General features: G+C 60.3%; 85 protein-coding genes, 6 tRNA genes, 1 other RNA gene, 21 pseudogenes and 1 riboswitch (2 of these 114 cut by a window edge). Of the genes and pseudogenes, 9 read left to right on the top strand and 104 right to left on the bottom strand.

What is annotated here, in order from left to right; all coding sequences use genetic code 11:
- From OMP40_RS09085 to OMP40_RS08985, 25 genes and pseudogenes are all read right to left on the bottom strand, one after another.
- Positions 1-3,386, bottom strand: the 5' portion of a protein-coding gene (locus OMP40_RS09085) for a TIGR02680 family protein (RefSeq protein WP_277530808.1). It extends 748 nt beyond the left edge of the window; only the first 3,386 of its 4,134 coding nucleotides appear in the window; the start codon lies at positions 3,384-3,386; its stop codon lies off the left edge, out of view.
- Between the two features lie 23 nt (positions 3,387-3,409).
- On the bottom strand, positions 3,410-3,652 hold the full coding sequence (locus tag OMP40_RS09080; RefSeq protein ID WP_277533067.1) for a DUF2398 family protein: 243 nt from the start codon (positions 3,650-3,652) through the stop codon (positions 3,410-3,412).
- Between the two features lies 1 nt (position 3,653).
- Positions 3,654-4,154: a DUF2398 family protein gene (locus OMP40_RS09075; RefSeq protein WP_277530806.1), complete on the bottom strand. Its 501-nt coding sequence runs from the start codon at positions 4,152-4,154 to the stop codon at positions 3,654-3,656.
- Positions 4,102-4,491 carry a DUF2398 family protein gene (locus OMP40_RS09070; protein ID WP_277530804.1) on the bottom strand — a complete coding sequence of 130 codons (390 nt, stop codon included), beginning with the start codon at positions 4,489-4,491 and terminating at the stop codon, positions 4,102-4,104. Before OMP40_RS09070 ends, OMP40_RS09075 begins: the two co-directional genes overlap by 53 nt.
- Positions 4,492-4,643: 152 nt before the next feature.
- Entirely contained in the window at positions 4,644-5,165 is a 522-nt protein-coding gene (locus tag OMP40_RS09065; protein ID WP_277533065.1) for a DUF2397 family protein, read from the bottom strand.
- Positions 5,166-5,196: 31 nt separating this feature from the next.
- Positions 5,197-6,060: pseudogene (locus OMP40_RS09060) on the bottom strand (TIGR02677 family protein); the annotation flags it as partial.
- A gap of 211 nt (positions 6,061-6,271) precedes the next feature.
- Complete coding sequence (locus OMP40_RS09055; protein WP_277530802.1) at positions 6,272-7,258, bottom strand: FapA family protein; 987 nt, start codon at positions 7,256-7,258, stop codon at positions 6,272-6,274.
- Between the two features lie 70 nt (positions 7,259-7,328).
- Positions 7,329-7,733 (bottom strand): annotated as a pseudogene (locus tag OMP40_RS41380) (flagellar assembly protein A); the annotation flags it as partial.
- On the bottom strand, positions 7,684-8,352 hold the full coding sequence (locus tag OMP40_RS09050) for a Jag N-terminal domain-containing protein (protein WP_277530801.1): 669 nt from the start codon (positions 8,350-8,352) through the stop codon (positions 7,684-7,686). The gene OMP40_RS09050 and the pseudogene OMP40_RS41380, both read right to left, overlap by 50 nt.
- A gap of 203 nt (positions 8,353-8,555) precedes the next feature.
- Positions 8,556-8,641, bottom strand: a riboswitch (cyclic di-GMP riboswitch).
- A gap of 198 nt (positions 8,642-8,839) precedes the next feature.
- On the bottom strand, positions 8,840-9,763 hold the full coding sequence (locus OMP40_RS09045; RefSeq protein WP_277530800.1) for a CapA family protein: 924 nt from the start codon (positions 9,761-9,763) through the stop codon (positions 8,840-8,842).
- Positions 9,764-9,893: 130 nt separating this feature from the next.
- A complete protein-coding gene (locus OMP40_RS09040) occupies positions 9,894-12,482 on the bottom strand; it encodes a metallophosphoesterase (protein ID WP_277530798.1) in 2,589 nt (862 codons plus the stop codon).
- Positions 12,370-13,047: a class I SAM-dependent methyltransferase gene (locus tag OMP40_RS41375; protein ID WP_420871953.1), complete on the bottom strand. Its 678-nt coding sequence runs from the start codon at positions 13,045-13,047 to the stop codon at positions 12,370-12,372. The genes OMP40_RS09040 and OMP40_RS41375 overlap by 113 nt, the downstream gene beginning before the upstream one ends.
- A gap of 45 nt (positions 13,048-13,092) precedes the next feature.
- Positions 13,093-13,470: pseudogene (locus OMP40_RS41370) on the bottom strand (SAM-dependent methyltransferase); the annotation flags it as partial.
- A complete protein-coding gene (locus OMP40_RS41365; protein ID WP_420871914.1) occupies positions 13,419-13,550 on the bottom strand; it encodes a hypothetical protein in 132 nt (43 codons plus the stop codon). The gene OMP40_RS41365 and the pseudogene OMP40_RS41370, both read right to left, overlap by 52 nt.
- On the bottom strand, positions 13,501-13,755 hold the full coding sequence (locus tag OMP40_RS41360) for a hypothetical protein (protein ID WP_420871913.1): 255 nt from the start codon (positions 13,753-13,755) through the stop codon (positions 13,501-13,503). Before OMP40_RS41360 ends, OMP40_RS41365 begins: the two co-directional genes overlap by 50 nt.
- 44 nt (positions 13,756-13,799) lie before the next feature.
- Positions 13,800-15,027, bottom strand: a pseudogene (locus OMP40_RS09030) (RtcB family protein).
- A 43-nt stretch (positions 15,028-15,070) separates the two neighbouring features.
- Entirely contained in the window at positions 15,071-15,856 is a 786-nt protein-coding gene (locus OMP40_RS09025; RefSeq protein WP_277530795.1) for a nucleotidyltransferase domain-containing protein, read from the bottom strand.
- A 268-nt stretch (positions 15,857-16,124) separates the two neighbouring features.
- Complete coding sequence (locus OMP40_RS09020; RefSeq protein WP_277530794.1) at positions 16,125-16,586, bottom strand: DIP1984 family protein; 462 nt, start codon at positions 16,584-16,586, stop codon at positions 16,125-16,127.
- 18 nt (positions 16,587-16,604) lie between these two features.
- Positions 16,605-18,059, bottom strand: a complete 1,455-nt coding sequence (locus OMP40_RS09015; RefSeq protein ID WP_277530793.1) for a TROVE domain-containing protein — start codon at positions 18,057-18,059, stop codon at positions 16,605-16,607.
- Between the two features lie 236 nt (positions 18,060-18,295).
- Positions 18,296-18,364, bottom strand: a tRNA-Ser gene (locus OMP40_RS09010).
- Positions 18,365-18,508: 144 nt separating this feature from the next.
- Positions 18,509-19,084, bottom strand: a complete 576-nt coding sequence (locus tag OMP40_RS09005) for a ribonuclease H-like YkuK family protein (RefSeq protein ID WP_277530792.1) — start codon at positions 19,082-19,084, stop codon at positions 18,509-18,511.
- Between the two features lie 71 nt (positions 19,085-19,155).
- A tRNA-Asn gene (locus OMP40_RS09000) sits at positions 19,156-19,231 on the bottom strand.
- Positions 19,232-19,238: 7 nt separating this feature from the next.
- Positions 19,239-19,316, bottom strand: a tRNA-Glu gene (locus tag OMP40_RS08995).
- Positions 19,317-19,339: 23 nt separating this feature from the next.
- Positions 19,340-19,413, bottom strand: a tRNA-Gln gene (locus OMP40_RS08990).
- Between the two features lie 5 nt (positions 19,414-19,418).
- A tRNA-His gene (locus OMP40_RS08985) sits at positions 19,419-19,493 on the bottom strand.
- Positions 19,494-20,290: 797 nt separating this feature from the next.
- On the opposite strand from OMP40_RS08985, the pseudogene OMP40_RS08980 reads away from it, so the two are divergent.
- The 3 genes and pseudogenes from OMP40_RS08980 (at position 20,291) to OMP40_RS39860 (ending at position 22,426) form a co-directional block, all read left to right on the top strand.
- Positions 20,291-21,605 (top strand): annotated as a pseudogene (locus tag OMP40_RS08980) (helix-turn-helix transcriptional regulator).
- Positions 21,580-22,185 carry a hypothetical protein gene (locus tag OMP40_RS08975; RefSeq protein ID WP_338131068.1) on the top strand — a complete coding sequence of 202 codons (606 nt, stop codon included), beginning with the start codon at positions 21,580-21,582 and terminating at the stop codon, positions 22,183-22,185. The pseudogene OMP40_RS08980 and the gene OMP40_RS08975 overlap by 26 nt, the downstream one beginning before the upstream one ends.
- Positions 22,186-22,213: 28 nt before the next feature.
- Positions 22,214-22,426, top strand: coding sequence for a hypothetical protein (locus tag OMP40_RS39860; protein ID WP_420871912.1), 213 nt, complete (start codon positions 22,214-22,216; stop codon positions 22,424-22,426).
- A 19-nt stretch (positions 22,427-22,445) separates the two neighbouring features.
- Here OMP40_RS39860 and OMP40_RS08970 read toward each other — a convergent pair whose 3' ends face one another.
- The 5 genes and pseudogenes from OMP40_RS08970 to msrA form a co-directional block, all read right to left on the bottom strand.
- Positions 22,446-23,291 carry a hypothetical protein gene (locus OMP40_RS08970; protein WP_277530790.1) on the bottom strand — a complete coding sequence of 282 codons (846 nt, stop codon included), beginning with the start codon at positions 23,289-23,291 and terminating at the stop codon, positions 22,446-22,448.
- Positions 23,292-23,392: 101 nt separating this feature from the next.
- Positions 23,393-23,707 (bottom strand): retropepsin-like aspartic protease, encoded by a 315-nt coding sequence (locus OMP40_RS08965; protein WP_277530788.1) that lies wholly within the window; start codon positions 23,705-23,707, stop codon positions 23,393-23,395.
- A 69-nt stretch (positions 23,708-23,776) separates the two neighbouring features.
- Positions 23,777-24,043, bottom strand: a complete 267-nt coding sequence (locus OMP40_RS08960) for a hypothetical protein (protein WP_277530787.1) — start codon at positions 24,041-24,043, stop codon at positions 23,777-23,779.
- 213 nt (positions 24,044-24,256) lie between these two features.
- Positions 24,257-25,707: pseudogene (locus OMP40_RS08955) on the bottom strand (DEAD/DEAH box helicase).
- A 69-nt stretch (positions 25,708-25,776) separates the two neighbouring features.
- Complete coding sequence (gene msrA / locus OMP40_RS08950) at positions 25,777-26,406, bottom strand: peptide-methionine (S)-S-oxide reductase MsrA (RefSeq protein ID WP_277530785.1); 630 nt, start codon at positions 26,404-26,406, stop codon at positions 25,777-25,779.
- Between the two features lie 89 nt (positions 26,407-26,495).
- On the opposite strand from msrA, the gene OMP40_RS08945 reads away from it, so the two are divergent.
- Positions 26,496-26,663: a hypothetical protein gene (locus tag OMP40_RS08945; protein WP_277530784.1), complete on the top strand. Its 168-nt coding sequence runs from the start codon at positions 26,496-26,498 to the stop codon at positions 26,661-26,663.
- An 82-nt stretch (positions 26,664-26,745) separates the two neighbouring features.
- On the opposite strand, the gene OMP40_RS08940 is transcribed toward OMP40_RS08945, so the two are convergent.
- The 19 genes and pseudogenes from OMP40_RS08940 to OMP40_RS08850 form a co-directional block, all read right to left on the bottom strand.
- Positions 26,746-27,162, bottom strand: a complete 417-nt coding sequence (locus tag OMP40_RS08940; protein WP_277530782.1) for an organic hydroperoxide resistance protein — start codon at positions 27,160-27,162, stop codon at positions 26,746-26,748.
- A 113-nt stretch (positions 27,163-27,275) separates the two neighbouring features.
- Entirely contained in the window at positions 27,276-27,455 is a 180-nt protein-coding gene (locus tag OMP40_RS08935) for a hypothetical protein (protein WP_277530780.1), read from the bottom strand.
- 467 nt (positions 27,456-27,922) lie between these two features.
- Complete coding sequence (locus OMP40_RS08930) at positions 27,923-30,451, bottom strand: family 16 glycoside hydrolase (protein ID WP_277530778.1); 2,529 nt, start codon at positions 30,449-30,451, stop codon at positions 27,923-27,925.
- A 137-nt stretch (positions 30,452-30,588) separates the two neighbouring features.
- A complete protein-coding gene (locus OMP40_RS08925; protein WP_277530777.1) occupies positions 30,589-30,924 on the bottom strand; it encodes a peptidylprolyl isomerase in 336 nt (111 codons plus the stop codon).
- Positions 30,925-30,998: 74 nt separating this feature from the next.
- The gene (locus OMP40_RS08920; protein WP_277530774.1) at positions 30,999-31,730 is read right to left on the bottom strand and encodes a hypothetical protein; all 732 of its coding nucleotides are present in this window, start codon (positions 31,728-31,730) and stop codon (positions 30,999-31,001) included.
- Positions 31,731-31,938: 208 nt separating this feature from the next.
- Positions 31,939-33,639: a heparinase II/III domain-containing protein gene (locus tag OMP40_RS08915; protein WP_277530771.1), complete on the bottom strand. Its 1,701-nt coding sequence runs from the start codon at positions 33,637-33,639 to the stop codon at positions 31,939-31,941.
- A gap of 123 nt (positions 33,640-33,762) precedes the next feature.
- Complete coding sequence (locus OMP40_RS08910; protein ID WP_277530770.1) at positions 33,763-35,142, bottom strand: ABC transporter substrate-binding protein; 1,380 nt, start codon at positions 35,140-35,142, stop codon at positions 33,763-33,765.
- Positions 35,143-35,246: 104 nt separating this feature from the next.
- Positions 35,247-36,083: a carbohydrate ABC transporter permease gene (locus OMP40_RS08905; protein ID WP_277530769.1), complete on the bottom strand. Its 837-nt coding sequence runs from the start codon at positions 36,081-36,083 to the stop codon at positions 35,247-35,249.
- A gap of 13 nt (positions 36,084-36,096) precedes the next feature.
- Positions 36,097-37,028, bottom strand: a pseudogene (locus tag OMP40_RS08900) (carbohydrate ABC transporter permease).
- Positions 37,029-37,145: 117 nt separating this feature from the next.
- Positions 37,146-38,246, bottom strand: coding sequence for a helix-turn-helix domain-containing protein (locus OMP40_RS08895; RefSeq protein WP_277530767.1), 1,101 nt, complete (start codon positions 38,244-38,246; stop codon positions 37,146-37,148).
- The gene (locus tag OMP40_RS08890; RefSeq protein WP_277530766.1) at positions 38,168-38,710 is read right to left on the bottom strand and encodes a response regulator; all 543 of its coding nucleotides are present in this window, start codon (positions 38,708-38,710) and stop codon (positions 38,168-38,170) included. Before OMP40_RS08890 ends, OMP40_RS08895 begins: the two co-directional genes overlap by 79 nt.
- Positions 38,688-39,020, bottom strand: coding sequence for a sensor histidine kinase (locus OMP40_RS08885; RefSeq protein WP_277530764.1), 333 nt, complete (start codon positions 39,018-39,020; stop codon positions 38,688-38,690). The genes OMP40_RS08890 and OMP40_RS08885 overlap by 23 nt, the downstream gene beginning before the upstream one ends.
- Positions 39,001-39,981 carry a sensor histidine kinase gene (locus tag OMP40_RS08880; protein WP_277530762.1) on the bottom strand — a complete coding sequence of 327 codons (981 nt, stop codon included), beginning with the start codon at positions 39,979-39,981 and terminating at the stop codon, positions 39,001-39,003. The genes OMP40_RS08885 and OMP40_RS08880 overlap by 20 nt, the downstream gene beginning before the upstream one ends.
- A 140-nt stretch (positions 39,982-40,121) precedes the next feature.
- Positions 40,122-40,436 carry a hypothetical protein gene (locus OMP40_RS08875; protein ID WP_277530761.1) on the bottom strand — a complete coding sequence of 105 codons (315 nt, stop codon included), beginning with the start codon at positions 40,434-40,436 and terminating at the stop codon, positions 40,122-40,124.
- A gap of 241 nt (positions 40,437-40,677) precedes the next feature.
- On the bottom strand, positions 40,678-41,127 hold the full coding sequence (locus OMP40_RS08870) for a hypothetical protein (RefSeq protein WP_277530759.1): 450 nt from the start codon (positions 41,125-41,127) through the stop codon (positions 40,678-40,680).
- A gap of 22 nt (positions 41,128-41,149) precedes the next feature.
- The gene (locus OMP40_RS08865; protein ID WP_277530758.1) at positions 41,150-41,929 is read right to left on the bottom strand and encodes a hypothetical protein; all 780 of its coding nucleotides are present in this window, start codon (positions 41,927-41,929) and stop codon (positions 41,150-41,152) included.
- A gap of 481 nt (positions 41,930-42,410) precedes the next feature.
- Positions 42,411-43,160: a glycoside hydrolase family 88 protein gene (locus OMP40_RS08860; protein WP_277530756.1), complete on the bottom strand. Its 750-nt coding sequence runs from the start codon at positions 43,158-43,160 to the stop codon at positions 42,411-42,413.
- An 88-nt stretch (positions 43,161-43,248) separates the two neighbouring features.
- A pseudogene (locus tag OMP40_RS08855) lies at positions 43,249-43,386 on the bottom strand (glycoside hydrolase family 88 protein); the annotation flags it as partial.
- 158 nt (positions 43,387-43,544) lie between these two features.
- Positions 43,545-44,000: a GNAT family N-acetyltransferase gene (locus tag OMP40_RS08850; protein ID WP_277530754.1), complete on the bottom strand. Its 456-nt coding sequence runs from the start codon at positions 43,998-44,000 to the stop codon at positions 43,545-43,547.
- Between the two features lie 494 nt (positions 44,001-44,494).
- Between OMP40_RS08850 and OMP40_RS08845 the strand changes: the two genes are divergently transcribed.
- Positions 44,495-46,519: an ATP-dependent DNA helicase gene (locus OMP40_RS08845; RefSeq protein ID WP_277530752.1), complete on the top strand. Its 2,025-nt coding sequence runs from the start codon at positions 44,495-44,497 to the stop codon at positions 46,517-46,519.
- A gap of 812 nt (positions 46,520-47,331) precedes the next feature.
- Here the strand turns inward: OMP40_RS08845 and ssrA are convergent.
- From ssrA to OMP40_RS08785, 12 genes and pseudogenes are all read right to left on the bottom strand, one after another.
- Positions 47,332-47,696: a transfer-messenger RNA gene (gene ssrA / locus OMP40_RS08840) on the bottom strand.
- A 284-nt stretch (positions 47,697-47,980) separates the two neighbouring features.
- On the bottom strand, positions 47,981-48,466 hold the full coding sequence (gene smpB / locus OMP40_RS08835) for an SsrA-binding protein SmpB (RefSeq protein WP_277530751.1): 486 nt from the start codon (positions 48,464-48,466) through the stop codon (positions 47,981-47,983).
- A gap of 566 nt (positions 48,467-49,032) precedes the next feature.
- Positions 49,033-49,968, bottom strand: coding sequence for an aspartate carbamoyltransferase (pyrB, locus tag OMP40_RS08830; protein ID WP_277533063.1), 936 nt, complete (start codon positions 49,966-49,968; stop codon positions 49,033-49,035).
- A gap of 501 nt (positions 49,969-50,469) precedes the next feature.
- A complete protein-coding gene (gene rnr, locus OMP40_RS08825; RefSeq protein ID WP_277530750.1) occupies positions 50,470-53,598 on the bottom strand; it encodes a ribonuclease R in 3,129 nt (1,042 codons plus the stop codon).
- A 193-nt stretch (positions 53,599-53,791) separates the two neighbouring features.
- Positions 53,792-54,028 (bottom strand): preprotein translocase subunit SecG, encoded by a 237-nt coding sequence (secG, locus tag OMP40_RS08820; RefSeq protein WP_277530748.1) that lies wholly within the window; start codon positions 54,026-54,028, stop codon positions 53,792-53,794.
- Positions 54,029-54,137: 109 nt separating this feature from the next.
- The gene (locus OMP40_RS08815) at positions 54,138-54,506 is read right to left on the bottom strand and encodes a BclA C-terminal domain-containing protein (RefSeq protein WP_277533061.1); all 369 of its coding nucleotides are present in this window, start codon (positions 54,504-54,506) and stop codon (positions 54,138-54,140) included.
- A 64-nt stretch (positions 54,507-54,570) separates the two neighbouring features.
- Positions 54,571-55,452: a stalk domain-containing protein gene (locus OMP40_RS08810; RefSeq protein WP_277530746.1), complete on the bottom strand. Its 882-nt coding sequence runs from the start codon at positions 55,450-55,452 to the stop codon at positions 54,571-54,573.
- Between the two features lie 220 nt (positions 55,453-55,672).
- Entirely contained in the window at positions 55,673-57,277 is a 1,605-nt protein-coding gene (locus OMP40_RS08805; protein WP_277530745.1) for a catalase, read from the bottom strand.
- Positions 57,278-57,452: 175 nt separating this feature from the next.
- Positions 57,453-58,223, bottom strand: a complete 771-nt coding sequence (locus OMP40_RS08800; protein WP_277530744.1) for a sugar phosphate isomerase/epimerase family protein — start codon at positions 58,221-58,223, stop codon at positions 57,453-57,455.
- 458 nt (positions 58,224-58,681) lie between these two features.
- Positions 58,682-61,526 (bottom strand): annotated as a pseudogene (locus OMP40_RS08795) (alpha-mannosidase).
- A 25-nt stretch (positions 61,527-61,551) separates the two neighbouring features.
- A pseudogene (locus OMP40_RS08790) lies at positions 61,552-64,690 on the bottom strand (beta-galactosidase).
- Positions 64,683-66,008: a glycoside hydrolase family 125 protein gene (locus tag OMP40_RS08785; RefSeq protein ID WP_277530743.1), complete on the bottom strand. Its 1,326-nt coding sequence runs from the start codon at positions 66,006-66,008 to the stop codon at positions 64,683-64,685. The pseudogene OMP40_RS08790 and the gene OMP40_RS08785 overlap by 8 nt, the downstream one beginning before the upstream one ends.
- Positions 66,009-66,194: 186 nt before the next feature.
- Here OMP40_RS08785 and OMP40_RS08780 point away from each other — a divergent pair, with 186 nt between their 5' ends.
- A complete protein-coding gene (locus OMP40_RS08780) occupies positions 66,195-66,752 on the top strand; it encodes a hypothetical protein (protein WP_277530742.1) in 558 nt (185 codons plus the stop codon).
- On the opposite strand, the gene OMP40_RS08775 is transcribed toward OMP40_RS08780, so the two are convergent.
- From OMP40_RS08775 to OMP40_RS08705, 15 genes and pseudogenes are all read right to left on the bottom strand, one after another.
- Positions 66,749-68,665: an alpha-mannosidase gene (locus OMP40_RS08775; protein ID WP_277533060.1), complete on the bottom strand. Its 1,917-nt coding sequence runs from the start codon at positions 68,663-68,665 to the stop codon at positions 66,749-66,751. The genes OMP40_RS08780 and OMP40_RS08775 overlap by 4 nt on opposite strands.
- Before the next feature lie 22 nt (positions 68,666-68,687).
- A complete protein-coding gene (locus OMP40_RS08770; RefSeq protein ID WP_277533059.1) occupies positions 68,688-69,056 on the bottom strand; it encodes a glycoside hydrolase family 38 N-terminal domain-containing protein in 369 nt (122 codons plus the stop codon).
- Positions 69,057-69,177: 121 nt separating this feature from the next.
- Positions 69,178-69,342 (bottom strand): annotated as a pseudogene (locus OMP40_RS08765) (glycoside hydrolase family 38 N-terminal domain-containing protein); the annotation flags it as partial.
- A gap of 719 nt (positions 69,343-70,061) precedes the next feature.
- Positions 70,062-72,365 carry a glycoside hydrolase family 3 N-terminal domain-containing protein gene (locus OMP40_RS08760; protein WP_277530741.1) on the bottom strand — a complete coding sequence of 768 codons (2,304 nt, stop codon included), beginning with the start codon at positions 72,363-72,365 and terminating at the stop codon, positions 70,062-70,064.
- A 452-nt stretch (positions 72,366-72,817) separates the two neighbouring features.
- Positions 72,818-73,723, bottom strand: coding sequence for a carbohydrate ABC transporter permease (locus OMP40_RS08755; protein ID WP_277533058.1), 906 nt, complete (start codon positions 73,721-73,723; stop codon positions 72,818-72,820).
- A gap of 41 nt (positions 73,724-73,764) precedes the next feature.
- On the bottom strand, positions 73,765-74,697 hold the full coding sequence (locus tag OMP40_RS08750) for an ABC transporter permease (RefSeq protein ID WP_277530739.1): 933 nt from the start codon (positions 74,695-74,697) through the stop codon (positions 73,765-73,767).
- A gap of 100 nt (positions 74,698-74,797) precedes the next feature.
- Positions 74,798-76,273 carry an ABC transporter substrate-binding protein gene (locus OMP40_RS08745; protein WP_277530737.1) on the bottom strand — a complete coding sequence of 492 codons (1,476 nt, stop codon included), beginning with the start codon at positions 76,271-76,273 and terminating at the stop codon, positions 74,798-74,800.
- 160 nt (positions 76,274-76,433) lie between these two features.
- Positions 76,434-77,981, bottom strand: coding sequence for a response regulator transcription factor (locus OMP40_RS08740; protein WP_277530735.1), 1,548 nt, complete (start codon positions 77,979-77,981; stop codon positions 76,434-76,436).
- Positions 77,982-78,011: 30 nt separating this feature from the next.
- Positions 78,012-78,776: a sensor histidine kinase gene (locus OMP40_RS08735; RefSeq protein WP_277530734.1), complete on the bottom strand. Its 765-nt coding sequence runs from the start codon at positions 78,774-78,776 to the stop codon at positions 78,012-78,014.
- 1,186 nt (positions 78,777-79,962) lie between these two features.
- A complete protein-coding gene (gene eno, locus OMP40_RS08730) occupies positions 79,963-81,255 on the bottom strand; it encodes a phosphopyruvate hydratase (RefSeq protein ID WP_277530732.1) in 1,293 nt (430 codons plus the stop codon).
- 359 nt (positions 81,256-81,614) lie between these two features.
- Positions 81,615-83,163 (bottom strand): annotated as a pseudogene (gene gpmI, locus OMP40_RS08725) (2,3-bisphosphoglycerate-independent phosphoglycerate mutase).
- A 5-nt stretch (positions 83,164-83,168) separates the two neighbouring features.
- Positions 83,169-83,921, bottom strand: a pseudogene (gene tpiA / locus OMP40_RS08720) (triose-phosphate isomerase); the annotation flags it as partial.
- Between the two features lie 10 nt (positions 83,922-83,931).
- Positions 83,932-85,113, bottom strand: a complete 1,182-nt coding sequence (locus tag OMP40_RS08715) for a phosphoglycerate kinase (RefSeq protein WP_277530730.1) — start codon at positions 85,111-85,113, stop codon at positions 83,932-83,934.
- A gap of 100 nt (positions 85,114-85,213) precedes the next feature.
- A complete protein-coding gene (gene gap / locus OMP40_RS08710) occupies positions 85,214-86,221 on the bottom strand; it encodes a type I glyceraldehyde-3-phosphate dehydrogenase (RefSeq protein WP_277530728.1) in 1,008 nt (335 codons plus the stop codon).
- 121 nt (positions 86,222-86,342) lie between these two features.
- On the bottom strand, positions 86,343-87,371 hold the full coding sequence (locus tag OMP40_RS08705) for a sugar-binding transcriptional regulator (RefSeq protein WP_277530726.1): 1,029 nt from the start codon (positions 87,369-87,371) through the stop codon (positions 86,343-86,345).
- 312 nt (positions 87,372-87,683) lie between these two features.
- Here OMP40_RS08705 and OMP40_RS08700 point away from each other — a divergent pair.
- The 3 genes from OMP40_RS08700 (at position 87,684) to sda (ending at position 89,242) form a co-directional block, all read left to right on the top strand.
- Positions 87,684-87,758 (top strand) — tRNA-Arg (locus tag OMP40_RS08700).
- Positions 87,759-87,971: 213 nt separating this feature from the next.
- Entirely contained in the window at positions 87,972-88,553 is a 582-nt protein-coding gene (clpP, locus tag OMP40_RS08695; protein ID WP_277530724.1) for an ATP-dependent Clp endopeptidase proteolytic subunit ClpP, read from the top strand.
- A gap of 518 nt (positions 88,554-89,071) precedes the next feature.
- Positions 89,072-89,242 carry a sporulation histidine kinase inhibitor Sda gene (sda, locus tag OMP40_RS08690; RefSeq protein WP_110468998.1) on the top strand — a complete coding sequence of 57 codons (171 nt, stop codon included), beginning with the start codon at positions 89,072-89,074 and terminating at the stop codon, positions 89,240-89,242.
- A gap of 230 nt (positions 89,243-89,472) precedes the next feature.
- Here the strand turns inward: sda and OMP40_RS08685 are convergent, their stop codons facing one another.
- The 28 genes and pseudogenes from OMP40_RS08685 to OMP40_RS08535 form a co-directional block, all read right to left on the bottom strand.
- Positions 89,473-90,243, bottom strand: a complete 771-nt coding sequence (locus tag OMP40_RS08685) for an SIMPL domain-containing protein (protein ID WP_277530721.1) — start codon at positions 90,241-90,243, stop codon at positions 89,473-89,475.
- A 135-nt stretch (positions 90,244-90,378) separates the two neighbouring features.
- Positions 90,379-90,648, bottom strand: a complete 270-nt coding sequence (locus OMP40_RS08680; RefSeq protein WP_090117078.1) for an HPr family phosphocarrier protein — start codon at positions 90,646-90,648, stop codon at positions 90,379-90,381.
- Positions 90,649-90,750: 102 nt separating this feature from the next.
- Positions 90,751-91,688: pseudogene (whiA, locus tag OMP40_RS08675) on the bottom strand (DNA-binding protein WhiA).
- Positions 91,689-91,695: 7 nt separating this feature from the next.
- Positions 91,696-92,685, bottom strand: a pseudogene (locus OMP40_RS08670) (gluconeogenesis factor YvcK family protein).
- On the bottom strand, positions 92,678-93,577 hold the full coding sequence (gene rapZ / locus OMP40_RS08665) for an RNase adapter RapZ (RefSeq protein WP_277530717.1): 900 nt from the start codon (positions 93,575-93,577) through the stop codon (positions 92,678-92,680). Before rapZ ends, OMP40_RS08670 begins: the two are co-directional and overlap by 8 nt.
- Before the next feature lie 71 nt (positions 93,578-93,648).
- Positions 93,649-94,600: pseudogene (locus OMP40_RS08660) on the bottom strand (ROK family glucokinase).
- Between the two features lie 83 nt (positions 94,601-94,683).
- Positions 94,684-95,634, bottom strand: a complete 951-nt coding sequence (trxB, locus tag OMP40_RS08655) for a thioredoxin-disulfide reductase (protein ID WP_277533056.1) — start codon at positions 95,632-95,634, stop codon at positions 94,684-94,686.
- A 57-nt stretch (positions 95,635-95,691) separates the two neighbouring features.
- Positions 95,692-97,431, bottom strand: a complete 1,740-nt coding sequence (locus tag OMP40_RS08650) for a tetratricopeptide repeat protein (RefSeq protein WP_277533054.1) — start codon at positions 97,429-97,431, stop codon at positions 95,692-95,694.
- A gap of 305 nt (positions 97,432-97,736) precedes the next feature.
- On the bottom strand, positions 97,737-98,687 hold the full coding sequence (locus tag OMP40_RS08645) for a ribose-phosphate diphosphokinase (protein ID WP_277530715.1): 951 nt from the start codon (positions 98,685-98,687) through the stop codon (positions 97,737-97,739).
- 168 nt (positions 98,688-98,855) lie between these two features.
- Positions 98,856-99,587, bottom strand: a complete 732-nt coding sequence (gene hisIE / locus OMP40_RS08640) for a bifunctional phosphoribosyl-AMP cyclohydrolase/phosphoribosyl-ATP diphosphatase HisIE (protein WP_277530713.1) — start codon at positions 99,585-99,587, stop codon at positions 98,856-98,858.
- On the bottom strand, positions 99,584-100,342 hold the full coding sequence (gene hisF, locus OMP40_RS08635; protein ID WP_090117086.1) for an imidazole glycerol phosphate synthase subunit HisF: 759 nt from the start codon (positions 100,340-100,342) through the stop codon (positions 99,584-99,586). The genes hisIE and hisF overlap by 4 nt, the downstream gene beginning before the upstream one ends.
- A gap of 632 nt (positions 100,343-100,974) precedes the next feature.
- Positions 100,975-101,706 (bottom strand): 1-(5-phosphoribosyl)-5-[(5-phosphoribosylamino)methylideneamino]imidazole-4-carboxamide isomerase, encoded by a 732-nt coding sequence (hisA, locus tag OMP40_RS08630; protein WP_277530708.1) that lies wholly within the window; start codon positions 101,704-101,706, stop codon positions 100,975-100,977.
- A gap of 289 nt (positions 101,707-101,995) precedes the next feature.
- Positions 101,996-102,613: an imidazole glycerol phosphate synthase subunit HisH gene (hisH, locus tag OMP40_RS08625; protein WP_277530706.1), complete on the bottom strand. Its 618-nt coding sequence runs from the start codon at positions 102,611-102,613 to the stop codon at positions 101,996-101,998.
- Position 102,614: 1 nt separating this feature from the next.
- A complete protein-coding gene (gene hisB, locus OMP40_RS08620; RefSeq protein ID WP_277530704.1) occupies positions 102,615-103,229 on the bottom strand; it encodes an imidazoleglycerol-phosphate dehydratase HisB in 615 nt (204 codons plus the stop codon).
- Positions 103,230-104,519, bottom strand: coding sequence for a histidinol dehydrogenase (hisD, locus tag OMP40_RS08615; RefSeq protein ID WP_277530702.1), 1,290 nt, complete (start codon positions 104,517-104,519; stop codon positions 103,230-103,232). It abuts the gene before it with no gap.
- A 90-nt stretch (positions 104,520-104,609) separates the two neighbouring features.
- A complete protein-coding gene (gene hisG, locus OMP40_RS08610; protein WP_277533053.1) occupies positions 104,610-105,251 on the bottom strand; it encodes an ATP phosphoribosyltransferase in 642 nt (213 codons plus the stop codon).
- Between the two features lie 150 nt (positions 105,252-105,401).
- Positions 105,402-106,499: pseudogene (locus OMP40_RS08605) on the bottom strand (ATP phosphoribosyltransferase regulatory subunit); the annotation flags it as partial.
- 338 nt (positions 106,500-106,837) lie between these two features.
- Positions 106,838-107,344, bottom strand: a complete 507-nt coding sequence (locus OMP40_RS08600; protein WP_277530701.1) for an acyltransferase — start codon at positions 107,342-107,344, stop codon at positions 106,838-106,840.
- Positions 107,345-107,363: 19 nt separating this feature from the next.
- Positions 107,364-108,029, bottom strand: coding sequence for a pyrophosphatase PpaX (gene ppaX / locus OMP40_RS08595; RefSeq protein WP_338131066.1), 666 nt, complete (start codon positions 108,027-108,029; stop codon positions 107,364-107,366).
- A pseudogene (gene lgt, locus OMP40_RS08590) lies at positions 107,986-109,091 on the bottom strand (prolipoprotein diacylglyceryl transferase). The gene ppaX and the pseudogene lgt overlap by 44 nt, the downstream one beginning before the upstream one ends.
- A 49-nt stretch (positions 109,092-109,140) precedes the next feature.
- A pseudogene (gene hprK, locus OMP40_RS08585) lies at positions 109,141-110,104 on the bottom strand (HPr(Ser) kinase/phosphatase).
- 189 nt (positions 110,105-110,293) lie between these two features.
- Positions 110,294-110,644 (bottom strand): 4Fe-4S dicluster domain-containing protein, encoded by a 351-nt coding sequence (locus tag OMP40_RS08580; RefSeq protein ID WP_277530699.1) that lies wholly within the window; start codon positions 110,642-110,644, stop codon positions 110,294-110,296.
- Positions 110,641-112,266 (bottom strand): annotated as a pseudogene (locus OMP40_RS41355) (FAD-dependent oxidoreductase). The gene OMP40_RS08580 and the pseudogene OMP40_RS41355 overlap by 4 nt, the downstream one beginning before the upstream one ends.
- Positions 112,263-113,108: an alpha/beta hydrolase family protein gene (locus OMP40_RS08555; RefSeq protein WP_277530693.1), complete on the bottom strand. Its 846-nt coding sequence runs from the start codon at positions 113,106-113,108 to the stop codon at positions 112,263-112,265. The pseudogene OMP40_RS41355 and the gene OMP40_RS08555 overlap by 4 nt, the downstream one beginning before the upstream one ends.
- Before the next feature lie 21 nt (positions 113,109-113,129).
- Complete coding sequence (locus OMP40_RS08550; protein WP_277530690.1) at positions 113,130-113,693, bottom strand: ABC transporter substrate-binding protein; 564 nt, start codon at positions 113,691-113,693, stop codon at positions 113,130-113,132.
- Positions 113,593-114,252 carry a type 2 periplasmic-binding domain-containing protein gene (locus OMP40_RS08545; RefSeq protein WP_277530688.1) on the bottom strand — a complete coding sequence of 220 codons (660 nt, stop codon included), beginning with the start codon at positions 114,250-114,252 and terminating at the stop codon, positions 113,593-113,595. Before OMP40_RS08545 ends, OMP40_RS08550 begins: the two co-directional genes overlap by 101 nt.
- A gap of 16 nt (positions 114,253-114,268) precedes the next feature.
- Positions 114,269-114,601 (bottom strand): 4Fe-4S dicluster domain-containing protein, encoded by a 333-nt coding sequence (locus tag OMP40_RS08540; RefSeq protein ID WP_277530686.1) that lies wholly within the window; start codon positions 114,599-114,601, stop codon positions 114,269-114,271.
- Positions 114,598-115,343 (bottom strand): annotated as a pseudogene (locus OMP40_RS08535) (FAD-dependent oxidoreductase) (it continues 862 nt past the right edge of the window). Before OMP40_RS08535 ends, OMP40_RS08540 begins: the two are co-directional and overlap by 4 nt.

The raw sequence follows: 115,343 nt of genomic DNA, 5'->3' as shown, positions 1-115,343 counted from the left end.
ACGCTGCGCAGGATGATCTCCTCGAACAGCTCCCGGTCCTTGTCGCTCAGCAGGCTCTCCTGCTCGGCGAGAATCGCGGCCATCTCCGCGAGCAGCGCCGATGGCTTCTGCGGTCGCGTCCGGTCCCGCATCGACAACAATGTGATCCGCCCCGTGTCGGCGATCTCCGCCTCCAGCGCATACTCGCCGAGCAGATGCTTCGACGCGTTGTACTGATCCTGGAGCACGCCGCTCAGCCGCTCCTTGTTGGCGCGGCCGACCCGGCTCTCCAGCAGCTCGACGATTCGCCTGCATGAGGGCAGCCATTGTCGTTCGTCGCCGGCAGCCGGCGCCTCCAGCCCCTCCGTCTCGGGCACGAGCCCGAGCCGCCATTCGGCCGCGAAGTCGGCGAGCCGTCGCTCAAGCCGTTCCGACACCTCCTGCTCCCGACCCGCCAGAACCGACTGACGCTCGAGGAGCACCGCAAAGCGCGTCGCCGCCTGCTTCGCCTCCTCGATCAGCCGCTTCCGGTCCGCCAGCAGCGTCTGCCGCCTCGCCCTCAGTCCGCTGATCCGGGCATGCAGGTCGGCGATGCCCAGCTCCTCCATCAGCTTGCGGAGCTGATCGACCTTGACCCGCAGCGCGAACTTTTTATCGAGCAGCTCGTCGCGCCGCTCCTCCTCGAGCTCTGCCGCCACGCCGTACGCCGCGGCCTGCTCCTCGCTGCGCTCCGCCTCCGCGCTGCGCTGCCGGTACGCCCGCCAGTCGGCATGCAGCTGCGAGATTTTCTCGCCGTAGACGGCGAGCGAATCCAGCGCCTCCCGCAGATCGCGGAGCGTGCGCAGGCGCGACCAGACCGACACCGCCGCCAGAAACGCCTGCTTCAGCTCGCCCCACTGCTGCTGTTTGGCGCGCAGCTGGTCGGCGAGCTTGTGCTCCCGCTCGAGCAGCAGCTTGAATCGCATGGCCGCTTCGTACTGGACCGCCCAGGCTGACAGCAGCGCGCCGCGAGCTTCGTCGTTCGCCGGGAAAGACGCGAGCTCCCGCCCGATCGCCGCGATCGCCTCGTCCTTTTCGCCGATCGCCAGGCCGAGCGCGGCCAGCGTTGCCTCGACCTGCGTCATCTCCTGCGACAGCCGGGCGATCTCCGCCAGCTTGAACTGCCTGCGCGCCTCCTTGCCGATGTACTGCGCCCGGTGCGCCGATCCGTCCGACTTGCCCACGATCGGCCCGAGCTGATAATAATCGCGGCCGACGACCGCGCTCTGGGTCCGATCCAGCGTCTCGGGCGCGAACGCTTCGCCCCAGGCGAACGACCGAAGCGCCGCCTCGACCTGCGCCTCGGACAGACCCGATTCGGCGGAGGGCGTCGGCTTCAGCACGTCCGCCAGCGTATAGCCCCACTCCAGCGGCTGGGCGACGATCCACGCTTCCTCTGCCGCCCCGTCCGCTAGCGCGTAGCTGCCGTCGGCGCGCAGCCAGGCGTCCAGCACGCCGCCGTCCAGCAGCGCCCGCTCGATGCCCGCGCGCTGCTCTTCGCCGATGTGCGCCTGGAACTCGCACAGCTCGTACAACGGCGCGCCTTCGCCCGGCGCATACCCGCTCCGCGTCCGACGCCGCGATTCGCTGCGCGCCGGCTCCGGCTCGCGCTGCCGCTCCCAGGCCAGCTTGTCCGCGGCCAGCCTGTCCAGCTCCTCCTGCGCCAGCTTCGCCTCCTGCGCAAGCGCCAGCTTCGCTTCCACCAGCGCCTGCCGCTGGCGATCCGCTTCACTGCGCACCGGCGCAAGCACCGGCTCGAGCGACTGCCGCTCGTACGACAGCTCGGCGCTCGCGCGCAGCATCGCCTGCACGGCTTCGTCGCCGATCCGCAGCGCGGCAAGCCCCTGCTTCCACATGAGCAGCGATTCCTTCCAGCTTCGCAGCGCGTCGTCGGCGGCTTCCTCCGCCTCACGGCTTGCGCGCTCCGCCAGATCGCGCTCGGCGCGCAGCTCGCCAAGCTGCCTGTCATAGTCCGCGACGAGACGGCCGGCCTCCTGCTCGCGCTCCGCCAAGACGATCGCTTCGCCCAGCGTGCGGCGATGGTCCTCGACGTCCCGGCGCCACGCGCCGAGGAACGCCGTATCAGCCGGCGGCTCCGGCTGCCAGTACCTCGCGTAGACGCCATGATGCGCGAACTCCGTCTCGGCCGTCAGCTCGTCCATCTCCGCCAGCGTATCGCGCTGATTGCCAAGCTGCTCCGCCTGGTCCCTGCGCGCCTTCTCGGCGTCCGATTCCGCCCGCTCCCTGCTGCGGAGCGCGTCCGTCAGCCGCCGCTGCGCTTCGTCGGCGTACCGCTCCGTCTCCTGCAACCCCTGCTCCGCCGCCTCCAGCTCCTGCTGCTTCTCCATCGCTTCGCTGCGGCCGAGCAAATCCAGCTCCGTCTCGACGACGACCGTCTCCGCCTGGTTCGCTTCGCCCGCGGCATCCGCCTCCGTCTGGGAACGCTGCGCCTCCTGCAGCTCCTTCGTCAAGGCCGATAGCTGCCGGCGGGACGCCTCGCGGTCCCGGTGCACGTCCAGCAGTTGCTCGCCGCTTCGGTAGAGCAAATAGCGATTGTACTGCTCGTAGCTGCGGCTCAGCTTGTCCAGCTCCGCCTGATGCAGCTTGAGCTCGTCCAGCCGGTCGGCCAGTTGGTCCATGTCCTCCATCACCTCGGACAGCGGACGCAGCTCCTCCTCGTGCAGCGGCGGCAGCGCCTGCACCAGAATCTCGTAGATCGCGGTCGGCTTGACGTCCTTGGACAGCTTGGGGCTCCGCAGTTGAACGAGCAGCTGCAGCAGGTCCGTATAAGCATCCTTGTCGTGATAGCCGAACAGCGCCCGGTTGACGAGCTCGCGGTACGCCCGCTGCTCCTGCACGACCTGGCCGCCCGCGCCGATCTCCGCCTCCAGCGCCCGCCGGTCGAGCGGATATTTCCCCCTGCCCTCCCGCTCCAACACGCGGTCGTACAGCCAGAAGTTCTCGCCCATGCGGCGGCCGTCCTCCAGCAGGAATCCCCAGAAGCCGACCTGCGCCACGCCGCGTCGCGCACGAAGGCCGATGCCGATCGTCTTATACAGTCCCTTGGCCGGATGCACGAACTCCAGCCACAGGTAGCCGGTCCGGTCCGTATGCTCGTCCTGATCGCCAAGCAAATAATATTCGATCTTGCGGTCCTTCGAGCCGAACGGATCCAGCCGGTGCGGACGCTTGTCGCCGTCCAGCACGAGCGGCACGAAGCTCTGCATCGTGACGGACTTGCCCGCGCCGTTCGTGCCGCGCAGCACGAGGCGTCCGTCTCCAAGCTCGAACTCTTCCTCCTCGTAAAACCAGAAATTCAGTATGCCCGCCCGGTTCATCTGCCAGCGGTCGCGCAATTGTTTTTCCATCGTAGCCTCCTGCCGATCCTTGTTCACGCCTCGGTCCCTTCGTCAAGCGCATAGTCCGCGTTCCACCGCGATACGACCGCCGACACGACGAAGCGCTCCCGATCCTCGCCCTCGGACCGGCGCTTGCCGAGCTTCCATTCGGCCATATGCGCCATCAGCGCTTCGGCCAGCTCGCCCAGGCTTTTCTCCCGGTGCTCCTTGCTCCAATACTCGCCGTATCGCAGCTTCAGCCCGTGGAGCAGCGCCTCGACGTCCGTCCGCGTCAGCTCAAGCGTGCCGTCCTCCTCGATATGCCAGTCCTGCTCGCCGAGCTTCCTCCGCAGCTCCCCCCGCGAACAACAGCGCCAGATCGGAGATGCCGGCCGCCGTCGGGAACAGGTCGCACTCCGCCGTCGGCTCGGGATAGAAGAAGTACAAGCCTTCCCGATAGCGGCTGCCCGCCAGCCCGAACATGAACTGAAGCTGGTCCATAATGGCTCGCCGCTGCGTCACGACGTAGTGCAGCTCCTCCTTGCTCCATTCCCGATCCGCCACGGCGGGCTCCAGCAGAAGCCTGCGGTAGACGCCGTGACGCTTGCGCCGCATGTCTCCGTCCGCCGTCTCCGGGTACACGACCTGCTCGGCGAAGTCGTCCAGCCGCTCATAGACACCCATATCCCGCGGAAAATGGCGAAGCACATAGCGAGAAGAAGGCGCGCATTCGTACAGCACGTTTTTATGCGTGTCGTGGGCCCAATCCGACTCCTCGCCGTCGATATGGCGAAGCACGCCCAGCTCCCTGAGCTTTTTTGAGCGCGCGGACCATCGACAGCCGGTGCTGATAATTTTCCCAGTCCAGACCGATGCCGGACGCGGCGAGCTGCTCCGTCACCTGCTCCACGATATCGGTCAGCACGAACTGGTCCAGCTCGGTCTTCGACTCCAGATACCATAGCGCATACGTAAAAAAAGCATAGTCCCGCGGCTCGCGGAACTCGGAGAAGCCCATCCACGGCTCGGCGACGAGCGGCGCCTTGTCCAGCTTGGCCATCGTCCGCGTCAGAATCAGCAGGAAGCCGGTATGCTCCGCAAACCAGTCCCGCAGCTCCGTATATTGATCCTTCACCCAGTAAAAAAAGCTCCGGATCCTCCTCCTTGGCGATCCAGGGCCGGTTCAGCAGCGCATGCGCGCAGACGCGGCGGCGCTCGTTCCACTGCTCGGCGTCCGCCCGCTTGTTGGCCCGCATGCGCCGAAGCGCATAGGATGTCGTCCCGCCCCTAGCCATGCTGCATGCCTCCTATTTGGACCTCGATTAAATAGTCGGGCATGACCAGCTCGCCGTCCTCGCTGCGCAGCAGCGCGGTCTCTTCCTCATCCGGCATGAGCACCGCGATCGAATGTCCGTCCGCCGTCACGAACGAACGCGAGCTCGCAGCCGTGCAGCGTCCGATCCAGTTAAGCAGGCGCATGCGCTCCTTCGCGCCGAGCAGCGGCAGCTCGCCGATCCGCACGGCGCCGTAGCCCTGCATCCGCTCGACGAACGCCCGCTCCTCCGCCAACTGCGCCTCGACCTGCTCGCGGTACGCCTCCCGCTTGGCCGTATGCGTACGCATCGGTTCCGTCGCCGAGCGGGCCGCCCGCTTGCGGCTGCGCGTTCGAATGAGCCGTATGTTGGGCGGCTCGCTCCAGGTCGAGACGTCGGCCCGCTCCGTCTCGCGCGCATCCTCGCCCTGAAGATGGCGGCTCGGGAAAAGACCGAATACATAGGCCCCCCAGCTTGTGCGCCTCCTCCAGGCTATCCAGCTGCGCGAATCGGCGTCCGAGCCGCTCGAGATCGGCCCGCCGGCTCATTCCGCCGCGCCTTCGCTCCTGCAGCCGCACCGCGCTGCGGACGACCTTGGCGATCGCCTCCTTGGTCGCTTTCTCCAGCAGCGTCAGCTCGCTCGGCTCGGCCTCGCTGCCGACGAACCAGCGCTTCAGGTTGGTCCAACCTTGACGAAGCTCCTCGCGGATCTCTTCTTCGGACTTGCCTTCTTCCAGACGCGGACGCGCCAGCTCGTCCGATACGGCAAGCGCCAGATACGCATCCCGCAGCCCGTCGCCCACGCGCAGCAGCTGCCCCTCGATCCGGTAGGCGCTGCGCTGCAGCCCCTTCACGAAGTGCTGAAGGTAATTCACGAGATTGTCCTTCAGCATCAAGAAGCCGTCGGTCGCCATCATCTCCTCGGCTTGAATCGAATGGATGCTCGCGATAAAGTCGGCCGCATTTTCATGCATCGTCTTGAAGGCCGCGTACAGCTTCTCCCAATTGCCCAGCGCCTCGCCCGGCGCGAACGTATCGGCTTTCTCCCGAATCTCGTGGACGCAGGCGGCGATCTGGTCGAAGTACGTCGTCTCGAGCGAGCCGCCGTACCCTTTGACCTTTTCCAGCGCCTCCAGCATCCGTTCGATTTCTATCGAATAAGGCGTCAGCAAATACTGACTCTTTTTGCGCATATATTCTTCAAGCGAGAGCGCTCGCCCGCCGTCGTGGCGGGAGGCCAGATTGCCCCAGCCTTTGAGACTCTCCAGATCGGACATACACATCTCCAGCGTATAGTTATCGAGCACGCCCGAGGACTTCGCGCCTTCGTAGATCTCTTCCGGCCGCAGCCAATACCGGAGCCGCTGATATTCCACATACACGAACCGCATAATGACGCGATAACGCGCGACGTTCGTCGCCGTCAGATAGCTAAGCTCCGGAACTGCCCGCAAACCCGCAGGCGTAATAAAAGGGCCCAAGTTCAGTACCTCCTTTGACCCTGTTATTTTAACAAAATATAATTCCCCTGTCCCGAATCTTCGGCTTCAGACGGACGATGCGGACGACGGCCCCCCGCAGTCTTCGCTCCCGTTCGACCTTTCATTCGAAAATCAGCATGCCCGTTCGATCCAGTCTGGCGTGCACGTCGGTCGAGGTTTTAGAGAATCGGTGAACGGCGGCACCGACCTGGATGATCGTATCCTCCATCGCTTTAACGATGCGGATGCTCTCTTCCGCAGGCACGGCTATTTTCGTATGTACGGCGCCTCGGGATCCCGCTTCTCCGACGGTGACGCTCTTTGCGGCGACGATCTCCCCTCCGCGAACGGACCCCGTCACCCGGACGCCTCCTCTGGCTCGCAGCTTGGATTGGTAGATACCGAGTCCGGAGACGACGATGTCTCCGCTCGAGTAAACTTCGCTGTTCTGAATAAAGCCCGACTGGATAAAATGAAGCTCGTTGTAATCGCCGGCCTCGGTGTGCCGATAAAGCTGTTCGGCTTCATCGACCGCCGTGCCGAAGGCGTCGACGTCATCGAAGCCTGCCGCCTGAGGGTGCAGGAACACATTGGATATGCGTCTTCCAAAGTTCAGCAGATCAGGCTCCAGCAGCCCCTCTTTTGCCGCCTCTCCTTCTTCCAGCTTCTGCATGAACGCCTTCCATAAGGCCGGAAAGGATTTGAACCGGCTCTCGCAAATTATATTGATCAACGGGCCCAAGCCCGTTCGGCTCAACGTTGACGTCTTAAAGGCGGAAGAGGATTGCAACTGACGGATCGCAGCGTCCATTTGCCTCATTTGCGGCACGATGCCGCCAAGCATATCGTGAATCTCGGATTGCAGAAGATTGCCGACGCCCGCGGTCACGACGCTTCCGATTATATTGCTGCGGACGATGATCGAAGCGCCGGCGCCGACTTTGGCCGAATTCACGTTGCCCCGGACGAGAATGTTGCCTTGCGCCTCTACGCACATCTGATCCTGCACCGAACCGCCGATCTCCACATCGCCGGCGTAGCGGATATTGCCGGTCTCGAGATTGACGTCGTCGCCGATCGATAATTTGGGAAGGATAGAGATTTGCAAGCTGTTTCCCATTTTTTTTGACGACGGGTTGACCGGTCTCGATGGCGACTGCCTTCGTCCCCTCTTCGAGCCAGAGAATCCCCTTTCCTTGCCGGATGCTGATCGGCGGGATCTCGGCGGGAAGGATCACCTCCTCGGTAACCGTCGTCCCATAGATGCCGGGAGTCGGAGGCTGAACGGTGCCCAGCACTTGCCCGCGCTGCGCCGACGGGAACGACGTGCGCTCTCGGTAATCGACGCTGCCGTTGTCGCGCTCCTTAAATTGCTTGCGGACATCGATCTCCGTCAAAGGGAGGAAGTACCCCGGCTTGCCCACGGAAGGCGGCGTTCCCTTCGCGATCGTAAAGACGCCTTTTTCGCGCGTCGTGCAGGCGCGGGCGATCTCCGAATAATCGATGCCGTAATGGATGCCGGCTGCCCTCAGTTCATTCAGGACAACCTCGTAATCGACGACGATCGGTTTTTTTGACTTCATCCATCTCGACCAGCAAAAAGTCGGAAGGCGGCTTGTCCTTAAGAAAGCGCTCGATCCGAAAGCCCGGCACGACCGACAGGGTCGCTGCCATTTTGTCCGGACTCACCCGCAGCTCCCAAGACGGCTCCTCAGCCTCCTGCTCCAGCTCCGCCTCAAGCACGTCTTTCTCGCTAACCATGACCGCTTGCTGAACGCGCTCGCCGTTAACGAACAGCCGGACGTCTTGACCCGGGCCGACGAGCGGAAAACGATCGGGAGCATCCTTGCACCTGATCGTGCCGTTCTCGATCCACACTTTACCTGCTTGTTCCGGCTCGTCCGCCTGTACCGCAACGTCGCGAAGCTCCGCCTTCAAGGGCAGTCGCAAGTCATCGGCCAAATCGGATATGTTCCATTCCGCTTCCGCCGCGGCTTCATCCGCCACGATGCCCGGGTTCGCCTTCAGCGACACGCGAATGACAGAAGGCTTGGCCAGCATTCCCCAAAATCCTTCATTGCCGCGGTCCACGACCTCAAGCTCCATTTGATCCTTATCGACGTTCATCGCTTCCATGGCGCACTTAATCGCTTCTTCCAGATTTCGCCCCGTGAAGGTCATGTTTTCCCTCGAGTAGGTCACTTTCAGATCACCCCTAAGTTATGAGCGCGGAGCCCCGCCCCTCGGCCGTTTCGCCGATTAACCGCGATATGCGCCGCCGCCTCGGATAAGACAGGCAGAAGATGCATCGCTGAAGTCCGGGACATCCCCGCCGGATAACGCAATATGATGCAAATAAAAAAAAATCCAGTCCGAATAGAGGGCTGGATTGGAAATCCTCTCAACTCGGCAATCCGGCTGTCATGGCAACTTGTGCTTTAGACCCGTGATTTTGCGTCCCACTCTTTCGAATGGTTTGCCTTTGCAATTAGAGACAGATGTTATGGGAACCTTTACTTAAAATCCATTTTACATTTTTCGACGAATTCTGTGACAAAAAAAATGCCGCTTTGAAGAAATAAAATGAACATTCCAATGCCATTTTGAATCTTTTGATGTTTGCTTCGATACATTTCGGTTCTTTATGCTCACGAGACGCCGCTCAACGCAGTCCGGCCGTAGAACGTTTTTAACCTCCCTTTCCCGACGGCACGACCCGATACACTCGTTTAGGACCGACATTTTGCAAAATACGGGTCGGCACGCGAGATATTTTCCGTACATCCGCGATCCCTTTTGCGTTTTTCGTAACGGTCAGCCTCAGAATCGCGCCTCTTAATCTGGCCGTATGCCGCGGCAGCTCGGTCGAGACGAAGTTCCCCAAGGAGGATGCCGCTACCCGATTCAGGACCCGTCCGTCCCGGTCCTTCATCTTGTACATTTTGATCGGATGCAGCACGTGGGGATGCGCGCCGAGCACGACGTTTACGCCATTTCGGAACAATTGATGCATCAGGCGGACCTGGCCCCGATCGGGCCGCGAACGGAATTCTTTGCCGAAATGCAGGCATACGACGATAAAATCGGCCGCGCGCTTTAGGCTGCGCACGTCCGCCGTTATTTTACTGCGCGCGATCCGGTTGACCATCCAGGGCGCCGGCACGCGTATACCATTGGTTCCGTACGTATATGCCAAAAAGCCGATCCGGATTCCCTTCACGTTGACGATAAGCCTCCGGCGGGATTCCTGCGTGGAACGGGACGTGCCCGTATGCCGCAAGCCGTGCCGATCGAGGACATTCAGCGTCCGCTTCAATCCGGCCGACGTCCCGTCCATGCAATGATTGTTGGCCGTGCTCAGCACATCGAAGCCGAGGCCGCGGAGCGTAGCCGCGAATGCGTCCGGCGAGCTGAACAGCAGCTTGCCGGGCTTTCCTCTGAACCCGCTGCCGGAGAAGGTCGTCTCCAGATTGCCGATCGTGAGGTCCGCTTTACGCAGGTAGGGCTTTACCCGTGAAAATATAGGCGAAAATCCGCCTTCTCGCGCGGCCGAAGCGATCATGTTCTTTTTCATCAACAAGTCCCCGACCGCAGCCAACGTGATGGTTGTCATCGCCCGCTTCTCTCCTTCTTAAATTACGGATGCATCATGTTATGTGGGGAGTTGGGGACTGCGTGCGCCGGGCAAACGCACAAAAAAATCCGGCGCCAGATGGGCCGGATTTTGAAAATCGTGCGCGCGGTTAAAGCCTCGGATCCATTTCCTTCTCCCTGGCGACCTCGAACAGCAGGTTGGCCGCAATCTGATTAAACGACTCGTTTTCCGGCTCGATATCCGACAGCTTGATCGCCAGCATCTGCTTGCCCAGCCGGTGCTCGCTCAGCGAGGTTCGCAGCTTGGGCGCGATGTTCTTCTGCTTGATCAGCTTGCCGTATTTATGCGGAAACTTGTAGTCGTACCCGTAGATGATCGACAGATAGCCGGGATTGCGCACCTTCATATACGGGACCGTGCCGGGATGCTCAAGCTCGGGCTTGATGACGATGCCTTCCATGCCGTTCTCGACGGTGAGTCTGGAGAAAAAAGCTTCGGCGTCCGCATAGGCGGCGGGATTCTCGAGGTCCAGCACCATGTATTCGTCGTCCGACACGAAGCGGTAGTTGACCGAAGTCTTGTCATCGGGTAGCCGCTCGTCGCCGTTCTCGCCGACCTCCTTGAGCAGCGCAAAAGGCTTGTAGACGATCTCGGCATCTCCCGCATACAGCTCAAGCTGGCGCCTGTACACTTCGAAGGCCGCTTCATGCTGCGCCAAAGGTACACGCGTATCCCGAATGCCGCGAACGAACTTGTACGTCTGATACTGATGCGTGCCGTATTTTTCGTTCAGCGCTTCCTTGGTCGCGTGATGCTGATCCTGCTCGAACCCGCTGTTCTCCCAGGTCTCCACCAGCTCGCCCAGCGCCTTTTCGAACCCGTGCGTTTTCAGGAAATCCAGCTCCGTCTCCAGCGCCTTCCCGATCGGCCGGAACTGCCGTTCGATCAGCCCTTCGCCCAGCGCCTTCCACGGCAGCAGCTCTCCGTCGAGCACCAGCATGGCGATTCCCCGCTCCGACATATACGGTCCGAACTTCCGCTGCAAGCGCTCGTAAATCGGCAGCATGTCCACGGCCTTGACCTGATAGCCGTTGCGGCTGACCGCGCGGCACTGCTCGATATCGCGATGCAAATACACGTTGCATCTGGAGCCCATGTACTTCGGCTGCAACACGACCTCGCTCACGCCGCGCTCCGCGAAGTAGGCGAGCCCCTTGCGCAGCGATTCGAGTTCGCCCGCATCCAGGTCCTTGTCCGCCGGCGACATCGTGCCCGAGATATAGTTGATGCGGTGGCGGGCGCAATAGCGCAGCCTGCGGACGGACTCGGCGTCCAGCTCCAGCAGCTTGACCTTCCGCTCCTCCCGGAACAGCGTCGGCAGCTCCTCGTGGAAAGCGGCGGTTTGCGATTTGCGGCTCTTGAAAAACGGCTTATACGACATCCGCACGCCCGTCAGCAGGTTGCCGTGCGCGCAGCCGGTGTCGAGATGAATTTTGTTTTTGATCCGAAAGGCTTGCTTCGCCGCGACGTGTCCGAACAGGTGGTACGGGTGGTTGCCCGTCGCTTCCTCGCGCAGGAAATGCAGCTGATCTTCCGCAGCAAGCGCGCGGTCGAGCCTGAAATTCCGCTGACGGCGCAGCGATTCGGCCTCTAGCTTGCCGATATGCACGCTGCGGCAGGGCGCATGCGTGACATAGTACGAAGATCTGCCGTCGCCGCCGATGTGCCGATAAAAGGGGCGGGACGCTTCCGCAAGCTCGGCGAATTTTCCGTACAACACCTTGTCGGCTTGCAGCGCAGGAATGGAGTCGAAATACGCATCCGTCAGCTGCGCGTCGGCGCCTTTGATTTCCCCGTTCATATACTTCAGCACGAAGTTCTCATGGTTGCCGAGCACAAACAGGAAATGCTCCCGGTTGCGATGCAGGAACTCGACGATCTCCCGCGTATGCTTGCCCTTGTCGATCCAGTCGCCAACCAAAATTACCTTCGCGTCCCGCACCTTGTCCGTCGGCACCATGCGCCCGCCCTCGATGCGGTAGCCGAAGTCCGTCAGCAGTCCCTGCAGGTCCGCAACGCATTCGTGGACGTCTCCGATTACGATATACTCCGCATCCCTCGGCAGCACCGACGCCGCGTACTCGTTCCAATTTTCCACCGCGATCCGGTATTCCGGGTTGGCCCGCCGCTCCTCCGGGAAATAGAAATCCTTGGCCCGCACCTTGTGGATCTTGTCGTAGCCCTCGCGCGACAGCACGGGCAGCACGTCCTTGCGAAGCCGGTTCAAATGCGCGGTGATCAGCTTCTTGGACCGCTCGGAAGCATAGTAGTCGTTGCGTCTGCGATAATCAAACAGCACGACTTCGATATGGTAGTGGTTGTCGCGGGCGATGTCCCGCACCTTGGCGCGGAAGTCCTCGGCCAACCCGAGCGTATCGACGATAACGAACTCGGCATTGATCGGAAACGAAGTGACCAGCTTCAAGCGCTCAAATAGCAATTGGAACGCATGCGAACTCGACTCCAGCATCAGCTGCTCGTATTTGTCGTAAGCGTAGCCGAGCAATTCCTGCCGGATGGCGTCCGACGACAAATACTGCACGTTGGTCCACAAGCCCCGCGCCTCATCCGTCAGACGCAGCTGCGGCATCATCACTTCTTTTGCAAACGTCGTCTTGCCGCATTCGCTTGAGCCGACCAGCATAAATATCGTATGCACGCGCGTCGCCATCTCCATGCGCTACCCCTCCCCCTCTGCGGACGATGACGCCCTGCGTCGTATGAACGCCGTCCACCCGATCTCCGATTTCGACAAACTCGCAATCGAGCGGCAGCCCTTGTACCGTATCTGCAAACCATTGCCGGAACGCCGCCTGGCCCAATTCCCACTTATGATCCTCATGCCGGAACCCTTCCAGCTCGTAATACCGGTTGAAGTCCGCGTTCGGCGTCGTCACGATCAACCGTTCGAAATCGACCTCGGTGCCGATGTGCCGGACAAACGCCGCTGCGTCCTCCAGGCTCATATGCTCGACAACCTCCGTGAGGATGACGTCGACCTGCTCGCCGTTGTATGTTTCGAGGAAGCGGTCGAGCGAACCGAACGTCGCGATATTGTCTATCTCCTTGGCAGCCGCTTTTCTCGCAACGGTATCCAGCAGCTCTTCGTCGATGTCCACCGCGTAATAAGCGCTCTCCAGCTTGCCCGCAAACGGAATCGCATAAAAGCCCTCGCCGCAGCCAATGTCGAGGATCGGTTTGTCGAAAGGCAGCACGCCCGCAATGAAGCTGCGCCGCTGCATCGCCGTACCGCCGAACGCCAATTCGATGGCATATCGGTCCGTCCGCTCCACGACTGCCTTGTACTTCTTGAACCGCTCTCGCGAATGAAGGAAGTTTCTCGCAAACAGGCTGCGAATGAAAAACGGCGCATCGATGACGTTCAGGCTGGGAACGTACTTGTCGAGCACGACGTCCGAGATGTCGATCTGCTCGTCTCCAAACATCGACAGGAACAGGCACAGCACACTGGCAACATGCAGCAGACCGTACAGGCTTTTTCGCGTGGCGATCGTGAGCGCGTAGCTTTTGTGCGCCCGGTGCTCCAGCGTGAAGGAATAATCGGTCAGGTGCTTTTCAAAAAAATCAATGTAGCGAAGCCGGTCGACGTGGATCATATTGATGAAAAAAGACGTGCTCGCAGCCTTCCGCGTCCCGGTCGTCGTGCTTTTTTGAACGGCGCCGCGAAAAATTCGTTAATCGCGCTCAGCGGAAGCAGCGGCGTGTTGTACCGGGAGACGTTCAAGTACTCGAAGCGCTCGTCTTCCTGCTTTTTTATATGAAATATCGTTGTCGGCGTCCTTGAAGTAAACGTTGTACGTCGAATCGTCCGAGTACCAGCCATAGGCCATGCCTTGGCGGATCTGCCGCAGCTGCATGCCGGTAGAAGGATTTTTGCGGATCAGAAACGTAAACTGCGGATGGCTCGACTTGAGCTGAACGATGGCCATTAAAAATCATCCTCTCTGTGGCGGGCGATAAGGCTGGTGGACAACTAGTCCTTGTACGGATCGAACTCGTCCGCGCCCGCCATGCATACCCCGATCGGCTTCAGCACGTGCAGCACGTCGATCGTCTCGGCATGCGCGTCCAGCACCTCCTGCAGCCGGCGATAGACGAACGGACTCTCGTCCGTTCCCGCGCCACGGAGCTCGACGCCGAACTCGCGGACCGCCAGCTCCATCTGCTCCGGCGTGATCAGGCCGCCCGAACGGGTACGCGTCTTCCAATTCATCTTGCCGGCCGCCTGCGTGCGGCTCATCACGCGGCCCGCGCCGTGGACCGTGCTGTAGAAGGAATCGCGGTTTTCCGCCGTATCCTTGCCGCGCACGATGACCGAGATATCGCCCATGCTGCCGCCGATGAACCCAAGCTGTCCCGGCGCCGAAGGCGTCGCGCCTTTGCGCACGACGATCGTATCCTTGCCGCCGTGCGTCTCGCGCCACGCGTAGTTATGATGGTTGTGCACCTCGAAGTCCGACTCCGCGCCCAGGATCGCCAGCACCTGCCGGATCACGTAGTCGCGCCCGGCATACGCATAACGGCCGGCCAGCTTCATCGCCCTGTAATACAGATCTCCGAGCTCGCTGTCCAGATCGAACAGCACGGGCGGCTGATCCATCTTTTCCCCGGGGGGCGTTGCCCAGAAATTCGCGTCCGGCCGCCAGGTTCAGGAAGCCGCTGGCCGTCCTGTGGCCGAAGCCCCGGCTGCCGAAGTGATTGCCGATCCATAGGCGGTCCGTGGCGGGTTCGACGAACAAGTCGACGTAATGATTGCCGCTGCCGACCGTTCCGAGTTGGTCGCGGGCAAGCTTCTTCAGCTTGTCGTGCTCCTGCCGCCCGATCGCCGCATATACGCTCCAATCCGGATCGTCGAACAGCTCGTGATCGACCGGCTCGCTGTTGATGCGACCGATGCCGAAAGACACCTTGCGCGCGATCCGGTCCATGATATCGGCGAGGCGAGGCAGTACGTCGCATGCCATCAGGTTCGTGCGCACGGCCTTGTTGCCGCAGCCGATGTCGTAGCCCACGCCGGAAGGCGAGATCTGGCCGTCATACGCGATCACGCCGCCGATCGGCTGGCTGTAGCCTTTGTGATGGTCGGCCATCAGCAGCGCCTGAACGACGTTGCCGTGCACCGCGCAGGTTTTCGCTTGGGAGAGCGCGCTCTCGTCGGGCTTGCCCCAGACGCGCACGCCGTCTATCGTTTGATAGGTCATGTTGTATCGTTACGCTCCTTTATGTTGCAATAATGAACAGCGGCTACGCGCCCCATACCTCCCGCAGCGCCGACCGGAACAGCGCGTCCAGCCGGTCGTCCAGGCGCTCGGCCCTGGATGACTGCGAGGCGGCGATTCGCTCCAGATGAGCGAGCCGCTCCTCCAGATAATCGTTGACTACGGCGAGCCGCGGCTCGTAGTCAAGCTCTTCGCCCGCTTTTTTGCGGGCCAGCAACTGCTGCACCGTGCGCCAGAGCTTTCCGTCCCGCGGGAGGAGCCGGTTCGTCAGGACGTCGAACGCCATCGGCGGCATGTCGCCGTACCGCTCGATCCACTCGCACGCCAGCACGGGGCGCAGCACGTAGAAATACTTTTTAATTTTGACCCGATCGCCCTGCAGGTACGTCCGGTAGTTGCCGCGGGCCATGTTCAGGTAGTGATACATGCAGGACTTCGGCGAAAAGGTAAGCGGCGAGATCGCGCGCAGCTGCTCCGCCACGGTGTAGCGCTCGGCGTACCGGATCGGCGACTGCAGCCATTCGAGCAGCGGCGGGTTGGACTTGCGGTACAGGTTCAGCGCCTTGCGCAAATCCCAACCGCTGATGTCCAATTGATCGCTGATCGGCCGCTCGATGACATCTCTTTTATCGTATATAGACAAGTACCAGTCCGGCTCGCGCACGTAGACGAACCGTACGTCGTAGTCGCTGTCCTGCGACGGGAAGCCCCAAGCGCGGCTGCCCGATTCGCACGCATACAGGATGCGGACGTTCTCTTCCCGCTCGAGCCGATCCAACTGATCGCTTATCGTTTTTCTGATCGTTTCCATCTGAAAATCACCTCTATGTAGAACGGCGGCTCCGGTAGTCCGAAGCCTGCCGCCCTGCTGTCGTAATGCGCTGCGATTTCCCCATTCCCGCCCTCGCCCGAATCCTGCCGATCTGCACGCGGTAGTTACATTGATTGGTGCACGTTACGCGCGTCACCTTGCTGGGCTCATGATTGATAGGTTGGACATGGCCCCCGTGTCCGCTCAAGTCCAACGTTCCCCGTTGGCGGGTTGTGCACGCCTCGGCTGATTCGGACTACCTTCGCAGCTACGTCTCGATGAGTTCCGTCGTCCAGTTCATCTCTTGAATGCGAAAATCCATCTCCCGGTAGGCTTTGGACAGCGCATCCACGCGAGCTTGAAGCTGCACGACGTCCACCGTCCGCTCGAATCGGACCTCCGAACGGCTGAATCGGTCCTGCTTGATCGACGCCTGCTCAAGCAGACCGGCGAGCAGCTTGCGATGCTGCATGAGACGGTCCCGCTCCGCCAGCGCGTCCGAGATGCTCAGCTCCGCGTTAAACGGCGTCGCCGCATTCGTCTTGTTGATCTTGCGCACCCAAGACGTCTGCTCGGCGAGCGTCTGCTCCAGCTCCGCCAGCAGCAGGGTTGGGTCCTCCGCGGGCGTTTCGCCCTCTTGTACCTTCACGACCCGCTCCAGCCGCTGCCGCAGCTGCGCGATTTTTTTCTGGCTGTCCGCCCTGCGGACCAGCGCCTCTGCCAGCTTCATTTTTAAGCACCTCTTCCTCTAGTTATCGATATCGATCGCTTCGATCCGTTCGACCATGGAGCCGTAGCCCCTGGCCGACTGCGCGATGTAGCTCAGCACCGTGTCACTCCAGCCGTAGATATAGAACGTACCGGGATCCTGCTGTGGCACCATCGCGCCACGGTAAGGCGAGACGTCGACGATAAACGCCTTGACGCCGGGGTTCACCTTCGCCCTGTACTTCGCCAGCGCTTCGTAGAACGGACTGCCCGCATTTTGCTGTTCGTCCGTGATGATGACGATCTGCTCGACCTTGTGCCGCTTTGCCAGCAGCTTGCGCACCGGCGCGCCCGTATCCGTGCCGCCTCGCGTCCGGATGCGCTCCGCCTGCGACAGGATGCTGTCCCTGCGCGAAGGCTTCGCATCCTCGGCGACGGTGTCGAACAGCCAGAACAGGGAGTCGCCTTCCGTCTTCTTGTACAGCGCCAACGCGAACACCGAGCCGATCTGCAGGTAGTCGCCGGTCATCGAGCCCGAGATGTCGAGGAAGATCGCCGTACGGCCTTCGAGATCCGGCAGATGCTCAAACGTATACTCCGCCGCGTCCCGCAGCGCGTCACGCAGAACCGGATGCTCCACCTGCCGGAACGCCTTGGCGAACCGGAACGGCAGAATCCTCGCCTTGGCAAGCGCGCGCCGGTCGGTTAGCCGATCGGTCACCGCCTGCAAGTTGTGCCGCTCCTCCAGCACCCCGGCCCGCTCAAGCGCGTTCAGATGACGGAGCAGCGCGAACGTCGGCATCTGGCCGATCAGCGCTTCCCAGATCGCCTTGGTCGGCTTCACCGCGCCCGTGACGACCTCGTGCGGCAGCTTGCCCGTCTCGATCCAGTACAGCCGCTCGGCCTCGGACGTCGCTTGCTTGAGCTGCTCCAGCGCATGGACCTGCGGCAGCAGCGACAGGTTCGCCTCCTGGCCCCGCAGGTACCGGTAGAGCGCCTGCTGCTTCAGGTCCGCCGGCTTCGGGTGCGCCGTCGCGATCGCGTCGCCGAGGCTGTAGCCCCGGCCCCGGCCGTTGTACTTGACGGCCCAGTATTCGGATACGCCGGCCAGAAACCGGTTCACTTGCCGCTTCACGGCCCGGCCGCCCTCCCCCCGGCCCATCCCCTGGAGGATCGTCAGGAAGTCGGACAGGTCGGACGGAATCTGCACGACCTTAAGGAAGATCCTCGCGAACAGGTCGGGCCGGTACGCCGACAGGATCGCGAGGCCGTAGAGCGGCTGAAGCCGCATGTAGCCTTCGCCCCGCGCATAGACGAGCGCCTTGGCCATGAACTGCGGATCGCGCTGCGCCATCTCGCGATGGAGCGCTTCGGCTTCGATCAGCAGCGACTGACCGTCTGCGTAAAACGTGTTGCCCATCGTATTGGTGACCAGCGTCTGCACGTACCGCTCCTCGGCGGAACGTTCGTAAGCCGGATAGCCATCCAGGTTCAATGTCGTCGGCCTGACGGCCGAGAACAGCTTTTTTAGCGAAACTCATGGGAATTGACCTCCTTAAAAGAGAGCGGAGCGAGGAACATGGCCGAGAAGGTTCGCGGAAGGCCAGCGTATGGCCACGTCCGTCCCTTATATCGAAGTATCCCTCTCGTTCGCCTCGCTCCGTTTGTCGTGCTGCATCGTTGAGGAAAAGGTCGGAAAGGCATGCTGCTCTACCGTCTGAGCTATCCTGCCGAAGCGGGAGTTGGATTCGAACCAACGACAAGCCGATTAAAAGTCGAAGTAGCCCTTCCATGCGCCTCAACGAACGAACGTCGAAAACTGATCTGTTCATTTTGCATTTACATCTTGCATTGTGCCCCGCTTTTTCGGCGTCGGCTGCTTGCTCTTATCATCGCGCACATCCGCTGCTGCGAACATGGCGCAAGTATGACGACTTGTAAAATTTATCCGAAATTCGATGCCGTTTTTGAAGCTAAGGAGCCTCTGTATGGCGTTTTCGTATAGCGATTGGAAACGGAAGAAGCCGCGATCGCCTCCGGTTTCACTCGGGCCGACAGCCCCATCGCTTCAATTCTTCCAACCAGCTCCGCGACCATTACCGACGTCCGGTTGCGCCTCGCGTCGGTACCTGCGTCGATATCGACGAACATCGCCAGGCTTGCGCCGTGATAGGCATAGGGCAGAAGAATATCCTCCAGCACCGCCCTTTTCCCGGCATCGAAGTAAGCTGCGATCTCCTGGCTGTAAGTCGTTTCGAGGCTCAGCTTTTCTCGCAGCGACCGGAGCTCCCGCGGGACGATCACCTGTCGGTAGCAGAACCAGGCGCCCCGGCCCGGGCGGAGGATGACGACGGACGTTACGAACTTCGTATGTCCGGCATGCACCTGCGCGTCCGTCCCGACGACGAGCTGATAGGATGCGCGCGGATCGCGCTCCATGAAGCCTCGGATGCGGACGAACACCTCGTCCAGCGGCAGATTTTGTTCGGAAAGATTGCGGAAGACTTGCTCGTGAAGCATGGGGTATACATGTCTTTTCATAAGTGTCACCTGTAGCGCAAGGCGGCTTCTTCCTTTCTGATTTGTCGTATTGGCAGGGTTGGCAGGGCTCGAACCTGCGACCGTCCGATTAACAGTCGGGCGCTCTACCTGCTGAGCTACAACCCTATGGATTTGGAGGCGTGGACGGGGCTCGAACCCGCAGATCCGGACGTGAAAGGCCCGTGTGTTCATCCAGTTTCACCACCACGCCGCGGCGGTTCAAAGTCAATCGAATGGCTGCCCGGGCAGGATTCGAACCTGCGGTGGATGATTCAAAGTCATCTGCCTTGCCGCTTGGCTACCGGGCATCGTATGGGGAGACCAACCAGACTCGAACCGGTACTGGCGGATTCACAGTCCGCTGCGTTCGCCTTTTCGCCATGGTCTCCATAAGGGAATGCGATTGTTGTGATCGGCCCCGCTCCTGCCTGATGGCAGGAGCGCGCCGCCTCCTTTCCTCGTTTTAATATCGCTTGACGCGGTATGTACTTTGCAGGGGCCGTTTAGGTATGAAAAAAAGACCCCTGTCGCCCTCGGATCTTCCTCTAAGGCTGCATTCAGCCATAGAAAAAGACCGCTCGGCTACAAGCAGTCTTCACGGGTACGCATATGTATGCCGTCGCCGGCGGCGTCAGGCTGTAGAAAACAACCGACGAACCGAAGCGGGTCTGCGCCTGTAAAGAATGCCGATATGAGATTGGAGATACAGATGATGCGGGTTGAATAAGCTTATCTCTCGCTGGCCGCCTTTAATCTGGGACATCGGGCTGCGATGATCCGGACGTTCATAGATAAAATTCGTATTGCGCATGTTCCGCACTCCTTTCTCCAATTCAGTATGTTGCTGGTAATCCTGGCATCGGGCGTTTAACGCTGTCAACCATAAACTGCATGAATGATATCATGGAGGAAATGGGTTGGAAAGGTTCGCTGCCTCGATCCGGTTTTGGATCGAAGCGGTTAGGGTGTCGATCCTAACCTAAAGCCATTTGGACGAAGTAACCCTTCCTTGCGCCTCCATGATCTCGTGACCCCCGATGCCTTCCGGCTCGGCTTCACAACCTGATTTTCGCAGCATTCCCATCGATCGAACAGGGCGAAAGTATGGCAACGCGCAAAAAGTTTCCATATTCTCCTGCCTTTTTGCTTGATACAATGGTACAAAGATTGACAGGAGGTGTGCGCATGGCGCGGGAAAGCTTCGATAAAGAGGTTCAATTTCTTCGCATGCTCGCTCTGGCGGGCGGAGCCTACAGCAGGCAGCAATTCGCCGACCGGCTTGGCATCTCCGTGCATACGTACGACAAGACGCTGCGCTATATCAAGGACATGCGAACGGTGCTGTCCTCGGAAGCAGCCGAGGACCTGGCCGAAGGTCTGCGCTACAACCATTACGAATCCGCGGACCCGCTGCTGCTGTTTCTTTTCAGGTCCAAGTCGCTGAAGGATTCGGAAAGCGTCCGGCTCGCGGTCCTGATCGGCTTGATGCAGGGCGAAGCAATGACCGCCAAAGAACTGCTGAACGCCTGCAGCGACAGCATGCCGTCCGAGTATGCTTGCCCCGACGAGAAGACCGTTCGCGGGGATCTCAAGTATCTGGAGGAGGTCGGCGTTATCCGCCGCCTGGACGGCGGTCGGCCGTACAGATACCGCGCCGATATCGATCTCATCGATCGGCTGTCGGACGAGGAACTCCTTGACCTTTACGACTATGTCGATGTAATGGCGAACACGCAGGTGCCTGCCGTACAGGGCTATCTGCTGCGAGATACGCTGAAGAAGGCGCTGACAAGACGCGGCTACGGACCCGAGACCTTCGACGTTCATCTGTACAAATATCACTATCACACGCGCATTCTCGACGAGGCGCATCTGTATACGATATTCGAGGCGATCAGGGAGCACCGCAAGCTGACCTTCCTCTACCTGTCGCCAAAAAAAAGGCAAGAACTATGCCTCTAAAAACACGAACCCTCTGTTCGAGCGCGAGACGGAGGGTCGCGTGGAGACGACGCTGCCGCTTCGCGTCGTTTACGACCATCAATACGGCCGCTGGTATCTGATCGGACACAGCCCCCGGCTCGGCACCATGAAGTATCGCCTGGAGGGCATCACCCAGATCGAGATGGGAGAGGCCGTAGACGCGGAAACCTTCGGCCGGCGCCTGGAGGCCGTCGAACAGGAGCTCGAACACAGCTGGGTGACGGACTCGCACCGGCGCGTGAAGATCCGGGCGCGATTCTACAACCCGGGACGGGCGGGCGCGAACTTCGTACGCGAACGCGTCGAGGCCCAAGGCCAATGGGGCGTCTTGACGGACGAGTCGGACACGACCTTCCTCTATGAGATCGAGGTCAACGGCATTTACGAGATCAAGCCGTGGCTGCGCAGCTTCGGCTCGAGCTGCGAAGTTCTGGAGCCCGCATGGCTGCGCCGGGAGCTGATCGCCGAATGGAAGGAGATTCAGGCCTACTATGAACCCGTTCGAGAAAATCTTTAATTATCAGATTCTGTCGCGTCTGGACGAAGCGGATTCGATCGCCCTCACGACCCACGAGCGTTCATGGCTGAAAACAATGCTCGAGCATCCGGCGTCGGACGACGCGTTCGCAGAGGGAACGTTGTCACGGCTACGCGATCTGCTGCGGAATGAGGCTACCATCGACAGCCGCGAATATATCATGCAAAAAGCCAAAAGCCGGGAAAGACAGGTCTATCATCCCCTGCTCCGTCCGCTGCGCCGCATGATTCAGGAGGGCAGCGGAATCAGGCTCACGACGAGGCTCAAGCACGGCGGCGTCCAGGCCAATCAGAACGGACTGCCCGTCAAGCTGGAATACAATATGGTCAAGCGGGAGTGGTACCTTCTCTGGTACAATGCCCGCGGCCTCATGTCGAGCAAGCTGCAGCATATCGTATCCGCGAAGCCCCTCCCGCTTCCGCCGGAGCGCTTCGAGGCCTTGCGAAGCCGGGCATTCGCACTCCTCGAGGAGCGCCGGACCCCCCGCGGTGATCGAGATCGTCCGCGAATACAACGCGGAGCTATCCCGGATCCTCTACGCCTTCTCCTGCTTCGATAAGACCGTCAGCTACGATGAGGACCTGGACTTGTACCGCATACGGGTATCCTGCCTAGCCGACGAGAGCGAATTCCTGCTGTCCAAGATCCGCTTCCTCGGACGCCGGGTTCGTATCGTCGAAGGCGATCAGCTGCGCCGGCGCATGCGGGAGTCGGCGGCTTGGACGCTGGCCAGATACGAGGAAACGACCGAGCCGCAGCAAGCCCCGCAGCCTCCTCAAGATGCCGACTCCGCATCTTGACCCGGCCGAAGAAGTCGCCTTACTTCCGAGGCGGCAGCAGACCGGCTTTACCGTCCCGAACCCAATAGATGCGGTCCGACACCGGGCTCGGCATAAGCGCCACACTGCGCTTGGCCATCGTCCTAAACCCGGATTCTTCCGCCAGTCGCTGCGCCTGTCGGAGCGTCTCCATCTCCTCGTCCGCGCGCAGAACCATGACCGTCTTGCGGTTCGTAAACGCGACCAGATACGGATTGCGCCCGAGCCGCTTGTTTAACTCGGGATCCAAAAACTGACACTCCGCCGGATGCGTATCGTGCATGTACACTTCTAGCCTGCAAGTGTCCAACAGCGTCGGCAATCTCATTCGCGGCTCCTGCCAGCCCGCCCGCCGGAGATTCCGGTAAGCGATCTTCCTCAGCTCATCCTCGCGCAGGTCCGGGTTCAACTCCAGCATGCCTGCGGTGATGACTTTCGTCAGCTCGTCTTTGATCTCAATATACATCTCCCGCAGGCCAGGCAGTCGCTCCGCCGACAATCCGCCCGCCTGCTTCCGGGTGGCCTCCGCGTATGCCTCGTCCCGCAGCGCGGGATATATATAATCGGGATCGAGAATGGCGACCTCGTCCTTCTTTTCGCATGCGATCCTCGAACTGCGGACGATATCGTTCAGGTAGTCCACGGCCGCATTCAGATCGCCGCCTGCCATGTACGTGCGATACGTATCGTGCAAGCTGACCTGCGACTTGCCGATCTTGTCGTCCATCTCCAGCAGCAGCGGCTCTCCCTCCGTCAATCTGACGTCGATCTGCAGACTTTCCGCCAAATGACGCTTCATCATCTCCGCGAACTGTTCCGGCTGATCATACAATCTTGCCTGCTTCATGCCAATACGCCTCCTTAAAATGTCCCGGCAAAACAAAACACCCCGACAAAACGTCCGCAGACGTCCTGCCAGGGTGTGCTTCACCGCTGGGATTTAAAAACTTACATTACGCTAATGCTTAGCTTCATGGTTCGGGAATTAATCACAGCCCCTGCTTGCTTTAAAAAGTTAAAACCTAAAATACCGTCAATCTCCAAACCATAGTCCATGTTTCCAATCTCGACTTGGAAATCTCTTATTGTCGATCCGCCTGCACGAATAAAGTCCGCGTTTTTCGTGAAAACGTACTCTACGCCGCCTATTCCGCGAATCCTATCCACAAGATCGTCTTGTTCAGGCACCATGCCTATTTGTTGTACGCTATCCGCGTTCAAGAGCGTGCCGGCAGAACCGGTGTCGAGCAATACCCTCTTCAACGTTAACGGCTTTCCCCCTAAACATAACCGTCATGTTAATAAAAGGAAGGCCGTATCGTTCGGTTATCTTCATCTTGGACCTCGAATCCCCATGTATCGCTCTCTCGCCACAACTTCCGGACGAGAGGTATGAAAAAAGCAATACTCGCGATGCGGAGCCTGCTGATGAAGCTCGCTGTAACGCTTTAGCGCCTTGCTAGAGTCTTCAAATACATCAATAACGGTCATTTCTTCAATATAACGCTGCCCTTCCTTGGAATAGGCCTTCGTTGCCTCGAATACAACCCATTCATTAGGGAAGCGCTCTTGAACCTCATTCCATCGCAAGTCGGACACCTCCGATCGCAGAGTCAGCAGTATTATAACATAGCAGACTTAACCCGGAACCCACTCCTTCTCGCCTTGGCAAAACAAAACACCCCGACAAAACGTCCGCAGACGTCCTGCCAGGGTGTGCTTCACCGCTGGAAATATTAAGTACATTAAATCATATTCGTCCGCATTTGAAAAGCTAAAAATTTTATCGGCTGCGAAGCCGATTGCGCCCTTTTATTTCTTGTTCGCTACGCTAACCTTCAGCAGCTTGCCTTTAATCGTCGTCTCCCGCATCTTATTCAACACCAGGCGGCCCTTGCCGTTGAGAATATCCACGTAGGACACATTGTCTTCTATCGTGATGATCCCGATATCCTCCGCCGATACGCCCTCGATCTTGGCGATCGTGCCGACGAAGTCCACCGCCCGGATTTTCTTTTTCTTCCCGCCGTTGAAGTAGAGCTTCAGGATCTCCTCGTCCAATCGGGACGTCCTGTCCTTTTTTGACTTCCGCCTTGTTCTTGATCTTCGCATCGAACGAGGCTTGGGCATACGCCACCGCGTCTTTGGAGGGATGGTTTCTCCGCGGAATCTCAAATCCGACGTATCGCTCCGCATTGATCACGAATTTTTCTTCGTTCGGCGTGGCGAAGGAGATCGCTTTGCCCCTGTTGCCGGCTCGTCCGGTTCTGCCGGTCCGATGCACGTAGCTCTCGTTTTCCTGGGGAAAATCGTAATTGATCACGAGACTGATATTGTCGATGTCGATGCCCCTCGCAGCGACATCCGTCGCGATCAGGTATCGAAACTCCCCCGCGTTTGAACGCGTTCATGACCTGGGAGCGATCGTCCTGCTCCATGCCCCCGTGGATTCGGTCGCAGGGGTATCCGTGCTTGTGCAGCTCCTTGAATACGACGTCAACCCTGACCTGCGTCCGGCAAAAAATAATGCAGCTGTCCGGATTTTCGACCGTGGCGACGTCCCTGAGCAGGTTCAGCTTGTCGTCGTCCTTCACCGTGTAGAGCGCATGCTCAATCTGGCTTGTCGTTCTGCCCGCCGTCTGAATCTCAATATCGAGCGGCTGCTTCATATACTTGTGGCACAGGCGTTCGACATCCTTGGGCAGCGTCGCCGAGAACAGCAGGGTCATACGATCCTTGGGCAGCTCGCGGATAATCTTCTCGACCTGCTCGATGAATCCCATGCTCAGCATCTCGTCGGCTTCATCGATGACCAGATATCTCACCTGCTCGAGGTCGATCGTGTCTCTCTCGATGTGATCCATGACCCGGCCCGGCGTGCCGACGACGACATGGTTTTTATGCGCCAACTGAATCTTTTGCCTGGCAAAAGGCTGCTTGCCGTAAATCGCGGTCGCCTTGATCCGTTTAAATCGGCCGATGTTCATCATATCTTCCTTGACCTGATCGGCCAGCTCGCGCGTCGGCGTCAGGATCAAAGCTTGCGGACGGTTCTCCTCCCATTCCACCAGCTCGCAGATCGGAATCCCGTACGCGGCCGTCTTCCCGCTGCCCGTATGAGACTTGACGGTCATATCCTTCTTCTGCAGCGCGACCGGAATGACTTTGCTTTGCACTTCGGTCGGCTTGGCGTATCCCATGCTGTCCAAAGCCCGGCGTATGTCGTCGCTTAGTGTATAGTCGTTAAAGCTGGGTTCGCTCATTGTTAATCCCCTTCGTATATCCGCGAGTGTCGGTTCCTCATGATACGATAATTCGCCATGCTTTACCAACTACCACCGAATCTGCCGGACCCGCTCGATCAAGGCGTCCCGCTCGTCCGGACGGATCGGCCACGCTTGAATCTCCCGAAGGACAGGCGCCAGGTTCGCATAGCCTTTGGCCACACCGTTAAGCCGCGCGGCCAGCGTCGAGCGCAGGAACGCTTCTTCCGATTCGTACAGCCCGCGCAGCTTGCCCGCGGCGTCCGGATATCTTTTCAGATAATACTTCTGGTGACGCGGCTCGGCCGCATAAAACGCCTTAAAAGGTAAGATCTCCGTCTCCAACGGATGCCCCTTGGCCGCTTCCATCCGCTTCTTCATCCGGTTAAACGCCTCCGCTTGACGCTCGTCGCGGTACAGCAGCAGAGACTGATACTGCCTTCCTTTATATCCGTTAATATTAACGGGATTATGATGATCCCAGAACGTCTCCAGCAGGCGATCGATCAAGATCAGTTCGGCGTCGTAGACGATCTCGACCGTCTCGGAGTGGTCCCCCATCTCGCGGTAAGTCGGCTGCCCGGTCGTGCCGCCCGCATATCCCACGCGCGTTTCCTCGACGCCCGGCAACGAGCCGAACAACGCTTCGGGAGACCAGAAGCAGCCCATGCCAAGCGTGATCGTTTGATTTCCTTGCATAAATCCCGCCCCCCTCATCTGGCGCACATATTCCGGACCTAAACGTGGCATGCTGGAATGGTTGTCAAAATCGTCCAAGGAGGTGCCCCATGACAAATAACCAAAACGAACCGACCAAGGCGGAGGTCCAGACGACCGAGCTGAACAAGCTGCCCGTGCCCGGTCAGGACGATACCGAGTTTTCCGCGGAGGAAGCGGCAGAAGCCTTCGAACAAGGCCAATCCGCTAGCGGCACTCGGAATACGGACCGACAATAACCTTATTTAAAAAGAATAAGACACCGTTCGCCTTCTCGCAAAAGGCCGCGGTGTCTTATTTGCGTTTGCCAGGCGCCGCGTCTTAAACGACGTTAATCTTCACTTCGATATTGCCCCGCGTCGCCTTGGAATAAGGGCATACCTGGTGCGCCTCGGCGGTCAGCTGTTCGGCAAGCGACCGTTCGACGCCCGTCAGCTTCACGTCGAGCGCCACTGCCAGGGCGAAGCCGCCGTCCGTGTCCTTGCCGATCGTGACGCTGCCCGTCACTTCGGTGCCTTCGTACTTGACTTCTCGCCTGCGGCATACCAGATTCAGCGCGCTCTCGAAGCATGCCGCGTAGCCCGCGGCGAACAGCTGCTCCGGGTTCGTCGCGGCCCCGCCCATGCCGCCCAGCTCCTTGGGCATGCGAAGCTCCAGTTGAAGCACGCCGTCGCTCGAAGACAGCTTGCCTTCGCGTCCGCCCGTGACCGTCACGGTTGCCGTATATAGGTTTTCCACCCGTTATCCCTCCGCATAGTCCGATATCGATGCGTCGGCGCGCTGCATGGCAGACTTGCCTCGACATCCCACTAGGTTACGCGGAAGGGAATTTTTTATCCGATCGGGCCTTGCTAAAAATCCATCCAGAAAAATTGAGAAACAGCGAGAATGAGCCCGACAGCGTTTACCACGATAAAAAGCCATTTTTTCGCTGTGCGGCTCACGGATTCTGTCCCCGTTATCAAGGTCCAAACCAGAATGCCGTTGAACACCACCATAATAATGAGAGCCAACCACCAATTCGCAGCCATCTTGACCTCGCCCTTCCTCAAATTCTACGTCATCTGCCGAAGCTTCTTTATTGCCGGCCTTGCCAGGACACGACTTCAATTCATTGTATCACCAGACCGGAAGGCGAGGAATGGGGAGGCCGAAAAAACTGGCGAGCCGTGTCCACATGTGCATAACTTCGTGCACAACCTGTGCACAACATGGGGATAAATCACTGCGGGTCTGTTGCGCGGTCGATCGAAGGAAAACCACTCCTACAAGAACGGATCGCTAAAATGGCACGTGTGCGCATGTGCATAAAGCTGTGCACATATTGTTGATAGTCTGTGGATAACGTTGATAACATGGGGGGGTAACTATCATTCCGACCCTATGATTACCGTCATGCGCGTGACGGCGTATCCGCCGCTCTCTGCTTCCCGCTCAAACGCAAAAAAAACTCCATCCTCAAGGGATGGAGTCGATGGCGCTACCTGCCTGGAGACATTCAATACTGCATCACTTGATCGAACTTCGCGTTGGCGCGGTGCGCGTACAAGCCAAATTGACCTGATGCGATCGCGGTATCGGTCGTCGTCAGCTGTTTGGTTCCGTTCACCCAGAGCTCCAGCGTGCTGCCGTTCACGACCGCCTTGAGGTCGTACCACGTTCCCGTGTTAAGCGAATACGCGGTCGAGATCAAGTCCGTCGCGACGCCCCCGGCTACTTTGGTGATCTTGAGCGTGTTCGTTAATTTGTAGTACATGAACACATAGTAGTTGTTGCTGTCTACCCTTCTCGCCACGAGCCCGACGCCCGCATAACTACCGCTGTCGAACGCATCCGCTTTGACTTTGGCCGACACCGCGTAATTTTGCAGCGTGTTCTGCCCGGCATAGGCGATCGCGCTCGCGGCCGACGTGCTGGATTGGTTGTAAACCTTGGTTCCGTCCGTCGCCACGCTCCAGGTGCCGCCGCTTAGCGCCCAGCCTGCCGCATATCCCGATTCGAAGTCTTCGCCGAAGATCGGCGCCGCCTTGACGTCGTCGAACTTCGCATTGGCCCGGTGCGCGTACAGGCCGGCCTGACCGGCGCCGATGCTCGTATCGGTCGCCGACAGCTGCTTGACCCCGTTCACCCAAAGTTCGAGCGCGCTGCCATTCACGACCGCCTTGAAGTCGTACCACGTTCCCGTGCTCAGACTGAACGGCATCGTCACCAGATCGGTGGCCGTGCCGCCGGACACCTTGGCGATTTTTAACGTATTGTTCAATTTATAGTACATGAACACGTAATAGTTGTTATCGTCGACGCGCCTGGCGACGAGGCCAACTCCCGCATAGTTGGTGCTGTCGAAGGCGTCGGCCTTCACTTTGGCGGATACCGCATAATTCTGCCAGGCACTCTGTCCGCTGTAGGCCGTCACGCCGGCAGCGGCGGTGCTCGATTGGTTGTAAACCTTCGATCCGTCCGTGACGACGTTCCACGTTCCGCCCGAAGCGCTCCATCCCGTCGCGGCGCCCGTTTCGAAGTTGTCGCTCAGCAAAGTCAGGTTGGCGCCGCCCGCAGGGATGCCCGCCCCATTGTATGCGCCCCGGTTCGGCGCGCCGGCGGAAGACACGGCATTGCCCCAGTAGTCCTTCCCTCCGTTGCCGCCGATCAGGACGCCCGATCCGAGAGCCGGCGATCCCGCGACAAGCTTGTACCCGTCAACCGTATTCCGCCCCGTCCCTCCGCTTCCCGCCGTGACGAACATCGGATCGCTCGTGAGCTTGTGGGGATCGCTCGGTTCGCTGGCCGGATGATTGCCGTAGAACACATTGTAGTCGTACACGTCGTTCCCTTTGACCGTATAACCGCCGCTGCCAAGGTTGTACACAATGTTGTTTTTGAACGACAGCGGATTGCTGCCCCCGAGTCCGTATACGATGCTCGTCGTCAAGCCGGATCCGACATAGATCGTGTTGTTGTAAATACTGGCGTTCAGGGGCGTGTAGCTGTCGCTGAACTGGAACGTGCGCGCCCGGTCGTTCTGGCTGATGTTGTACCTGACGACCATGTCGACGTTGCGGATCGCGCCGACGCCCATGATCAGCAGGAAGCCGCCTTCGTTGTCGTGGCTGTAGTTGTATTGCACGGTGCAGCCGCTCAGGTTGTAGTCGCAGTCGAAGCCCTGGCCGTCGTTCGTCGTTTTCGTATTATAAGCTTCGTTGTATTGCATGACCGGATTCGTGCTGTTAATCGCCCAGATCGCCACGTCGTAGTGCGTGTCCCGGTTGTGCGCGGCGTTCACCACGTTGTATTGGATAAGACCGTTGATCGAAGCGCGCATCACGATGCCGTCCCCGCCGATATCGTTCAGCGTATTGTTGCTGATCACCAGGTTCGTAAAAGGCTCGAAGCTGCCGGTATTGTCATTGTTGCCCCACGAGCTCGCGCTGTTGATCCCGGTACGGTCGACGCGCTCGACGGTGTTGCCGTCGATTCGCACGTCGTTCCACTTCGAGCGCACCGCCGTCCCCGTGACGAGCACGAGGATTCCCCCGGTCGCTTTGAGCGCGTCGCTGTTCGTCCCTTTCACGTCATGGACATAATTGTTCTGGATGTAAAAGTGGTTGTACGTCCCGACGTCTTGCGCCTCTACCTTGATCCCGTACCGTTCGCCCTCCGCCGTCGCCGAATTCGTAATTTCCAGATTGTTGACTTCCCAATACTGCTGGTTGTAGAAATAAACCGTGGCGCCGATCAGGCCGTTGCCGTTAATGATGGGCCTGCCGCCGCTGCCATACTTGTCGATGACGATCGGCGCGCCGGAAGTGCCGGAGCCGAGCGGGTGCAGCTGTCCGGACCAGACGGAGCCGGCTTTGAACAAGATCTTGTCGCCCGGCTGGAACGTCGTGCCGTTCACCTTGGCCAGCGATTGCCAGGCCGAGCTTTCGCTCAGCCCGCTGTTGCCGTCGCTGCCGCCGACCGAATCGACATAATAAGTCGCGTTGTTGGCGTAGGTCTTCGTCGCCAGCGAAGGGATCGACAGCATACCGCTCGACATCAGCATAAAACTTAAAAAAGAGGGACAGCCACGAACGCTTGTTTTTCAAAACTCTCATCTCTTATTGTCCTCCTCGCGCTCTGATTAAGCGTTTTCATAAATTGGCGCACGCATGCGCAGCTGCTTTATTGAAGCCGAATGGCGCGGTACACGTTTTCCTCCAGCGTAACTTTCGCTTCCGCAGCCAAACGCTCCACCTCCGTGTCGAACTTTTCTTCGAACAGGCGGCGTCTCACGTCTTCCTTGACGTCGTTGAACGGCCGGTAACCACCTCCTTTTCGCGCCACGCATTTGAGCACGACCAAGCGGTCCCCGTCCGCAAAAACTTCGCTGACGCCGTTCTCCGGCAGCTTCATCGCTTCTTCGATCGCCAGTTGGTCCGGCGTATGCAGGTCTCTGCTGCGCAGGGTATCTTCGTTTACGACAAACGCGCTTGCCTTCCAGCCGGATTCGGCGTCCATCGCCAGCGACCGTCCGATAGCCGCAGGGTCTTCCCCCCAGCTCCAGGCGCCGCTTGACCTGCTCGATCTTGGCTTTAACCGCCTGCTTGTCCGGATCGCCGGTCTCCCCCTGACGCGTCCCGGATCGGAATGTCGACCTTGTACGTCTTGATCTCGCCGACTTCGGCGTAGGACGCATCTTTCCACCGCTCGTAGGCGTCCCTCGCCGCTTGTTCGGGCAAGAGGTCTTCCCGCTCGTAGAGCAGCTGTTTGAGCTTCAGCTCCAGATTCGTATGGAGATACGTATAGTAGCCCCGCTCGTCGTACTGCCGCGGGCCGTAGATGACCTCGTTGCGCTTGACCGCCTCCGCTCTTCTGCGGTTCTCCTTCGCCCATTTTTCGAGAAAAGCGGCATAGGAAAGGTCGTCCAACAGCCCGTTTTGACTGGCCAGTCGCTGCACGACCTTGACGCGCTTGATCTGCGCCAGCGCCGTCTGCTTCGCCTTTTCGATCGGGACCTCGCCTTGATAGGAGGTATCCCAAAAAGACGGCGCCGCATCCGCGTCGTACGTCGTCTTAAAGTAGCTCGCGACCTGCGCCTTGACCTGATCCAGCACCAGACTGAACTCCCTCTGATCCACCGGGATACCGTCGATGTAGCCCATCGCGGCGGCGTGCGGCGCGGCGGCCCCGCTCCCTGACAGCGCAGGGAGACGGCCTGCGAAAAAGATCAGGGTCACGAGCGCGAGCCCTCCTGACAAAACCGCCGCGAGGCCGTACGATCTCTTCAGGCCGTACGATCTCTTCAGGCCGTACGATCTCTTCATGCGGCACCGCCTTCGCCTTCGCTATCGGCCGCGGTCATTCGGAACGTCCAATCTCCGCGTTCGACCTCGCCGGCTGCGATAAAGGCGATGCGGTACAACGCCTCGCCCCATACTCGCCTTAACTGCGCGTCGGCGACTTCGATGCGTTCGAACGCGACGTCCCACCGTCCCGGCTCGTATTCGATCGCGAGCGCTCCGCCCTCCCCCGTCAGGCAGAAGCATTCGCCCCTCGCGCGCGATCTTCAGGACGACGGCAGCTAATCATATGGAGCCTGACGGCTCGGCTCGGTTCCGCCAGCTCGCATTGCTCCCGCAGCGTGATCGCCGCAGCCCTTCCCTCCGCCCGCTCGAACAGCCAGCTTCGGCGCCAAGCCTTCACTCCGGCTTCCGCGGGGTAAGCGCCCGCCAGATCGAGTCCGAATCGCACCGTCGTTTCGCTTCGTTCATACGCCGCCTCGCCCGCCCGGTAGTCGCGCCCTTCCTTTTGCCCGAAGCCGTTGACGACCGGCAAGCTGTGATAGGCCGACTGCATCGTCCAGATCTCGTAGCGCTCTGGGCTGAACGTCTTCGCGGTATACGTCTCCACGCCGATGTCGATCAGATAAGGCCTGCCGTCCGCATACACGACGTAGTGGCCGATGTCGTTATGATTGTGGCTTTCGTCGTTGTGCCCGCCCTTGGCCGCCAGATACAAGCCGCGCGTCGATCCCTCCCGCTCCCTGGCCGTCATCGCCTGCAGATCGGGCAGCCAGCCGTCTTGAACCAGCGGCGGGCTCGGCGCTTCCTCCCTTCGGCTGTCCGCATGAGCGGCGAGGCCGATCAGTTCCTGAAATACAGAGACGATACCCTCGGATGGCACCCGGTACGAAACCATCCCCAACTGCCCCAAAGCCCGCAGCCGATCGTCCTTGATTCTCTGGCCGTATAAATAAATCAGGCCGTAATCGGGCGCAGGCATCGCGGCGCCGTCGGCGAAATTCACGAAATAAGGCCCGCCGACATACATGCGATAGACGAACTGTCCCAGCTTCCGGATGAGCGGCTGATCGTATACCTGAAGCGCGCCGCCCGACGCCCGGTACAGCAGCTCCAGATTAACCAGCAGCATGCCGGCCGCCCGTCCCCAATAGGTCGTGCCCTCGTCGCAGCCGCCATCCTCGTGCTGAACATCCAGGTATCGGTCCAGGCTGCGCAGCAGCTTGGAGAGGACTGCGGCCCTACGATCCGGGGCCATCTCCTGCAGCAGCGCCACGGCGAGCAGGTTGCCGTTGCACCAGGGGTTCCAGTTGTTCGGCTCCCGCTCCCCGAAGCCCATCCACCAGAAGTCGCTGCGGTCCAGGTAGGGCGTCACGATCCTGCGGTCGATCTCGAGACGAATGCGCGCGCGGATGAGCGGAGACACGCGGTCGAGCGGCCCGCGGAGCAAGAACGAGGTCCAGGCCAAAGTCGCCGCCGTCTCGCCCGCCATCAGGTCGAACAAAGGCTCCTCCACGTTGGAGAGGACTTGCGCCGGGTCGCGGGACAAATAATGATGCGCCGGGCTGCACCAGGTCGTCTGCTCGCAGAGGAGCCATACGAGATCGACGATGTCCGGGACGAATCTCTCCCGGCCCTCCAGACATTCGGCGATCAGCAGCGTGCACAGCGCGCTTCGTCTGGCCGCGTCAATGGTCTCGTACCGCGTCCGGCTGCCTTCGGTGAAATAGGCCATGAACGCGGAGGCGCGAAGCGTCGGCAGATCCGCGCCGATATGCCGCTCCGCCGCGCGGATCCACGCCTGACGCGGCTCCTCGGGCATAAGCCCCCAAGCGTCGCGGTTCTCCCATGCGGGAACCAGGCGTCCCGTCATGTCACGACTCAAAATATGAGCGGCGACATCCTCCGACGAGATGAATGAAGTGAGCTTCATGACGCGTAGCCTCCCTGAACGGAAGAAGGTTGGCAGAACCTCTCGAAGCGCCCCGCCAACCTTCCGTTTCTTCGTATCCGGTTTGATTAACCTTAGTTTGATTAACCCTATATGCTTTCGGTTCTATTTCGCATTCTGCTTGATGATCTTGTCCGCTTCTTCCATCATGCGCTTCTGCGCCTCTTCGACGGAGAGGTTGTCGAGAATAAAGCTCGAGTACCCGTTCTCCAGCACCTTCTTCAGCTGATTCTGGTAGGACGCGGAAATGTCGGTCGTCGCGTTGGTTCTCAGCCGTTCGTCGGCCAGAACCGCCGTCAGCGAAGGCAGGTCGATCAGATCCGCGTTGCCGCCGTACAGCCGCTCCAGCAGCGACTTCGTATCTGTCTTCTTCCACCCGGACAAGTCGGTGCGGGCGCTGTCCTCCGTCGACATGTAACGGACGAATTTGTACGCTTCCTCCTTGTGCTTCGAGTTGTTCGCGATCGCCACGTAGGAGGCGCCAAGGCTGGTCAGACCCGGCTCGACGTCCTTGGACGAACGCGGCATCGGCGCGAACACGGTCTTGAACGTGTGCGGGTTTTTGGCCTTGTCCGCAAGGGCCGCGATCAGGAACGAACCGGTCATGATCATCGCCGCTTTGCCGTTGACGAATTCGGTCCCGTAGTTCAATTTGCCGCCCACGACGTCCGAGTAGGTTTGGATCGATTTGTCTTCTCGCTCCATCGCCTTCCGCAGGTTGAAGAAGTAGGCGAAGGACGGATCATTGAACGCCGGCTGCATATCCGCGGTCAAGTACGGATTTTTCAACTCGGCGTAGGCGATCGGGTTCGCGTATTCGCCCCAGGTGTGGAAGTACGACCCGAATTGCTTGTCGTTGCCTTCGCCCTTGGTCAGCTTTTTCGCATACGTCCGGAAGTCGTCCCAGGTCCAGTCGTAGGGCGGCGCCTCCAGGCCTGCCGCCTTCAGCGCGTCTTCGTTCAGCATGATCAGCCAGTCGGTGGCGGTGTACATCGTCGCATAATAATTGCCGTTGTACTTCGGATTGATGTAGTACTCTTCGTCGGGCTTGACGTTGTCCTTCTGGTACAGCTCGTTAAGCGGGGCGAGCACGCCTTGCGCGGCGCGCGCCATCGTCTCGTCGATGTTCGAGTACTGGACGACGTCCACCTGCTCGCCGGAAGACATCATGACGTCCAGCTTCTTCATCGATTCGACGGAGTTGCCGGGCACCAGGCTGACCGATTCGACTTTGATGCCGGGATTTTTACTTTGAAAATCTTCGATCAGCTTTTTCGTATTCGGCTCCGCGATCTCGTTGTCCCAGTTGTAATATTTGATCGTGACCGTCTCGGCTGGCGCCGACGCCGTTCCTGTCGCGGACGTCGAAGCCGTTCCCGCCGCCGCGGACGACGCGGCGTTATTTTCGTTTTTCCCGCCGCACCCCGCGAGCACAGACGTGGCGATCAGGATGCTGCCAAGCATAGCGGCACTTGTTTTTTTCAATTCGTTTTCCCCCTCGTTCATTGTGCGTTACAGTTCAAATTGTACAATCGGGCAAGCCGCCCGGATGTGGACGATTTTTTGTTTTTTGTGCGCTTTGTTGACTTCTATCCCTTCACGCCGCCGAGCGAGATCCCTTGAATGACCTGCTTCTGAAGCACGATAAACACGACGAGCAGCGGCACGATGGCGGACAGCGAAGCCATCATCGTCAAAGACACGTTGTCGGCGAATTCGGACTTGAACAGCTGCATGCCGAGCGGGATCGGGTACAGCTCCTTGCGGATCAGGAAAATAAGCGGGCCCTGGTAATCGTTCCAGCTCCAGATGAACTTGATGATGCCGACCGTCGCCAGAATCGGCTTGCACAGCGGCAGCATGATCCGCAGAAAGATGAGCGTATAACCGGCGCCGTCCATCTTGGCCGCCTCGAGGTAGTCCTGGTGGATGCCGATCATGAACTGGCGCAGCAGGTAAGTGAAATAAATCGAGAACATCCCCATGACGATCAAGCCCATGTGCGAATTGTACAAATGAAACCATTTGAGCAGGAGATACCGGGGGACGAGCGTCGCTTCGTTCGGGATGATCATGAGCGACAGCAGCAAGCCGAACGCCAGGTTCCGCCCTTTGAACCGAAGCTTGGCCAGCGCGAACGCGGACATCGACGAGACGATGAGCGTCAGCAGCGTCATGGCGGCAGCCAGCTTGAGCGAGTTGAAGTAGAACAATCCGAACGGGACGTTGCTCATCCACACTTCCTTAAAATTGTTCGCGAAGTTCCAATGCGCGGGAATCCACTGGATCGGATAAACCATGACGTCCTTCTCGTATTTGGCTGCCGACGACGCCATCCAGATCAGCGGCGTCAGGAACAGCACGGAGATCGCGCCCATTACCGCCGTCGTCAGCCATTTGAATGCTTTGCGCTTTCGCGTCATCATGCCGTTCTCCCCCTCATTCCTCGACCTTCGTTCGTTGGATTTTCCACGTGATCAGCGTGATCGCGCCGACGATTAGGAAGAGCAGCCAGGAGATGGCCGACGCATAGCCCATTCTGAAATTGTGGAAGCCTTCGTCGTAGATGCGATACACGAGCACCGTCGAGGACTCGTTCGGCCCGCCGTCTGTCAGGAAGGCGATCAGGTCGAATACTTTGAAGGAGGCCATCAGCGTGGTGATGATCAGAAAGGAAAGCGTGGGGCCGAGCAGGGGGGAGCGTGATTCTGGCAAATTGCTGCGCCTGATTCGCGCCGTCGATGTCCGCCGCTTCGTACAACTCCTCCGGGATGCCGGACAGGCCGGCGATAAAGATGACGATCTGGTATCCCAGCGCCGCCCAGATCGCGATGACGATGATCGCGGTCAGCGAATAGTTCGTGTCGGCCAGCCACTTCGGCGGGTTCGCGATGCCGAGCCCGATCAGGAACCGATTGATCGGACCCTGGGACGGATGGAACAAAGCGCTCCACACCGCACCGATCGCGACGATGGAGGAGATATAGGGGATGAAGAAGGCGACCTTGAAGTATTCCTTCCCGTACACCTTGGAGTGGATGACGACGGAGAGGAGCAGCGCCAGGACGATCCCGACCGGCACGACGCACGCCGTGTAGGCGATATTGTTTTTCAAAGCCATGAAGATCTTGTCGTCGCCCAGCATCGCCCGGTAATTGTCCAGCCCCACCCATTCGATGGCGGAGAGGCCGCCCACCAGATTCCAGTCGCAGAAGCTCAAAAAAGAGCGAGAACAGGATGGGAAAAACGCTTAACAGCAGCACGCCGACGACCTCCGGAGCCAGGAAGAGCCAGGCGGCGAGCGTCTCTTTTCTTTCGTTGTTCCAATACTTGCGTTGCGATCGGTAAGCCGGAATCCCGGCTTCGACCATCGTCTTTTCCAACATGCTCACCTCGCTCGGAAATGGTTGATAGGTTTACTATAGGCCACTTCCGGCTTGAACGAGGCGTACCGATTTTTACTCCTTTGTGCAAAATATTTACTTCGCTTACCGGTAATCCTTCGGGCTGACGCCGACGTATTTTTTGAATATTTTGGAGAAGTACGTGCGATCCGCGTACCCGAGCTTGATGGAGATCGTCTCGATGTTCTCTTGCTTGCCCTTGAGCATCTGGCACGCCAGCTTCATCTTGAAGCGATGGAGGAAATCCGTAAAATTCATGCCGGTCTCCAGCTTGAAGTAGCGCGACAAATAACTCGGGTTCAAATAAAGATGGTGGGCCACGTCGACCAGCGACAAATTCTCGGACAGATGTTCCGATAGGAAGCGTTCGATCTGCTGGATTTTCGGCTTCCGGTCGACGGGAGGCGTCTTCGTGACGAACAATTCGCCGATTTTCGTGCGGACGAGATGCATCGTATCCTCCAGCCTTACGGTCCTGACCAGGCATTCGTGAAAAGCGTTGTCGCTGTTCCGGTTGTCATCGAGCTCAAGCACCCGGATCCATTGGGACGACCTGAGCTTCCACTCCTCCGGCTCGAGACGCAGCTCCGCCGCTTTCTGTTGAATTTGCTTCAATAAGGCGTCGACCGATGGCTCGTCGTGATCCTTGAATGACCTGCGTAGCTGCTCCCATTCCGCGCTGACGGCGTTCCAGACATCGCTCGTCCACGGCTTGGCGTCGTACGGCGGCATATGGCCGAAGACCGGACCGTCATAATACGAAGACCGGTTCCATTCCTTCAGCTTCTTGTACTGCTGCCGAAGCGACGCGAGGTCTTTGACGGGGCTGCCGTACGACAGGTAGACCTCGATGCCCAGATACGCGCCGACCTTGTCCGTCAGCGTCCGCAAGTACCGTTCGAACGACTCCATGCCTTTCAGGCTCAAGGAAGGCTGATAGTTGGCCACGCAGACGAAGCCTCCGTTCGGATCGATAAAGGTCGTGACCGTCATCGATTCCAGCGGCAGCTCGCCCGATATATTGCCGATCGCGTACAGCAGCAGGTCCGTGTCCGTATAGCGGAATCGGCCGGTAAAGGAGCGATATCGAATCGTGCCGATCGCCATTATGAATTGCGGGTGCTTCCAGTCGATGCCCAGTCTTTGCCCGTACGCGAGCATCCCGGCGTCGGCGGAGCCGGACATGAGCTTTTGAAAAAAGGCTGCTTCAGCACTTCGCGGTTTTTCAGCAAATCCTGCTTGTACGCCAGCTCCCTGCGGCTCTCCTTTTCTTCCTTCAGGAGCTGGACCGCTTTCTGAAGCGAGTCGCGCAGTTGCTCCGCCGTCAACTCGTCCTTGAGCAAATAATCGACCGCCTCCAGCTTGACCGCGGTTCGGGCATAGTGAAACTCTCCGTGGCAGGTGAGAAAAATGAGCCGCACTTCGGGATTCAGCTTTTTGCACGCCTGCGCGAGCTCCAATCCGTCCATTCCCGGCATGCCGATATCCGTTACGATCAAATCCGGCGCCGTCTCGCGAAAATGCTGCAGCGCGCGCTTCGCCGAATGGGCCTGCGCGACGATCTCGAGACCCAGCTCCCGCCAGGGGACCAGCTTGGCCAAATATTTGAGCATCGGCACGTCGTCGTCAACCAGCATCGCTTTGAGCATGCGCATCCTTCCTCCCCATCGGAATCGCGATCCATACCTTCAACCCGCCGAGCTCGCCTGGCATCAGGCGCATGTCCGCCTGCGGGCCGTAGGTCGCCCGAAGTCTTCTCAGGACGTTGAGGAGACCGACCCGCTTGTAGTCGTCCGCCGAATCGGCTTCCGGCTGCCGAAGCAGCGCGTTGAACGCGTTCATTCGCTTTTCCTCCATCCCCGAGCCGTTATCCTGGATCTCGATATGGACGTAGCCTGCCTCTTGCTCGGCCCGAAGCTCGATACGGGGACTCTGGCCCTCATCCATAAAGCCGTGCACGATGGCATTCTCGACGATCGGCTGAAGCAGCAGCTTCGGCAGGCCGAAGTCCGCGACATCGGCAGAGAGACGCGTATCGAATTGCAGCTGAATATCGTTTCGCATTTGCATGATCTCCACATAGTGGCCAAGCAGCTTGCATTCGCTGCGCAGCGTAGACGCCTCGTTGAATTGCAGATAGGCTCTCAAGAGACTCATGAGCGAATCGATTTTTTTGGCTGTGATCCGTATCGTCGTGCAGGACCAGGCTGCATTTGATCGAGTTCAGCGTATTGAGCAGAAAATGCGGCCGAATCTGGGAATATAACGCCTGCAGCTCAAGCACCCGCTTCTGCTCCTGCTCCTGCTCGATGTCGGCGATGAGCGCGTTGATCTGGTCCAGCATCCGGTTCAGCGTTCTGCCGAGATCCGCGATCTCGTCGTTCCCCTCCGCCTGGAACCGGATGTTCCGGTTGCCGTTGCCGAACTGCTTGACGCCGGTCTGCAGCTTGCGGATGGGACGATGCAGCCGCTTGGCCACATAGAACGAGATGAATAGAAACACGACGCAAAACGGAATGACGATCAAAATCGAAAGAAAAAACGTCCGCGAGATTTGCCCGGTGACTTCTTTTTTCGAATTCGCGTAGGTCAGGGACCATCCCGACTTGGGAATGGCCACCGCGTTCCGAATCTCGCCCGACGCCGAAGCGCCTCCCGTGGATGCGGCCATCGGACCGGCAGCGATAAGGTCGCCGTTCGCGTCGGTCAACGTCATATTGCCGGACATGACCTGGCCGAACAGCTTGCCGAAATAGTTGCTGGAAATGACGATCACCAGGGTGGCCAAGTATTGGTTGTCTGCCGGATCCTTCAGCGCTCTCGCGATGAAGTAGTTGTCCGGCTCCCGTTCGTCATCGCTTTTGACCGTGCCGAGCCACTGCAGCACCTTCGGATTGTCCTTGTTGACCCGCCCTTTCACGTCATGCCAGCTCTTCTCGATCTGCGCGGGGGGTCAGCGTCCAAGTTTCCGACGACTCCGCGATGAAATCGCTCTCATTTGCAACGAACATAAAAATATCGGTATTCATCGTCTTGACGGACACCTGGCTGAAGAAGTCCTTAATTTGCTGATAGGCCGCGTAATTCCGCGAGCTGTCGATGCTTTTGATCGTCCGAAACGTTCGGAGGGGGGTCAAGCGCCTGCTTGTCCTGCACGAAAAAATTGGAGGCGTACGCGATATCGTCGAGCATCTTCTCGATGTCCTTCGCCATGACGGTAAGCACCGATTGGTTGCTGAGCTGAATCTTGTCCTTGACGATGCCTTGCGTGGTGGAATAGCTGATGAAGGAGATGAATACCATCGGAAGAAAAATCAAAATCAAGAAGGATGCCTGGATTTTCGTGTAAAAAGAACGATGAAGGAAATGCCGCATCCCACTCCCACTTCCTTATGCATGATCATGAGGAATCCATCTGTCCGCCGTCGTCTTCCATTTCGACTTTTTTTGGATAGAACCCTGCCTGTATCATAATCGAAAAGCACCCGCTTGCAAGCGTAATCTCGTTACGCATTTGTGCATTATTTTTACGTGCGGAAAAAATGATAAAAGCCTCCAATCTGCCGTAGCAGCGTTGAAGGCTTATCTCATTACTCATTTCTCATCGCGCATTGCTTTACTTCATTTGCCCCAGCAAAGCCGGGGACAGTTGAACCTTATTCTCCTTGTAAAGCTCGCCGGTCTTCCGCGGCTTCTGCGGCACGGTGATGGCTGCCACGCCGTCGTCCGTCAGGATCGATGCGGTCAGCCACGCTTCGTTCTCCTGGATATCGACGGTCGGCAACGGCCCAACCTCGCCGAGAGACAGCGCAAAAATCCAGACCGCGCGCTCCAGCGCGTGAAAATCTAAATCCCGCTCCTCGCCCGTCGAGATCACATAGTCCAGGCCTAGGCCTTCCTCGCTTCGCTCTACTTGCAGTTGGAGCTCGCCGTAATCCGATCGGTCGACGACCGCCTCCAACCGCAACGTCGTCTCTCCGATTAAGGTCACGAACCCAGCGCCCGTCTGCGCCGTCGGCAGCTCCACTTTCGCCGCATGGCCGCCGAGGAGGAGCCGGATGCGCAAGTCTGTCGCTCGGAACCTGCCGTTAATGAGGTCGAGTTCCTGATGCCAGCCCCCCGTTATCCGTCGCCAGATTAAAGGCAAACAGCGCCAACCCGCGCGACTGCACGCCCGTGAAAACCGCAGAGCAGAAGTCCTTGCCGTCCTTTAAAAACTGGAGCTGGACTGACACGGCATCGCCGGCTCCGCATGCCACATAGCCGACGAGGTTGCGGCGCTGGTTCCACATGCTTCCCGACGTATAGCTGCCAAGCGACAGCCGCTCGTTTTGATACGTCGTTGCGTAGTTCTGATAGCCCGCCTCGTCCGCCTTCAGCGTCGGCTCCGTGAAGTAACGCTCTTCCGTTGAGGTGAACAGATAGCGGTATTTCTCAGGGCAACGAATGTGTCTCTTTCCCGGCCTCGACTCCTCCTCTAATCCTTGCTCTCGCTCCGGCTCCCGTTTAAGCGCATTTTGAAGAAAGGCGCTTTCGTTCGGCCGCAGCTGCGTCGCGTACGTCCGGCTGTGCGGACCGCTCCACGCGCCCGTCGCAGGGTGATAGTGCTTCGCGATCATGTGCCAGGCAAGGTCCAGCAACTCCTCCGCGTCCGCTACCGCCCCGGCCGTGCCCGACTCGGCGTAAATGCCATGCAGCTCTTCAATCGCGATCGGCGTATAGCAAGGGCTGTTGTACTCCGAAAACGTACCGATGGCCTTCGTGTAGTCGCGGAATGTTCGAAGACGCCGCTCGCCGTAGCTTCGAATCTCCTCCTGGCCGAGCAGCTCGCCGCCGAGCAGCGTGACGAGCGCCCCCCATGATGGCAATGTTCGTGTAATGCGGGCCGACATTGCGAAGGATGATCGCCTGGCAGGCATGGTACACGGCGTCGCGCAGCTTGGCGATGAGCGAAGCCGGAAGTAAAGCGGCGTGGTTTTTCAAGATAAGCACGAGCTTCTTGCCATGGAAATCCGCCATATTCCAGTCGGGACGATCCATCTCGTCCAGCGGCTCTTCGGCGAAATACGGCCAGATCCCATACGTCGAACGACTCGGATCCCGATCCTGCCGGGCAACGACGACCTCCAGGATGTCCGCCGCCCGCTCGGCGTATGCCTCGCCGCCGTATTGCAACAGGTCGAACGCATAGCAGGTCGAGACATACAGCTCGTAAACGAAGGGATGCCGATCGGGCTTTAACGCGGTGTGATACGTTTTCGTCAAAGGGACCCGAACGAGCTTGACGTCGGCATCGTAAGCTTGATCCTTCGCTTGAATCAAGGCGAGAAGCTCGGCGTTCCGCATGATCTACGCGCTCCTTTGCGATATCTTCGCGAGCAGCATCAGCACGAGGCCTTGCCCGTACAGGGTCGGATACGTCGGAACGTCATCCTGGTACGCCTCGATCGTCGGCATTACCGGCGTGCCGCCGGATACCCCATTGACTAGGCCCTCATCCGTGATATAAAGGACAATCGCGCGATAGGCGCGCTCCGCTCCGGCCGCGTACGCCATTTCGTCGCCAGCCAGCTTCATATCGATCGCTTTCAACAATCCGTAAGCAATCCCCGCGCTGCCCGACACTTCCCTGTAAAAGTAGGGCCGGTCCATCACCGTGCTCCATAGCCCATCTTCTTGCTGATAGGCGAGGAGCCCGCGCATCAGCCGCGCGTATCGCTCCTTTAATTCCTGCGGGAGGTCGACCAGCCCGTCGATCTCCGCTGCGATCATCGGAACGCCTGCGGCAATCCAGGCGTTCGCCCGCGTCCAGCGCGCGCCCGACATATGATCGCCCGAAGCGCAGTTCCAGCCGTGGAATAGCACGCCGGTCCGCGGGTCCTGCAGCAAGCGCAGATGAATCATCACCTGCCGAAGCGCCTCCTCGGCGTAAGCCTTGCTTCCGGTCAGCGAAGCCGTTCGCGCCAGAAACAGCACCGCCATGAAGATCGTATCCGCCCACACCTGCTCGGAAAACGCCACGTTTTCCGTCACCGTATGCTCGAACGCCGATTCGCGCGTACGCGGCGCCTCGTGCAGCAGCCATTCGGCGACGCGCACCGCCTCCTCCTTGAAATGGGCATCCCCCCGTCAGGCGGTAGAGCGCAGGAAAAATCGCAAAAGGCGCGATAGAATTAATCACCGTCTTCTCTTGGGCCTTCGCTTCATTTCGGCGCATCCAGTCTTTTAAATACGCGAGCACCCGCTCATCGCGCGTCGCCTCGTAATATTCCAGCAGCGCGATCACGCCGACCCCCGGGACCCAGTCCCAGTGATCGATGTCCATCCCCCCAATTCCCCGCGTGATCCCGTATCATGTGCCGCCATACTTTTTCCGCATAGCCTCCAACCATGGCCGCCCCTGCCCTTCGTACTCTGGTAAATTACCGATTACTTGCACGGTATGTTCGGAAGGGGGAATTCATACGTCTGGCTTGCTTTTGCTTATAAATGAAGCGCCATGGGGTCGTTGCATAGCGTGTAGCCGTTTCGCGCATAGAACGCCCTGCTCTCTTCGCTCGGCCAGACGATGATGAATTCAAACTCGTTCTCCGTCGCCCACGTCCGAATCGCCTTGAGCAGCTCGCTCCCGATTCCCTGCGATCTGTAAGCAGGATCCGTATAAACATTGGTCATATAGGCAAACGGATACGTTTTTCGCCCTGGCCGCGGCACTTTATCGATCAATTGAATGTACACGTGCGATGCGATGACGCCTTCAACCTCCGCTAGCCAAATGCGCCACCGCTCGCCGCGAATCGCTTCTTCCAAAAACGTTCTGCACTCGGCTGCAAACAACTCGAATTCGTCGCTTACATCAGGTTGATGCTCCAGCGTGAATTCCCAGCGCATGCGAATGAGTGCACCGATGTCTTCCGCATACGCTTGTCTGATGCGCATATCCGGTTCCTCCATTTCTACGCAACGCTGCTGTCCAAACATCGAGAATCAAGCTCTAAAATGTTGCGGTCTCTAAGAACCATGAATCGCGTGGAATAGTCCTCGCAGTTTTCGATCGGATATCGCACTTTAGCAATAGCTTCTTCGCAGCTTATCCATCTCACTTGCATGCCTAACTGAATTTCATCTTTAGATAATTCCACGTTCCCCTGTTCACTCGCTACCTTAGCGATAAATTGAGTCTAATATAGAGATAAGAAGTGAAGCCATGAGCAGCTTCAATTCTTAGCTTGTATGATAATAACTCCCCTGCTCGTTAACTCAATAATGGCCACTTACCACAGATTCTAAACTATGATTTCTATTCCTCAACTGAAACTCCTTGGAACGAGTAATAGATAGTTATTAAGTTATTAACGCCTATCGTTTTCTGGATGATATTACTTCCTTCATGATATAATAGGAACATATGTGTGGATATGTGGAGGGATTGAATGACAGCGTCTAGAGAGAGTCAATTGTTAAATATTTTTGAAAACAGATTGCCTGAATTTTATAATACTAAAGATATACGAACCAATCAGGTTCAAATGGCAGTAGATATTGCAACTTTCTTACATCCTAGTCAAAAGCAGAAGAAAATTCTTATTGTTGAAGCTCCCGTCGGAACTGGGAAATCATTAGGTGCTCTTGTGCCTTCTCTTTTAGAATGCTCAATGGATCGTGTTTTCAATCCATTACGAGTTGTATACGCAACAGCAACAATCAATCTACAAGGCCAACTCATGAATAGTGAGGTTCCCCTGTTGGAGGAATTAGGATTAGTACAAAACGCTATCTTAGCAAAAGGCAAATCACATTATTATTGTCACAAAGAAACGATTAGTAATAGGAGGCTAAAGGATTCCCATTTAGTTTCCAAGCTCTCAAAGTTTTATCGAGACGGTTTAACTGGACATAGAGATGAGTACGAAAATGAAAATGGTGAAGTACCTAATGTGCTTTGGGACAAAGTTAGTTTAAAAGCCTCAAAACGCGAATGTGAACGTTGCAACTACTATTTGGCATGTCCTTCAATTCAACACCGGAATCGTTTTTTGCTTCCTAGTAATGATTTACTAATTACCAATCACGAGCAGCTCATACGTTCAGCAATAAACCGACTACAAGAACCCCCATTTCCTCCAATTGTACCAATAAACCCAGGAATCATTGTTATTGATGAGGCACATCATTTCTTGGAGAATTTCCTTTCTCAGACAGAAAGGTCCATAAGCATCCGAAGTTTAACTGAGATTCAAAAAACTTCACGTTTCCCACATAGACTTAAAGATTCATTTGGGAGAATAATTAATAACATTTCAAAAATATTAAGTGACGAATCTGAAAGTTGCGAATCGCTTCAGGGTCGTTATCCATTGGCTACAGAAATAAAAGATAACTTAGGAAAACTTTCCAATATCTTAGAAACAGCTATTGACCGAGTCTATTTCCAAAGTGAAAATAGAGTAGCTGGTCACTTAGATAAAGAAGATGACTTTCTCGATCGTTTAGAAGAAACCCTTGCTTCTGTTAGAAACCTTTTAAACGAAAAACAGTATGTTAGTTGGATGACTCTCGATAATCTAGAACTATCAAGTATACCTGTTAATTTCCCAACTAAATTTAAAGAGATGATTGAACTACTATCGAAAAATAATAAGATCATAGTCATGTCAGGTACACTTACTACCAATGGTGATTTTACTGCTTTTTTAAACCAATGGCGACTACCCAAAGATTCGGTTGAAACAACTTCTTTGACACACTCTTTTCAATATGAAAAACAAGCTCTTATCTACGTTCCTTCTCAACTGGCAGATCCTCGGAAACAGGACGAGTTCTGGTTTGAAGATCAATTGAACCATTATGAAAAATTGCTTACTCTCACACATGGAAGAACCTTATTGCTTTCAACATCAAAGGCACATATGGAACAAATATCAGAACGAATAAATGAGATATGTATGACTCTAGGTGTTTCCTTTTTAAAACAAGAACAGGGGAGCGTAGAACAGCTTACTAAACAATTTAAGAATGATGAAACGAGTGTTTTGCTTGGAAGTGGCAGCTTTTTCTCAGGTTTTTCTATTCCTGGTACCTCATTAGTTTCTGTCGTCTTCACTAGACTTCCTTTCCCTGTACCTGATGATCCATATTTAAAGTTAATAGGCGCCGGATTTGAAGATGTATTTATGGCCGAAGTAACAATCCCTTATATGATGACGAAGTTAAATCAAGGAGTCGGACGGTTAATTCGTGATATAGGAGATTATGGTGTCATTACCGTTTTGGATCCGCGGGTTTTTGATGCAAGTTATGGTGAGCTAATACGTAGTGATTTTGAGAAAAAGGGTTACAGATTCACTAGATCGCTTGTAGAGGTTGAAAATTTCATAAGTGATAAAAAAACAATTTGGTTCACAGGCATCTTACATTCTTTACTCACGCTCCCAAATCAATATTTCCGAAGTTCTTAAAGATTTCACTTATTTACGTAAAGATGAAGTAATTAAAGAGAAAGTATATAAACCAAAAAAAATATAAAATTAATGAAGAACAACTTCAGTTTGCCCAGGAAATCTGCAAACAACGAAACGTATTGTTGTCTACAAAACCAAAATTCGGAGAAGATTTATATAAATTCTTAGTCAATCTTTACTATGAAACATTTAGCGACATTTCACCGGTCAGAGATCATTTCCCTTTTAAAAATGAGGATCAAAAAAGATTCTGTCATTCACTTCACAGGTGATGCTTCACGTACGTATAAAGCAAAGAGTTGTACGCATCCTGCATTCGGATGTACAGGTGATTGTTCTGTTCACTTTAAAGAGGGCTTAGAATCTTTAATTTTATCTACAGGCGGTAAACTCGAAGCAATAAGAGAAGGGAACAAACATTGTTGGTTAATTATTGAGCCAAAGGATAAGAACGATGAGATAATGGAAATGTGTCTTGCACTAAATGAAGCTTCCATTTCTAGTGATTATCAAGGCTAAATGGACTCTAAGTGCAACTAAAAAATGATAAATGCACATCTTGGTCAGTGACAAAAACGTGCATTGATAGTATATATGGTGGAGCCGAGGGGAGTATATGATTCCTGATTGAACTTGCTGACGAGGCCGATTCGCCGAAGTAGAGCGCAGCGGTAGAATCAGATGCCGTGCTCGTCCGCTTCGCTCCCTGCGCGCGGTCGAACCCCTGTCCTCTTCGAACTGGGGGCAGCGACTGCCCCCTCGGCTTCACCATAACAAAAAACTCTGACCTCGTGCGGTCAGAGTTCTTATGGTGGAGCCGAGGGGAGTCGAACCCCTGTCCGAAGATAACGCAACATAAGCTTCTACGGGTGTAGTGACAGATTTGATGTCACCCTAGAGACTCCCTGTCACCGGATTCCCTTCGGGTCAGCCTGATTGTCTTCTTCTGTTAGCCCCAGGCGGAGACTAGACAGCGTATCCCACTAAAGTTGAGCCCCTATCCCGCCACATGGGCGATGGAAGGTAGGAGCACGTGAGCAGTTTCTTCAGGCTGCTACAGCGTAGGTTGGTTGTTGTTTGCCAGTTAATTGGCTTCCGCGTTGGTGAAGCAGCCGCAGCCCTACTACCCGCTACTCATGTCCGAACTACCCCCGTCGAATCCATAAACGGCCCCTAAATGAGAAGCGAAGCCCTCGCGGCGGACCTATCGTGCGCAGTCGGCCAAGCGAACGGATCTTCAGGTGCCTCACCCGCTGTGACAGCGAAGATCGGCAAAGTACGAACACGGTGCATAAAACGAATCGAATCGGTGGAACTTCTTTAGTATAGCACACCCCGCCGGCAAATACCGCACGGCATTACTGGGATGGATGGCGATGACTGCCTGATGCGGCCGATCGACTGAAAACAGCTGAATCACAAGCCGTATTCCTCGTCTTCAGCTCTTTTTGCGCCGCCTTACCTGGCGACCTTCTGCTTCTCCCGCAAAGCCCGCTGGATATCGCGCTCCGCATCCTTCTTGGCGGCGGATTCGCGCTTGTCGTAGTTCTTTTTGCCTTTGCCCAGGCCGAGGAGGCACTTGGCGTAGCCGTTGCGCGTGTACACCTTCAGCGGCACGATCGTGTAGCCCTCTTGCTTGGAAGCGCCGATCAGCTTGCGAATCTGCGCCTTGTGCATAAGCAGCTTGCGCGTGCGGGTCGGATCGGTCGGGTTGTGACGGTTGCCCTGCTCGAAGGGACTGATGTGCATGTTGTGCAGGAAAATCTCGCCGTTCCGGATCGTAGCGAACGCATCGCCCATATTGGCTCTGCCGCCTCGGAGCGACTTAATCTCGGTACCGGTCAACACCATGCCCGCTTCAAACGTATCCTCGATGAAGTAGTCATGCGAAGCCTTCCTGTTCTGCGCGAGCGGCTTGTCGAACTGGTCCTTGCTCTTCACCATGTGCTGCTTCACCTCGCGGATTCCATTTTGATCGGAATCTCATTATAGCATGCGCTTCCAGCCGCTCACAACTGTACGGCCGGCGTGACTCCTCATAAAATACCCTAATCGTGCGAAACGATAACCGCGGTTCGGAAATCAGAAACGGTGCGTGCCCGCTATGTGGAAAAAGCTTACAGCCTTCGGGTTTGAACATCAGCTGGGCGCGGACGGACTGAGGTGCCGTTATTTTTGTTCAAATCGCGATTTTCGACCCGTCCGCGGACCCAGGCGCCGCTATTTCGAGGTTAGCGGCCTTTTTTTAGCCGCGATCTGGATGATTAACGTCCCTCTAGTCCGAAGCCATCGTCATTTGAACCGGTTTTAAAGAAATTACGTCTCCTGGGTCCGGCATCCTTTGCCCAACTTGCATTGAGCGGCTGCACGTGTTCTTATTTGAACTCGCTTACCTTCTCGTCTATATTTTCTTAAGGCTAGCGAGTGAAGCCAAGTTTTCTCAGTAAATTAGACTTTTTGATTCGTCAAAAAAAAGACGCCGGTCGTACGATTCCGGCGCCGATCCGTTCTTATTCAGCTTGCAGCGCTCGGTCGATGAGCGCCATACGAATATAGAGACCATTTTGCGCCTGGCGGAAATACGCAGCCCGCGGATCCGCATCCACTTCTTCGGCGATCTCGCCGGCCCGCGGGAGCGGATGGAGTACGATCGCATCTCTGCGCATACGGCTCATGAGCTCGGCATCGACGATATATTGGCCTGCGGCCTTGTCGTATTCCTCCGGAGACGGAAACCGCTCTTTCTGAATCCGCGTCTGGTACAGTACGTCGACCGAGCCGGCGACCGCGTTCAAATCGGTTGTTTCCTCGTAGCGCACGCCCTTGTCGTCCATATAATGCTTGACCGAAGGCGGGATCGGTACGTTTTCCGGAGAAATGTAGTAGATCTTAACGTCCTTGAAATTAGCAAGAATGTAGCTAAGCGAGTGAACCGTCCGTCCGTAAGCCAGGTCACCGACCATCGCGATGCTCAGACCGTCGAGGCCCCCGCATTCCTTCTGGATCGTGTAAGCGTCCAGGAGCGCCTGCGTCGGATGCTCGCCCGCCCCGTCCCCCGCGTTCAGTACCGGTACGCCGGACACCGCCGCCGCGCGTTTTGCCGCTCCAATCTCCGTGTGACGCATGACGATGAGGTCGCTGTACCCCGTTATGATGCGGATCGTATCCTCCAGTGTCTCGCCCTTGATGGCGGACGAGAACTGCGCTGCATTCTCCGTCCCGATGACGCTGCCGCCCAGCCGGTTCATCGCCGACTCGAACGACAGGCGCGTCCGCGTGCTCGCTTCGAAGAACAGCGTCGTCATGATGCGCCCGGCATGCCGTCTGTCGCCTCCCGCGCGTACGACATCCTCCATTGCCCGCGACGCCGCGAACAACTCCTCCAGCTCGCTCCGCGAGAACTGCTTGGCTCCTAGCACATGATACAGCTTGTCCTGCACTGCCATCACTTTCGTTCCTCCCGTCGACGCTGCCTCGCGCCCATGTTTACCATGATCTATCCTAGCGGATTGCCCCCGGATTGTCTAATGGGATTTGTCCGATAAGGGCATGGAATGAGGCAGCGAATTTTTTGATAGACAGGCAGGTATGTCCCAAGCGGGGCTTAGGGAAAGGGTCGATGTCCTACTTCTGGCGCAGAGCAGGGATAAAGCCGCAATGTGTGCGATTATAGAGCGGAGCTTGGGCCGCGAAGTGTCGACCTACGTGCATACTTTAGGCGCAGTGTGGGGCTTAGGCCGTCAAGTGTCCACCAACGTTCACACTTCAGGCGCAGAGCCACGCTTGGGCAGTGAAGTGTCAACCTACGTGCATACTTTAAGCGTAATGCGGGGTTTGGGCCGTGAAGTGTCGACCTACGTGCATACTTCAGGTGTAGTGTGGGGCTTGGGGCAGATCGTTTACCCTCTTAAAAAAGAAGCCCGCCGCGGCTGCGGCGGGTCTTCACTTTATGGCTGCTCCGGCGAAGGCGTCGGCGGCTTCGCGCCCGGCGTCTTCGGCTTGCGCCGGCGGCGCGGCTTGGCGGCGCCTTCGGGACGCGCGCCCTCCGGCGCGCTCTTGCCGCCACCGGTGGCCGATGCCGCCGCCGTCTGCGCGGCGGCTTTGGCGCGCGCGCTGCGCCCGGCATCGCCCGGCTGCGCGCCGCCCTTGCCCTGCGCGGCGCCCTGCTGCGGCCGGCCGCCCGGGCCTGGCTTGCCGCCGCTGCGGCCGCCTCGACCGCCGCCGCCCGGACCCGGCCTGCCGCCGGAGCGGTTGCCGCCGCTGCGGCCATGGCCGAGCGCGCTGCGCTCGCGGCGCAGCTGACTCTTCTCGCCGTAGAAGCGCTCCTCGTCGTCATCGTTCGCGTACTTGCGCGTCGTGAACGGAAGCCCCCACATATCGAGCTTCGGACCGCGCTTGCTCTTCTGCGTCGGCGCCGGCACATAGTCCGGCGAATCGCGGTTCACGTCGACCGGCTCGCGGTCGCGTTCGTGCCGCGGCGGCATTCCCGCATCGCTTCCAAAGCCGATCAGCTCCTCGCTTGCCAGCCCCGCGCCGCGCCGCTGCGGCTGCGGCAGCTGCACCGCCGATTGCTCGAACTCGCCGAGTTCGCTCAGCATCGGCGAATCGTCGCGCTCGTCGCTGGCCACGCCGGCATCGGCATCGCCTGCACCGACGCTAACGCGCCCGCCGCGCCCGCGCTTGCCGCCGCCCGGCTTCGCGCCGGCGGCCACGAACGGCGGCGCCGCATGCCCGGCGCCCCCGCGCGCGTCGCTCCGGCGTCCGCCGCCTTCGCCGCGCGCCGCGCCGCGACCGCCTTCCGCCGCCGGCGATTCCCCGCCGCCGCGGCGCTTCTTGCCCTTGCGCGCGCCCGCGAATCCGCCGGCGCCGCCCTGTCCCCCATTGCTTCGCTGGCCGGAGCCCCCGCCTTTGCTCTCGCTGCGCGGCTTCATGCCGACCACTTCGAAGTCGATGTTATAATCGTCCATGTTCACCCGTCCCACTCTGATCCGCACTTCGTCTCCCAATCGGTACACCTTGCTCGTGCGCTCGCCGAGCAGCGCCATCTGGCGCTCGTCGAAGTGGTAGTAGTCGTCGCTCATCTCGCCGAGACGGACCAGACCCTCCACCGTATTGTCGAGCACGATGAACATGCCGAAACCGGTCACGCCGCTAATGATGCCGTCGTATTCTTCGCCGATTTTGTCCAGCATGTATTCAGCCTTTTTCAGCTTGCTCGTGTCGCGTTCCGCGTCGACGGCCACGCGCTCTCTCTCCGACGACTGCTGCGCGATGTCCGGCATGCGCGCCGCCCACTGCTCAAGGCGTTCCTCCGGCAGGGTCCCTCCGTTCTCCAGCACCTCGCGCATGACGCGATGAATGACCAGGTCCGGATAACGCCGGATCGGGGACGTGAAGTGCGTGTAAAATTCGGCCGCGAGCCCGAAGTGTCCGAGGCTCTGCGAATCGTATTTGGCTTGCTTCATCGAACGCAGCATCATCGTGCTGATGACGTTCTCTTCCTTGGTATCGCGAATCTGCTCCAGCAGATCCTGCAGCGCGCGCGGATGCACGGAGTTGCCCTTGCCGCGCACCGTATAGCCGAGGTTCGAAGCGAACTGGACGAACGTCAGCAGCTTCTCGCTGTCCGGATCCTCGTGAATCCGGTACAGGAACGGCACCTTCAGCCAGTGGAAATGCTCCGCCACCGTCTCGTTCGCCGCCAGCATGAACTCCTCGATGATCTGCTCGGCGATCGAACGTTCGCGCTTGACGATATCGACCGGCTTGCCTTCCTCGTCCACGATGACCTTCGACTCCTCGAAGTCGAAGTCGATCGCGCCGCGGCGCATCCGGCTGTCGCGCAGCGCCAACGCCAACTCGCGCATCGTGCGGAACGTCTCCACGAGCGGCGCATACCGCTCCGTCTGCTCCGGATCCTCATCGACGAGAATCTTGCGGACGTTGGTGTAGGTCATTCGCTCCGTCGTCTTGATGACGCTTGTGAAAACATCGTGGCGTACCCGCTTCATCGTGCCGGCTTCGAACTCCATCTCGCAGGACATCGTCAGGCGGTCCACCTTCGGATTCAGCGAGCAGATACCGTTCGACAGCCGGTGCGGCAGCATCGGAATAACGCGGTCGACGAGGTAAACGCTGCAGCCGCGGTTGTAGGCTTCCTCGTCCAGCCGGGACTTGTCCTTCACATAATAGCTGACGTCCGCGATATGTACGCCGAGCAGATAGTTGCCGTTCGGCAGCCGCTCCACGTTCACCGCGTCGTCCAAGTCCTTGGCGTCCTCGCCGTCGATCGTCACGATCGTCTTGCCCCGCAGATCGCGCCGGCCCTGGGCGACGATCTCTTCCTCGGAGATCGAATCCGGCGCGGCTTCGGCCTCGGCGTTCACTTCGTCCGGGAACTTCTCCGGCAGCCCGTGCTTGCGGATAATGCTGAGGATATCGACGCCCGGATCGTCCTTGTGGCCGAGCACCTCGACGATCTCGCCTTCGGCGGCCGCCTTGCCCTCCGGATAATGCACGATGTCGGCCACGACCTTCTGTCCGCTGACCGCACCTTTGAAATTCGCCGGACGAACGTAAATCTCCTTGTTGATCCGCTTGTCGTCCGGAATGACGAGCCCATAGCTCTCGTAGTGCTCGAATACGCCGACGACCTGAGTGACGGCGCGGCTGACGATCTTCACGACTTCGCCTTCCATGCGGCTGCCGTCGTGATTCTTGGACGTGATGCGGGCGAGTACGATATCGCCGTTCATCGCGCCCTTCAGATCGCTCGCGTTAATATAGAGATCGGGATGTCCCTCCTGCTCGGGCAGCAGGAAGGCGAAGCCCTTCGCGTGCGCCTGCAGGCGGCCCCGCAGCAGATTCATCCGCTCGGGCAGGCCGTAGCGCTGCGCACGGGAACGCATGATTTTCCCCGCTTCCTCCATCTCCGTCAACAGACGCAGAAACGCCTTGAACTCGGCGGCGTCCGTAATTTCGAAGCGCTCTTCGAGCTCCTTGTACGTGAGCGGCTTGTAGTCTGGATTCTTCATCATCTCGAGCAGCTCCTGCTCGCTCCACGATGGCACTGGCATCACCTCATCTTCCAATAGTATACACGATTTAGCGGTGAGCCAATCGGAGCGCAGCAAGATGTCCCGAACCAAATATCGTTAAGGTACCGGGACGCTTTAGGACGGAAAGTCGATATTGGTAAATCCCGCCACTCGGATTCGCGATACAAAAAAAGCGGGAAGCCCCCCGCTTCCCGCTTGAACGACATTGCCGTTACGCTTTAACGACGTAAGCAACGACCAAGGACAGAACGAAAAATCCGACTGCCAAAACGATCGTGAGGCGTTGAAGGAACAGATCCAATCCCCGTGCCTTTTGCTTGCCGAACAAGTGCTCCGCACCGCCGGAGATGGCGCCCGACAGGCCCGCGCTCTTGCCGCGCTGCAACAATACGGTGCCGATCAGTCCGAGCGAGAAAATAACCAGTACGATTTTCAAAGCGATTTCCACTGCTTCCACCCCCCCCGTGATGCCGGAACACTGAGAATCGGTTCAATAGGCATAAAACGTTATTTTCATAATAGCACAAGCCCGTGGCGCGTAGCAACCATCATTACAATCAGGCGACTTGCTCGATCACCAACTGTGCGCCCACGCCCGGTGAGAGCCCTAGAGTCAGAGGTACCATCGAATTGTTGCGTAACGTAATGACGTCTCCCGCCGCCAAGTTTAGATAGGCGACTCCGCTGACATTTCCTGTCGCGACGAGAACGTTGACAACCGTACTCGGATCTACGACACCGTTAACCGCTATGGCCATAGCGGAGCCGATTCCCGCCGTGATGCTTAGACTATAGTTGATTTTGTATATCCCTGCATTAGGAACAGAGAAGGTGGTCATGCCCGCAATATGAACGACGTCGCCGAACAAGGGGCCGTTATTCGAGAAAGGAACATCGGCGCCGCCAAAAACGCTAGCATTCGCTATGGTCGCGAGATGATAAGCGTAAATGCCTCTGATGAGGCCTGCCGGCGCGCTGCCGGGGTCCCCTTTATCTCCCTGCGGACCTTGAGGCCCGGTCGCGCCAGTGGGGCCTGCCGGTCCCGTTGCTCCCTGCGGACCTTGAGGACCGGTCGCGCCGGCAGGGCCTGTCGGTCCTGTTGCCCCCCGTATCGCCCTTCTCTCCTTGCGGACCTTGGGGCCCGGTCGCGCCGGCAGGGCCTGTCGGTCCTATTGCGCCTGTATCGCCTTTGTCGCCCTTAGCGCCCGCCGGTCCTTCCGGTCCGGTTGCGCCAGCAGGTCCTATAGCGCCTGTGTCGCCCTTGTCTCCCTTATCTCCTTTCTCGCCCTTATCGCCCTTGTCGCCCTTTGCGCCGGCAGGGCCTGCCGCTCCCGTTGCTCCCGTTGCTCCCGTCGCGCCTGTATCGCCCTTGTCTCCTTTATCCCCTTTGTCGCCTTTATCGCCCTTTGCGCCCTGCGTCGATTGAGGCGCGCCGGTCGTTTTGACGACGACTGTCTGGCTCGCCTTGTCCCAAGTAATATCGGCACCGAATTGATCGACAAGAAAACGCACCGGTACCATCACCCTATTGTTAATGAGAGCTGCCGGTTGATCCAGCTTAATTTGCGTCACTTCCGAGCCGTTTTTCACGGTAGCCACAGGATCGGCAATTTTAAGCGTTACGACCGTGTCGCCCTTCGCCGCAGTTACGGTTTGGGTCGATCCGTACCATTGCAGCTTTGCGCCAAGCCGGTCCAACGTCCCCTTCATCGGCACGAGAACAACATTGTTGACCATGACCGGATCGACGTCCTGTTTCTGAACGTTGCCGTCGATCGTTAAAGACAGCGCCGCGGCCTGACTAACCGGCAGCAAGAGCAACGAAGCCGCAAGCGCCATGGACGCCAACGATTTTCGCCAGTTTCTTTTCATTACATGCCCTCCTCGTTCATAAATTCACATGATATAAGTCTTTTCTCGACCTAATTTACCATTCTTCGGCATTAATTTATAGCTACTTTTCTATCATTTCCGGCGCAAAAAAAGCGGATCGTTCAACGATCGAACGATCCGCTTTTTTTGTTCGCGATCGGCAAGGCAAATCCCTATCGCCGACTATTGCGGCAACCGATCATTGCCCGCCTGCCTCCCATCAATATCCGTCCGTCTCTCCGCCCAGCTTCTTCGCCTCTTCGACGCCCGCGTCCGATGCGGCCGCCCCCGAAGCCGGATCTCCGCGCCGCAAATCGTTCGCCTCCAGCCCCTCGCGTACGCGCCGCCCGTAGTCCGGATCCGCCTGCATGAAGTAGCCGATCATCCGCTCGCGAATGTCCGCTTTGCAGATGCCGAGGTTCTCGACCAGATTCGCGATCAGCTCGTCGCGCTCCCAGTCCTCGAACGCCCGGTACGTCTCTCCCGCTTGCTTAGAGTCGTTCGGCCGGTCGATCTTCTGCCGCACGAGCTTCGCATTGTAGGCCGGCTCGTGATCCTTGCCCGGCTTGGGCGCTTCCTTCAGCCCGCCGAGCGAGGAAGGCTCATAGTTGACGTGCGGGCTCTGGCCGGGCGCCGCGTCGACGTTGTATGCCATCTGGCCATCTCGCTGGTTGGTCGCCACATGCGTCTTCGGCGCGTTGATCGGCAGTTGCAAATAGTTCGTGCCGACGCGGTGACGCTGCGTGTCCGAGTAGGAGAACGTGCGCCCTTGCAGCAGCTTGTCGTCCGAGAAGTCGAGACCGTCCACCAGCACGCCCGTACCGAAAGCGGCCTGCTCCACTTCCGCGAAGTAGTTGGCCGGATTGCGGTCGAGCACCATTTTGCCGACGGGCAGCATCGGGGCTACGTCCTCCGGCCACAGCTTGGTCGGGTCGAGCGGGTCGAAGTCGAGCTCGGGATGCTCGTCGTCGCTCAGGATCTGCACCCGCAGCTCCCACTCCGGATACTCTCCCTTTTCGATCGCTTCATATAAGTCCTGCGTGGCGTGACTGTAGTTCTTGCTGATGATCTTGTCGGCATCGGCCTGCGTCAGGTTGCGGATCGGCAGCTTAAGCGGCTCCCAATGATACTTCACAAGTACGCCGACGCCCTCCTTGTTGACCCACTTGTACGTATTGACGCCCGAGCCCTGCATTTGCCGGTAGTTCGCCGGGATCCCCCAGGGGGAGAAAAGAAACGTGACCATATGCGTAGCTTCGGGCGTAAGCGAGAGAAAGTCGAACATGCGCTCCATGTTGTTGACGTTCGTCACCGGGTCCGGCTTGAACGCATGCACCATGTCGGGGAATTTCAGCGGATCTCGGATAAAAAAAATCTTCAGGTTGTTGCCGACCAGATCCCAGTTGCCGTCCTCCGTATAGAACTTGACCGCAAAGCCGCGCGGGTCGCGCAGCGTCTCCGGGGAGTGCCCGCCGTGCACGACGGTCGAAAAGCGTACGAATACCGGCGTCCGCTTGCCCGCCTCCTGGAACAGCTTCGCCCGCGTATACTTCGAGACCGGCTCATCGCCCGCTTTGCCGTAAGACTCGAAGTAGCCGTGGGCCCCGGCGCCGCGCGCGTGAACGACCCGCTCGGGGATGCGTTCGCGGTCGAAGTGCGTGATTTTTTCGAGAAAATGATAGTTTTCCAGCGTCGTCGGTCCTCTGCCGCCCACCGTACGCACATTCTGGTTGTCCGCGATCGGATGTCCCTGGCGATTGGTCAGCGTCATATCCGTTTCCGCGCCTTGCCGTGGTCCGCCGTTCTGATTCGTCTCGTTCGCCATCCCATGGTCACCTCTATAAGTAAGAATGAACTCGCTATTCTTACTCTATCCCTGGACTGGCAGGATATGCATGAAGATGGCATGAATTCCGGATGAAGGAGAGGTGAAGAACGGCGCGTGCGGCAAAAAGCCCGGCCGTCGGCCGGGCTTTCGTCATGGAATCGCGGTATGCTTGTTAGACCCAGCCGCGGTCCTTGAAAAACGCAAAGTTCTGCTTCGCGCTCTCGATCGAGCTCACCTCGTACTGCTCCTGCTCGATAATCACGTACTCGACGCCTGCCTTCTCGGCGGCTGCCAGCGCGGAGTCCCAATCGACCATGCCATGGCCGATTCCGGCATCCGAGCCGTCTTCCTTGAAGTCCTTGGCATGCACGAGCGGCAGACGGTCCGCGTATTTCTCGATGAACGCAGCCGGATCCTGTCCTGCCACCTTGACCCAACCGAGGTCGAACTCGGCGATGAGCTCTTCCGGCGACAGCTGCTCCATCAGATGGTCGATGACCAGCTTGCCGTCCTGGGCCGGCTTGAATTCGAACGCATGGTTGTGGTAGCCGAATTCGAGACCGGCCGCGCGTACGATCGCGGAAGCGCGCTTCAGCGTGTCGGCGAACTTGTTCACGTCATCGACCGACGGATTGTCGGCCAGCGGATAATGCGGCACGACGAAGCGCTTGACGCCGAGCTCCTTGTAATAAGCGACCTTCTCGTTCAGGTCGGATTCGAACTTGTCCGGATCCTGCACGTTCAGGCCCACGTGCGCCGAATTGACGTTCAGGCCCGCATCGGCCAGCGCCTTCTTCAGGTCGGCGGCGGAGACGCCGTAGGTGCCCGCCAATTCAACGTTCTTGTATCCGATCTCGGCGATCTCGCGGATCGTGCCGAGGAAGTCCTTCTCGCTGCGGTCGCGTACGGAGTAAAGCTGGATGCCCACTTGCGGCTTGCTCATGATTCATTCCTCCATATTCGGATTATAAGATGCAGCGCCATGGACGCCGATCGCCTTTTGGTCCTTCTCCATTATAGGCGCTGGGCGGGAGCGCTTACGAGACCGTTATTTGCTCATTTTATATGGCATTTGGACCCTTCGCGCGCGGGCGGCGACGGCGTTGCGCCCTCGGTATCTTTAACAAAGGCTGTATGTCCTAGTCAAATATAAGTAAACCGTCAGGGAAAATCCAGTTCCCTGACGGTCCTTTTTAGGTGGCGGATATCGGAAACTCGGCTGGCTCGATAATGTAGCTCTGACGGAGACTACTTGCGCAGCTCAGCCCAGCCTACCTACCGAGGTGGTTCCAGTCGAGACTTCTTGGCGAATCCCGAGCGGTTGGCTCGATAATGTAGCTCTGACGGAGACTACTTGCGCGGCTCAGGCCAGCCGAACGGCCGAAGCGGCTCTGATTGAGACTACTTCGCGCTCGCGAACGTCCCGCCCCGGATGCCCAGCGTGAAAATCTCGCAGGCACCCAGCCGGCGAACGAGCGCTTCGCCGTCCGCCGCCGGGGCGACTTCATCCCCCCGCCGCTCGAGCACGTCGCTCTCGTAGAACGCCTCGGCCGTTGCCGCTACGCGCAACTCGGACGCTTCCGGCCGCATGTTGAACCAGCGGACCATGAGGTCCCCGCTCTCCTCGCCGATGGCCGCGGAGGAGAAGGCGACGCCCTCGCCTTCCCAGCTCAGCAATTGCCCGACGGCAGCCAGCGCGCCCTCGTGCACGCCGGTCTGCGCCAGCGTCCAAGGCGCTTGGAACTGGTAAGCCTCGGCATAGGCGCCGTCGGTCGCCCCGTCGCCGCCATGCGGCACGAGCAGCAGCTCGGCCGTATGCACGCCCAGGCACTGCGCTTCCGGCGTCGGGAAGACGCCCCAGTCGCCCAGCTCGGCGACCGCCCGGAGCAGCGTCACCGCGATCGTGCCGCGGCCGTCGCGGAGCACCTCGTACTCGTTCAGGCCGAGGTTCGCCACGGCGAAGCCGAAGGCCTTGCCGTCCGCGACGTCCACGAACGCCTGCTGATGCTGGGCGTTGCTCGGATTGCGCCATTCGGCGGCAGGCTCGGTATCCCGGCGCGCGATCTCGAAGATCGCGTCCGCCAGATGCGTCGTCGCCTGAATATCCGTCGGGAACAGCGCGCGCACGCGGTGGTCCTTGGCGCGGTTGTCGATCGTCGCGCGGATGCCGACGCCGCGGCCCGAGCGCTCCAGGCTGACGACGGTCCGGATCTCCAACGGCACCGTCTCGGCCGTGCGCTGCGCCTTGCGTTCCGGGAAGTAGACGGCTTCCCGCTTCTCTTCCTCGAACAGCGCGTCGGCAGAAGCCGGCACGGCCCAGCGGTGCACGATCTCGATGGCGGCGCGATGCGCCTCGTCCTCCACAACCCGAATGTCGGCCGCAAGACCGCGCGTCGTCAGCGCCGTCTCGCCGTCCGGTTGACGGTACATGTACTCGTTGCCGATATCGCCCGTGTCCTCGTAGACGAGCAGATCGCGATAGGTGCGGCCGGTCCGCTTGTCCGTCACCGCCAGCGTGCCGTCGTCAGCGACTTCGACGCGCAGGCGCTCGTTTTCGAGCGTGCGCTCGCCGCCGACGAGCGAAGCAGGCGAAGACGCTGCGGCTTCTCCGGCGACTGCTTTACCAGCATATGATTCATCAGCAACTGCTTCTCCAGCATCGGCTTCTCCCCTAACAGCCTCGCCTGCATTCTCCCAGACGGCAGCCTTCACCCATGCGTAAGCCTTCCACCCGAGCGCCGGCACGCCCGCCGCCTCGAACGTCAGCCTTACGCGCCGCGTCCAGTACGGCTGGCGGAACTTGTCGTCCGGCAGGTCGTAGCCGAACTGCAGACCAAGATCTTCAACCCGGCAAGCTACGGCCAAGCCCTCGGCATCCACCAATACGCGCCCGCCGATATCCAGCGCCTTCATGCGGTGCTTCATCTCCTCGGGCGGCACGCCGTCGCGGTAGTAGATGCGCTCGACGTCAAGCTCGATCTCCACCGTGCCCGTGCGCGGCCAGCCCGTCGTGTTGAACGCTACGAGCGGCAGCGTGTCCGCGCCGTAGCGGGCGAAAGCCGACGTATCCACCGCATCAGCCGCGGCCCGCTTGCTGTCGTCGACGATCGTTTCGGCGACGTGCCGGCTTTTCTCGAACCGGGTCACCATCTCGCGATGAACCTCGTCGACGCTGCAGCCGCAGATGCTGTCGTGCGGATGATTTTGCATGAGCGTCTTCCAGGCGTAGGTCAGCAGGTGATGCGGGTAAGCTTCGCCCACGCCGTGGGCGATCGCCGCCAGCGGCTCGGCCACGCGCTCCAGCAGCGCTTGTCCGCGCTGGTTCATCTGCTTGAGATACACGCGCGCGGAGGCCGTGTTCACGAGCGTCGACCAGCCGTCGGTGCGCTGGCTGCGCAGCTCGCCCTTGACGACGGACAGGTTGTCGCCGAGCGACTGCCGGACCGAAGCCAGATAGTCCTCGAAGCTGGAATGCACGAAGTCGGTGTCCGGATACAACCCGCGAGCGACACGGATCGCCTCCGGCAGATCGGTCTGGATCGGCTGGTGGTCGCAACCGTTCATATAGAGCAGTTGGCCGGTCGACGCATAGCGCTCCGCGTCCGCCAGCTTGCGGTCCCAGTAATCCTTGGCTTCGGCCGCGTCGACCGGCACTTCGTTGCCGTTGCTGTACCAGTTGGCGAACAGGATGCCGAGCACGCGCGAACCGTCCGGACCTTCCCAGATCAGCTCGGAAAACGACGACTCGTACTCCGAATCGGCCACCGTGTTGTTGAACCCGGTCGGCTTCACGCCGCGTCCGAACACGGCGTTGTCGATGCCCGCCTGCTTCATGATCTGCGGCGCCTGGCCGATGTTGCCGAACGTGTCGGGGAAGTAGCCGACCTTCGAGATCGTCCCGTACCGCGCGGCGTCGCGGTGCCCGATGAGCAGGTTGCGCAGATTGGCTTCCCCCGCTCGTGAGGAACGCGTCCTGCAAAATGTACCAAGGTCCGATATGAATTCGGCCTTCCCGAATCAGCCGTTCCAGCCGCTCCCGGCGCTCCGGACGCACCTGAAGGTAATCCTCGAGAATGATCGTCTGGCCGTCGAGGAAAAAGCTGCGGTACTCCCCGTCCCGCTCCAGCGTGTCCATCAACGTGTCCATCAGGCGGATCAGGCGGACGTGATGCTTTTCATAGGGTAAATACCATTCGCGGTCCCAGTGGGTGTGCGAGATGATATGGGCGGTTCTTTTATGCTCCAAAATGATTCTCTCCTCTCCCGGACGCTTAAGCGCCGACATCCGTTTGAACCGTCGTCTCGCCCGGACGGTAGACGGCCGTCAGGCGGCCCTCCCGGTCGACGGCGAACAGGACCGAGCGTTCTCGTTCCAGCAGGAACGAATACGTCGCTCCGCTCGCAGCGTCCTTCACCCTGACCGGCGTATCGTAGGCATACTCCGAGACGAATACGTACAACGCGCCATCCGCAAACGAAAGCTTGCGCCCGTAAACGCCCGGCAGGCCGCCGCCCTCCAGCCACTCGAGCGCAGGCTTATAGCCTGCCGTCTCCAGCGCGTGCTCATACAGCGCCGCGATCGGCTCGACGCGGTCGTTCAGCTCGACCGGCAGCGGGCACCACAGGATGCGGCCCATTCCGTAAAACACGTCGACCATGACGTCCGCTCCCGAGTCGGCGGCGTCGGCCGGCACTTCCTTGGCGACCTGCGCGATGCGCCGGCTGCCGTAGCTGACCGGGTAGCGTTTGCCGCCGACGGCGAGCCGCTCTTCGCGAACGACGTTGGCTGGCTTGCGCGCGCCCAGCGTCTCCGCGAGACGGTTCGTGTGCCGCCAGTACGCGTCGAGGCCCGCGGGACCGGTGACGAGCAGCGTCGCGCCCGTCCGGCCGACGATGTCAAGCAGCTGCGCAAACGCAGCGTCGTCCACGTTGTGGGCGGAAGGAAGCACGATGAGCTTGGCCGGCTCCTCCAGCAGCGGCTTCAGATCGTATTCGGACACGCCGCGGAACGGCACGTTCAGTTCATAGGACAGCACGCGGGTCAGCTTTGTCGTAGCGTCGAAGGCCAGCTTGCGGTTGGACAGGTCGTTCGTGTACGGGAAGACGACCGCCACGTCCTCGAGCGCGCGGCCTTTGAACAGGTCGCGCGAAGCTTCGATGAACGCGCCGAAATCGTACGACACATCCGCCTCCGGCTTCTCCGTGCCGTCCGCGCGCAGCGCGCCGATATGGGATTCGTTCGCGTTGTCCATATAAAAGTTCGTATTCCAGATCCAGTGAATGGCGCCTGCGCCGCCCGCCGCGAAGGCATAGGCATACTTGCGCTCCAGCAGCGACTTCAGCTCCTGTTCGGAACGCTTCGCCAGGCCCTCCGGCGTTTCCACGTACATGATGCCGGTCTCCTGCACGACGTTCGGCTTGTCCGCGGTCTTGGCGAAGACGCCGTCCCACAGCAGCTGGTCGTTCAGCCACCAGGAATGCACCGTCGTGTAATCCACTTCTTCTCCGTAGAAAAACGGGGAGGGCCGCTGCGCGCCAAGCGCTTCATCCTGGCCTACGGTCGCGAGATGGTCCGGACACAGGTCCTTGATCGTCGCCACGAGCTCCCGCGCCCACCGATTGTGCATATCCATCGAGAACAGCGCATAGTCGAGCCAGCGCGTTCCCTTTTTCCCGCTGTGCATGTCCTGTACGTCGAAGTTGATCTGCTCGGGCTCCGGGATCGCGGCCGACGCGAAGTCCGGCAGCTCGCCCGGCGTCATGCTCCAGCGCTCGCGCAGCCGGTCGATCGTGCCGTGCCGCCGCTCCAGCCACTCGGCGAATGCCGCCCGCTCGAACGGATCGCGGCTCGAACGCGGACCGTCGGAGAAGATGCGGACCGGATCGAACATCGACGGCTCGTTGATCAGATCCCAGTCGACGTGCTTCGTCTCCCGGTGGCGGCCGACGATCGAGCGGATGAACCGCTTCTGCGCTTCCACGCTGCGCGGATCCAGGTACGGGTTCACGCCCTCCCACGTCTCCGGCGTGAACGAGAAAAAGGTGAACGTCACTTGCAATCCGTGCTTCTTGGCGGTCAGCAAAAACGCGTCGATCGCGCGCAGCGCGTCCTCCGAGACATGGCCGTCGACCTGCATGATGTTGCGGTACGCCGTCCAGATGCCCGTGCGGATCCAGTTGATGCCGGCGCGGCGCATCTGCGCCATGTCGCGGTCCCAGACCGATACGTTCGGGAGGAACAGGAACTTGCGCGCGACGTCGCTCGTCATGTACGTCATGCCGACGATCGGCAGCGGACGCCCGTCCTGCTCGAAGTAGTCGCGTCCCGCACGGATCGGCGCGCCTTCGGCCAGCAGGGCCGGATCCGCGCCCCAGAAGCCCTGGCGGAGATAGCGGACTTCGCCGTTATCCGATTCGGCCCGGCAGGACGCCCGGTAGAAGCCGCTTTGGACGTCCAACGGCACCGGGATCCGCCATACGTCCAGCTCCCGGCCCACCTTCTCGCTAAGCGTCAGACGGAACGGCTCTTCGGTGCCGTCTTGGTCCTTCGTCTCGCGTTCGACCCGCAGGTCGAACGTCCATTTCTGCTTAAGGCCGTCAGCCGCCGCGCCGCCGCGTCCGAGGGCCTGCGCCTGCAGCCTCAGCAGCGGACGTTCGTGCGCTTCATAAACCGCATAGCTTGGCTTCAGCCACAGCTCGGTCACGCCGCGCGCGCAGAACCGAGCCCAGCCTGCGAGGGCCGCCCAGCCGCCGCGCGCCGCGAAGGCGTCGCCAAGCGGCTGGTTCACGAACAGCCAGCGGCCGCCGGCGAAGTCGCCCTTGGTGTTCTCCCACAGGACGACCGGCGCGGACCGCTCGCGTCCGTCGGCCGACATGCCCTTGAGCAGCGCGTACACGTGCGCGTCCATCGGGCCTGCCGAGCCCATCTGATGCGGCAGGTCGCTCGACTTCGTCACGTGCGGCACGAGGTTCCACGTATCGGCAACGTCGAGCAGCGCCTCCTGTCCCGCGAACAGCGGGATATCGGCATGCGAAGCATGCCGCGCCACGGGCTCGGCGGACACCCGCAGCATCTCGTGAATGCGAAGCCGGCGATGATAAGCCGTCTGCTCGGCTTCGACATGCCAGGCGCCGCGCTCGCGGCGAACCGGCTTGCGGAACGGCGCGCCGCCCGCGCTGAGCAGCCCGCCCCCCGCGTTTCAGGTACGCGAGGATGTCTTCCCATGCGCCGACGGGGAAATACGGCGCGTGCAGCGAAACAAAACAGCCGCCGGCCGCGCCGCGCAGGCGCTCGCCGAGTTCCTCCGCATTCGCCACCTCGCCGATCAGCCGCGCCTCCTCCTCCGACAGCGCCGGTGCGCCCGGAAATGACGGGTCGTAAAAAACGATGATTTTCAACGTATCATCCATCGAGCAATCCATCCTTCATCGCGCGGTAGACGAGCTGCGAGAACAGGCTGTTGGACCAGGCGAACCACTTGCGCGTGAACACGGCCGGATCGTCGGCATGGAAGCCCTCGTGCATGAACCCGGTGTCCCCGTCCGTCGCCTCGAGCATCGCGATCATCGCCAGCTTCTCCTCGGCGGTCGACGCCGTGATGCCCTGCATGGACAGCGCCATATGCCAGATGTAATCCGGCGGGGTATGCGGGCTGCCGATGCCGCGCGCGACTTTGCCCTCGTAGTAGAACGGGTTCTCCTTGCTCAGCGCGAAGCGGCGCGTGTTCCGGTAGATCGGATCGTCCGCCGACACGTAGCCGAGGTAAGGGATGGACATCAGACCCGGCGTGCCCGCGTCGTCCATCAGGCAGTAGTTGCCATAGCCGTCCGTCTCGTACGCGTAGATCGGCCCGAACTCGGGGTGGCGGTAGATGCCGTACAGTTGAATGCCGTGATCGATGTCGGCCTCGAGCGCCTTCAGTTCGGCCAGCAGCGCCATATCGCGGAACACCCACTCGGCGAACTCCTGCATATGGCGGAGCGCCACGACCGCGAACATGTTGCCCGGGATGTTGTAGTGGAAATCGCAGGCGTCGTCGCTCGAGCGGAAGCCGGACCAGACCATACCCGTATAGTTGACCGGCATGCCCAGCCCGTTGTTGCGCAGGGAATCCGTCGGGATGCCGTTGTTGCGCGTGAAGCGGTACGGCGACAGCTCGAAGTGACGCTGCTCGGTCTTGAACAGGTCGACGATGAGACGCATCGCCTGCTTGAAGCCTGCGTCGAACACGTCCGCGCGTCCCGTTTCCTTCCAGTACAGGTACGCCAGGCGCATCGAAAAGCACAGCGAGTCGATCTCGAACTTGCGCTCCCATACCCATGGCGACATCTCGGTGACGTCGGTCGTATTCCAGTGCCAGTCGTTGGCCGATTCGTTAAACGCGTTCGCGTACGGATCGATCTGAATGTAGGCAATGTGGCGGCGGATGAGGCCCGCGATGATGCGCTGCAGATCGGCGTCGTCCTTGGCCAGCGGCACGTAATGGACGACCTGCTCGACGGAATCCCGCAGCCAGGAGGCCGGTATGTCGCCGGTGATGACGAACGTCGTGCCGTCTTCGAGCAGCTTGGTCGTCGTCTCGAGGGTGTTCGGGAAGCAATTTTTGAAAAGCCGGAGCAGCTTCGGACGGTGCGCGAGCCGCTGCTCGGCTTCCGCCAGCACGTCCCGCACGGCCGCCGGCAGCGTCAGCTTCGGCATCGCGATTTGTGGCAATCTGAATTGTTCCATGGCAGGCAGGCCCCCGCTTCTGTTTGATTTAACGAGCTAAAATAAAGGATGATTTAGCGATCTACAATCCGGGATAAGACGCTGGCGCTCCGCTATTCAGCCGCATACCGCCGGTTCCGCCGAGATAAGACGCTGGCGCTTCGCTATTCCGCTGCGGACGGCCGGTTCCGCCGAGATAAGACGCTGGTGCATCGCTATTCCGCCGCGTACCGCCGGTTCCGCCGGAATAAGACGCTGGCGCTTCGCTATTCCGCCGCATACCGCCGGTTCCGCCGGGATAAGACGCTGGCGCTTCGCTATTCCGCCGCGCGCCGCCGTTTCCGCCGGGATAAGACGCTGGCGCTTCGCTATTCCGCCGCGCGCCGCCGGTTCCGCCGAGATAAGACGCTGGCGCTTCGCTATTCCGCCGCGCGTCGCCGGTTCCGCCGAGATAAGACGCTGGCGCTTCGCTATTCCGCCGCGTACCGCCGGTTACGCCGAGATAAGACGCTGGCGCTTCGCTATTCCGCCACATACCGCCGGTTCCGCCGAGATAAGACGCTGGCGCTTCGCTATTCCGTTACGAACCGTCGGTTCCGACGGAATAAGACGCTGGCGCTTCGCTATTCCGCCACATACCGCCGGTTCCGCCGGGATAAGACGCTGGTGCATCGCTATTCCGCCACATACCGCCGTTTCCGCCGGGATAAGACGCTGGCGCTTCGCTATTCCGCCGCGGACGGCCGGTTCCGCAGGGTAACTTAGCGATCTAAAAGCTTAACGGTCTTAATCTCAAACGGCGCAAACGCGAGCTCGATCCGGCCATCCGCGGCCCCAAGCGCCGCTCCGTTCGCTTCAAGCGCGTCGGAGAGCACGGCGCGCGCGAACGGCCGAGGCCAGCTCAGCGCGGCGCGGCCGCGGCCGCCGGACGATTCGTACAGTCGCAGCACGATGCCGTCGCCGTCCTCGGCGGGCTTGACCGCGTCGAGCACGACATGCTCGCTCTCGAACGGCAGCAGCGTGCCGGTCGCCGGGAGCGAGCCGCTCCCGCGGTCAGCCGACGCCAGGACGACGTCCCCGGCGTTCAGCTCCGCGGCCCGGCGCAGCGTGTGCGCGGTCCGCCAATCGCCTTCGTGCGGATAGAGCGAATAGGTGAATTCATGCTCGCCCAGATCCGCGGTGGCGTCCGGCCACTTCGGCGCTCGGAGCAACGACAGGCGAATCGTCGTGCCCTGGACGTCGTAGCCGTATTTGCAATCGTTCAGCAGGCTGACGCCGTAGCCGTGCTCCGACACGTCGACGAAGCGGTGGCCGCACACTTCGTATTGCGCCTGCTCCCAGCTCGTGTTGCGATGCGTCGGACGCTCGAGCGCCCCGTACGGAATCTCGTACGTGGCCTTGCTCGCCACGACGTCGATCGGGAAGCCGACCTTCAGCAGCTTGTGCGATTCGTTCCAGACGACGCGGGTACGAAAGTCGATGCGCCGGTCGCCGTGGTAGAACACGACGTCCTGGCTGATCTCCGACTGATGGAGCCGCCAGCGGAAGCGCAGCACGTCCATCGTCTCGCCCTGCAGCGCGACGCGCTTCTCCAGCAGCTCGGCCTCGCCGGCCGGCTGAAGCTCGTAGCGCTCGTCGATGTCCCAGGCGTCCCACAGCGTCGGACGGTCGTGGTAGAAGCCGAAGCGGTTCGCGGCCTCTCCGTTCTTGACGATCTCCCGTCCGGCCGCCTTGTCCAGCAGGCTGACGATCTCGCCCCGCGCATTAAAGCGGACGCGGTAGGCGCCCGTCTCCCAGCTGTCGCCGAGCGGCTGCCCGACTTCCGTCGCGGCAGCCCCCATAATCGAGCCTTCGCCCGCATTCGAGCCTTCGCCTTCATTCGGTCCTGCGCCTTCATTCGGTCCTTCGCCTTCATTCGGTCTTGCGCCCGAGCTCACGCCTGCACCCGCATTCACACCTGCGCCCGCATTCGATCCCTCGCCAGCGGGCAGTGCCCGCGAAACCGCAACACCAACGTCCTTTGCCCAGGCGCGCTCGCGCAGCCAGATCGTCTTGTACCCGAACGCCGGCACCGCCGGCACGCGCACGGCCAGCCGCTCTTCGCCGACGGCGTCGGCGGCGAGCCGAACTCCCTCTCCGTCATAAGCGGCGAGTCCGCCCGCGGAGGACATCCCTTGCGCCGCAAGCTCCACCTGCACGTCCCGCGCCCAGCCGAGCCCGTTAAAGACGACGTACGGCACGCCCTCGCCGGCCGCCGTATCGATTCCGCCGGCGAGCGCCAGCAGGATCGCGCCCAGGCTCTCGCGTCCCTTTTCGAAGATCGTCCCGTATTCCTTCTCGGAGGTGACATACGCTTCGGTAATCGCCGACCCCGGGATGATGTCGTGAAACTGGTTGAGCAGGATCAGCTTCCAGCCGTCATGCAGCTCGCTGCGCAGTCGTGCATCCAGTCCCGCTTCCAGCTGAGTCAGCGCGAGCGCATGCCAAAGCTCGGCTTCGCGGTACAGCACCTCGGCTTTGCGGTTGCTGCGCTTGTTGCGGCCATGCGTCGTGTACGTTCCCCGGTGCAGCTCCAGATACAGGTCGCCACGCCATTCCGGCAGCTCGCCTCGTCGCGCCTCCGCGCCAGCGAAAAAGTCCGCGGCCGTGCTGTGCTTGCTCGCCGGCTGGCCGACCATCAGGTCCGCGCGGTCCGCGTATTCAAGCATTTCGCGCGTCACGCCGCCGCCCCCCGTCGCCGTGCCCGTACAGCAGCATCTGCTCGGGATAGACGTCCTTTTGCCGGTACGATTGCCAGTGGTCGTGAATGTCCTTCGGCGTCGTGTGCTCGTTGATGCCATGGTTCAGGTAAGATAGCATCGGCGTGCCGTCGATGCCTACCCAGCGGAACAGATCGTACGGGAACACGTTCGTATCGTTCCAATTCAGCTTGGTTGTCATGAAATAGCGGACGCCGCCGTGCTTCAGAATCTGGGGCAGGGACGCGCAGTAGCCGAACGTATCCGGCAGCCACTCGATGTCCGAGACGCGTCCGAATTCTTCCTGGTAAAAACGCTGGCCGTACAGCATCTGCCGCATGAGCGATTCCCCGCTCGGGATGTTCAAATCGGGCTCGACATACATGCCCCCCGACGAGCTCCCAGCGGCCCTCGGCGATCCGCGACTTCACCCGCCCGTACAGCTCCGGATCGTTGTTCTTCAAAAATTCGAACAGCAACGGCTGGCTCTGCGCGTACCGGAATTCCGGATACTCGCGCATGAGCGCGTCCACCGTCGAGAACGTCCGGCTCGTCTTGCGCACCGTCTCCCGCACCGGCCACAGCCAGGCGATGTCGATGTGCGACTGCCCGACCATATGCTGGACACCTTCTGCGTTGCCGCCGACCGCGCGCACGTCCGCTTCAAGCCGCGCCTCGATGCCTGCAACAGCTGCACCCGCGCGAATATCCCCTTCGCTCAGGGACACGTATGCGTCCATCGCGCGAAGCAGCGCCTCCATCAGCCGCGCCTTGCGAAAGTCCGTCTCCGGCAGCAGCACGGCCGCGTCGCGCACGACCGTCGCCGCGTACAGCAGACGCTGCACGGGCGCATTGGCCAACACCAGCTCGCTGCGGATGGCGGAGATCGGCGGCTGGATGACTGCCTGCCGGTTGAGCGGATCGACAGGCTCGGGGATCGGGTCGTACAGCTCGATCTCGAGCTCGGGCGCCGTGCCGATCCGGGCGGCGTCCAGCGTCGCGAACGTATGGTTGCGGTCCAGCCCCTGGTATGAGGCGCCGTTGACGCGCAGCAAGCCCTCGCCGCCGGACTCGAACACAAGGCCGATTTTGGCGCCCGAAGCGACCCAGTCTCCGGGCAGTTCGAGCCTTTTGCGGAAAAAGTACGTCGTCCCCTGCTTGCTGGGGAAAGCGGCGAGCCCTTCCGACTCGTAGGGCCCGATCTCTTCGTATTGCCCCGGCAGCACGTAAGTCGCCCGGTCGATCGCCCAGTCGTGCACGCCCGCGCGCTCGAGCCATTGCGCCTCGGACAGCTCGCGCAGGAATCGGCGCAGGCGCTCCGACAGATCGTTTGCGTTCATCGGTCTCCGTCCTCCTTGACGAGCAGATCGGCTGCCAGCGTGTCGGCGGAATGACGCCCGACCAGTACTTTGAAGCGGCCGGGCTCGACAACCCGTTTATAATCCGGGCCTACGTATTCAAGCTGTTCCCTGCCGACCTTAAACCGCACGGTGCGCGTCTCTCCCGGCGCCAGCCCGATCTTTTCGAAGCCCTTCAGCTCCAGCGCCGGCCGTGTGCATGCGCTCGCGACGTCCGAGACGTACAGCTGCACGACCTCGGCGCCGGCGACGACGCCCGTGTTGGTCACGTCGACGGAGACGGCCGCCTCCTCCCCGGGTGCGATCTCGCTCGGCGACACCGTCAGGTTGGCATATTCATAGTTCGTATAGCTGAGGCCGTAGCCAAACGGGTAACTGGGCCTCAGATCGCTCTCCAAATACCGTTTGCCTCGCGACCGCTTGCCGTTATAGTACACGGGCAGCTGCCCGACATCTTTCGGAATCGATATCGTCAGTCGGCCCGACGGATTGACGTCGCCGAACAAAATGTCCGCGATCGCATGTCCGCCCTCCTGCCCAGGATACCATGCCTCGAGGATGGCGTCGGCATTCGCGTCGATCCAAGGCTCCGCGATCGGCCGGCCGTTAATGTAGACGACCACGAGCCGCTTGCCGAGCTTGTGGACTTCCTGGACCAGCTCGAGCTGCACGCCGGACAGTCGCAGCGACATCCGGTCGATGCCTTCGCCGCAATCCATGTCGTTCCAGACATCCTCGGTCACCTTGGACGCACCCGTCCGCAGGTCGATCGTGCCGTCGCCGAAGTCCCGCGCGCTGGAGCCGCCGACCACCATGACGACGGTATCCGCCTGCCGCGCCGTCTCCAAAGCGACCGGGAAGCCGTCCCGGTCTTCGCCGCGAATCCGGCAGCCCGGCGCGTAAAGCACGCGCTCCGCGCCCAGCTTGGCGCGGATGCCCGCAAGCACCGTAGCGACCTTGTCCGCCGGCTGGGGCGACGTGTAGTCGCCCAGTTGGCTGTAGCCGAGGTCCGCATTCGGGCCGATGACCGCGACCTTGCCGCCACTCGCCGGATCGAGGGGCAGCGCGCCGCCCTCGTTCTTCAGCAGCACGACGCCTTCGGCCGCCAGCTGCCGCGCCAGCGTCACATGCTCGCTAGAGCCGATCGCCTCGCCGGCGAGCTGCGCATCTACGTATGGCCGCTCGAACAAGCCGAGCTTGAACTTGAGCGTCAGGACGCGTACGACCGCGCGGTCGAGCGCCGCCTCCTTCAGCTTGCCCTCGCTTAGCGCTTGCAGCAGATAGCGTCCGAACATTTCGCCCGACATCTCCATGTCGATGCCGGCTTCGAGCGCGCGCACGGCGGCCTCCATGCCGTCCTCGGCCGTGTCGTGCCCTGCCGCCAGCATGTCGATCGCGCCGCAGTCGGTGACGATCATGCCGTCGAAGCCCCAATCCCGGACGAGCACCTCGTCCAACAGCTTCGCGTTCGTCGTGCACGGAACGCCGTCGATCTCGTTGTAGGCCGGCATGATCGACGCCGCGCCTGCCTCGACCGCCTTGCGGAACGGATGCAGGTCGACCTCGAGCAGCTCGCGCCAGCCCATGTGGACGGGCCCGGCGTTGCGGCCGCCCTCCGAGCTGCCGTAGCCGACGAAGTGCTTCAGCGTCACGGCGACGCTGTCCTGCGCGTCGAGGCGCTCGCCCTGCATGCCTTCGACGGCGGCGACAGCCAGCTCGCCGACGAGATACGGATCTTCGCCGAAGCACTCCTCCGTCCGGCCCCAGCGAGGATCGCGGACGATGTCCAACACCGGCGAATACGTGACCGCGCCGCCCTGGGCGCGCGTCTCCTTCGCCACCGCGCGGCACATCTCGCGGTACAGGCCGACGTTCCAGGCGCTGCCGATCGACAGCGGCACGGGAAATACCGTCGCCCCGATCGCCATATGGCCGTGCGAGCATTCCTCGCCGATCAGCAGCGGAATGCCGAGACGCGAGTTCTCGATCGCGTAGCGCTGGATCTCGTTCACCGCCTCCGCGCCTTGAACGGGCGACAGTCCCGTCTCCAGCGTGACGCCGGTCCACGGGTCGGCGCGCAGCGTGCCGTACAGCGAACCAACGCCGCCTCGCGCAACCTGCGCCTTGAATGTCTCCTTCAGAACGACGTTTCCGTCTTTATGTTCATAGGCCTGCCAGCCGAACGGCTGCACGAGCTGGCCGACCTTTTCTTCCGCCGTCATCTGCCGAAGCAGCAGCTCCGCGCGTACGCGCGGCGGCTTCGAAGGGTCCTTGTCGTCCATCCTTTTCACATCCCGCTTGTTCTTTGAATGCCGCCTACCCTTAGCCCTGGTGCTATCGTGCAAAAGTGCATCATCCAAGGCCGGTATGGAGGATGTGGGCGATCTACCGCGCAAAAGTGCATGGTAGCTCGTCTCTTTAAGCGAGAACCCTGGTGTTTCCGGTAAAAACCCTGCACTTTTGCGCGATTGGCAGAAGCGACGAAAAGGTGTGGCTCTCCATCGTGCACTTTTGCACGATAGCCCCTGCGATGCCCGCCGCTTCCCTGCGCCTTCATCTTCTCAGCGCCTCTTATGCCTTCATCTTCTCAGCATCAGCCTGCGCTTTCTCTGCGCTTTCTCTGCGCTTTCTCTGCGCTTTCTCTGCGCATTCCCGCGCCTTCATCCTCTCAGCGCCAGCCTACGCTTTCTCTGCGCCTCCCTATGCCTTCCCTATGCTTCACCCGCTCCCGCAATTACTCCTTAACCGAACCGACGGTCAGGCCCTGCACGAAGTAGCGCTGGAAAAACGGATAGGCGAAAATGATCGGCAGCGTTGCCAGCACGACCATCGCCATACGGGCCGTATCCTGCGGCATGTTCTGCAGGATCTCGAGGCTGATGGAGCTGTTAGCCGAGTTCTGCTGGATGAACTGCATGCTCGATTCGATCCGCATGAGCATCGATTGGAGCGGCACCTTGTTCGGGTCGTCGATGTACAGCAGCGCGTTAAACCAGTCGTTCCAGTAGCCGAGCGTGCTGAACAGGCCGATCGTGGCGAGGCCGGGCAGCGACAGCGGCAGCACGAGCGTGGTGAAGATGCGGAATTCGCCCGCGCCGTCGATCTTGCCGGATTCGATGATCGCGTCGGGAATGCCGGTGATGTAGAACGTGCGCAGGATCATGATGTAGAAGGCGTTGACCGCGAGCGGCAGGATGAGCGCCCAGACGCTGTCCTTCAGACCAAGCAGCTGCGTCACGACGATATACGTCGGGATCATGCCGCCGCTGAACAGCATCGTGAAGATCGCGAACAGGGAGAAAAAGCGGCGGTATGCGAAGCTGCGGCGCGATACGGCATAAGCGTACAGCGCGATGAGCAGCAGGCTGACGATCGTGCCGACGACGGTCACGAGGATCGTGACGCCGTAGGAGCGCAGCAGCGTATCGCCCGTTTTGAAAATATACTGGTAAGCTTCCAGGCTCCAAGCCTTCGGAATGATACGGTAGCCGTCCGTCGCCAGCGTCTTCTCTTCGGTGAAGGAGATGATGACGACGAACAGGAACGGGAACACGCACATAATCGCGAAAATGCCGGCGATCAGGTTGAACGCGACGTTCCATGCCGGCGATACCTGGTGGAAGTCGCGTTTTCTTTTCATCACGTTGGGCACCGGGTGACGCCTCCTTTCGGATCGGGAAATTAGAATAGCGCGCTGTCCTTGTCGAGCCTGCGCACGACGTAGTTGGACACCATGACGAGCACGAAGCCCACGACGGATTGATACAGGCCTGCGGCGGTGCTCATGCCGATCTCGCCGGTCGTCTTGAGGCCCCGGTACACATACGTGTCGATGACGTTCGTCACCGAGTAGAGCGTGCCCGAATCGCGCGGCACTTGGTAGAACAAGCCGAAGTCGGCGTAGAAAATCTTGCCCACGGCAAGCAGCGTCATGATGATGATGATCGGCTTGAGCAGCGGCAGCGTGATGTTGCGCACCTGCTGCAGCTTGCTGGCGCCGTCGATCATCGCGGCTTCGTACAGCGATTTGTCGATGCCCAGGATCGAGGCGAGGTAGACGACGCTGCTATATCCGATCGATTTCCACAGGAAGACCAGCACCAGAATGTAGGGCCACACCTTCGGGTCGTTGTACCACTGCATCTTGTCCATGCCGAGATATTCGAGCGTATGGTTGAGCAGGCCGCGATCCATGCTCAGGAAGCTGAACGCGAAGTAGCCGACGATGACCCACGACAGGAAGTACGGGAGGAACATGCCGGTCTGATACAGCTTGGCCAGCTTTTTGTTCGCCAGCTCCGACAGGAGAATGGCCAGGGCGACGGAGAATACGAGACCGAGTACGATAAACGCGATATTGTAAAGCAGCGTGTTGCGGGTGATCGACCACGCGGCGTCCGTGCTGAAGAGAAATTTGAAATTATCCCATCCCACGTTTTTGCTGTGGATGAGGCTGTACCAGAAGCCGTGGCGGCTGAAGCGGTATTGCTTGAACGCGGCGATCGTGCCGACGAGGGGCAGGTAGGAAAAGAAAAGGAACCAGACGGCGCCCGGAAGCACCATAAGCAGCATCACCTTGTTGCGGTTGAACGAGCGGAAAAACGATCCGACCATGTTCGTCAATCCCTCCTATGGCCTTTTGTGAATACGACAAAAAGAACGAAAGATCGGGCGAATTGCTCACCCGCCCGATCTCGCGATTTTTATCCGGTTATTAAGCTTTGTTGGCTGCGACCCAAGCGTCCAGCTGGGTTTGCGCTTCGGCGATGACCTTGTCGAGGCCGGCGGCCTTGAACTGCTCGATCGCCTTCGGCAGATACGTCGCAGGGTCGACCGTACCGGTCATCAGCGACGCCCAGAATTGCTCCTTGACGTTCTGGATGGCGGTCATCTCGGTGGACACCTTCGTGCTGTCGAAGTTGAAGCCCAGAATCGGCGAAGGCTTGCCTTCCGCGTTGAATTTCTTGAACTGCTCCCACTTGTCGTCCGGATCGTTCTCGTTCAGGTACAGCAGCATGTTGTTGCCCAGCGAGTACGACGGCATGTTGTAGTTCTGGGAGGCGTCGAGGTTTTTCATGTGCTTGTCGTCGATCTTCTCGTAGTGCGTGCCTTCGATGCCGGAATCGACCATGTTGCGGAGGACCGGATCGGTATTGAGCAGGTTCAGGAACTCCATCGCCTTCTCCGGATGCTCGGAGTTGGCCGAGATCGCCATGATCGAGCCTTGCACCGACGTGTTCGTGATGACGGCGTCGCTGGCCGGCGTCGAAGTGATCGGGTAGCCGTTGGAAGCGGACCAGGAGGTCTCTGCGAGCGGCTGGGTTTGCGCGCGGTCGAGCAGCCACTTGCCGGACGTCATCAGATCCTGCGTCGAGCCGGTCGTCGCGGCTTCAGGCGCTACGTAGCCCGCTTGATAGTACTTGTGCATCGTGTTCAGCGCCTGCTTCATCTCGTCCGTCTCGAGGATATCGACGACCTTCAGGTCCGTACCGTCGAGCTTGACGGCCATCGGCATGTTCGTCACGAGATAGTCGTAAGGCACGTACGGCACGTAGTTCTTGTCCATCGCGAACGGCGTGATCGCCGGGTCCTGGGATTTGATCGCCTTCAGCAGCGGCTCGAGGCTGTCCAGCGTGCGGACGCCGGACGTGTCCAGCTTGTACTTGTCCATGAGGTTCTGGTTGAAGCGCCATACTTCAAGCTGCGGAAGCTCCTTGTTGGCCGGAATGCCGTAGTTGTGGCCGTCGACCTTGGACCCGCTCAGGAAGCCCGGATCGATCGTGTCCTTGATGCCTTGGCCGTACTTGTCCAGCAGCTCGTCGAGCTCGAGGAATGCGCCTTTGCGCGCGTTTTGCACGTAGTCGAAGCCGCCGGCCGACGTGAACATGATGTCCATCGGCTCGCCCGAAGCGACCAGCACCTGCATCTTTTGCGTATAGTCGCCCCAGTCGATCATTTTCATCTTGATCGTGGCGTTGATCTTCTCTTGGGTATACTTGCTGACTTCCGCCATGACGGTGTCGACGTCCTTCTGCGGCGTGCCGATCGTGTACCAGATCAGCTCGACCGGTTTGTCCGAAGAAGCGCCGTCCGACTTCGTCTCGTTGCCGCCGCAAGCGCTGAGCGCGAGCGATAGCGCGGTGACGGCGGCCGCGGCCGTCAGGCCTGTTTTTCTGGTCATTTTACTCATGTTTCTTGTGCCCTCCCTTATTTCTGATTCCCTTAGCAACAATTCAACTTTAATTCATGAAAGCAGTTTCAAATAGAAGACAAACCTAATAAATCATGTTCAAAATAAAGAAAGGACTGCGCGGCGGGCAGTCCGGAGGCTTCTATGGGCTTATCCCGCGTCAATGGAGGCCTTTGAACTCGGTCGGCGAGATGCCGACGTACTTCTTGAATTGCTTGTAAAAGTAACCCGTCTCCCAATAGCCGGCCTGGCGCGCGATGTCGTGCACCTTGAGCGGGGAGGACTTCAGCAGCCGCTTCGCCTGCTCGATCCGGTATTTGTTGATGTACTCCGTGAAGCTCTCGCCCGTCTCCTTCTGAAATAGCTGCCCCAGGTACACCGGATGAATGTGATACCGCGCGCCGAGCTGCTTCAGGGAGAGCTCGTCCGCGTAGTGGCGGCGGATCTCCTCGAGCACCTGCAGCACGACCGGGCTTCGGCTGTCCTTCACCAGGGAGTCGACGCAGCGTTCCGCGACGGACCGCAGCGCTCCGGCGAGCTCCGCGTAATCCGAGGCTTCGTTCGCCTGGGCGAAGCCCTGCGAGAACATCTCCGTCTCGTCCGAATGCTTGATCGCCTTCAGCTCCATCTTGAAGCGGACGATCAGCTCGACCGCCACCTCGTGCAGATAGGACGGCGCGACGCCTTCCCTGCGCCTCAGCTTCTCGAGATCGGCTTCGATCGCCGCCGCCAGGCCTTCCTTGTCTCTGGCGACGAGCAGCTTGCGGCAAGCCTCCCAGTCGATCGGAAATTCGGACGACTCGGCTTCCTTGAACGTCTCCGTCTCCGCATAGTCTATCCATTCGCGCTCCGGATAGATCATAAAATACTCCTGCGCCTTCTTCGCTTCGCGATAACTGGACGCCATGTCCGTCCGAAGCGGATGCACGCCGCCGAGCGAGAGCCTTGCCGCTTCGCCCGGGCCGGCTTCCGCTTGTCCGAGCAGCGGGAGCAGCTTCTGAACCAGCTCCTGCTTGCCCGCCTCTTCTGCGGACGGGAGGCCGGCCACGATGACGATGTCTCCGTCCATGTCGCGGAAAGGATACGCGGAGGCGGAGGCGCTCCCCTCGAACGCGCGGGCGACGCGCTCGAACGCGTCCTCCTGCGCCTCCGGATCGGCGGACGGAAGCCTGGCCAGGGCGATGACCCCGTACGGCTCGGTCAGCGCGATGCCGAGCAGGGCGGCGCGCTCGTTGAACTCGGCCTCCGAGATCCGGCCCCCGATCCACCGGTACAGCGTGTTGTCCTTCATGATCTGGACGTCGTACGGCGACAGCGGCGCGTCCGCATGGACGCTGTTCAGCTTCTCGACCGCATTGCTCAGCGTATCGTGCAGCTCCTTGACGTTGATCGGCTTGAGCAGGTAGTTTTCGATGCCGAGCCGCATGCCTTCCTTCAGGTAGTCGAATTCGTTGAAGCCGCTCAGGATGACCGCCTTCAGATCGGGACGGCTCTCGCGGGCGGCGCGGATCAGGTCGAGGCCGTTCATGCGGGGCATCGAGATGTCGGTGATGAGCAGATCGACGGGCGTCTGCCCGATGCGGCGGAGCGCTTCCTCTCCGTTCTCGGCGCTGCCGACCACCTCCAAACCGAAGGCGGGCCAGTCGATCGAATCGATGAGGCCTTCGATGATGAACGGTTCGTCGTCCACGATAAATACTTTGTACATTTTCGCGTCGTCCTCCCTCGATCTTCTCCCTTAGCCCGCGTACGGAATGCCGATCGCGACCCGGGTCCCCTTGACCGGATCGCTCTCGATCTCGATGCCGTAATCCGGCCCATACATCAGCTTCAACCGCTCGTGCACGCTCCGCAGCCCGAACGAGCCCTCGCGCTGCTCCGGATAGTCGAGCTCGGCACGAATCTGCCGAAGACGCTCCGGGTCGATCGAAGCGCCGTTGTTGACCACCAGAATCTGCAGCATACCGTCTGCCGCGGCGACCTCGATAGCGATCCTGTTGTCGGTCCGGTCGTTTTCCATGCCGTGCACGATATAATTTTCGACGACCGGCTGCAGCAGCATCTTCGGAATCGCCACCGACGCATACGCAGGCGCGCAATCGATCGCGTAGGAGAAACGGTCCTTGTACCGGATGCGGAAAAGCTCAAGGTACAGCCGGCACGTCTCCAGCTCCTCGCCGAGCGTGCAGTCCGGGCCGGCCCTCACCGAGTTGCGGAACAGCGCCGCCAGGCTGTAGATCATCTCGCCGACGTCGCTCGCTCCCTGGGACATCGCCCGCATCCGGATCACTTCCAGCGTGTTGTACAGGAAATGCGGATTGACCCGCGCCTGAAGCGCGGCCAGCTCGGTCTGCTTGAGCTTGATCTCCGACTTGTACTCCCGGTCGATCGTCCGGTTCAGCTCCTCCACCATCTCGTTGAAGCTCTGGGAGATCTGCCCGAGCTCGTCCTCCCGCGGGTCCTGAAGACGAACGCTGAGATCGCCGCCTTCGACCTTCTTCATGAAGCGCACGATCTTGTTGGTCCGCTTGGCGATGTTGACGATGAGCAGGGGAGGGGATCAGGACCGCGAACGCGATGCAGACGGCGCCGATGAGCACGATCGCCCGTTTGAGCCCGGCGTAAGCCTGCGCCACCTCTCTCTTCGGCGCGATGCCGACGACCGTATAGCCCGCGGCGTTTTGCGTCAATCGCGTGATATAGGCCGGCTCTCCCGTATTGCCGACGTCCAGGGAGGCGTTGATCTGATCCATATACGGATAGGCCTGCCCGTAGTACTTGCCGGACGAGTCGAACAAGACGCTGCCGTCGGGGGTGAGGACGAGAATGGTGCCCTTAAAAGGCGACGAGACGCGCAGCAGCGCCTTCCGAACCATCTCGGAGTCGAAATAGACGAGGAGCTGCCCGACGTTTTTGAGCGTCGACCGGTCGTTGATCTGCGCCCGCATCGCGTACAGCCGCGTATCCCACTGATCGATCGCCTTGCGGATCCACACGTTCGGCGTCCCGGCGTTCGGCCCTTCCAGCGACATGATGTCCGGGATATAAGATCGGGCCGCGTTCGTCCGGTACAGCTTGGGGCTGCCCGCGTATTTGTACGCATACATCAGTTGCTCGTCCGCGCTGTACAGGATCAGGTTGCGGATGTCGGCGTCGGTGCCGAGCCTGTTGCCGAAATATTCGAGCGCGTTGGCCGCGCTGGCGCTGCCGTTGGCGTAATTTTCGCCTAGCGTATATTGAATGTACTCCTGGTAGGAATGCCGCAGCAGGTACGAGACGTTGTCCGCGAGCAGGTTGTTGCGGTAAATGTCCTGCACGACGTTCTGCACCCACTCGTACTTCGCTTCCATATACAGATTGACGCGGTCCATCGCTTCGCGCTGGTCGTTCAGCTGGCTTCGCACGATGGAGGCCGAGCTGAAATGGAACAAAAAATAAGAAAACGCAATGATCGTCAGATTGACGATGACGGCGAACACGAGGATGACTTTCACGAACAGGTTGTTCTGGAAATAGTTACGGTAAACCTTATGGACTCCCACTTCGAACGATCCCCCCGCAGTCTGGATGAACGGATTTCATTATAACATGAAATAAAACAATCCCCCGAGGGCACTGCCTTATAGGCAGCGTTCCCCGGGGATCGTCCGGTCATGCTATGCGCTCAGCCGCGGCGGGCCGCGACGGGCTTACTTGAACTTCTTCAGGTTGTAGAACGCCTTCTTGCCCGCGTATACGGCGGAGCCTGCCAGGCGATCTTCGATGCGGAGCAGCTGGTTGTACTTCGCGACGCGGTCCGTACGGGACGGCGCGCCCGTCTTGATCTGGCCGGCGTTGGTCGCGACGGCGATGTCGGCGATCGTGCTGTCCTCGGACTCGCCGGAGCGGTGCGAGATGACGGCGGTGTAGCCGGCGGTCTTCGCCATTTCGATCGCTTCGAACGTCTCGGTCAGGGAGCCGATCTGGTTGACCTTGACCAGGATCGAGTTGCCGACGCCTTGGTCGATGCCGCTGGACAGGCGCTCGGTGTTGGTGACGAACAGGTCGTCGCCGACGAGCTGGATCTTGTCGCCGAGCTTCTCGGTCAGCAGCTTCCAGCCTTCCCAGTCGTCTTCGGAGCAGCCGTCTTCGATCGTGATCAGCGGATACTTGTCAACCCAGCTGGCGAGCAGGTCGACGAACTCGGCGGACGTGTAGGACTTGCCTTCGCCCTCGAGGTGGTACTTGCCGTCCTTGTAAAATTCGGTGGAAGCGACGTCCATGCCCAGGAAAACGTCGACGCCGGGCTTGTAGCCCGCTTTTTCGATCGCTTCGATGATCGTGGACAGCGCTTCTTCGTTGGAGCCGAAGTTCGGCGCGAAGCCGCCTTCGTCGCCGACGGCCGTGTTCAGGCCTTTGGCCTTGAGCACGCTCTTCAGCGCGTGGAAGATCTCGGCGCCCGTGCGGAGCGCTTCCTTGAACGTCGGCGCGCCGACCGGCAGCACCATGAACTCTTGCACGTCGACGTTGTTGTCGGCGTGCGCGCCGCCGTTGACGATGTTCATCATCGGCACGGGCAGCGTCTTGGCGTTGAAGCCGCCGAGGTATGCGTAGATCGGCAGGTCCAGCGCGTCGGCTGCGGCGCGAGCGACGGCGATGGAGACCGCCAGGATCGCGTTGGCGCCCAGCTTCGCCTTGTTCGGCGTGCCGTCGAGCTCGATCATCTTGCGGTCGATCGCGACTTGGTCGAGCGCGTCGTAGCCGATGATCTCGGGCGCGATGATGGAGTTGACGTTGTCGACGGCCTTCTCGACACCCTTGCCGAGGTAGCGGTCCTTGTCGCCGTCGCGAAGCTCAACGGCTTCGTAAGCGCCGGTGGAGGCGCCGGACGGTACGATGGCGCTGCCGAACGCGCCGGATTCGAGACGGACTTCGACTTCAACCGTCGGGTTGCCGCGGGAGTCGAGTACTTCGCGTGCATAGACGTCAGAGATAATCGTCATTGTGAGGGAACACTCCTTGGTTTGTTTTTATGTGGTTGATTGACTCTCAAGCGCAGCGCATCTGTGGCGAAATAGTTGCCAGAAGGCATTTATTTTCGCCTCAACATGCCGGTTAGAGACGAATAGTTGCTAAAAAAGCAGCTAATTCCGCCGTTTTGAGACGTTTGCCTCGAATTGGCGCAGATTAAATGCTTTTTAACCGTTATTCCGCCTGCAAACGCCAGGCAGGAACGATTAGCTGCCGAATCGCAGCTAATTTTACTCCGCCCTCTAGCTTCGCCGCGCAACGCCCCGATTCCTGCCGCCGCCCGGACACCGGATTCGACGACCAGGCGATATCGGCAGGTGGAAGCGGCGGTTTATTCGCCCAGCGGCGCGAGCAGCGTGCGGCCGGTCATCTCGGCCGGCTGCGGCAGCTCGAGCAGCGACAGCAGCGTCGGCGCGACGTCGGCCAGCATGCCGCCGTCGCGAACCGTTACGCCGTGCTTGGTCACGATGCACGGGACCGGGTTGGTCGTGTGCGCCGTGAACGGGCGGCCCGCATCGTCGATGACCATGTCGGCGTTGCCGTGGTCCGCGATGATGACGGCTGCGCCGCCCTTCGCGAGGATCGCGTCGACGACGCGGCCGAGGCACGCGTCCGTCGCTTCGACGGCTTTGATCGTCGGCTCCAGCATGCCGGAGTGGCCGACCATGTCCGGGTTCGCGAAGTTGAGGATGATCGCGTCATGCTTCTCCGACTCGATCTCCTTCACCGCCGCGTCCGCGACCTCGTACGCGCTCATCTCCGGCTGCAGGTCGTAGGTCGCGACCTTCGGCGAGTTGATCAGCACGCGCGTCTCGCCCGGCAGCTGCAGATCGCGTCCGCCGCTGAAGAAGAACGTGACGTGCGGGTACTTCTCGGTCTCGGCGATGCGCAGCTGCGTCTTGCCTTGCTGCACGAGCACCTCGCCGAGCGTGTTGTCGAGCTCTTTGGGCTTGTACGCGACGAATCCGCCGACCGTCTCGCTGAACAGCGTCAGGCAGACGAAGTACAGGCCGACCGGACGTCCCTCGCCGCGCTCGAAGCCGCGGAAGTCTTCGTTCGTGAATACGTTGGACAGCTGGATCGCGCGGTCCGGGCGGAAGTTAAAGAACACAACCGCGTCTTCCGACTCGACCAGGCCCACAGGCTTGCCGTCGGCGCCGACGATGACGGTCGGCAGCACGAACTCGTCGTATACCGACGCTTCGTACGAAGCCTTGACCGCCGCGATCGGATCGACCGCCGTCGGGCCGTCGCCGTACACCATCGCGCGGTACGACTTCTCGACGCGATCCCACCGCTTGTCGCGGTCCATCGCGTAGTAGCGCCCTTGCACGGTGGCGATCTTGCCGACGCCGAGCTCTTCGATCTTGGCCTGCAGCTGGGTCAGGTAGCCGACCGCGCTGTCCGGCGCCACGTCGCGCCCGTCCAGGAACGCATGAATATATACGTCGTTCAGGCCTTCGCGCTTCGCCAGCTCAAGCAGCGCGAACAGATGCGCGATGTGGCTGTGCACGCCGCCGTCCGACAAGAGGCCGTACAGATGCAGCTTTTTGCCGTTTGTCTTGGCATGATTCACCGCGCCCCGCAGCGTCTCGTTGTCGAAGAAATCGCCGTCCCGGATCGACTTGGTGATCCGGGTCAGATCCTGATATACGATGCGGCCTGCGCCGATGTTCAGGTGTCCGACCTCGGAGTTGCCCATCTGGCCCTCGGGGGAGGCCGACGGCCTCGCCTTGAGCGGTTAATTGCGTATGCGGGTAGGTCGCCCACAGACGGTCGAAGTTCGGCTTGTTCGCTTGGGCCACGGCGTTGCCGTGCGTCTCCTCGCGAAGGCCGAAGCCGTCCAGAATGATGAGCGCGACCGGCTTGGGTGCGGCCATCTTACTTCGCCCCCCTCGACCAGGGCGATGAAGGAAGCCGGCTCCAGGCTGGCGCCGCCGACGAGCGCGCCGTCGATATCGGATTCGCCCATGTACTCGGCGACGTTGTTCGGCTTGACGCTGCCGCCGTATTGGATGCGTACCTTCGCGGCGACTTCTGCGCCGAACAGCTCGGCTACGACGCCGCGGATCGCTTTGATCGCGTCGTTGGCATCCGTCGCCGTCGACGACTTGCCCGTGCCGATCGCCCAGATCGGCTCGTAAGCGATGACGACCTGCGCCGCTTGCTCGGCGGTCAGACCGGCCAGCGCGGCCGTCGTTTGTACGCGGTTGACTTCGTCGGTCTTGCCGGCTTCGCGCTCTTCGAGCTTCTCGCCGACGCAGACGATCGGGGTCAGGCCGTGCTTGAACGCCGCGCGCGTCTTCTTGTTCACCGTCTCGTCGGTCTCGGCAAAGTACTGCCGGCGCTCGGAGTGGCCGATGATGACGTAGTCGACGCCCAGATCCTTCAGAAAGACGCCGCTGATCTCGCCGGTGAAGGCGCCGTTGTCTTCGAAGTGCATGTTTTGCGCGCCGATCTTGATCGACGTGCCTTTAACCGCCTCGACGAGCGCCGGCAGCGCCGTGAACGGCGCGCAGACGACGGTCTCGACGCCGGCGACTTCCGCCTTGCCCTTCACTTCGGACACGAATGCATTCGCTTCGGAGACGGTCTTGAACATTTTCCAGTTGCCTGCGATGATCGGAGTTCTGCTCATGGGTTCACCCTCACTTGTCGTTAAGGGCTACGACACCCGGAAGCGCCTTGCCCTCCATAAATTCGAGCGACGCGCCGCCGCCCGTGGAGATATGGTCCATCTTGTCTGCCAGCTTGAACTTCTCCGCTGCAGCAGCCGAGTCGCCGCCGCCGATGACGGTGTAGGCGGAAGTGTCCGCGCAAGCCTGCGCGACCGCGCGCGTGCCGTTCGAGAAGCCTTCGACTTCGAAGACGCCCATCGGCCCGTTCCAGACGACCAGCTTGGAGTTCTTGATGACGTCCGCATAGATCTCGCGCGTCTTCGGACCGATGTCGACGCCTTCCCAGTCGGGACGGATGCCGTCGATGCCGACGATCTCGATGTTCTTGTCGGACTTGAAGTCGTCGGAGATGACAAGGTCGACCGGCAGGTACAGCTTCTTGCCGAGCTGCTTCGCCTTTTCGACGAACTCCTTGACCTTCTCCAGCTTGGACTCGTCGAGCAGCGATTGACCGATCTCGTAGCCTTGGGACTTGAAGAAGGTGTAGGAGATGCCGCCGCCGATGATGATGTTGTCGGCGATCTCGATCATCTTGTCGATGACGTCGATCTTGTCCTTGACCTTGGAGCCGCCGACGATCGCCGTGAACGGGCGGTCCGGATCGTTGAGCGCCTTGCCCAGCACGTCGAGCTCCTTCTCCATCAGGAGACCGGATACGGCCGGCAGGTGGTGCGCGATGCCTTCGGTGGACGCATGCGCGCGGTGAGCGGCGCCGAACGCGTCGTTGACGAACAGATCGGCCAGCGCCGCGAATTGCTTCGCGAGCTCAGGATCGTTCTTTTCTTCGCCCGGGTAGAAGCGGACGTTTTCAAGCAGCAGCACGTCGCCGTCGTTCAGCGCGTCGACCTTGGCTTGAACGGCCTCGCCTACGGCTTCGTCGGCCTTAACGACCGGCTTGCCGAGCAGCTCGGACAGGCGCTCGGCGACCGGCGTCAGGCGCAGTTCTTCTACGACTTCGCCCTTCGGACGGCCAAGGTGGCTCGCCAGGATGACCTTCGCGCCGTTGTCGACCAGGTACTTGACGGTAGGCAGCGTTTCGCGGATGCGCGTGTCGTCGGTGATCGCGCCGTTCTCGAGCGGGACGTTGAAGTCGACGCGGACGAATACTTTCAATCCGGATACGTTAACGTCGCGGACACTCTTCTTGTTCATATGGCAGACTCTCCCTCCGATATCTGGTAATGCCCGTACGGACGGAAAGAGGAGCGCCAGGTCTCCTCTTTGCCGTTAACATGCATCTATGAAGTAACTCTTACAGACCCTTGGAAGCAACGAAAGCGGCCAGGTCTACGACGCGGTTCGAGTAGCCCCACTCGTTGTCGTACCAGGAAACGACCTTCACCATGTTGCCTTCGACGACCATCGTGGACAGCGCGTCGATGGTGGAGGAAGCCGGATCGCCGTTGTAGTCGCTCGATACGAGCGGCTCTTCGGAGTAGTTCAGAATGCCCTTCAGCGGACCTTCTGCGGCAGCCTTCAGCGCAGCGTTGACTTCGTCGACCGTCACGTTGCCCTTAACTTCGGCGACGAGGTCGGTAACGGATACGTTAGGCGTAGGTACGCGGAACGACATGCCGTTCAGCTTGCCCTTCAGCTCAGGCAGTACCAGCGATACGGCCTTTGCGGCGCCCGTCGTGGACGGGATGATGTTCTCGGCAGCGGCGCGCGCGCGGCGCAGGTCCTTGTGCGGCAGGTCGAGTACGCTTTGGTCGTTCGTATAGGAGTGGATCGTCGTCATCATGCCCTTGACGATGCCGAATTGGTCGTTGATAACCTTGGCGAAAGGCGCCAGGCAGTTCGTCGTGCAAGAAGCGTTGGAGAGGATCGTGTGCGCGGACGGATCGTACTTGTCTTCGTTGACGCCCATGACGATCGTGATGTCTTCGTTCGTAGCCGGAGCGGAGATGATGACTTTCTTCGCGCCGCCCTTCAGGTGAAGCTCGGCTTTTTCCTTCGCCGTGAAGATACCCGTGGATTCAACGACGATCTCGGCGCCGACGGATGCCCACGGCAGGTTGCCCGGATCGCGCTCCGCGAATACCTTGATGGTCTTGCCGTTTACGATCAGCGCGCCTTCGCTCGCTTCGACCGTCGCGTTCAGCTTGCCGTGCGTCGTGTCGTATTTGAGCAGGTGCTTCAGCGTGTTAACGTCCGTCAGGTCGTTGATGGCGACCACTTCGACCTCAGGGTTGTTGAGCGAAGCGCGGAATACGTTGCGACCGATGCGACCGAAGCCGTTGATACCGATTTTGACCGTCATTGATAGTTCCTCCTTGGGTTTTGAAAATAAGATTTGATCTATGTCAGGCGCACGGAGCGCCGAGACCACTTGTTCTATCGGACCGGGAGCCGCGTCCCGGTCCAGGGTGCCGGCGTCAGCGTCAGACGCCGGCATGCTTCAGCGCTTCTTCGGCGGCCGCTTCGTCGGTGACGAGCACGTCGTCGTGTCCGAAGCGCATGACGGCGGCGATCGCTTCGCCCTTGCTGCGTCCGCCGGCGATGCCGATGACCGACTCGGCCGCCTCGATGTCCTCGAGGCGGAGCCCGGCGGTCGCCATGCGGTGGACGACCGCGCCCTCCCGGTCGAAATAGTAGCCGAACGCCTCCGCGAGCGCGCCGTCGCGCAAGATCTCCTGTACGGTGTTCGCGTCGAGCTTGCGCCGGCGGGCCATGGCGCTAGCGTCCCCGATGCCGTGAACCACGATACGCGCGCTGCGGATCATGTCCACGACCTCCCGTACGTTCGGCTCCTGCATGATCGTCTGATAGGCATCCTCGCTCAGATGATCCGGCACGTGCAGCATCCGGTAACGCGCCCCCGTCCGCTTGGCGAGCTCCGAGGCGATCGTGTTGGCCTGGTAGTCCACGCTCTCGCCGAGACCGCCGCGCGCAGGCACGAACCAGTTGTCGCGCAGCGGCGACGGGACCGAGAACTGCGCGGCCATGCGCGCCATCGTCGTGCCGCCCATGACGGCGACGACGTCGCCGGGGCCGATGACGCGGCGCAGCACCTTGCTGCCCGCGCGGCCCAGCTCGCGCTTCGCCTCCTCGGATACGTCGGAGTCTCCCGGGACGACGACCGCCTGCTTCAAGCCGAACCGCTTGCGAAGCGCCGTCTCCAGGTCGGACAGCCCGAACAGCTCCCGGACCATCGGCTCCATCTCGTCCAGCAGGCGGCGCCCCCGGTCGGTCAGGCTGACGCCGGTCGTTCCCGCCTCGATGAGGCCCTGCGACCGGAGCAGGTCGAGCTCGGCCCGCAGCGTCCGCTCCGTCAGCTCCAGGCTGGCCGCCAGCGTCCGTCTGCCGCCCGTCCCCGTGACCCCGATGCGGCGCAATATGTCATAGCGCTTCTGCAGCACCTGCATGATGTCGGGCACGAGCTTCTTCTGCATCTCAAGAATGTTCCGCATCCTCTACCGTCTCTCCCTTGAATGCCGGATGAATAGGGCCGGAATGCGACGGGGAATCACGGAGTGGGACCAACTACGTCCCACTGTGACATTTTAAGTCCCACTTCCTGTTTTCATTCTATCGGATTCGCCCGCCGGTTGCAAGCCCAAGATCGCCGGAGCGAAGCGCGCGCGGGCCGCGCGGACATATCGGGCAGACGTACGTATGGACATAAGAAAAGCCTGTACCCTTTTTACCCCGTTCGAATCCTTTTCAAAGCCCTTGCTTTTCCCCACCCTATCGCCTATAATGAATCTTGCTGTTATCGACATGCGCCCGTGGTCCAACGGATATGACGCAGGCCTCCGGAGCCTGAGATTGGGGTTCGATTCCCTACGGGCGCGCCATATTCGTTCTTATAGGCAGTTTTGCCGACACTTATGATGCAGCAGACGCGTCCGTGCCATACGGGCGCTTTTTTATTTGACCTATGTTTGACTTTCTTTGACATTGGGTTCACGATCCATTAGAATGGATTCACGGTCAACCCGCGCCTTTCCGGGAGACGTCGGGGCCGGGACCGCACTACACTACTCACAACCCCGAGGAGGGATCACGCAATGAGCTTTGTCCCTATGGTCGTCGAACAGACTAATCGAGGAGAGCGGGCCTACGATATTTACTCCCGTCTGCTCAAGGACCGCATCATCTTCCTGGGCACCCAGGTCAACGATGTGGTCGCCAACTCCATCATCGCGCAGATGCTTTTCCTCGCGGCCGAAGATCCGGAGAAAGACATCCACTTATACATCAACAGCCCAGGCGGCTCCATCACGGCCGGCATGGCGATCTTCGATACGATGCAGTTCATCAAGCCGGACGTCTCCACGATCTGCGTCGGCATGGCCGCCTCCATGGGCGCCTTCCTGCTTGCGGCAGGCGCCAAGGGCAAGCGCTTCGCGCTGCCGAACGCCGAAGTGATGATCCATCAGCCGCTCGGCGGCGCCGAAGGACAGGCCAGCGACATCGAGATTCGCGCACGCCGCATCCTGAAGCTCCGCGACAAGCTGAACCGCATCCTCTCCGAACGCACGGGCCAGCCGCTCGAGCGCATCGAGAAGGACACCGACCGCGACAACTTCATGGAAGCCGAGCAAGCGAGAGAATATGGCTTGGTCGACAAGGTTATCGAGAAGATCTAACCGGTATCCGCATAGCGCGTTTTATCGCCATCCAGCCCCCGTCCGCCGCATTCCGGCGGTTAGCGGGGGCTTTTGCTTTTATAAAGAGAACTTTTGATCTACGTACAACAAGCAGGGAAAAGGCGCGCTGCTTTATGCGAGAAAGGAACCTTGCGGGAACTTGGCTTCGCGGCCGCGCAATTAAGAACGCAGTCGTGTGGGTAAGCAAGAATAAAGCGATTAGTGCCAAAGGAGACGCGTATGCTTTCACTTTGCGCTATTAACACAAATCATTATTTGCGTCAATGAAAATTTAACAACTCGAGTGCCCCCTCTTCGGATACATCGGTGCGTGTTATTCTATAATCAGAAATGGTGCCATTTCCCCCCCATATATTGCTATGGAATAGGAATTGGACAGCAAGCCGGAAAGGAGATTTACGATGAACCAATCTTATCACTCCTTGCACTTGGTGCCGCGTCATATGCCTGAGAGTCCGATTCCGCCGTCACAATCCTTTAACGATGATTCAAGCCATATGATCGCACGCACGCTTAAGGATAAAGCCTCGCTGCTCCGCCCGTTGAAGGACGAGCACCTGCTCGAAGTTTACCGCGAAGCGAAGAAAATGAATTTGTCCAACGAATTCATCGAGCTGTTAGAGGACGCCATCGAGCTGCGCAATCTCGAGCACCGACTCAAGGCTTAATGCAATCATCGAGAAAAACCTCCCCCTACCGTCGATTCATCGGCGGTGGAGGAGGTTTTTTTCATGTCGATCGAAGACTCGTTTCGTTCCATGCGCCGCTGCCATTCGCGGACCAGCACCGCGCTGGCCTTCTAGGATACTCCCCTGACCGACCGCGTCATTCTCCCCTATACGCAAAGAAACCGCCCCCCCATCCGGAGAGCGGCTCTTCTTGCGTCGCGCTGCGCTTGCTACTTCAACTGATACTGCACCGTCACGCTCGCCGAGATCTCGATCTGCCCGCTTTGCACGGAGGACGAGAAACCTGCCGCAGAGGATGCAGCCGCCTTCACCTGGTCGAACGTCGCCGTCACGATCGGCACGCTCGCCGCGTTGCCCTGCACGATGTTGATGACCGGGCCCAGCGTCCGGCTGGCCGACGTCGCGAGCACCGAAGCTTTCGCGCCTGCATTCGTCATCGCCTTTTTCAGCGCCTCAAGCTCGTATTGATCCTGCTTCTCCGTGCCGAACTGCACGCCGTCGATCCGATTCGCGCCCGCCGCGGATACCGCGTCAAGCAGCTTGCCGATATCGGCAAGATTGCGATACGCAACGCGCACCGAATGGGTCGCGAGGTAGCCTTTCAGCACCTGGCCTTCCTTTTCCGTGTAGTTGTACTCCGGCTGTACGCCGAAGTTCGACGTCTGCACGTCCTTCTTATCGATCTTGTACGTGTCGTACAGCGTCTTCTCGACGGCCGCGAACTTCGCCGCCGAAGCCTGCTGCGCTTCCTGCGCCGTCTTGCCCCGCGCGTCGACGCCGAAGCTGAGGTACGCGACGTCCGGCTCCACTTTGATCGTGCCTTCGGCACCCACCGTTACCGCATTCTGAACGCTTGCCGCCTGCACGGCCCCCGTCGTTTCCGCCATCGCTTGATCCGCTCCCAGCTTCGTCGCTCCGAACCATCCCGCCGCCACCATCGTCACGGCCAGCAATGCGACTTGCACGGTCCTTTTACCCATTATAGACGCCTCCATTTTCAGGTTTGTCTACTCAACGGCTATTATAGGCAAAAGGTTGCAGTTCAACCATAAATTCGTTCAACAAAAAGCAAAAAGCCCCCGTCCGGGAGCTCGCGCATCTGCTTGTTCGCGGGTCTATTGGTTCTCCAGCTCTTCCTTGCTGACCAGTTGGACTAAAGCGGTTACAGCTTGCTCTGCGTCCGAACCTTCGGCACTGATGGATACTTCGGTGCCCGAGCTGATCGCCAGACTCATGATGCCCATGATGCTCTTCGCGTTCACGCGCTTGTCTTCCTTCTCCACGAATACGTCCGAGGAGAATTTATTGGCTTCTTGCACGAATAAGGCCGCCGGTCTGGCGTGAAGCCCCGTCTTAAGCCGAACAACAACCGGCTGTCTCGTCATGGAACGAATCCCCCTGTCTTTGTTCTCATCCCGGTACACGGGACCCACCGCACATGGTTTGTTATCTATTATAGCATTAGAGCGCTTGGTTGTGCCACAGGCTTATAAAGCGCCGCCCCGTATTTTTTCCGCCCATTCGTCGATCTTGCGAAGCCGGTGATTGACGCCGGATTTGCTGACCTGTCCCTTTAGCATATCCCCGACTTCCTTCAGGTTCATATCGGGATGCATGAGCCGGATCTCCGCGACCTCGCGCAGCTTGTCGGGCATGTTCTCGAGTCCGACTTCTTTTTGCAGCAGCTTGATATTGTCGATCTGACGGACGGCGGCTCCGATCGTCTTGTTCAGGTTCGCGGTCTCGCAGTTGACGATCCGGTTGACCGAATTGCGCATGTCCCGCATGATGCGCACGTCCTCGAACTTGAACAGCGCCTGATGCGCGCCGATGATGCTGAGAAACTCGATGATCTTCTCGCCTTCCTTGATGTAAAGGATGAAGCCTTTTTTGCGTTCGATAAACCTGGCGTTCAGGTGGAACTTGTTCGCGAGGTCGACGAGCGCTTTGCAATGCTCCTCATACATCGAGGCAATCTCGAGATGGTACGACGAGCCTTCCGGATTGTTCACGGATCCGCCGGCAAGGAAGGCGCCGCGCAAGTAGGCCTTTTTGCAGCACGGCCTGCGCACGAGTTCCTTGTCGATATCGGAGTTGAACTGGAATCCGGCGCTCGCGATCTTCAGCTCTCCGAGCAGCTGCTCGACGCCCGCAGGCACCCGAACGATATAGACGTTGTTTTTTTTTGAGCCGCATCTTCTTGCGTACGAGCAGCTCGGTCGGCACGGAATAGTGCCGCTTCATCAGGGTATATATGCGCCGGGCGATGGCCGCGTTTTCCGTCGAGATGTCGAGCACGATTCGCTTGTTCGTCAGCGACACCGCGCCGTTCATCCGGATCAGCGCCGACAGCTCGGCGATATCGCAGCAGCCCTCGGACTCCACGAGCGTCAATTCTTTTTTTGGTCTGAGCGGCGAACGACACGTTGCCTTCACTCCTTCCTCAGCATCCAGTCTTCCACCAGCTGGTAAATGTGTTCGCTCAGCTTGGCGGCGTCATGGCGCAGATACGTGCGGAACAGCACCAGGCGGTCCGCGATCACCTTGTAGCCTCGCCGCTCCACCTCGTCCAGGTCCAGATGGACGGCCGCCGAGCCCTGCTCCGCGTACATGCTGTGCACCTGCGGGGGGAATCTCCCCCGTTGTTCACGATCACATAATCGAATAAATGATGGCCGATATGCGCATGGATCGCGTCGAGATGGTCGCCCACCGAATAATTATCGGTCTCTCCGGGCTGCGTCATGACGTTGCATACGAAAATTTTCACGGCGTCCGCGTTCAGGATCGCCTCCGCCAGCTTGGGCACGAGCAGGTTGGGCATGATGCTTGTGTACAAGCTGCCCGGACCGATCAGAATGGCGTCCGCATCCGCGATCGCCTCGACGGCCTCCTCGAGCGGCTCGACGTCGGCCGGCTCGATGAACACCCGGCGGATCGCGAGTCCCGACTTCGGTATCTGCGACTCTCCCTCGACGATGCTGCCATCCTCCATCTCGGCCTTCAGGAGGATCGCCTGATTGGCTGCCGGCAGCACGCGCCCCCCGCACGGCGAGCACCCGGCTCAGCTCCCTCACCCCCGCGACGAAGTCGCCGGAGATGTCGGTCATCGCCGCCAATATCAGATTGCCCAAGCTGTGGCCGGCCAATCCCGCGCCGCCCATAAAGCGGTAGGACAGCATGTCGGCCAGGAGCGGCTCGGCATCCGCGAGCGCGGTGAGCACGTTGCGGATATCCCCAGGCGGCGGCATCTGCAGCTCCGAACGCAGGATGCCGGAGCTCCCTCCGTCGTCGGCGACCGTGACGATCGCGGTGATGTCGAGCGGCTTTTGCTTGAGCCCGCGCAGCATGACGGACAACCCCGTGCCCCCGCCGATGACCACGATGCGCGGCTTCCTGGCGCCCTGTCCCGGCTTAGCCATGACGGTCTCTCTCTGCGTCGCGGTGGCTGACGCGGACCGCCTCGGTCTCGCCGGCGCTCAGCATGCGGCCGAGATATTCGGCGAGGGCGACCGAGCGGTGCTTGCCGCCGGTGCAGCCGATGCCGATGACGACCTGGCTCTTGCCTTCCTTGTGATACAACGGGATGAGATACTGCAGCATGTCGAGCAGCTTCGCCAGGAACGTCTGCGTCTCCGGCCACTTCATGACGTAATCGTAAACTTCGGCATCCTGTCCCGTCTTGGGACGAAGATGCTCGACATAGTGCGGGTTCGGCAAGAAGCGGACGTCGAAAATCAAGTCTGCGTCGATCGGCACGCCGTATTTGAAGCCGAACGACGTGACGTTGACGGCGAGCGAATTGCGCCCTTCCTCGGTAAACCGGGAGATGATCTTGTCTTTGAGCTGGGCAGGCTTGATGCTGCTCGTGTCGATGACCTGCGTCGCCCAGCCCTTCAGATCCTCCAGCAGCTTGCGCTCGGCATGGATGCCTTCGAGCGGCATACCCTCGGGCGCGAGCGGATGCCGCCGCCGGGTCTCCTTGTAGCGCTGAACGAGCGCGGAGTCGGTCGCGTCGAGGAACAGGATCTCATAGTGCAGCGTATAGTGCTCGCGTATATAGTTCAGCGACTCGGACAGCGCCGTGAAAAACTCCCTGCCGCGAAGGTCGATGACGAGCGCGACCTTGCCGATCCGGCCCTGGGATTGATCGATCAGCTCGGCGAACTTCGGGATCAGCACCGGCGGCAGATTGTCGACGCAAAAAAAGCCGAGGTCTTCCATGCTCTGCACCGCGATCGTCTTGCCCGCGCCCGACATTCCCGTGATGATGACGAGCGTCGGTCTTGATACCGTCGTGTTCGTAGTGTCCACGTGCATCCCCCCTGCCACATGCGAAGCGCCTGACCGCCGTTGACCGGACAAGCAGGCGCCTCTCAAGCGAATTAAGCGTATAAGAAAAGTCCGGCCGCGCCGACGACGCCGGCGTTGTTGCCCAGTTCGGCGGGCACGATGTCCACGCCTTCCTTAGCCGTATCCGTCGAGAACTTCTCGAACGTCTCGCGAATCTGCTCAAACAGATATTCGCCGGCCTTGCTCACGCCGCCGCCGATGATGAACCGCTGCGGATTGACGATGACCGCGAGCGCCGCCATCGACTTGCCCAGATAGAACGCGGCTCGCGCCACGATGCGCTGGGACACTTCGTCCCCCCGCCTTGGCGGCGTCGAATACGTCCTTCGCCGTGATCTTGTCGACCAGCGACAGCGAGGTCCGGTCGCCGCGCGCGACGGCGTCGTTCGCCATCCGGATAATGCCGGTCGCCGAGGATACCGTCTCGAGACATCCCATCTGGCCGCAGCCGCACTGGATCGCTTCGAGGTCGGGGACGATGGAGATGTGGCCCAGCTCGCCCGCCATGCCATTGAAGCCCTCGATCAACCGTCCGTTCACGATGATGCCGCCGCCGACGCCCGTGCCCAGCGTGTAGCATACGCAATTGTGCACGCCGCGGCCGGCGCCGCCCCACACTTCGCCCAACGCGGCTACGTTGGCGTCGTTGTTGATCTTGACCGGCTTGCCGAGCTTCTCCTCCATAATATGCCGGACCGGCACTTGCCGGAAAGGCAGGTTGGCGGAGAACTTGATGATGCCGCCCGGAATGTCGAGGAAGCCCGCGATGCCGATGCCGATGCCGTGAACCTGCTCCCACTCGGGCGTGCCGGGAGGCACGAGCGAATGCACGTAGGCCGCGATATTGTCCAAGATGCGGTCCGTCCCGAGCTCGGTCTCGGTCGGTCCTTCATACGTCCGCAGAAGTTCGCCGAGATGGTTGCACAGGCCGATCTTGATCGTCGTGCCGCCCAGGTCGACGCCAACGTATAGCGATTGAGACATAGTGTTAGACACCTCTTGAAATTATTGGATAAGTCATCGCGCGAGAAGCGCCGGCCCAAGGCCAGCGCGCCTCCTGCTGCCGATCAGCCCAGCGTCTGGCTCCAGTCGTGAACCATGCTGCCTTCGAGATACTTCTCGCAGTCGAGCGCGGCCATGCAGCCGCTGCCCGCGGCGGTGATCGCCTGGCGGTACTTCGTGTCCTGCACGTCGCCGCAAGCGAATACGCCCGGGACGTTCGTCTCGGAGGACCCCGGCTTCGTCACGATATAGCCGTTTTCGTCGGTATCCACCTGTCCGCCAAGGAACTTCGTATTCGGCGTATGGCCGATGGCGATGAAGACGCCGTCCGTCGCCAGCACTTCTTCCTCGCCCGTCTTGTTGTCGCGAACCTTCAGGCCGGTGACGCCCAGCGGGCCGGCGACGACCTCGAGCGGCGTCTTGTCGAGTCCCCACGCGATCTTCGGATTCTCGCGCGCCCGGTCCTGCATGATCTTCGATGCGCGCAGCTCCTCGCGGCGGTGAACCAGCGTCAGCTCCGAAGCGAAACGCGTCAGGAAGTTCGCTTCCTCCATGGCGGAATCGCCGCCGCCCACGACGATGATTTTCTTGTTGCGGAAGAAAAAGCCGTCGCAGGTCGCGCAGGTGCTGACGCCGCGCCCGACGTTGTCCTTCTCGCCGTTGATGCCCAGATACTTGGCCGAAGCGCCGGTGGAGATAATGAGACTCTCGGCCTTCAGCGTCTCGCCGCCCTCCAGGTTCAACGTGAACGGACGCTCGCCGAGCTCGACCGAGTTGACCCAGCCCGTGCGGAACTGCGCGCCGAAGCGCTCCGCTTGCTTGCGCATGTTGGCCATCAGATCGGGTCCCATGATGCCCTCGGGAAAGCCCGGGAAGTTCTCGACCTCCGTCGTCGTGGTCAGCTGTCCGCCCGGCTCCGGGCCCTCGACGACCAGCGGGTTCATGTTCGCGCGCGCCAAATAGATGGCGGCCGTGAGGCCCGCCGGTCCTGTTCCGATTACGATGCTCTTATAGATAGTCATGCGTTGTGGTCCTCCTCGGCCTAATCCTGAGATTGTGGGTATCGATCCCGATCAAATTCGGTCCTGAAACGCGCGGTTCGTCAGCTTCAGCTTTTCGCGAATGCCGCAAGCCTCGTCGATCCGTCCCGCATAACGGCTGATGCTACCTTGCGAAGCGCCGTATACGTCCATCAGCTCGGCGTATGTAATGCTCCTGCGATGCATTTTCGCCGTCCAATATTCAAGTGCCGCAGCCCATCCCGCAGCGTTGCGAAGCTTGGGTACGTCGGGGTAGACGCGCGAGAGGTAGTCGACCCAGAGCGTCATCATGTCATGCTGCTGCACGACGTCGTACCGTCCGGCCATCCGCTCCATCGCCTGCTCCAGCACGCCCTGCCAGTCGCTGTCCCAGACGGGCAGCCTGGCGGACCTGCGCCTCGCGTCGAGCATCAGCGGCCGGCCGTCGAAGACGACCGCGAGCGCATCCTCGACGCCGATCGAGCGCAGCACCAGCACGGCGACCCGCTTCAGGTCGTCCTCCTCCTCCGCGTCGACGAGAAACGCCTTCAGCGCCTCGATGACCTCTTCGTCGGCGACAAGCCCCAGCGCCTGGATGACTTGCATCTTGGTTCGGCGGTCGCCGTGGCGCAGCGCCCAGAAGAACGAAGAGCGCACGAGCGGATCCTTCTTCAGCGTCTCCGAGATCCGTTCGGGGTGCTTTTCCCACTCGCGGAACTGCTCGTCGAAAGGCATATGGTAGTGGTACTGGGTCGGGGGACTCGCTTCGCCCTGTCTTACCTTAGCCAATTTGCCCAAATAGAAATCGGCGACGGCCGGCGACGCGTCGAGACGCCTCGCCTGAAGCCAATGTCGCTCGGCCTCGTCGAAGCGCCCGATGTTCGCCGACGCGACGGCCGCGAAGTGATGCAGGCTCGGCTCCGCCGACAGCTCGCCCTTGCGGAGCAGCCGGGTGAAGTGAACGTACGCCTCGCGGTGCTCGCCGACGATTCCCATCGTCGTGCCCAGCTTGAACACGTGCTCGGGATGAATCGGGATCGTCTTCTTCAGCAGGCCGAGCAGCGACGCGAGATCCTCCCGCCGGTTGACGTGCTGGTAGAAGATCGCCAGGTTGCAGAGCGCGTGCAAATTGCCCGGCTCCGCCTTCAGCACTTCGCCGATCGTCTGCACGGACTTGTCGAACAAACCCATATAATAGTAGGCAAGCCCCAGATTGTTGCGCGCGGCGAGAAAGTCCGGCTTCTGGACGAGTATGTCCTCCAGCAGGCGTACCGCCTCTGAAAAACGTCCTGCCTCCAGCAGCTCCCGGGCTTTGTCGTGCTCGTAGAGACTCTCCTTGGCCTTGATCGTGGACAACTTGGTCGGACGCTTCAGTTCGTAGACGAGCAGGTCGAGCAGTTCGTCCGCCTCGTCGAGGAACTGGCCGTCGGGATCGTTTTCCAGATACGTCACTAACGACGCTTCGGCCGCTTCGAACAGCTCCATGTTGGCATAGTTGTTCGCCAGATAGTAATGGCACTCCGTCATGCCCGGATCGATGCGCTCCAGCACCGAATTCAGGATGTCGTTGGACTCCTCGTAGCGCCCCATCTCGGACAGAATCCCTGCCATGTTGCAGTGGTTCACCGGATTGTCCGGTTCGTATTCGACGGCACGGCGGAAATACTTCAGCGCCTTGTCGTAATGATAGCGGTCCAGCGACTGGACGGCGCGCTCAAAGAAAAACGTCGCGTCCAGCGACAACGGTATGACTTTGGTGCGACGGCCGGCAACCATACGCTTGCGCGGATTCATCGTCAAGGCACCTCCCCCCCGGTCGTATAGTAGTTTGTTCGTCTTGCCTGACAATCGCGATTGCTTGGCTGCCGCAGGCGGCAAGCATCCGGTCCTCGGCCGGGCCGGCACATGTTAAACCGATTATAACACAGCAATGGCATCCATCAAATGAAAAAAGGACCGCCCGGGCGTGCCGCGGCTTGTCATTCGGCATGCGCAGATAACGTAGTCTCCGTCGCGCCCGCTAGCGCCCCGGAGCAAATAAAAACGCGGCTCCTGCGCGAATCGCGCAGGTTGCCGCGCCTAGCATGCTTTGCTTAGGGTCATACGCCGGCCGTCTTGAACAGCGTGCTGATCGAACCGCCCTCGGTGATGATGCGGGTCGCTTCGGCCAGCATCGGCGCTACGGACAGCACCTTGAACCGGTCGGAACGGTCGTTCGGCAGCAGGATCGAATCCGTCACGACGACCTCGCGGATGCTCGGATGATCGAGCTTCTGCAGGGCGTTGCCGGAGAAGAGCGGATGCGTCGCGCAGACATACACATCCTCCGAACCGCGCTCCTTGAGCCCTTCGACGACGTTCACGATCGTCGTCCCGGTATCGATCATGTCCTCGATGATGATCGGGGTGTAGCCTTCGACCTCGCCGATGACGTGCGTGATGACCGATTCATTGTGCGCGGGACGCTTCTTGATCATGATCGCGAACGGAGAATCGAGCTGGTTGGCCAGCTTCTCCGCCGTGGAGGCTCGTCCGGCGTCCGGCGAGACGATGACCGGATTGCGGATGTTCTTCGCCCGCAGGTAATCGCTGATCAGGTCCAGCGCGGTCAAGTGATCGACCGGGATGTTGAAGAAGCCTTGAATCGCCGGCGCGTGCAGGTCGATCGTGACGATCCGGGTCGCGCCGACCGTCGTCAGCACGTCCGCGACCATCTTCGCCGAGATCGGCTCGCGCGGCGCGGCCTTGCGCTCTTGGCGGGCATATCCATAGTAAGGGAGCACAATGTTGACCGTACGCGCCGATGCCCGCTTGGCCGCGTCGATCATGATCAGCAGCTCTACGAAGAAGTCATTGATCGGATGTGACAAAGATTGCACGAGGAACACGTCGCAGTTGCGGATGGTCTCCTCGTAGTGCACGTACACTTCGCCGCTCTTGAAACGAGACAGCGTAATCTTGCCTAGCGGCAGCCCGAGCTGTTCGGCGATCTTCTCCGCCAGCACGGGATTCGACGATCCGGAAAAAATACGAAGCTTGCTGCTGTACATTGTGCGCCTCCAAGATTTTTCACTAGCGGCTTTGCCGCATTTATCCCCTCTATTATACATGACGCCGGTAGGATAGCCAAAGGGTTCTGTGTCATATCCCGACTGGTAATTCACTTTAATTGGCACATTTTCGTCACTTTTCGAGCCGCGTTCGTCGAATCGTGGCCGTTAACCGCGGCACGACAAGCCGCCGGCCCCCCGCGTCCCTTTGCGGGACGGGAAACCGGCGGCTGCGCGGTCAGTTCTTTTTTTGGTCGGTTTGCGGTGGCGAAACTCGAGCTCGCTCAGCACATCGTCCAGCGGAATATTCTCTTGGCGCAGCAGCACCATCAAATGGAAAATGAGGTCGGCCGCTTCCGCACGCGTCTCCGCCTTGTCGTGGTTCTTGGCGCCGATGATGACCTCAGCGGTCTCCTCGCCGATCTTTTTCAGGATCTTGTCCAGACCCTTGTCGAAAAGATACGTCGTGTAGGAGCCCTCGGGCCGCTCGGCATGGCGCTTCGCGATCGTCGATTCCAGCTCGGAGAGCGGCGCGAAGCGATCGGCCGCGGGAAGCGATCCCTGCGGCAATTCGCCGGAGGCATCGCGATAGAAACAGCTGTAGCTGCCGGTGTGGCACGCCGGGCCGTTCGGGACGACCTGTGCCAGCAGCGTGTCGCCGTCGCAATCGTAGCGCAGCGACACGACCTTTTGCGTATGGCCGCTCGTCGCGCCTTTATGCCACAGCTCCTGTCTCGACCTGCTCCAGAACACCGTCTCCCCTTTTTCCAGCGTCAAGGCCAGGGATTCTTTGTTCATATAAGCCATCATCAGGACTTCCTTGCTGACCGCGTCCTGCACGATCGCGGGCACGAGCCCGTCCGCGTCCCACTTGATCGAATCCGTCAGCGTCTCGCTCATCTCACGTTCACTCCTTGGCTCCGCAGGGCGTCCTTCACCTCGCGGATCGTCACTTCTTTGTAGTGGAAAATGCTCGCGGCGAGCGCCGCGTCCGCGTGCCCCTGCGAGAAGGCGTCCGCGAAATGCGAGGCATTGCCCGCGCCGCCGGAGGCGATGACGGGAATGCCGACGCTATCCGACACGGCGCGCGTCAGCGCGTTGTCGAACCCGTCCTTCGTGCCGTCGGCGTCCATGCTCGTCAAGAGCAGCTCGCCTGCGCCGCGCCGCTCGGCTTCCTGCGCCCAGGCGACCGCCCGGATGCCCGTCGGATTGCGTCCGCCGTGCGTGAAAATTTCCCATTCGCCCCACTCGGCGTTGTACTTCGCGTCGATCGCGACGACGATGCACTGCGCGCCGAACACGCGCGAGCCGTCCGAGATCAGATCCGGATTGCGGATCGCCGCCGTATTGATCCCGATCTTGTCGGCGCCGGCGCGCAGCAACCGCTTCATGTCCTCGACCGCGGAGATGCCGCCGCCCACCGTGAACGGAATCGTGATCTCGCCGGCCGTCCTGCGTACGACGTCCACCATCGTCGCGCGGCCCTCGACCGATGCCGAGATGTCCAGGAACACCAGCTCGTCGGCGCCTTCGCGATCGTAGATCTCGGCCAGCTCGACCGGATCTCCCGCGTCGCGCAGGTTGACGAAGTTGACGCCCTTAACGACCCGCCCGTCCTTAACGTCCAGGCAGGGAATGATGCGTTTTGCCAACATAAGCTAGCCTCCTTTGCCTGCTTGCTTTGTTTGCGAGATGCCGTTGTGCGGTACTGTCGCATAACTCCGGCTCATACGCCGCGACAAGCTGCCGTTGTGCGGTACTATCGCATAACTCCGGCTCATACGCCGCGATAGGCTGCCGTTGTGCGGTACTATCGCATAACTCGGGCTCATGTTCCGCGATAAGCTGCCGTTGTGCGGTACTATCGCATAACTCCGGCTCATATGCCGCGACAAGCTGCCGTTGTGCGGTACTATCGCATAACTCCGGCTCATACACCGCGATAAGCTGCCGTTGTGCGGTACTATCGCATAACTTCGGCTCATACGACACTATAAGCTGCCATTGCGCGGTACTATCGCATAACTTCGGCTCATACGACACTATAAGCTGCCATTGCGCGGTACTATCGCATAACTCCGGCTCATGCGCCGCGGCAAGCTGCCGTTGTGCGGTACTGTCGCATAACTCCGGCTCATGCGCCGCGATAAGCTGCCGTTGTGCGGTACTATCGCATAACTCCGGCTCATACGCCGCGACAAGCTGCCGTTGTACGGGGTACTATCGCATAACTCCGGCTCATATGCCGCGATCAGCTGCCGTTGTGCGGTACTGTCGCATTTGGACTTTACTTGTAAGCCGCGACCGCCTCGGCCAACGAGATACTGCCTGTGTAGAGAGCCTTGCCGACGATCGCGCCGCCGACGCCGTCCGCAGCGTGCTTCGACAGGTTCGCCAGATCCTCCGGCTTGCTGACGCCGCCCGACGCGATGACAGTACGGCCCGACACTTGCGCCAGGCGCACGATCGCCTCGACATTCGGTCCGCCCATCATGCCGTCGCGGGAAATGTCGGTAAAAATAAACGTCTCAGCGCCTTCGGCCGCCAGCTCCTTCGCCAGGTCTTCCGCGCGCACCTGCGACGTCTCCAGCCAACCTCGCGTCGCCACGAAGCCGTCCCGGGCGTCGATGCCGATCGCCACTTTGCCGCCGTACTTCGCCAGCACCTTCGATACGAAGGCGCGGTCCTCGATCGCCGCCGTGCCCAGAATGACGCGCGACACGCCGAGCGAGAGCAGCCGCTCCACGTCCGCCTCGGTCCGAAGGCCGCCGCCGACCTGCACGGGCACCTGCACGGCGCGCGCGATTCGGCCGATCAGCTCGTCATTGACCGGATGGCCGGCTTTGGCACCGTCCAGGTCGACGAGATGCACCCATTCGCCGCCCTGCGCTTCCCAATCCTTGGCCGCCGACACCGGGTCGTCGTTGTACACCGTCTCGCGGTTATAGTCGCCCTGAACCAGACGGACGGCCTTGCCGCCGCGGATGTCGATGGCCGGGTATATGATGAAATTGGACAAAGGGATGACCTCCAACTTGTTGACGTTCCTCGGTTTCCCGGTTTTTCGTTCTTGCAGCCCTAGTAGCTAGTGCAATGCTGGTTGCTGTAGAGTATTTTCGCCCCTACAGCACCATTTCGAGCGCCCTCGGATGCTGTAGAGTAACTTTTCGCCCCTACAGCACCATTTCGAGCGCCCTCGGTTGCTGTAGAGTAACTTTTCGCCCCTACAGCACCATTTCGAGCGCCCTCGGATGCTGTAGAGTAACTTTTCCCTTAAGCACCAGCACCCACACCAGCACCACATCTGCCTAAGCCTTTCCACCCTCCGCGAGCTCTACGAACCTGCGCAGCAGCGCCACGCCGAGTTCGCCGCTTTTTTCCGGATGAAACTGCATGCCGCTCACGTTGTCCCGCCCCACGATCGCGGTCACCGGCTGGTGATAATCCGCCGTCGCGAGCAGATCCTCCCGCCGCTCGGGCAGCGCGTGGTACGAGTGCACGAAGTACACGTGCCCCGGAGCCAGCCCCTCGAAAAGCGGATGCGACGGCTGCTCGAACAACAGCTCGTTCCAACCCATATGCGGCACCTTGTAGTCGCCCCGGAACCGCACGACCCGTCCCGGCAGCAGGCCGAGTCCCTCGTGCGTGCCATGCTCCTCGCTCTCCGCGAACAGCAGCTGCATGCCGAGGCATATTCCCAGCAACGGCTGGCCTGCGGCCGCCGACTCGCGGACGACCGCGTCCAGCCCGGTCTCCCGCAGGTTGCGCATCGCGTCGCCGAAGGCGCCGACGCCCGGCAGGATGACGCCGTCCGCCGCGAGAATCTCCTCCCGCGAAGACGTGACCGACGCCTCGCGTCCGAGACGTTCTACGGCTTTGCTCACGCTGTGCAGGTTGCCCATCCCGTAGTCGACGATCGCGATCATCCTACAGCACTCCCTTCGTCGACGGCACGCCCTTCACGCGCGGATCGATCTGCGTCGCCTCGTCCAGCGCGCGTCCCAGCGCCTTGAACACCGCCTCGATCATATGGTGCGTATTTTTGCCGTAATGGACGATGACGTGGAGCGTGATCCGCGACTCGAGCGCCAGCTTCCACAAAAATTCATGCACGAGCTCCGTGCTGAAGCTGCCCACCGTCTGCGAAGGATACTCCGCGCGATACTCGAAGTGCGGACGGTTGCTCACGTCGACGATGACCTGCGCGAGCGCCTCGTCCATCGGCACGAACACGCTGGCATAGCGCTTGATGCCCGCTTTGTCGCCGAGCGCTTCCCGCAGCGTCTGTCCCAGGCAGATGCCGATGTCTTCCACCGTATGATGGTCGTCGATGTCGACGTCCCCGCGCGCTTCAACCTTCAGGTCGAACTGGCCGTGCTTGGCGAACAGATCGAGCATATGGTTGAGAAAAGGAACGTCCGTCTCGAGGTTCACGTCGCCCGTGCCGTCCACGCCGAAAGCCAGCTTGATGTCCGTCTCGTTCGTCTTGCGCGCGACTTCGGAGCGTCTAGCGCCCGCTGCCGCAAAGTTGTCCTGTGCCATCTATTGGTCTCCGCCTTCCTTGAAGCGAATTTCTACCGCTCTCGCATGTGCTTCCAAGCCCTCGTGCCGCGCCAGCGACGCGATGCCGGCCGCGTCCCGTCTCAGCGCCTCGCGGCTGTACCGGATCAAGCTCGACTTCTTGACGAAGTCGTCCACGTTCAGCGGCGAGGAGAACCTGGCCGTGCCGTTCGTAGGCAAAATATGGTTCGGTCCCGCGAAATAATCGCCGACCGGCTCCGAGCTGTACGGGCCGAGGAAGATCGCGCCCGCGTTTTCGATGCGCCCGAGCAGTTCGAGCGGATCCTCGGTCATGATCTCCAGATGCTCCGGCGCCAGCTTGTTCACGACGTCGATCCCTTCCGCGAGATCGGAGACCGTCAAGATCGCGCCGTACTGCTCGAGCGACCGCTCGGCGATCTCGCGCCGCGGGAGCGTCGCGACCTGCCGCGCGAGCTCCGCCTCGACCTCGCGCGCAAGCCGCTCCGACGGCGTCACGAGCATGGCCGAAGCCATCTCGTCATGCTCCGCCTGCGACAGCATGTCGGCGGCGACGAAGCGCGCATCCGCGCCGTCGTCCGCCAGCACGACGATCTCGCTCGGCCCGGCGATGCTGTCGATGTCGACGGCGCCGAACACGGCGCGCTTCGCCAGCGCCACATAGATGTTGCCGGGGCCGCAGATCTTGTCCACGGCCGGGATGCTCTCCGTGCCGTACGCCAGCGCGGCTACGGCCTGGGCGCCTCCGACCCGGTACATCTCGGTGACGCCGGCCTCGGCGGCCGCCACGAGAATGTACGGGTCGATGCCTTCGCGTCCGCCGGTCGCCGGCGGCGTCACCATCGCGATCTGCGGCACGCCCGCGACCTTGGCGGGCAGCACGTTCATGAGCACCGAAGACGGGTAAGCCGCCTTGCCGCCTGGCACGTACAGGCCGACGCGCGCGAGCGGACGCAGCGACATCCCGAGCATCGTGCCATCCGGCTGCACGTCGATCCACGATTGGCGCTTCTGCTTTTCGTGGAATGCCGTCACGTTCGCCGCCGCCCGGCGCAGCGCGTCCAGAAATTCAGGCTCCACGCGTTCGTACGCGGCCTGGATCTCCGCCTCCGTCACGCGCAATTGCGAAGCGTCCAGTCGCACGCGGTCGAACGCCTCGGTATACCGCAGCAGCGCGGCATCTCCTTCGGAGCGGACCGCCGAGACGATCTCGGCCACCGCCGCGTTTTGCGCCGGCGAGCCGTAGTCGCTCTCCCGCTCCAGCTTGAAGCCGCTCGCAGGTCCTTTGTACATGCCTGTTCCCCCCTGCCCTCAATAAATTGTGCATGATTCTTCGCGCGGCTCTTCGCCAGACGATCGTCTCTTCCCGGACGAAACCGCCGCTTAGGCTTTCGCCGCCAGCGTATCGGACAGCCTGTCGCACAGCGACTGGATGGCCGCGTTCTGCATCCGGTAGCTGACGCGGTTCGCGATCAGCCGGCTCGTCACCTGGAACAGCGTCTCCATCTCGACCAGCCCGTTTTCCTCAAGCGTCTTGCCCGTTTCGACCATATCCACGATCCGATCCGCAAGACCGATGAGCGGCGCCAGCTCGATCGAGCCGTTCAGCTTGATGACCTCGACCTGCTGACCGCGTTCGCGGAAATACTGGGACGCCACACGCGGATACTTCGTCGCCACGCGCGGATGAATGACCGGCTCCCAGCTTGGCAGTCCGATGACCGACATGCGGCACCTCGCGATGCCCAGATCGAGCAGCTCGTAGACGTCCTTGTTCTCCTCCATCAGCACGTCCTTGCCGACGATGCCGATATCCGCGACGCCGTACTCCACATAGGTCGGCACATCGACCGGCTTGGCCATGATAAACTCCATGTTGGCTTCCGGCACCGGAATGATAAGCCTGCGGGAGTCGTCGAAATCCTCGGGAATCGGGAGCCCCGCCTGCCGGAACAGCTTGCTGGCCTGCTTGTAGATGCGCCCTTTGGGCATCGCGACCTTCAACACCGCGCCGCCTTCCGTCATTGCGGCTCCCCTCCCCTTCTCGTCGAACGTGAACACTTGATCGTAAACGGCGCCCTTATATGCGTAGCGTCCCGTCTTCGCTTGCGCGGGCATGAGCGCGTCTCCCGCTCCCGCTTCGCCGGCCGCGCTCAATCCGCCGCCGGCCTGCGCGATGCCTTCGGTCACGACCGCAAACCCCTCCGCCCGCAAGTCCGCCGCCTTCTCAAGCGCTGCGCGCCTTTGTCCCGGCGCGTAGCGGATCAGCGCGCGCACCGGCTCGTCCTGGCCGACCTCGGCGACCTCGAGCATGCGCGTCGTCTTAAGCGCGAAGCCCGTCGCGGGGGCCGGCCGGCCGAATTGCGCCAGCAGGTTGTCGTAGCGTCCGCCGCTGCATACCGGGAACCCGAGCTGCGACGCATAACCCTCGAACGTCATCCCCGTATAATAGGAAATGTCGCCGATCATCGTCAGGTCGATCAGTACATGATCTTGCACGCCGTAGGCGCCCAGCACGTCCCACATCTCGCACAGATGGCGGATCGCCTCGCGCGCGCCGTCGCTCACGCGAAGCTCCAACGCCCGTTCGCAAATCTCCTGACCGCCGCGCAGCCGCAGCAAGCCTTCCAGCTCGCGATGCACGGACTCCTCGAGCTTCAGCTCGCCGAGCGCCGTCCGGTAGCCGACATAATCGCGCTGCAGCAGACATTCCTTCAGCCGCTCCTGCGCTTCCGCGCGTTCGGGCAGCGTATCGCCGAACAAGCCGTTCAGGAAGCCGACGTGGCCGACCGCGATCTTGAACGAAGGCACGCCCGCCGCCTTCAATGAAGCGATAGCGAGCGCGATGACCTCCGCGTCTGCTTCCGGAGAAGGATCTCCGATCAATTCGACGCCGGTCTGAAAAAACTCCGCTTCGCGTCCGGCCTCCTCCTCGAAGGCGCGGAACACGTTGGCATGATAGCTGAGCCGCAGCGGAAACGGACGGTCCTTGAGCAGCGACGAAGCGACGCGCGCGATCGGCGCCGTGACGTCGGAGCGGAGCACGATCGTCGTCCCCCGCTGATTGAGCAGCTTGAACAGCTTCTGATCCGACGTGGCGCTCGCTACCCCTACCGTATCGTAGTATTCGATCGTAGGCGTGAGGATCTGCTCGTAGCCCCAGCCCCTCATGCACGTCAATACCTCATGCTCGATATGCCGCAGCTTTGCGACAGCATGAGGCAGGTAGTCCTTCACGCCGATCGGCTTTTCGAAGCCTTTGGGTTTGGACACGGAATACACCTCGCTATATTGAGGCGGCCGAAGCCGCCGAATAATACTTCACCGCATTAAAGCGATACCATGTTACCATGCTGCCAAAGTAAAGATTTAATGTTCACTTTATCACGAACGCCCGCAAGCGTCAAGCCGAAGCGGCTTACCCCGGATTTGGGCCGATCAACAGAAAAAAGAACCGCCGGCCGGCCCGTGCGCCAACCCCGGTTCATGTCCATCCAGGCTCGTCCGGCCTGACTTGCGCCTCGTTCATTATCGGTGCGCTTCCTGACCGGCCGACTCTTCTAAATCTCGCTTCGCGCTCGCGCGTTCGACTTGCCTCTCGCCGCGGAGGATCAGACTTGCCTCTCCTCCGACGCGTCGCCGCTTCCGAGTTCGCGCAGCGGATTGCCGCCGACTCTGGCATGAGCCGGCACATCCCGATGCACGACCGATCCGGCCGCGACGACGGCATGATCGCCGATCGTCACGCCGGGCAGAATCGTCACGTTGGCGCCGATCATCACATGCGATCCGATGACGATATCCCCGAGTCTGTACTCTTTAATGAGGTACTCGTGCGTCAAGAGCGTGGAGTTGTAGCCGACGATGCAGTTGTCCCCGATCGTGATCCGTTCGGGGAAGAAGACGTCCACCATGACCATTAGCGCAAATGACGTCTCCTTGCCAACCTTCATGCCCAGCACGCGCCGATAGATCCAATTCTTGATCGAGAGCTCCGGACAGTATCGCGCGATCTGGATAAAGACGAAGTTCCTGACCGCCTTCAGCCTGGATACCGTACGGTACACCTGCCATAAAGCATTGGGGCCTTCGACCGGGTTCCGCTCGACTTTCCGCAAGGCTTATCCCTCCAAACCGCTAAGCGGCAGCAGCTCGCGCATGTCGTGAATGATGCGGTGCGCGCCCGCCTCCCGCAGCGGAGCTTCCCCCCTTGAGCGACCAGGAGACGCCCACGGCGAACGCGCCGGCAGCCAGCGCCGAACCGATGTCGACCGTGCTGTCGCCGACCATGATCGCATGCTCCGGCGCTACGCCGAGCGCGTAAAGCGCCTTCTGGACCGGCTCCGCATGCGGTTTGGCATGCTCCACGTCATCCAGCGTCACGATCGTATCCATATACTCGTACAGCCCCAGCAGCTTAAGCGCCCGCTCCGTCGTAAGCCGCATCTTCGTCGTGACGATGCCCAGCTTGAGTCCGCCCTGCTTGAGCAGCGGCACGACTTCGAGCACGCCCGGGAACAGCGACACCATGTCGTCGTGATGCTTGAAGTTGTACGCGCGATAGCCCGCGATCAGATCGTCGACCTGCTCGCGCCCGGAGAACTGCTGCAGCTGCGACAGCAGCGTCTGCCCCATGATCGGGATAATCTGCTCGCGTCCGAATTCGGGCGGGACGATCCCTTGCAGGCAATAGAGAAAAGACTGGATGATCAGTTCGTTCGTATCGACGATCGTGCCGTCGAGATCGAACAGGACCGCTTCAATCGGGGTCCCGGTCTTGCCTTCTGTCCGATGGTGACTCATCTGCAGGCTTCCTCTCTTCTTCCGTATCGGACGGGGCCGCATCCGGCACGGTCTCTTCGACCGGACGGGCGGGAGCCGCAGGCGCTTCGACGATGGACGCGTCGGCAACGCGCTCTTCGAATGCCTTGTTTCTCACGAGCGGGTCCAAGTACCGCGTTCTGTCGGGATTCATCGCCCGGCGCACGATAATGGCCACGATGCTCAAGATGACGAGAAGCACGGCGAGCAGCTGCGAGCTGCGGACGTTGCCGTATGAAGGATCTAGATAGCCTTGCTCCCCCGAAAATCCACTTCATCGGCGTCCACAGACCGTTCATCAGCGAGGCGAGCCAGTCTGGGCCCTTGAAGGCCAGGCTGTCCGTGCGCAGCGCTTCGATGAAGAAGCGGCCAATCGAATACCAGATCAAGTAGGAGAAAAGGATCTCCCCTACGCGTATGAACTTCTGACGGCGCAAAACGAACAGAATAACGAGGCCGACCAAGCTCCACAGCGATTCGTACAAAAAAGGTCGGGTGGTGGTAAGCGGCCGCTCCCGTCGCCGGGTCGACGACGTACATCTGCTTGACGATAAAGGCCGGCAGGTGAAGCTCGTTGCTCAAGTATGTACCCGTGACTTCTCCGCCGTAGGCCTCCTGATTGACGAAGTTGCCCCAGCGTCCGATCATCTGTCCCGCCAGCAGCGACGGCGCGCAAATATCGACGATGCGCATGAACGTGTAGCCCTTGCTGCGGAAGTAGAAAAATCCGCAGACGAAGGCCCCGATCAACGCGCCGTAGATGGCGATGCCTCCGTTCCAAATCTGCACGATCTCGCCGGGATGCTTGCTGTAGTAGTCCCATTTAAACAGGACGTAGTACAACCTGGCGCCGATGATGGCCGACGGCACGCCGTACAGCATCAGGTCCAGAAAAAAGTCGGCCGACAGGCCGAAGCGCTTGCCTTCCCAGATGGCGAGGAGCAAGCCGACGAGGGCGCCCGTACCTAATATAAGCCCGTACCAGTGCACGGGAATCGGGCCGAGGTGAAACGCAATCGATTCAAGCCGCATGGGCAGCAACATGAGTATCCTCCGTCTCTAACGCGATCGACCGAGAGGCCGCTGGCGCGGTTTATTCGTTGTCTTCGTCGGCGATCGCTTCGGTGAGCTTGTTGGTGAACTGCAGGGCGGCGTTGTAGCCCATCCGTTTCAGCCGGAAGTTCATGGCCGCCACTTCCAGGATGACCGCCAGGTTGCGACCCGGGCGAACGGGAACCGTCACGAGCGGCACGTCCGTGTCGATGATCCGCGTCGTCTCCTCGTCCAGTCCCAGCCGGTCGTATTGCTTGTCCTGCTGCCAGTTTTCGAGCTTGATGACCAGTCCGATCTGCTTGGAGTTCCGCACGGCGCCCGCTCCGAACAGCGTCATGACGTTCAGAATCCCGAGCCCCCCGGATCTCCAGCAGGTGCTGGATCAGCTCCGGCGCGCTCCCGTACAAGTAGTTGTCCGCCGTCTGCCGGATCTCCACGGCATCGTCGGCGACGAGGCGATGGCCGCGCTTGACCAGTTCGAGCGCCGTCTCGCTCTTGCCGATGCCGCTGCCGCCGGTGATGAGCATCCCCATGCCGTAGACATCCACGAGCACCCCGTGAATCGTCGTCGTGGGCGCCAGCTTCTTTTCCAGGAAGTTGGTGATTCGGCTGAGCAGCGTCGTCGTCGCGGTCGTCGAACGAAGCACGGGGAAGTGCCGTTCCTCGGCTACTTGAATCAGCTCGTCGGGCGCATCGAGTCCGCGCGTGATGATGATGCACGGCGTCTCCTCGTCGCAGATGTGCCGCATCCGCTCCAGCCGCTCGTCGGAGGTCAGCTTTTCGAGAAAAGCCAGCTCCGTCTTGCCCAGAATCTGCGTCCGCTCCGCCGGGTAATAATCGTAATAACCGGCCATCTCCAAGCCCGGCCGGTTCAAGTCGTCCGTCACGATCGTGCGCCGCATGCCTTCCGAGCCGGCGACGACCTCGAGTTGAAATTGCTGCACGAGCTCGGATACCTTTACTTTTTTTAGCCATCGTACAGCTCCCTTCAACGCTCTGTTCATCTTCATCATCGTATCGAAAAAAGACTCGGAAATCAATGTAAACCGCGACTTCCCGGGCGGTCCGAGGGCCAGGATGCGCATAAAGCGGCAAGCCCCCAGGCATGCAAAAGCCAGCGCTCTCGAAGAGAGGCTGGCTCGGCTTGCGCGGCATATTCGGATCGGCAATCGCACGATCCCGCTCGGCGTGGCTCAAACTTGCCGGTACCGTTCGGTGAACGTTTCGAAAAACGGCGTCGTATCCCGCTCCGCCATCGTCGAATCCGCTCCCTTGGACCAACCGATTTCCTTTCTCCAACTGCCCAGCGTACCTGACGCCGCCAGGACGGCCTCGTCGGCTGCGACCCGAACTTCGGCTTGCGGCGCTACGTAAAGTGCATCCGCCGGACAATACGCTTCGCACATGAAGCAGGTCTGGCAATCCTCTAGGCGGGCAATGACGGGAAGCATCGCAGTTTCGTCCATATCGAAGACGTTCGTCGGACAAACCTTCACGCACATTTTGCAGCCGATGCAGCGCTCCGCGCTGACGAGCTCGATCATGACGCTTCCACCTTCGCTTGACCAAGCTCGCCTGCATGCGGCGCCCGCTCCGTACCGACGGCGATGTCCTCGATGCCGGAGAGAATCAGGCGATGCGTCTGCTTCGGATCGAGCGCAGGATATTCGGCCAACGCCGCGAGCCCGCGCGTCTCTTTGCGCGCCAGCGCGGCAGTGTACATCCACCGGGCAACCGCCAGCATGCCCGCCGCCTCGCGCACGCGCACGCGCCCCTGCACCGTGCCTGGCAAGCTGCCCCGCAACGCCTCGCGCAACGCGTCGAGCCGGCCCAGCGCACCGGCGATGCCCGGCTCGCTGCGGTAAAAATTAATGTTCAGCGGCAGGACGTCCCGCTGAATATCCGCCACCAGCGCCTTCGCGTCGATCGGCGCGTCCGTCTCCCGGCCGGCCTCGAGACCGTGCCGGCCGACAGGGCGCAACGCCCGGCTCCCCCGGACTGCCGCTGCCTCCCGCCTCCCGCGCATGACGAGCTGCGCCGCGTCCCGACCAGCATCCGCTGCAAATCGCCCAGGACGCATTATAAGCGCCGCCGCCGCTGACCGCGCCCATCACGCGCTCGCGCGATGCCGCATCGCCTGCCGCGTACAAGCCCGCCACCGTCGTCCGGCAATCCTCCCCCGTCAATCTTAGTCCTCCCGTGCCCCGCATCGTGCCTTCGTAGCGCAGCGTCAGCGGAAATTTGTCCTTGAACGGGTCGATGCCCGCGCGCTCGAGCGGCATAAAGAAGATCGGATGCGCCTGGCGCAGAAACCTTCGCTTCTCATCCGTATCCGCCAGGTCGATGGAGGCGTAGACCGGCCCCTCCAGCAGCAGCTTGTGCAAGCTGCCGAAGGTGCGATCCCCCCGCGTGAATCGGCCTCCCGGACGCATCGTACAGCGTCGACCAGGCCAGCATGCGGCCGCGGGTCACGCTGCCGTCCGCGTAGCTTGGCGCATACTGCCGGCTGAACTCCATGCCGGACAGCTCGGCGCCGGCTTCCGCCGACATCAGAAGCCCTTCTCCGGTGAGCACGTTGCAGCCCAAGCCTTTGCTCAAAAAGGTGCAGCCGCCGGTCGCGACGACGACCGCATGCGCGCGGACTTCCCACGTTCGTCCGGTCAACCGGTCGATGCCCCGGGCGCCGCCGACGCCGTGCTCGTCCGCGAGCAGCTCCAGCGCGGGCGACTGATCCAGGATCCGGACGCCCGCCTTGCGCACCGCGCGGCGCATCAGCTTCATATATTCCGGCCCGTGCAGATGGGTGCGCAGCGTATCGCCGTTCTCGTCCTTGCGGAACGGATACCCCCAATCCTCCAACAGCCTCAGACGAATTTCGACCTCGTCGAGCACGCGGTGAATCCAGGCATTTTCGGAAAGGTAGCCCCCCGGCTTTGAGCCTCGCCTGGACCGCCCGTTCGCGCAGCTCCGCGATCGGCGGGATCACCAGAAGCGTCGTGCCTCCGGGAGCCGTGGCGCCGCTCGTGCCGACATAGCCTTTATCGGCCAGCACGACGCTAGCGCCTTCCGCAGCCGCGCTCCAGGCGGCCCAAGCGCCTGCGGGTCCGCCGCCAAGCACCAGCACATCCGCCGTCAGCGCTGTTTCCGGCTCGATCGTCACGCTCATCCCCGCTTTCTTGCACTCGTCGACGAATCGCCGGCGCCCGCTTCTCTATCATGGTTCAGCCGGCTTCGCAAAAAGCCGATAGTAACGGCCAGCGCTTCCTCCAGCTCGGGCGTCGTGCCTGCATAAGGATGCACAGCGTTAAACGTATGATCCGCCCGCTCGATATCATGGTACTGAAAATGCGGCGCCCTCTGTTTAAATATCCGGTTTTGCGCGAGCAGCGACTCGCGGTCCGCCCCGCCCTGTACGACGAGCACCTCCGCTCGCACCTCGTCTAATCGATTTTCGATGACAAATCGATCTGCATGCCGCGCTTGATCATCGTCCAGCGCCGCTTCCTGAAGCGTGCGGCCTCCTGCTCCGCCGGCGCGCGCGGGCGACGAGCCGCCGTTCCAGACGACTAGCGCCCGAACGCCACCCTGCTCCGCCGCATGCAAGATCGCGCCGCCGCCCGCCCGGCTATGCCCGATTAGTCCCAGCCTCGACGCATCGGCCTGTTCGGCAAGCGGCAGTTCTCCCGCCCGCAGCGCGTTCGCCACGATCTTCAGCTCCTCCAGCTCGCGCGACAGCGTGCTTGCCTCGGCGATCTGCGCCTCGCTCGCCTCAGTCTCCCGCGCCACGACGCGGGAGTAGTCGAAGCTCACCGTGTAGAAACCTTCGGCCGCGAGCCGGTCCGTCGTCTCCGGCCAGAATGACCAATCCTTATGCCCTCTAAAACCGTGGCTCACGATAACGACGGGTCTGCGTGCGCCTTTTCCAACCGTCTTCGCTTCGCCTCGAATGTACAGGCCGTTGTCCAGCGGCAACCTGAAGGCCGCGGTCGTGATCGTCTGCTCGCTCATGCGCGCCTCCTCCTTTTTTCGTTATTCCGCCTTCAACACCCAATCGCCGATGTCGAAGTCTTTTTTCGCGATCTTCTCCTCGACCAGGAAGTTTTTCGTCCCCTCGAGCAGCTTGAGACCGTCGTCGGTAAAAGCCGTGTCCTTGATATCCTCGATCGGACTCAGCTTCTTGACGTTCTCGACCGTCGTCTTCTGAATGCCCGCGATATATTCGTAGTACTCGTCCGGATGCTGCTTCAAGTCGGCCAACGCTTTCTCTCTTGCCGCATTCCATACTTTCGGGAAGTCGGGGAACTTCTCGAGGAAGGCCTCGGAGACGACCGTTGAGCTGGTCCCGAGCAGTTCGGGATGATCCGACGACACATCCAGCTGCGGGTACCCGTTCGCCAGCGATGTCAGCGCGGTTACGCCCGTATTGGTCATCGCGTCCACGCTGCCGCTCGCCAGCGCGGCCTGCGCATCGGGGATTAGCATGTGCACGAGCTTATAGTCCGTAACGCCCGCATCCTTGAGCAGCCCTACGACGTAGCGGTGCATGAAGGAACCCTTCTGGATGGCGATCGTCTTGCCCTTCAGATCCTGCAAAGTCTTGGGGCCGTCCTTCTTGGCAATGAGGTAGCCGATCGTACGGGTAGAAGGCTGCGCGATGAGACGCGTCTTCGCGCCCCCCCGCCCGCGCGATGATCGCCGGCGTGTCGCCGAGGCTGCCGAAGTCGAGGCGCCCGCTGATGAGCGACTCCGTCTGGTCCGGTCCGTTCGGGAATCCCGCGAGCTTCACTTCCTTCACGCCGTATTTCTTTAGCTCCTCTTGAATGATGCCCTTGTAAAAGCCCCAGCCTTCCGCGCCCGTCGTCTGATTCTGGTCGTTCAGGCCGATGTAGCCGTAATTGATGACTTCCGGCACGTGACGTTCGGGCTCCGCGCTTGCGGTCGAAGCGGCCTGCGACGATGCAGCCGCAGTGGACGAAGTTGCCGTGGAAGCGGCAGCCGACGGCGACGACGCGGCAGCCGAAGAAGCGGCTCCTTCTTCGTTTTTGTTCCCGCAGCCTTGCAGCGCGAGCGTCAGCGCAACGATTGTCCCCAGCAGCAAGAGCGACCATCGGCGCCTGCCGCCCCCCTTGATCCATCTTTTTCTCTGTGTCATCTCCGATTGCTCCTCCCTAGAATCCCGATCTCTTGGACAACTGGTACATGAATTGATGCTTGGCTACCGGGACGCGCCCCTTGCCCCAGCCCACCTTCTCCCGATAGCCGCCAAGCAGGCCCTGTCGCTCGAGCTCCTCCTCGGTCACGCCCATCACGCCCTCCGAATCCGGGGATACGTAGAGCGCGTCGACCGGGCAATACAGCTCGCACATGAAGCAGGTTTGGCAGTCGTCTTGCCGGGCGATGACGGGGATGCCGTCCTCGCCGCGGTCGAATACGTTCGTCGGGCAGACGGAGACGCACTGATTGCACGATACGCAGCGGGATTCGCTGACGATCTCGATCATACCGATACACGCTCCTTCGCAACTTCTTCCTTCTTGACCCATACCTGGTCGAGCCCTCCGCTGATGAGGCGGTGGTGCTGGCCGGCATCGCCTGTCGGGAAGTCTTCGCGCTTGTGCATGCCGCGCGTCTCCGTGCGGGCCAGCGCCGAACGGTACATCCACCGGGCCGTCGCCGTCATCGCGGCGGCTTCGCGTGCCTTCACGCCTTCGGCCGTCCGGCCGATCCCCGCTTCGCGCTGGCGCTGCCACAGATCGTCGAGCCGGACGAGCGAATCGCCGAGCCCCTTCTCCGTGCGGAACAAATTGCGGTCGTAAGGCTTTACTTCGTCCTGAACGGCGCGCACATATTCTTCCGTACGCGCGGCGGCATCCGCTTCCTGGCGGTCTCTGAGCGATTGCGAGGAAAGTCCCCGCAGATTCCGCGAGCTCGCGGAATCGCCAAGCTTCAACGCATCAGGCTGCCCGCGCCTTCGCCTGCGAACGAGCCCGAGGACATCGCCCAAGCCGCGTTATGGCTGCCGCCGCCGGTGAAGCCGCCGCAGATCAGCTCGCGCGTCGCCGCATCGCCGGCTGCGTAGAGCCCGGGCGCGCTCGTCGCGCACGTATCGTCGACGATCCGGATGCCCCCGGTGCCGCGGACCGTGCCTTCCAGCCTGAGCGTGACCGGAAACAGGTCCTTGAACGGATCGATGCCTCTGCGGTCGAACGGCAGGAAGAAGTTCGTCTGCGCCACGCGCAGCAG

This window comes from Cohnella rhizosphaerae (genome assembly GCF_029525575.1).
Classification (GTDB): Bacteria; Bacillota; Bacilli; order Paenibacillales; family Paenibacillaceae; genus Cohnella; species Cohnella rhizosphaerae.
This window is presented reverse-complemented; position numbering and strand designations above follow the sequence as displayed.

Bases quoted from the DNA above. Each gene is read 5' to 3' on its own strand.
- hisD (WP_277530702.1), bottom strand. From the start codon at position 104,519: ATGTACAAAGGACCTGCGAGCGGCTTCAAGCTGGAGCGGGAGAGCGAC.
- OMP40_RS41375 (WP_420871953.1), bottom strand. From the start codon at position 13,047: ATGCAGCGGCGCAGCTTCATTGCGGGCGTGCTGCCTTTCGACAAACCG.
- hisF (WP_090117086.1), bottom strand. From the start codon at position 100,342: ATGTTGGCAAAACGCATCATTCCCTGCCTGGACGTTAAGGACGGGCGG.
- ppaX (WP_338131066.1), bottom strand. From the start codon at position 108,029: ATGAGTCACCATCGGACAGAAGGCAAGACCGGGACCCCGATTGAAGCG.
- OMP40_RS08895 (WP_277530767.1), bottom strand. From the start codon at position 38,246: ATGTCCGGCTCCGCCGACGCCGGGATGCTCGCGTACGGGCAAAGACTG.
- OMP40_RS08545 (WP_277530688.1), bottom strand. From the start codon at position 114,252: ATGACACAGAGAAAAAGATGGATCAAGGGGGGCGGCAGGCGCCGATGG.
- OMP40_RS08750 (WP_277530739.1), bottom strand. From the start codon at position 74,697: ATGGTCGGATCGTTTTTCCGCTCGTTCAACCGCAACAAGGTGATGCTG.
- gap (WP_277530728.1), bottom strand. From the start codon at position 86,221: ATGACGGTCAAAATCGGTATCAACGGCTTCGGTCGCATCGGTCGCAAC.
- OMP40_RS08925 (WP_277530777.1), bottom strand. From the start codon at position 30,924: ATGGACGCCGAATCCGGCTGGAAGGCAAGCGCGTTTGTCGTAAACGAA.
- OMP40_RS08745 (WP_277530737.1), bottom strand. From the start codon at position 76,273: ATGAGTAAAATGACCAGAAAAACAGGCCTGACGGCCGCGGCCGCCGTC.
- OMP40_RS08760 (WP_277530741.1), bottom strand. From the start codon at position 72,365: ATGGACGACAAGGACCCTTCGAAGCCGCCGCGCGTACGCGCGGAGCTG.
- OMP40_RS08645 (WP_277530715.1), bottom strand. From the start codon at position 98,687: ATGTACAGCAGCAAGCTTCGTATTTTTTCCGGATCGTCGAATCCCGTG.
- hisH (WP_277530706.1), bottom strand. From the start codon at position 102,613: ATGATCGCGATCGTCGACTACGGGATGGGCAACCTGCACAGCGTGAGC.
- OMP40_RS08890 (WP_277530766.1), bottom strand. From the start codon at position 38,710: ATGCTCAAAGCGATGCTGGTTGACGACGACGTGCCGATGCTCAAATAT.
- OMP40_RS08770 (WP_277533059.1), bottom strand. From the start codon at position 69,056: ATGCTGTACGGCCAGCGTTTTTACCAGGAAGAATTCGGACGCGTCTCG.
- OMP40_RS08930 (WP_277530778.1), bottom strand. From the start codon at position 30,451: ATGCTGTCGATCCCTTCGCTGGCGACGAAGACCTACGCCAACAACGCG.
- OMP40_RS08775 (WP_277533060.1), bottom strand. From the start codon at position 68,665: ATGGTCGGCCAGCCGGCGAGCAAGCACAGCACGGCCGCGGACTTTTTC.
- OMP40_RS08705 (WP_277530726.1), bottom strand. From the start codon at position 87,371: ATGCGGAACATTCTTGAGATGCAGAAGAAGCTCGTGCCCGACATCATG.
- OMP40_RS08845 (WP_277530752.1), top strand. From the start codon at position 44,495: ATGACAGCGTCTAGAGAGAGTCAATTGTTAAATATTTTTGAAAACAGA.
- OMP40_RS08555 (WP_277530693.1), bottom strand. From the start codon at position 113,108: ATGAGCGAGCAGACGATCACGACCGCGGCCTTCAGGTTGCCGCTGGAC.
- OMP40_RS08805 (WP_277530745.1), bottom strand. From the start codon at position 57,277: ATGGCGAACGAGACGAATCAGAACGGCGGACCACGGCAAGGCGCGGAA.
- OMP40_RS08685 (WP_277530721.1), bottom strand. From the start codon at position 90,243: ATGGGTAAAAGGACCGTGCAAGTCGCATTGCTGGCCGTGACGATGGTG.
- OMP40_RS41360 (WP_420871913.1), bottom strand. From the start codon at position 13,755: ATGGCCATCGTTCAGCTCAAGTCGAGCCATCCGCAGTTTACGTTTCTG.
- OMP40_RS08800 (WP_277530744.1), bottom strand. From the start codon at position 58,223: ATGAGCAAGCCGCAAGTGGGCATCCAGCTTTACTCCGTACGCGACCGC.
- OMP40_RS09040 (WP_277530798.1), bottom strand. From the start codon at position 12,482: ATGGAGATGGCGACGCGCGTGCATACGATATTTATGCTGGTCGGCTCA.
- OMP40_RS08735 (WP_277530734.1), bottom strand. From the start codon at position 78,776: ATGAAGAAGGTCGAAGGCGGCGATCTCAGCGTTCGTCTTCAGGACCCG.
- OMP40_RS08740 (WP_277530735.1), bottom strand. From the start codon at position 77,981: ATGTACAAAGTATTTATCGTGGACGACGAACCGTTCATCATCGAAGGC.
- hisG (WP_277533053.1), bottom strand. From the start codon at position 105,251: ATGACGGAAGGCGGCGCGGTGTTGAAGGTCGCGATGCCCAAAGGGCGC.
- OMP40_RS08905 (WP_277530769.1), bottom strand. From the start codon at position 36,083: ATGATGACGCGAAAGCGCAAAGCATTCAAATGGCTGACGACGGCGGTA.
- OMP40_RS08580 (WP_277530699.1), bottom strand. From the start codon at position 110,644: ATGATCGAGCTCGTCAGCGCGGAGCGCTGCATCGGCTGCAAAATGTGC.
- OMP40_RS08755 (WP_277533058.1), bottom strand. From the start codon at position 73,723: ATGAAAAGAAAACGCGACTTCCACCAGGTATCGCCGGCATGGAACGTC.
- pyrB (WP_277533063.1), bottom strand. From the start codon at position 49,968: ATGGCAGTGCAGGACAAGCTGTATCATGTGCTAGGAGCCAAGCAGTTC.
- OMP40_RS08920 (WP_277530774.1), bottom strand. From the start codon at position 31,730: ATGAAGAGATCGTACGGCCTGAAGAGATCGTACGGCCTGAAGAGATCG.
- OMP40_RS08785 (WP_277530743.1), bottom strand. From the start codon at position 66,008: ATGGAACAATTCAGATTGCCACAAATCGCGATGCCGAAGCTGACGCTG.
- OMP40_RS08970 (WP_277530790.1), bottom strand. From the start codon at position 23,291: ATGAAGCAGGCAAGATTGTATGATCAGCCGGAACAGTTCGCGGAGATG.
- OMP40_RS08850 (WP_277530754.1), bottom strand. From the start codon at position 44,000: ATGCGCATCAGACAAGCGTATGCGGAAGACATCGGTGCACTCATTCGC.
- OMP40_RS08875 (WP_277530761.1), bottom strand. From the start codon at position 40,436: ATGCGGCATTTCCTTCATCGTTCTTTTTACACGAAAATCCAGGCATCC.
- OMP40_RS08935 (WP_277530780.1), bottom strand. From the start codon at position 27,455: ATGGCTGCGAATTGGTGGTTGGCTCTCATTATTATGGTGGTGTTCAAC.
- smpB (WP_277530751.1), bottom strand. From the start codon at position 48,466: ATGGTGAAGAGCAAGGACCAGTTCGACAAGCCGCTCGCGCAGAACAGG.
- OMP40_RS08915 (WP_277530771.1), bottom strand. From the start codon at position 33,639: ATGAAGCTCACTTCATTCATCTCGTCGGAGGATGTCGCCGCTCATATT.
- msrA (WP_277530785.1), bottom strand. From the start codon at position 26,406: ATGCAAGGAAATCAAACGATCACGCTTGGCATGGGCTGCTTCTGGTCT.
- OMP40_RS08540 (WP_277530686.1), bottom strand. From the start codon at position 114,601: ATGATCGAGATCGTCAGCGAATCCCGCTGCGTATCGTGCAATCAGTGC.
- hisB (WP_277530704.1), bottom strand. From the start codon at position 103,229: ATGGCACAGGACAACTTTGCGGCAGCGGGCGCTAGACGCTCCGAAGTC.
- eno (WP_277530732.1), bottom strand. From the start codon at position 81,255: ATGACGATTATCTCTGACGTCTATGCACGCGAAGTACTCGACTCCCGC.
- OMP40_RS08975 (WP_338131068.1), top strand. From the start codon at position 21,580: ATGAACCCGTTCGAGAAAATCTTTAATTATCAGATTCTGTCGCGTCTG.
- OMP40_RS08945 (WP_277530784.1), top strand. From the start codon at position 26,496: ATGACAAATAACCAAAACGAACCGACCAAGGCGGAGGTCCAGACGACC.
- OMP40_RS08680 (WP_090117078.1), bottom strand. From the start codon at position 90,648: ATGACGAGACAGCCGGTTGTTGTTCGGCTTAAGACGGGGCTTCACGCC.
- hisIE (WP_277530713.1), bottom strand. From the start codon at position 99,587: ATGAGCGAGACGCTGACGGATTCGATCAAGTGGGACGCGGACGGGCTC.
- OMP40_RS09020 (WP_277530794.1), bottom strand. From the start codon at position 16,586: ATGAAGCTGGCAGAGGCGCTGGTCCGCAGGGCGGACAGCCAGAAAAAA.
- sda (WP_110468998.1), top strand. From the start codon at position 89,072: ATGATCGCACGCACGCTTAAGGATAAAGCCTCGCTGCTCCGCCCGTTG.
- OMP40_RS08715 (WP_277530730.1), bottom strand. From the start codon at position 85,113: ATGAACAAGAAGAGTGTCCGCGACGTTAACGTATCCGGATTGAAAGTA.
- OMP40_RS09025 (WP_277530795.1), bottom strand. From the start codon at position 15,856: ATGGAAACGATCAGAAAAACGATAAGCGATCAGTTGGATCGGCTCGAG.
- OMP40_RS08650 (WP_277533054.1), bottom strand. From the start codon at position 97,431: ATGAATCCGCGCAAGCGTATGGTTGCCGGCCGTCGCACCAAAGTCATA.
- OMP40_RS09045 (WP_277530800.1), bottom strand. From the start codon at position 9,763: ATGACAACCATCACGTTGGCTGCGGTCGGGGACTTGTTGATGAAAAAG.
- OMP40_RS09005 (WP_277530792.1), bottom strand. From the start codon at position 19,084: ATGCTTCACGAGCAAGTCTTCCGCAATCTTTCCGAACAAAATCTGCCG.
- OMP40_RS08810 (WP_277530746.1), bottom strand. From the start codon at position 55,452: ATGAAAAGAAACTGGCGAAAATCGTTGGCGTCCATGGCGCTTGCGGCT.
- clpP (WP_277530724.1), top strand. From the start codon at position 87,972: ATGAGCTTTGTCCCTATGGTCGTCGAACAGACTAATCGAGGAGAGCGG.
- rnr (WP_277530750.1), bottom strand. From the start codon at position 53,598: ATGCCAGTGCCATCGTGGAGCGAGCAGGAGCTGCTCGAGATGATGAAG.